This window comes from Mycobacterium sp. NGS24, assembly GCF_059813065.1.
Genome location: NZ_JCALDW010000018.1, coordinates 1 through 114,759 on the forward strand (window position 1 = coordinate 1; position 114,759 = coordinate 114,759).

At 67.8% G+C, this 114,759-nt stretch carries 103 protein-coding genes, 1 pseudogene and 2 riboswitches (1 of these 106 only partly in view); of the genes and pseudogenes, 56 read left to right on the plus strand and 48 right to left on the minus strand.

Features of this window, described 5'->3' with window-relative positions; genetic code table 11:
- Positions 1-42 precede the first annotated feature (42 nt).
- Positions 43-351, minus strand: a complete 309-nt coding sequence (locus tag AC5Y6Y_RS20015; RefSeq protein WP_499930151.1) for a PE family protein — start codon at positions 349-351, stop codon at positions 43-45.
- A gap of 60 nt (positions 352-411) precedes the next feature.
- Positions 412-2,097: a PPE domain-containing protein gene (locus AC5Y6Y_RS20020; RefSeq protein ID WP_499930152.1), complete on the minus strand. Its 1,686-nt coding sequence runs from the start codon at positions 2,095-2,097 to the stop codon at positions 412-414.
- A 121-nt stretch (positions 2,098-2,218) separates the two neighbouring features.
- Positions 2,219-2,436, minus strand: a riboswitch (cobalamin riboswitch).
- An 86-nt stretch (positions 2,437-2,522) separates the two neighbouring features.
- On the opposite strand from AC5Y6Y_RS20020, the gene AC5Y6Y_RS20025 reads away from it, so the two are divergent.
- Both AC5Y6Y_RS20025 and AC5Y6Y_RS20030 read left to right on the plus strand, forming a co-directional pair.
- A complete protein-coding gene (locus tag AC5Y6Y_RS20025) occupies positions 2,523-3,995 on the plus strand; it encodes a cobyric acid synthase (protein ID WP_499930153.1) in 1,473 nt (490 codons plus the stop codon).
- 51 nt (positions 3,996-4,046) lie between these two features.
- On the plus strand, positions 4,047-5,771 hold the full coding sequence (locus AC5Y6Y_RS20030; RefSeq protein WP_499930154.1) for a DUF3556 domain-containing protein: 1,725 nt from the start codon (positions 4,047-4,049) through the stop codon (positions 5,769-5,771).
- Between the two features lie 379 nt (positions 5,772-6,150).
- On the opposite strand, the gene metE is transcribed toward AC5Y6Y_RS20030, so the two are convergent.
- The 6 genes from metE to AC5Y6Y_RS20060 all read right to left on the minus strand — a co-directional run bounded on the left by metE (position 6,151) and on the right by AC5Y6Y_RS20060 (position 13,807).
- A complete protein-coding gene (gene metE / locus AC5Y6Y_RS20035; RefSeq protein ID WP_499930197.1) occupies positions 6,151-8,502 on the minus strand; it encodes a 5-methyltetrahydropteroyltriglutamate--homocysteine S-methyltransferase in 2,352 nt (783 codons plus the stop codon).
- Positions 8,503-8,560: 58 nt separating this feature from the next.
- Positions 8,561-8,754, minus strand: a riboswitch (cobalamin riboswitch).
- A gap of 65 nt (positions 8,755-8,819) precedes the next feature.
- Positions 8,820-9,461: an NAD(P)-dependent oxidoreductase gene (locus AC5Y6Y_RS20040; RefSeq protein ID WP_499930155.1), complete on the minus strand. Its 642-nt coding sequence runs from the start codon at positions 9,459-9,461 to the stop codon at positions 8,820-8,822.
- Positions 9,462-9,502: 41 nt separating this feature from the next.
- The gene (locus AC5Y6Y_RS20045; RefSeq protein WP_499930156.1) at positions 9,503-10,762 is read right to left on the minus strand and encodes a TetR/AcrR family transcriptional regulator; all 1,260 of its coding nucleotides are present in this window, start codon (positions 10,760-10,762) and stop codon (positions 9,503-9,505) included.
- Between the two features lie 155 nt (positions 10,763-10,917).
- Positions 10,918-11,565, minus strand: coding sequence for a nitroreductase family protein (locus AC5Y6Y_RS20050; RefSeq protein ID WP_499930157.1), 648 nt, complete (start codon positions 11,563-11,565; stop codon positions 10,918-10,920).
- A 2-nt stretch (positions 11,566-11,567) separates the two neighbouring features.
- Complete coding sequence (locus tag AC5Y6Y_RS20055) at positions 11,568-12,650, minus strand: acyl-CoA dehydrogenase family protein (RefSeq protein ID WP_499930158.1); 1,083 nt, start codon at positions 12,648-12,650, stop codon at positions 11,568-11,570.
- Positions 12,647-13,807: an acyl-CoA dehydrogenase family protein gene (locus AC5Y6Y_RS20060; RefSeq protein ID WP_499926762.1), complete on the minus strand. Its 1,161-nt coding sequence runs from the start codon at positions 13,805-13,807 to the stop codon at positions 12,647-12,649. The genes AC5Y6Y_RS20055 and AC5Y6Y_RS20060 overlap by 4 nt, the downstream gene beginning before the upstream one ends.
- 208 nt (positions 13,808-14,015) lie before the next feature.
- On the opposite strand from AC5Y6Y_RS20060, the gene AC5Y6Y_RS20065 reads away from it, so the two are divergent.
- The 7 genes from AC5Y6Y_RS20065 (at position 14,016) to AC5Y6Y_RS20095 (ending at position 22,767) form a co-directional block, all read left to right on the plus strand.
- Positions 14,016-15,674: a nitric oxide reductase activation protein NorD gene (locus AC5Y6Y_RS20065; RefSeq protein ID WP_499930198.1), complete on the plus strand. Its 1,659-nt coding sequence runs from the start codon at positions 14,016-14,018 to the stop codon at positions 15,672-15,674.
- Positions 15,675-15,792: 118 nt separating this feature from the next.
- A complete protein-coding gene (locus AC5Y6Y_RS20070; protein WP_463826784.1) occupies positions 15,793-16,644 on the plus strand; it encodes a CbbQ/NirQ/NorQ/GpvN family protein in 852 nt (283 codons plus the stop codon).
- Between the two features lie 84 nt (positions 16,645-16,728).
- The gene (locus AC5Y6Y_RS20075; RefSeq protein ID WP_463826783.1) at positions 16,729-17,841 is read left to right on the plus strand and encodes an ABC transporter substrate-binding protein; all 1,113 of its coding nucleotides are present in this window, start codon (positions 16,729-16,731) and stop codon (positions 17,839-17,841) included.
- 12 nt (positions 17,842-17,853) lie between these two features.
- Entirely contained in the window at positions 17,854-18,993 is a 1,140-nt protein-coding gene (locus AC5Y6Y_RS20080) for a spirocyclase AveC family protein (protein ID WP_499930159.1), read from the plus strand.
- Positions 18,986-19,990, plus strand: a complete 1,005-nt coding sequence (locus tag AC5Y6Y_RS20085) for an SDR family oxidoreductase (RefSeq protein WP_499930160.1) — start codon at positions 18,986-18,988, stop codon at positions 19,988-19,990. The genes AC5Y6Y_RS20080 and AC5Y6Y_RS20085 overlap by 8 nt, the downstream gene beginning before the upstream one ends.
- A complete protein-coding gene (locus AC5Y6Y_RS20090) occupies positions 19,974-21,191 on the plus strand; it encodes a cytochrome P450 (RefSeq protein ID WP_463826780.1) in 1,218 nt (405 codons plus the stop codon). The genes AC5Y6Y_RS20085 and AC5Y6Y_RS20090 overlap by 17 nt, the downstream gene beginning before the upstream one ends.
- Positions 21,192-21,282: 91 nt before the next feature.
- Positions 21,283-22,767, plus strand: a complete 1,485-nt coding sequence (locus AC5Y6Y_RS20095; protein WP_463826779.1) for an aldehyde dehydrogenase family protein — start codon at positions 21,283-21,285, stop codon at positions 22,765-22,767.
- A 10-nt stretch (positions 22,768-22,777) separates the two neighbouring features.
- Here AC5Y6Y_RS20095 and AC5Y6Y_RS20100 read toward each other — a convergent pair whose 3' ends face one another.
- From AC5Y6Y_RS20100 to AC5Y6Y_RS20110, 3 genes are all read right to left on the minus strand, one after another.
- The gene (locus tag AC5Y6Y_RS20100; RefSeq protein ID WP_499926770.1) at positions 22,778-23,521 is read right to left on the minus strand and encodes an alpha/beta fold hydrolase; all 744 of its coding nucleotides are present in this window, start codon (positions 23,519-23,521) and stop codon (positions 22,778-22,780) included.
- Positions 23,522-23,547: 26 nt separating this feature from the next.
- Positions 23,548-24,087 carry a phenolic acid decarboxylase gene (locus AC5Y6Y_RS20105; RefSeq protein ID WP_499930161.1) on the minus strand — a complete coding sequence of 180 codons (540 nt, stop codon included), beginning with the start codon at positions 24,085-24,087 and terminating at the stop codon, positions 23,548-23,550.
- Between the two features lie 90 nt (positions 24,088-24,177).
- On the minus strand, positions 24,178-24,429 hold the full coding sequence (locus AC5Y6Y_RS20110; RefSeq protein WP_463826776.1) for a hypothetical protein: 252 nt from the start codon (positions 24,427-24,429) through the stop codon (positions 24,178-24,180).
- 218 nt (positions 24,430-24,647) lie between these two features.
- Here AC5Y6Y_RS20110 and AC5Y6Y_RS20115 point away from each other — a divergent pair, with 218 nt between their 5' ends.
- A complete protein-coding gene (locus AC5Y6Y_RS20115) occupies positions 24,648-25,796 on the plus strand; it encodes a thiolase family protein (protein ID WP_463826775.1) in 1,149 nt (382 codons plus the stop codon).
- Positions 25,793-26,584 carry a crotonase/enoyl-CoA hydratase family protein gene (locus AC5Y6Y_RS20120; RefSeq protein ID WP_463826774.1) on the plus strand — a complete coding sequence of 264 codons (792 nt, stop codon included), beginning with the start codon at positions 25,793-25,795 and terminating at the stop codon, positions 26,582-26,584. Before AC5Y6Y_RS20115 ends, AC5Y6Y_RS20120 begins: the two co-directional genes overlap by 4 nt.
- A 188-nt stretch (positions 26,585-26,772) precedes the next feature.
- On the opposite strand, the gene AC5Y6Y_RS20125 is transcribed toward AC5Y6Y_RS20120, so the two are convergent.
- Together AC5Y6Y_RS20125 and AC5Y6Y_RS20130 are read right to left on the minus strand one after the other, a co-directional pair.
- Positions 26,773-27,789, minus strand: a complete 1,017-nt coding sequence (locus tag AC5Y6Y_RS20125) for an NAD(P)/FAD-dependent oxidoreductase (protein ID WP_499926774.1) — start codon at positions 27,787-27,789, stop codon at positions 26,773-26,775.
- Positions 27,786-28,286 carry an isoprenylcysteine carboxyl methyltransferase family protein gene (locus AC5Y6Y_RS20130; protein WP_463826772.1) on the minus strand — a complete coding sequence of 167 codons (501 nt, stop codon included), beginning with the start codon at positions 28,284-28,286 and terminating at the stop codon, positions 27,786-27,788. Before AC5Y6Y_RS20130 ends, AC5Y6Y_RS20125 begins: the two co-directional genes overlap by 4 nt.
- Before the next feature lie 289 nt (positions 28,287-28,575).
- On the opposite strand from AC5Y6Y_RS20130, the gene AC5Y6Y_RS20135 reads away from it, so the two are divergent.
- Positions 28,576-29,736, plus strand: coding sequence for an NAD(P)H-binding protein (locus tag AC5Y6Y_RS20135; protein WP_499930162.1), 1,161 nt, complete (start codon positions 28,576-28,578; stop codon positions 29,734-29,736).
- Complete coding sequence (locus AC5Y6Y_RS20140) at positions 29,733-30,464, plus strand: CPBP family intramembrane glutamic endopeptidase (RefSeq protein WP_463826770.1); 732 nt, start codon at positions 29,733-29,735, stop codon at positions 30,462-30,464. Before AC5Y6Y_RS20135 ends, AC5Y6Y_RS20140 begins: the two co-directional genes overlap by 4 nt.
- Here the strand turns inward: AC5Y6Y_RS20140 and AC5Y6Y_RS20145 are convergent.
- Complete coding sequence (locus AC5Y6Y_RS20145) at positions 30,427-31,821, minus strand: DUF2867 domain-containing protein (protein WP_499930163.1); 1,395 nt, start codon at positions 31,819-31,821, stop codon at positions 30,427-30,429. The genes AC5Y6Y_RS20140 and AC5Y6Y_RS20145 overlap by 38 nt on opposite strands.
- A 45-nt stretch (positions 31,822-31,866) precedes the next feature.
- Positions 31,867-32,678: pseudogene (locus AC5Y6Y_RS20150) on the minus strand (enoyl-CoA hydratase).
- A 102-nt stretch (positions 32,679-32,780) separates the two neighbouring features.
- On the opposite strand from AC5Y6Y_RS20150, the gene AC5Y6Y_RS20155 reads away from it, so the two are divergent.
- Both AC5Y6Y_RS20155 and AC5Y6Y_RS20160 read left to right on the plus strand, forming a co-directional pair.
- The gene (locus tag AC5Y6Y_RS20155) at positions 32,781-33,860 is read left to right on the plus strand and encodes a CaiB/BaiF CoA transferase family protein (RefSeq protein ID WP_499930164.1); all 1,080 of its coding nucleotides are present in this window, start codon (positions 32,781-32,783) and stop codon (positions 33,858-33,860) included.
- Positions 33,861-33,907: 47 nt separating this feature from the next.
- Positions 33,908-34,660 carry a 3-hydroxyacyl-CoA dehydrogenase gene (locus tag AC5Y6Y_RS20160; protein ID WP_463826766.1) on the plus strand — a complete coding sequence of 251 codons (753 nt, stop codon included), beginning with the start codon at positions 33,908-33,910 and terminating at the stop codon, positions 34,658-34,660.
- A 250-nt stretch (positions 34,661-34,910) separates the two neighbouring features.
- Here the strand turns inward: AC5Y6Y_RS20160 and AC5Y6Y_RS20165 are convergent, their stop codons facing one another.
- Positions 34,911-35,042 carry a hypothetical protein gene (locus tag AC5Y6Y_RS20165; protein ID WP_463826765.1) on the minus strand — a complete coding sequence of 44 codons (132 nt, stop codon included), beginning with the start codon at positions 35,040-35,042 and terminating at the stop codon, positions 34,911-34,913.
- A gap of 257 nt (positions 35,043-35,299) precedes the next feature.
- On the opposite strand from AC5Y6Y_RS20165, the gene AC5Y6Y_RS20170 reads away from it, so the two are divergent.
- Genes AC5Y6Y_RS20170 through AC5Y6Y_RS20180 form a run of 3 tightly spaced genes read left to right on the plus strand, consistent with a single transcriptional unit; the run spans position 35,300 to position 38,983 of the window.
- Positions 35,300-37,660, plus strand: coding sequence for an MMPL family transporter (locus tag AC5Y6Y_RS20170; protein WP_499930165.1), 2,361 nt, complete (start codon positions 35,300-35,302; stop codon positions 37,658-37,660).
- Positions 37,653-38,354 carry a TetR/AcrR family transcriptional regulator gene (locus AC5Y6Y_RS20175; protein WP_499930166.1) on the plus strand — a complete coding sequence of 234 codons (702 nt, stop codon included), beginning with the start codon at positions 37,653-37,655 and terminating at the stop codon, positions 38,352-38,354. The genes AC5Y6Y_RS20170 and AC5Y6Y_RS20175 overlap by 8 nt, the downstream gene beginning before the upstream one ends.
- Positions 38,351-38,983, plus strand: coding sequence for a class I SAM-dependent methyltransferase (locus tag AC5Y6Y_RS20180; protein ID WP_499930167.1), 633 nt, complete (start codon positions 38,351-38,353; stop codon positions 38,981-38,983). Before AC5Y6Y_RS20175 ends, AC5Y6Y_RS20180 begins: the two co-directional genes overlap by 4 nt.
- Positions 38,984-39,058: 75 nt before the next feature.
- On the opposite strand, the gene AC5Y6Y_RS20185 is transcribed toward AC5Y6Y_RS20180, so the two are convergent.
- Positions 39,059-39,916 (minus strand): endonuclease domain-containing protein, encoded by an 858-nt coding sequence (locus AC5Y6Y_RS20185; RefSeq protein ID WP_499930168.1) that lies wholly within the window; start codon positions 39,914-39,916, stop codon positions 39,059-39,061.
- Positions 39,917-40,096: 180 nt separating this feature from the next.
- Entirely contained in the window at positions 40,097-40,810 is a 714-nt protein-coding gene (locus AC5Y6Y_RS20190) for an NAD-dependent deacylase (protein ID WP_499930169.1), read from the minus strand.
- Between the two features lie 37 nt (positions 40,811-40,847).
- Here AC5Y6Y_RS20190 and AC5Y6Y_RS20195 point away from each other — a divergent pair, with 37 nt between their 5' ends.
- Complete coding sequence (locus AC5Y6Y_RS20195) at positions 40,848-41,213, plus strand: Rv1152 family transcriptional regulator (RefSeq protein ID WP_463826759.1); 366 nt, start codon at positions 40,848-40,850, stop codon at positions 41,211-41,213.
- Here AC5Y6Y_RS20195 and AC5Y6Y_RS20200 read toward each other — a convergent pair.
- Both AC5Y6Y_RS20200 and AC5Y6Y_RS20205 read right to left on the minus strand, forming a co-directional pair.
- The gene (locus AC5Y6Y_RS20200; RefSeq protein WP_499930170.1) at positions 41,191-42,030 is read right to left on the minus strand and encodes a class I SAM-dependent methyltransferase; all 840 of its coding nucleotides are present in this window, start codon (positions 42,028-42,030) and stop codon (positions 41,191-41,193) included. The two genes, AC5Y6Y_RS20195 and AC5Y6Y_RS20200, sit on opposite strands and share 23 nt — an antisense overlap.
- Positions 42,027-42,542, minus strand: a complete 516-nt coding sequence (locus AC5Y6Y_RS20205) for a DUF1697 domain-containing protein (RefSeq protein WP_463826757.1) — start codon at positions 42,540-42,542, stop codon at positions 42,027-42,029. Before AC5Y6Y_RS20205 ends, AC5Y6Y_RS20200 begins: the two co-directional genes overlap by 4 nt.
- A gap of 42 nt (positions 42,543-42,584) precedes the next feature.
- On the opposite strand from AC5Y6Y_RS20205, the gene AC5Y6Y_RS20210 reads away from it, so the two are divergent.
- The 4 genes from AC5Y6Y_RS20210 to AC5Y6Y_RS20225 all read left to right on the plus strand — a co-directional run bounded on the left by AC5Y6Y_RS20210 (position 42,585) and on the right by AC5Y6Y_RS20225 (position 44,065).
- Entirely contained in the window at positions 42,585-43,028 is a 444-nt protein-coding gene (locus AC5Y6Y_RS20210; protein ID WP_463826756.1) for a PPOX class F420-dependent oxidoreductase, read from the plus strand.
- Positions 43,029-43,038: 10 nt separating this feature from the next.
- Positions 43,039-43,212, plus strand: coding sequence for a DUF5302 domain-containing protein (locus AC5Y6Y_RS20215; protein WP_463826755.1), 174 nt, complete (start codon positions 43,039-43,041; stop codon positions 43,210-43,212).
- Between the two features lie 116 nt (positions 43,213-43,328).
- A complete protein-coding gene (locus AC5Y6Y_RS20220; RefSeq protein WP_499926794.1) occupies positions 43,329-43,922 on the plus strand; it encodes an HhH-GPD-type base excision DNA repair protein in 594 nt (197 codons plus the stop codon).
- A complete protein-coding gene (locus AC5Y6Y_RS20225) occupies positions 43,919-44,065 on the plus strand; it encodes a hypothetical protein (RefSeq protein WP_063892814.1) in 147 nt (48 codons plus the stop codon). Before AC5Y6Y_RS20220 ends, AC5Y6Y_RS20225 begins: the two co-directional genes overlap by 4 nt.
- Before the next feature lie 39 nt (positions 44,066-44,104).
- Here AC5Y6Y_RS20225 and AC5Y6Y_RS20230 read toward each other — a convergent pair whose 3' ends face one another.
- On the minus strand, positions 44,105-45,142 hold the full coding sequence (locus AC5Y6Y_RS20230) for an Rv1157c family protein (protein ID WP_499930171.1): 1,038 nt from the start codon (positions 45,140-45,142) through the stop codon (positions 44,105-44,107).
- A 49-nt stretch (positions 45,143-45,191) separates the two neighbouring features.
- Positions 45,192-45,938, minus strand: coding sequence for a hypothetical protein (locus AC5Y6Y_RS20235; protein ID WP_463826752.1), 747 nt, complete (start codon positions 45,936-45,938; stop codon positions 45,192-45,194).
- A 203-nt stretch (positions 45,939-46,141) separates the two neighbouring features.
- Here AC5Y6Y_RS20235 and AC5Y6Y_RS20240 point away from each other — a divergent pair, with 203 nt between their 5' ends.
- Positions 46,142-47,392, plus strand: coding sequence for a mannosyltransferase (locus tag AC5Y6Y_RS20240; RefSeq protein ID WP_499930199.1), 1,251 nt, complete (start codon positions 46,142-46,144; stop codon positions 47,390-47,392).
- Position 47,393: 1 nt separating this feature from the next.
- On the opposite strand, the gene AC5Y6Y_RS20245 is transcribed toward AC5Y6Y_RS20240, so the two are convergent.
- Complete coding sequence (locus tag AC5Y6Y_RS20245) at positions 47,394-47,678, minus strand: 4a-hydroxytetrahydrobiopterin dehydratase (RefSeq protein WP_499926799.1); 285 nt, start codon at positions 47,676-47,678, stop codon at positions 47,394-47,396.
- 26 nt (positions 47,679-47,704) lie between these two features.
- On the opposite strand from AC5Y6Y_RS20245, the gene AC5Y6Y_RS20250 reads away from it, so the two are divergent.
- The 5 genes from AC5Y6Y_RS20250 to AC5Y6Y_RS20270 all read left to right on the plus strand — a co-directional run bounded on the left by AC5Y6Y_RS20250 (position 47,705) and on the right by AC5Y6Y_RS20270 (position 55,766).
- Entirely contained in the window at positions 47,705-48,088 is a 384-nt protein-coding gene (locus AC5Y6Y_RS20250; RefSeq protein ID WP_463826750.1) for a (deoxy)nucleoside triphosphate pyrophosphohydrolase, read from the plus strand.
- 152 nt (positions 48,089-48,240) lie between these two features.
- Entirely contained in the window at positions 48,241-50,130 is a 1,890-nt protein-coding gene (gene typA, locus AC5Y6Y_RS20255; RefSeq protein WP_499930172.1) for a translational GTPase TypA, read from the plus strand.
- Between the two features lie 29 nt (positions 50,131-50,159).
- Positions 50,160-52,040 (plus strand): ABC transporter family substrate-binding protein, encoded by a 1,881-nt coding sequence (locus tag AC5Y6Y_RS20260; RefSeq protein WP_499930200.1) that lies wholly within the window; start codon positions 50,160-50,162, stop codon positions 52,038-52,040.
- Positions 52,041-52,245: 205 nt separating this feature from the next.
- Entirely contained in the window at positions 52,246-54,528 is a 2,283-nt protein-coding gene (locus AC5Y6Y_RS20265) for a PE family protein (RefSeq protein ID WP_499930173.1), read from the plus strand.
- A gap of 152 nt (positions 54,529-54,680) precedes the next feature.
- Complete coding sequence (locus AC5Y6Y_RS20270; protein ID WP_499930174.1) at positions 54,681-55,766, plus strand: PE family protein; 1,086 nt, start codon at positions 54,681-54,683, stop codon at positions 55,764-55,766.
- Here the strand turns inward: AC5Y6Y_RS20270 and AC5Y6Y_RS20275 are convergent.
- Positions 55,763-56,368, minus strand: coding sequence for a TetR/AcrR family transcriptional regulator (locus AC5Y6Y_RS20275; RefSeq protein ID WP_463826746.1), 606 nt, complete (start codon positions 56,366-56,368; stop codon positions 55,763-55,765). The two genes, AC5Y6Y_RS20270 and AC5Y6Y_RS20275, sit on opposite strands and share 4 nt — an antisense overlap.
- A 508-nt stretch (positions 56,369-56,876) precedes the next feature.
- Here AC5Y6Y_RS20275 and mshB point away from each other — a divergent pair.
- Positions 56,877-57,782 (plus strand): N-acetyl-1-D-myo-inositol-2-amino-2-deoxy-alpha-D-glucopyranoside deacetylase, encoded by a 906-nt coding sequence (mshB, locus tag AC5Y6Y_RS20280; protein ID WP_499930175.1) that lies wholly within the window; start codon positions 56,877-56,879, stop codon positions 57,780-57,782.
- A 102-nt stretch (positions 57,783-57,884) separates the two neighbouring features.
- On the plus strand, positions 57,885-58,340 hold the full coding sequence (locus tag AC5Y6Y_RS20285) for a hypothetical protein (protein WP_499930176.1): 456 nt from the start codon (positions 57,885-57,887) through the stop codon (positions 58,338-58,340).
- A 9-nt stretch (positions 58,341-58,349) separates the two neighbouring features.
- Here AC5Y6Y_RS20285 and AC5Y6Y_RS20290 read toward each other — a convergent pair whose 3' ends face one another.
- Positions 58,350-59,210, minus strand: coding sequence for a PE family protein (locus tag AC5Y6Y_RS20290; RefSeq protein ID WP_463826743.1), 861 nt, complete (start codon positions 59,208-59,210; stop codon positions 58,350-58,352).
- A gap of 240 nt (positions 59,211-59,450) precedes the next feature.
- Between AC5Y6Y_RS20290 and AC5Y6Y_RS20295 the strand changes: the two genes are divergently transcribed.
- Complete coding sequence (locus tag AC5Y6Y_RS20295; protein WP_499930201.1) at positions 59,451-62,027, plus strand: bifunctional FO biosynthesis protein CofGH; 2,577 nt, start codon at positions 59,451-59,453, stop codon at positions 62,025-62,027.
- A 72-nt stretch (positions 62,028-62,099) separates the two neighbouring features.
- Here the strand turns inward: AC5Y6Y_RS20295 and AC5Y6Y_RS20300 are convergent, their stop codons facing one another.
- Both AC5Y6Y_RS20300 and AC5Y6Y_RS20305 read right to left on the minus strand, forming a co-directional pair.
- Entirely contained in the window at positions 62,100-62,429 is a 330-nt protein-coding gene (locus tag AC5Y6Y_RS20300) for a hemophore-related protein (RefSeq protein WP_463826742.1), read from the minus strand.
- Positions 62,430-62,666: 237 nt separating this feature from the next.
- Entirely contained in the window at positions 62,667-64,688 is a 2,022-nt protein-coding gene (locus tag AC5Y6Y_RS20305) for a 2,4-dienoyl-CoA reductase FMN-binding domain-containing protein (RefSeq protein WP_499930177.1), read from the minus strand.
- A gap of 307 nt (positions 64,689-64,995) precedes the next feature.
- Here AC5Y6Y_RS20305 and fdxA point away from each other — a divergent pair, with 307 nt between their 5' ends.
- The 4 genes from fdxA (at position 64,996) to AC5Y6Y_RS20325 (ending at position 70,176) form a co-directional block, all read left to right on the plus strand.
- Positions 64,996-65,319: a ferredoxin gene (gene fdxA / locus AC5Y6Y_RS20310; RefSeq protein ID WP_463826740.1), complete on the plus strand. Its 324-nt coding sequence runs from the start codon at positions 64,996-64,998 to the stop codon at positions 65,317-65,319.
- A gap of 26 nt (positions 65,320-65,345) precedes the next feature.
- Complete coding sequence (dapC, locus tag AC5Y6Y_RS20315; protein WP_499930202.1) at positions 65,346-66,431, plus strand: succinyldiaminopimelate transaminase; 1,086 nt, start codon at positions 65,346-65,348, stop codon at positions 66,429-66,431.
- A gap of 67 nt (positions 66,432-66,498) precedes the next feature.
- The gene (locus AC5Y6Y_RS20320; protein WP_499930178.1) at positions 66,499-68,877 is read left to right on the plus strand and encodes an APC family permease; all 2,379 of its coding nucleotides are present in this window, start codon (positions 66,499-66,501) and stop codon (positions 68,875-68,877) included.
- Positions 68,878-68,916: 39 nt separating this feature from the next.
- Positions 68,917-70,176, plus strand: coding sequence for an alpha/beta hydrolase fold domain-containing protein (locus tag AC5Y6Y_RS20325; RefSeq protein WP_499930179.1), 1,260 nt, complete (start codon positions 68,917-68,919; stop codon positions 70,174-70,176).
- On the opposite strand, the gene cysC is transcribed toward AC5Y6Y_RS20325, so the two are convergent.
- The 11 genes from cysC to AC5Y6Y_RS20380 all read right to left on the minus strand — a co-directional run bounded on the left by cysC (position 70,173) and on the right by AC5Y6Y_RS20380 (position 80,682).
- Positions 70,173-72,041, minus strand: a complete 1,869-nt coding sequence (cysC, locus tag AC5Y6Y_RS20330) for an adenylyl-sulfate kinase (protein WP_499930203.1) — start codon at positions 72,039-72,041, stop codon at positions 70,173-70,175. The genes AC5Y6Y_RS20325 and cysC overlap by 4 nt on opposite strands.
- A gap of 71 nt (positions 72,042-72,112) precedes the next feature.
- On the minus strand, positions 72,113-73,030 hold the full coding sequence (gene cysD, locus AC5Y6Y_RS20335) for a sulfate adenylyltransferase subunit CysD (protein ID WP_499930180.1): 918 nt from the start codon (positions 73,028-73,030) through the stop codon (positions 72,113-72,115).
- A 46-nt stretch (positions 73,031-73,076) separates the two neighbouring features.
- The gene (gene stf0, locus AC5Y6Y_RS20340; RefSeq protein ID WP_463826735.1) at positions 73,077-73,880 is read right to left on the minus strand and encodes a trehalose 2-sulfotransferase; all 804 of its coding nucleotides are present in this window, start codon (positions 73,878-73,880) and stop codon (positions 73,077-73,079) included.
- A 120-nt stretch (positions 73,881-74,000) separates the two neighbouring features.
- Complete coding sequence (locus AC5Y6Y_RS20345) at positions 74,001-74,615, minus strand: TetR/AcrR family transcriptional regulator (protein ID WP_463826734.1); 615 nt, start codon at positions 74,613-74,615, stop codon at positions 74,001-74,003.
- A 4-nt stretch (positions 74,616-74,619) separates the two neighbouring features.
- Complete coding sequence (locus AC5Y6Y_RS20350) at positions 74,620-75,801, minus strand: lipid-transfer protein (protein ID WP_499926816.1); 1,182 nt, start codon at positions 75,799-75,801, stop codon at positions 74,620-74,622.
- A complete protein-coding gene (locus tag AC5Y6Y_RS20355; RefSeq protein WP_499930181.1) occupies positions 75,798-76,253 on the minus strand; it encodes a MaoC family dehydratase in 456 nt (151 codons plus the stop codon). The genes AC5Y6Y_RS20350 and AC5Y6Y_RS20355 overlap by 4 nt, the downstream gene beginning before the upstream one ends.
- Positions 76,254-77,357 (minus strand): acyl-CoA dehydrogenase family protein, encoded by a 1,104-nt coding sequence (locus AC5Y6Y_RS20360; RefSeq protein WP_463826731.1) that lies wholly within the window; start codon positions 77,355-77,357, stop codon positions 76,254-76,256.
- Positions 77,358-77,359: 2 nt separating this feature from the next.
- Positions 77,360-77,758, minus strand: coding sequence for a Zn-ribbon domain-containing OB-fold protein (locus AC5Y6Y_RS20365; protein ID WP_499930182.1), 399 nt, complete (start codon positions 77,756-77,758; stop codon positions 77,360-77,362).
- The gene (locus tag AC5Y6Y_RS20370) at positions 77,758-78,300 is read right to left on the minus strand and encodes an FAS1-like dehydratase domain-containing protein (protein WP_499926824.1); all 543 of its coding nucleotides are present in this window, start codon (positions 78,298-78,300) and stop codon (positions 77,758-77,760) included. The genes AC5Y6Y_RS20365 and AC5Y6Y_RS20370 overlap by 1 nt, the downstream gene beginning before the upstream one ends.
- Positions 78,301-79,503 carry an acyl-CoA dehydrogenase family protein gene (locus tag AC5Y6Y_RS20375; protein ID WP_463826728.1) on the minus strand — a complete coding sequence of 401 codons (1,203 nt, stop codon included), beginning with the start codon at positions 79,501-79,503 and terminating at the stop codon, positions 78,301-78,303.
- 3 nt (positions 79,504-79,506) lie between these two features.
- On the minus strand, positions 79,507-80,682 hold the full coding sequence (locus AC5Y6Y_RS20380) for a cytochrome P450 (RefSeq protein ID WP_499930183.1): 1,176 nt from the start codon (positions 80,680-80,682) through the stop codon (positions 79,507-79,509).
- A gap of 205 nt (positions 80,683-80,887) precedes the next feature.
- On the opposite strand from AC5Y6Y_RS20380, the gene AC5Y6Y_RS20385 reads away from it, so the two are divergent.
- The 6 genes from AC5Y6Y_RS20385 to AC5Y6Y_RS20410 all read left to right on the plus strand — a co-directional run bounded on the left by AC5Y6Y_RS20385 (position 80,888) and on the right by AC5Y6Y_RS20410 (position 89,515).
- On the plus strand, positions 80,888-82,348 hold the full coding sequence (locus AC5Y6Y_RS20385; protein ID WP_499930184.1) for an aldehyde dehydrogenase family protein: 1,461 nt from the start codon (positions 80,888-80,890) through the stop codon (positions 82,346-82,348).
- Positions 82,345-84,570 carry a CaiB/BaiF CoA transferase family protein gene (locus AC5Y6Y_RS20390; protein WP_499930185.1) on the plus strand — a complete coding sequence of 742 codons (2,226 nt, stop codon included), beginning with the start codon at positions 82,345-82,347 and terminating at the stop codon, positions 84,568-84,570. Before AC5Y6Y_RS20385 ends, AC5Y6Y_RS20390 begins: the two co-directional genes overlap by 4 nt.
- A 54-nt stretch (positions 84,571-84,624) precedes the next feature.
- A complete protein-coding gene (locus AC5Y6Y_RS20395) occupies positions 84,625-85,722 on the plus strand; it encodes a GGDEF domain-containing protein (RefSeq protein WP_463826724.1) in 1,098 nt (365 codons plus the stop codon).
- Positions 85,723-85,767: 45 nt separating this feature from the next.
- On the plus strand, positions 85,768-86,676 hold the full coding sequence (locus AC5Y6Y_RS20400) for an alpha/beta fold hydrolase (protein ID WP_463826723.1): 909 nt from the start codon (positions 85,768-85,770) through the stop codon (positions 86,674-86,676).
- A gap of 18 nt (positions 86,677-86,694) precedes the next feature.
- Positions 86,695-88,098 carry an acyl-CoA synthetase gene (locus AC5Y6Y_RS20405; protein WP_499930186.1) on the plus strand — a complete coding sequence of 468 codons (1,404 nt, stop codon included), beginning with the start codon at positions 86,695-86,697 and terminating at the stop codon, positions 88,096-88,098.
- Positions 88,099-88,255: 157 nt separating this feature from the next.
- Positions 88,256-89,515: an MFS transporter gene (locus AC5Y6Y_RS20410; RefSeq protein WP_499926893.1), complete on the plus strand. Its 1,260-nt coding sequence runs from the start codon at positions 88,256-88,258 to the stop codon at positions 89,513-89,515.
- Here the strand turns inward: AC5Y6Y_RS20410 and dapD are convergent.
- On the minus strand, positions 89,512-90,465 hold the full coding sequence (gene dapD / locus AC5Y6Y_RS20415) for a 2,3,4,5-tetrahydropyridine-2,6-dicarboxylate N-succinyltransferase (protein ID WP_499926895.1): 954 nt from the start codon (positions 90,463-90,465) through the stop codon (positions 89,512-89,514). The two genes, AC5Y6Y_RS20410 and dapD, sit on opposite strands and share 4 nt — an antisense overlap.
- Before the next feature lie 86 nt (positions 90,466-90,551).
- Here dapD and dapE point away from each other — a divergent pair, with 86 nt between their 5' ends.
- Positions 90,552-91,616, plus strand: a complete 1,065-nt coding sequence (dapE, locus tag AC5Y6Y_RS20420; RefSeq protein WP_499926838.1) for a succinyl-diaminopimelate desuccinylase — start codon at positions 90,552-90,554, stop codon at positions 91,614-91,616.
- Between the two features lie 71 nt (positions 91,617-91,687).
- On the opposite strand, the gene AC5Y6Y_RS20425 is transcribed toward dapE, so the two are convergent.
- Complete coding sequence (locus AC5Y6Y_RS20425) at positions 91,688-93,799, minus strand: AAA family ATPase (protein ID WP_499930187.1); 2,112 nt, start codon at positions 93,797-93,799, stop codon at positions 91,688-91,690.
- Between the two features lie 11 nt (positions 93,800-93,810).
- Between AC5Y6Y_RS20425 and log the strand changes: the two genes are divergently transcribed.
- The 7 genes from log to AC5Y6Y_RS20460 all read left to right on the plus strand — a co-directional run bounded on the left by log (position 93,811) and on the right by AC5Y6Y_RS20460 (position 99,501).
- Positions 93,811-94,407: a cytokinin riboside 5'-monophosphate phosphoribohydrolase gene (gene log / locus AC5Y6Y_RS20430; protein ID WP_499930188.1), complete on the plus strand. Its 597-nt coding sequence runs from the start codon at positions 93,811-93,813 to the stop codon at positions 94,405-94,407.
- Between the two features lie 66 nt (positions 94,408-94,473).
- Positions 94,474-96,249, plus strand: a complete 1,776-nt coding sequence (gene fadD6, locus AC5Y6Y_RS20435; protein WP_463826719.1) for a long-chain-acyl-CoA synthetase FadD6 — start codon at positions 94,474-94,476, stop codon at positions 96,247-96,249.
- A 97-nt stretch (positions 96,250-96,346) separates the two neighbouring features.
- Positions 96,347-97,222, plus strand: coding sequence for a dihydropteroate synthase (gene folP, locus AC5Y6Y_RS20440; protein ID WP_499930189.1), 876 nt, complete (start codon positions 96,347-96,349; stop codon positions 97,220-97,222).
- Complete coding sequence (locus AC5Y6Y_RS20445) at positions 97,219-98,163, plus strand: glucosyl-3-phosphoglycerate synthase (protein WP_463826717.1); 945 nt, start codon at positions 97,219-97,221, stop codon at positions 98,161-98,163. Before folP ends, AC5Y6Y_RS20445 begins: the two co-directional genes overlap by 4 nt.
- 44 nt (positions 98,164-98,207) lie before the next feature.
- On the plus strand, positions 98,208-98,570 hold the full coding sequence (locus tag AC5Y6Y_RS20450) for a DivIVA domain-containing protein (protein WP_499930190.1): 363 nt from the start codon (positions 98,208-98,210) through the stop codon (positions 98,568-98,570).
- 7 nt (positions 98,571-98,577) lie between these two features.
- Positions 98,578-99,156 carry a DNA-3-methyladenine glycosylase I gene (locus AC5Y6Y_RS20455; protein ID WP_463826715.1) on the plus strand — a complete coding sequence of 193 codons (579 nt, stop codon included), beginning with the start codon at positions 98,578-98,580 and terminating at the stop codon, positions 99,154-99,156.
- Between the two features lie 177 nt (positions 99,157-99,333).
- On the plus strand, positions 99,334-99,501 hold the full coding sequence (locus AC5Y6Y_RS20460; protein WP_003406247.1) for a DUF3117 domain-containing protein: 168 nt from the start codon (positions 99,334-99,336) through the stop codon (positions 99,499-99,501).
- A 22-nt stretch (positions 99,502-99,523) separates the two neighbouring features.
- On the opposite strand, the gene glgA is transcribed toward AC5Y6Y_RS20460, so the two are convergent.
- The gene (gene glgA, locus AC5Y6Y_RS20465; RefSeq protein WP_499930191.1) at positions 99,524-100,687 is read right to left on the minus strand and encodes a glycogen synthase; all 1,164 of its coding nucleotides are present in this window, start codon (positions 100,685-100,687) and stop codon (positions 99,524-99,526) included.
- A gap of 155 nt (positions 100,688-100,842) precedes the next feature.
- On the opposite strand from glgA, the gene glgC reads away from it, so the two are divergent.
- Positions 100,843-102,057, plus strand: a complete 1,215-nt coding sequence (gene glgC, locus AC5Y6Y_RS20470; protein ID WP_463826713.1) for a glucose-1-phosphate adenylyltransferase — start codon at positions 100,843-100,845, stop codon at positions 102,055-102,057.
- 7 nt (positions 102,058-102,064) lie between these two features.
- Here the strand turns inward: glgC and AC5Y6Y_RS20475 are convergent, their stop codons facing one another.
- The 5 genes from AC5Y6Y_RS20475 to AC5Y6Y_RS20495 are packed head-to-tail and all read right to left on the minus strand — an operon-like array spanning position 102,065 to position 107,623.
- Entirely contained in the window at positions 102,065-103,720 is a 1,656-nt protein-coding gene (locus AC5Y6Y_RS20475; protein WP_499930204.1) for a CocE/NonD family hydrolase, read from the minus strand.
- 43 nt (positions 103,721-103,763) lie between these two features.
- The gene (locus AC5Y6Y_RS20480) at positions 103,764-104,378 is read right to left on the minus strand and encodes a methyltransferase family protein (RefSeq protein ID WP_499926901.1); all 615 of its coding nucleotides are present in this window, start codon (positions 104,376-104,378) and stop codon (positions 103,764-103,766) included.
- Between the two features lie 56 nt (positions 104,379-104,434).
- Entirely contained in the window at positions 104,435-106,069 is a 1,635-nt protein-coding gene (locus tag AC5Y6Y_RS20485) for an ABC transporter permease (protein ID WP_499930192.1), read from the minus strand.
- Positions 106,066-106,998, minus strand: a complete 933-nt coding sequence (locus AC5Y6Y_RS20490) for an ABC transporter ATP-binding protein (RefSeq protein WP_499930193.1) — start codon at positions 106,996-106,998, stop codon at positions 106,066-106,068. Before AC5Y6Y_RS20490 ends, AC5Y6Y_RS20485 begins: the two co-directional genes overlap by 4 nt.
- Entirely contained in the window at positions 106,988-107,623 is a 636-nt protein-coding gene (locus tag AC5Y6Y_RS20495) for a TetR/AcrR family transcriptional regulator (RefSeq protein WP_463826710.1), read from the minus strand. Before AC5Y6Y_RS20495 ends, AC5Y6Y_RS20490 begins: the two co-directional genes overlap by 11 nt.
- A 141-nt stretch (positions 107,624-107,764) precedes the next feature.
- Here AC5Y6Y_RS20495 and AC5Y6Y_RS20500 point away from each other — a divergent pair, with 141 nt between their 5' ends.
- A complete protein-coding gene (locus AC5Y6Y_RS20500) occupies positions 107,765-109,516 on the plus strand; it encodes a PE domain-containing protein (protein WP_499930194.1) in 1,752 nt (583 codons plus the stop codon).
- 1 nt (position 109,517) lies between these two features.
- Here AC5Y6Y_RS20500 and AC5Y6Y_RS20505 read toward each other — a convergent pair whose 3' ends face one another.
- Positions 109,518-110,183, minus strand: coding sequence for an O-methyltransferase (locus AC5Y6Y_RS20505; protein WP_463826708.1), 666 nt, complete (start codon positions 110,181-110,183; stop codon positions 109,518-109,520).
- 203 nt (positions 110,184-110,386) lie between these two features.
- Between AC5Y6Y_RS20505 and sigE the strand changes: the two genes are divergently transcribed.
- The 4 genes from sigE to tatB all read left to right on the plus strand — a co-directional run bounded on the left by sigE (position 110,387) and on the right by tatB (position 113,860).
- The gene (sigE, locus tag AC5Y6Y_RS20510; protein WP_499926853.1) at positions 110,387-111,166 is read left to right on the plus strand and encodes an RNA polymerase sigma factor SigE; all 780 of its coding nucleotides are present in this window, start codon (positions 110,387-110,389) and stop codon (positions 111,164-111,166) included.
- 145 nt (positions 111,167-111,311) lie between these two features.
- The gene (rseA, locus tag AC5Y6Y_RS20515; RefSeq protein WP_463826706.1) at positions 111,312-111,698 is read left to right on the plus strand and encodes an anti-sigma E factor RseA; all 387 of its coding nucleotides are present in this window, start codon (positions 111,312-111,314) and stop codon (positions 111,696-111,698) included.
- 109 nt (positions 111,699-111,807) lie between these two features.
- Entirely contained in the window at positions 111,808-113,322 is a 1,515-nt protein-coding gene (htrA, locus tag AC5Y6Y_RS20520) for a serine protease HtrA (RefSeq protein ID WP_499930195.1), read from the plus strand.
- Between the two features lie 160 nt (positions 113,323-113,482).
- Positions 113,483-113,860, plus strand: coding sequence for a Sec-independent protein translocase protein TatB (gene tatB, locus AC5Y6Y_RS20525; protein ID WP_463826704.1), 378 nt, complete (start codon positions 113,483-113,485; stop codon positions 113,858-113,860).
- Between the two features lie 8 nt (positions 113,861-113,868).
- Here tatB and AC5Y6Y_RS20530 read toward each other — a convergent pair.
- The coding region annotated (locus tag AC5Y6Y_RS20530; RefSeq protein ID WP_499930196.1) for an Mrp/NBP35 family ATP-binding protein crosses the window boundary (this coding region is incomplete at its 5' end): on the minus strand, positions 113,869-114,759 show 891 of its 1,163 nt. The annotated region continues 272 nt past the right edge of the window.

Genomic DNA, 114,759 nt, shown 5'->3' on the forward strand with positions numbered 1-114,759 from the left:
GACTCTCCTTCTCTCCCTTGTCGATTCGAATTCTTTGTACGGCTAGCCGCCGGAAATCCCATAGGTCGCGGCGGCCGCCGCATCACCGGCGATGTAGCTCGCCCCCGCGGCGCCGACGCCGACGCCGGCCCGCTCGAGTTCTTCGACGCCCTGGGCCGCGATGGCCGCATGCTGCTGGCCCGCAGCGCTGAACCCGGCAGCAGTTTGCAGCGATACCGGGTCGGCCGCCGGCGGCACCACCGCGGTGATCAACGGCGCCGCTGCGGCGTGCGCGGCGGCCAGCCGCGCGGTCAGCGCTTCCACCGCAGCGCTGGCAGCGGCCAGTCCTTCGGGAACCACTCGCAACGTCATGAGTCACACTCCTCTGCCGGGTTTGTCCAATTATCGGGGAAAGCGGGCTATTTCGTGCGCTTAACGGTGGTTCACCTCCGATTGATCATCAGGTTCCCACGTGTTCGGCAACATCGGGACGCGTGGCGCGGGATCGTCGTCGGCGATCAACCCCACCGGCCTGGCTCCGCGCTCGGGTGCGACACCGGCGAATCCCAGTGTGCCCGCGTTTCTGCCCGACGCACTGACCAAGGCCAACCGGTCGTCGACGGCCACGTTCTCCGTCGGATCCAGATCCGCGTATTCCCGACCGCGGCCGACCACAGAAGCTCTGGTGCGACGGCGTTTTGGCGCACCGGTGGGCTCCTCGGGTGCGGGCGCCGGCGCCGCGGCAGCGGCATCGTCGGGCTCCGATGCCTTCCTCCGCGCTGCGCTGGCCGACCCCCGTTTGGCCGCCAAGCTCAAACCCCCCACCAGGTAGCCGTAGTCCGGCATACCCAGACCGATGCCCGAACCGGTGACCGACGGGGGCGCGGCAGTCGGTGGCGTCACCGGTGCGTGGGCAGGCGACGGCGTCACCGCTTCCACGGCAGTCGGCGTCGGGCCTGGCGTGGAAGACGGGACGCTGGGGACCAACGCCGCCACCGGCGGTTGGGGAGTCGCGCCGGGCAGCGGAGGCGGCGCCGCCGCGGCCAATGCCAGCAAACCTTTGACGCCCAGCGGCGCCAGTACCGCTCCGGCCGCCAGCGGCACCAGCGGAGCGGTCAGCAGCGGCACGACGGCCAGCGTCAGGACCAGAGTGCTCTCCAACGTCGTCTTCAGCAGGGCGATGGTGTCGGTGACCACGGTGCCGATGATCTCGACGGTGACGAACAAGATGGTGAAACCGATGGTCGCCGGATTGCCGGACGCGAACGCCGCGGTGAGGTCGAGCGCGACGAACGAGAACATCTGGGACAGCAGTGTCACATAGGTCGCGAGGTCCATCGGGTAGCCAAGGGCGAACGCGATGTTCAGCGGACTGAAGTAGGTGAGCGGATTGCCGAGGATGACCAGGTAGGGGTCGAAACCGCCGAACATCGCCTGGAAGTACGGGAGATTGGCGATCGCGTCGATGAACGGCTGGATGACGTCGTTGTAGAAAGTGGTGTAGGTCTGCCACAACCACTGCTGGAACTGCTCGAATGGAGTGCTGGATTCCGCTGCTGTGGCGACCCGCTGCGCCTCGGCTCGCAGGATCTCCGGAGCCGGACCGGTTTGCGGGGTGGCGGTCACCGCCGCCGTGGACAACGCCTCGTAGGTGCCCATCACGGTTGCGGCTTGGATCCACATGCGTGCGTAGTCGGCCTCATTGAGTGCGATCGGAATGGTGTTGATGCCAAAGAAGTTGGTGACCGTCAACACCGCGTGCGTGGCGTGATTGGCGGCCAGTTCCACCAGGGTCGGCATCGCCGCGAGCGCGCTCGTGTAGGCGACGGCGGTGGCGTGCTGTTGGGCCGCCTTCGCAGCGCTGTCGGCGCCGGCCTGCGTCAGCCACGCCAGATACGGCGCATGGGCGGCCACATAGCCGGCCGCCGTCGGGCCGGCCCAAGCGCCCGCCGTCACATCGGCCAGCAGCGCGGACAACTCGTCGGCCGCTTCGGTGTAGGTCACGCTGAGTGCGGTCCACTCCGCCGCGGACGCCTCTAATGGGCCCGGTCCGGGCCCGCTGCTCAACAGCGCTGAATGCAGTTCCGGCGGCGAAGCCAACCAGATCGGGGCGGTCATCGAACGTTCCTTTGACACGACGGGATGCCCGTCGCCACTCCCAGAACGCCCAGCCGCTGGAACGATGACATTCCAGCAAAGGCCGTCCGCCCAGTCCACGAGGCGACGTGCGCCGGACACGACGCGTCCGGCACAGCTGGCAGGTCTTCGGACTCACAGGCACGCACCTTCGGTGCACCTACTGGCCGTCGCTTCCCGGCCCGGGCTATGGGCCAGTGCTTATGACGGCGTTCGTTCCTGCATACCGCTGCGGGACAGTCCCGGATTTCCACCGGGTTCCCTCTTGCGACGAACCTGAAGGAGCGTTCGCCGCTCGATGCCGGCGACTCCTCACGTTGCCACCAGCAAACCAGCTGCGGGCATCAGAATACTTGACACCCCGCCCTTGAGGCCAGTCGTCGCGAAGGACTGGCATGCTCGTGCTGATGTCTGGGCTGCTGGTGGCGGGTACGACGAGCGACGCCGGCAAGAGCACCGTCGCCGCCGGACTGTGCCGCGCCCTGGTGCGGCGCGGAGTGCGGGTGGCGCCCTTCAAAGCGCAGAACATGTCCAACAACTCGATGGTCTGTGTTGGTGCGGACGGCGCGGGAGCAGAGATCGGGCGCGCGCAATGGGTGCAGGCACTCGCGGCTCGAGTCGTGCCTGAGCCCGCCATGAACCCGGTGCTGCTCAAGCCGGGCAGCGACCACCGCAGCCACGTGGTGTTGATGGGCAGACCGTGGGGGGAGTTGGACTCGACGGATTGGTTCCAAGGACGCCGGACGCTCGCCGCGGCGGCACACCGCGCCTTCGACGACCTCGCCGGCCGTTACGACGTCATTGTCGCCGAAGGGGCCGGCAGTCCGGCCGAAATCAACTTGCGCGCAGGCGATTACGTCAACATGGGACTGGCCCGGCACGCGGGACTGCCGACTGTGGTGGTCGGTGACATCGACCGCGGCGGGGTGTTCGCAGCGTTTCTGGGCACCGTCGCGCTGCTGTCCGCCGAGGACCAGGCGTTGATCGCGGGGTTCGTGGTCAACAAGTTCCGCGGTGACCTCGACCTGCTCGCGCCGGGTCTGCGTGACCTGGAACGGCTCACCGGGCGACGGGCGTACGGCACCCTGCCGTGGCATCCCGACCTGTGGCTGGACTCGGAGGACGCGCTCGATCTGACGGGCCGGCGCGCAGCCGGGCCGGCCCGCCGGGTGGTCGTGGTGCGGCTTCCCCGGATCAGCAACTTCACCGACATCGACGCTTTGGGGCTGGAACCCGAAGTGGACGTCGTGTTCGCCGCAGACCCCCCGGCGCTGGGCGATGCGGACCTCATCGTGCTGCCGGGTACCCGCGCGACGATCGCCGACCTGGCCTGGTTGCGCTCGCGGGACTTGGACCGCGCGGTGCGGTTGCACGTCGCGGCGGGTAAGCCACTGCTGGGGATCTGCGGCGGGTTCCAGATGCTGGGCCGGGTGATCCGGGACCCGCATGGCGTCGAAGGGGCCGGACCTGCCGAGGTCCCCGGCCTTGGTCTGCTCGACGTGACGACGACGTTCGACGCCCAGAAGGTGCTGCGGCTGCCGCGCGGTGAGGGGCTGGGGGTGCCGGCGTCCGGGTACGAGATTCACCACGGCCGGGTCGAGGTCGGCGCCGCAGACCCGTTTCCCGGCGGTGCGCGCGCCGCTGCCGTGTTCGGCACCATGTGGCACGGTTCTCTGGAAGGTGACGCCCTGCGCGAGGTCTTCCTGCGTGAGACACTCGGGATCGCCCCGTCGGGCACCCGCTTCGGCACTGCCCGCGAGCGCCGCCTCGACCTGCTCGGCGATCTCGTCGACCAGCACCTCGACGTCGACGCACTACTCGAGTTGGCCCGGCGCGGGAGCCCGCCGGCGCTGCCCTTCCTCCCGCCGGGAGCGCCGTGAGGTCGGCCTTGAGGTCCCAAACTTCTAGAACACGTTCTAGTGTGTCAATTTATGGGATTCCTGAAGCCCCAACTGCCGGAAGTCGACTTCGCCGAGTGGAGCAAGGGCACGCGCGCTGAGAAGATCCGTCCGATGGCCCGGCACTGGGCCGAGGTGGGTTTCGGCACGCCGGTGGTGCTGCACCTGTTCTACGTCGGCAAGATCCTGCTGTACATCCTCATCGGGTGGCTGATCGTGTTGAGCACCAAGGGAATCGACGGGTTCACCAATGTCCGGTCGTGGTACGCCGAGCCCATCGTGTTCGAGAAGGTCGTGCTCTACACCATGTTGTTCGAGGTGGTCGGGCTGGGCTGCGGCTTCGGGCCGCTGAACAACCGGTTCTTCCCGCCGCTGGGTTCGATCCTGTACTGGCTACGGTTCGGCACCATCCGGCTGCCACCGTGGCCGGATCGGGTGCCGCTGACCTTTGGCACCAAACGCAAGCCGGTCGACGTGGCGCTGTATGCGCTGCTGCTGATCTTGCTGTTCACCGCGTTGTTCACCGACGGCAGCGGTCCGATACCGGAGGTGGGCAGCAAGGTCGGGCTGCTGCCGATGTGGCAGATCGTGGCGATCCTGTTGGTGCTGGGCGCATGTGGGCTGCGCGACAAAGTCATTTTCCTGGCCGCGCGCGGCGAGGTCTACGGATCGCTGACGGTGACCTTCTTGTTCGGCGGTATCGACATGATCGTCGCCGCCAAGCTGGTGTTCCTGGTGATCTGGATGGGGGCGGCCACCTCAAAGCTCAACAAGCACTTCCCGTTCGTCATCTCGACGATGATGTCCAACAACCCGCTGATGCGGACCCGTTGGCTCAAGCGGCGCTTCTTCGAAAAGTTTCCCGACGACCTGCGCTCCGGCCGGCTGTCCCGGATCATCGCCCACATCAGCACATTCATCGAGATGTGTGTGCCGCCGGTGCTGTTCTTCGCCGGCGGCGGGTGGCCGTTGACGGTGGCCGCCACCGTCATGGTGCTCTTCCACCTGGGGATCTTGTCCGCAATCCCGATGGGGGTGCCGCTCGAATGGAACGTTTTCATGATCTTCGGGGTGCTGACGCTGTTCGTCGGCCATCCCAAGCTCGGGCTGGGCGACCTCAGACACCCTGTGCCGGTTGCCATTCTGTTCGCGTTGTTGGTGGGCATTGTCATCGCGGGCAACCTGGTGCCGCGCAAGATCTCCTTCCTGCCCGGCATGCGGTACTACGCCGGGAACTGGGACACCACCCTGTGGTGCATGAAACCCTCTGCGAGCGAGAAGATCTCGCGGGGCATTGTCGCCATCGCCAGCATGCCGCAGGCACAGCTGGAGCGGTATTACGGCAGTCCGGAGGCGGCGCAGATACCGATCTACATGGGCTATGCGTTTCGTGGGTTCAACACGCACGGCCGAGGGCTGTTCACGCTGGCGCACCGGGCGATGGCTGGCCAGAACGAGGACGACTACGTGATCACCGACGGGGAGCGGATCTGCAGCACCGCGATCGGCTGGAATTTCGGCGACGGCCACCTGCACAACGAACAGTTGATCCAGGCCATGCAGCGGCGGTGCCAATTCGAACCCGGCGAGGTGCGGGTGGTGCTGCTCGACGCGCAGCCCATCCACCGGCAAACCCAGCGCTATCGGCTGTACGACGCCGCCACAGGGGAATTCGAGCACGGCTACCTGCGGGTGGCCGACATGGTGACCCGGCAGCCCTGGGCCGACGACGTGCCGGTCCAGGTGCTGTCGGAGTGACTCTCCTCGCGTCGAGTGTCACGCTGGCGTGGCGGTGGACGCCGAACGTCACGCTGGCGTGACGCTCGGCGAGCGTGGCAGCGTGGCGAGTCTCTCCTCGCGTCCAGTGTCACGCTGGCGTGGCGGTGGACGCCGAACGTCACGCTGGCGTGACGCTCGGCGAGCGTGGCAGCGTGGCAGAGTCTCTCCTTGCGTCCAGTGTCACGCTGGCGTGGCGGTGGACGCCGAACGTCACGCTGGCGTGACGCTCGGCGAGCGTGGCAGCGTGGCAGCGTGGCAGCGTGGCAGCGTGGCGAGTCTCTCCTCGCGTCCAGTGTCACGCTGGGGTGGCGGTGGACGCCGAACGTCACGCTGGCGTGACGCTCGGCGAGCGTGGGCGCTACAGACCCGCGCGCACCTCCTGCGCCGCGGCCACCATGTGCTCCAGCGACGCGGTCACCTCATCGGTCCGGCGGGTCTTGAGGCCGCAGTCGGGGTTTACCCAAAGACGCTGTGAGGGAACAGCTTTCAGTGCTTCCCGCAACGACTTGGCCATCTCCTGCGTACTCGGCACCCGTGGTGAGTGGATGTCGTAGACGCCGGGCCCGACACTGTTGGAGAAACCGATCGCGTTGAGGTCGTCGAGGACCTCCATGTGCGACCGCGCCGCCTCGATGGAGGTGACGTCGGCATCCAGGTCGGCGATGGCGCCGATCACCTCGCCGAACTCCGAATAGCACAGATGGGTGTGGATCTGGGTGGAGTCGTCCACCCCGGAGGTGGCCAGCCGGAACGCCGCCACCGCCCACTGCAGGTACCCGTCCTGCTCGGCGCGTCGCAGCGGCAGCAATTCCCGCAACGCCGGCTCGTCGACCTGGATCACCGCGATCCCGGCCGACTGCAGATCCACCGTCTCGTCCCGGATCGCCAGGGCGACCTGGTTGGCGGTGTCGGCCAGCGGCTGATCGTCGCGGACGAACGACCACGCCAGGATGGTCACCGGACCGGTCAGCATGCCCTTCACCGGCTGTTCGGTCAGCGACTGCGCATAGGTGATCCACTCGACCGTCATCGGGTGCGGCCGGGACACATCGCCGAACAGGATAGGCGGGCGGACACAGCGGCTGCCGTAGGACTGCACCCAGCCGTTGTCGGTGGCGAAGAAGCCGTCGAGCTGTTCGGCGAAGTACTGCACCATGTCGTTGCGTTCCGGCTCGCCGTGCACCAACACGTCCAGCCCGAGTTGCTCCTGCAGTTTGATGACGTCGGCGATCTCGGCTTTCATCCGACGCTCGTACTCCGTCTGGTCGATCTCGCCGGATCGCAGCGCGGCCCGTGCGACGCGGATCGCCGAGGTCTGCGGGTAAGAACCGATCGTCGTGGTGGGCAACACAGGCAGCTGCAGCCGCGCCTCCTGACTAGCCCGCCGCTCAGCCGGGTCACCGCGATGCGTGCCGGACGCCACGATGTCATTGATGCGGGCGCGGACGCGATCGTTGTGCAAGCGCGGGTCCTGGGTGCGCGAGGCCGCCGCCGCATTGGACGCGGCGATCTCGTCGGCGACCGCGTCGCGCCCGTCGCGCAGGGCACGCGCCAGGATGACGACTTCGTGCACCTTCTCGGCGCCGAACGCCAGCCAGCTGCGCAGTGCATCGTCCAATTCGGTTTCCGGTTCCAGCGAATACGGGACGTGCAAGGTTGAGCACGACGTCGACACCGCCAGGTGGGCCGCCGAACTCCGCAGCGCCGTCAGCTTTTCCAGCGCCGCCTCCAGGTCGGTGCGCCAGATGTTGCGGCCGTCCACCACGCCGGCCACCAGCGTCTTGTCGGCCAGTTCTGGAACGGCCGCGATCCCCGTGTCAGCGCCGTAGACCAGGTCGACACCGATGGCCTCGACGGGTGTGCGGGCCAGCCCTGCCAGCGACGCGCCCGGGTTGCCGAAGTAGGTGGCGACGTAGATCGACGGCCGGTGGGCCACTCCACCCAGAGCGTTGTAGACCGCCTCCGCGAGTGCCGGAGCGTCGGGGGAGATGTCAGTGACCAGGGCGGGCTCGTCGAACTGAACCCATTGGGCGCCGCTGTCGGCGATCAGCGCCAGCAGTTCGGTGTAGATCGGCACCAGTTCCTGCAATCGTTCGATCGGAGCCGTAGCGCCGTCTACGGCCTTGCTGAGCAGCAGGAATGTGACGGGACCGATGATGACGGGACGCGCGGGGACGCCCAGCTCGTGGGCTTCCTTCAGCTCGGCGAGCACCTTGTCGGGGTGCAGCGCGAACCGGGTGGACGGCCCGATCTCGGGGACGAGGTAGTGGTAGTTGGTGTCGAACCACTTGGTCATCTCCAGCGGCGAGATGTCGTCGTTGCCGCGCGCCGCCGCGAAGTAGCGGTCCAACTCGTCGGAGACCCCACTGACGCGGGCCGGCAGCGCGCCGAGCAAGACCGCGGTGTCGAGCATCTGGTCGTAGTAGGAGAACGTGTTCACCGGCACCGAGTCCAGGCCGGCGGCGGCCAGCTGAGTCCAGGTGTCGCGGCGCAGCGACGCGGCGACCGACTCCAGGTCGGATCGGCTGGTGCGGCCGGCCCAGTAGCCCTCGGTTGCGCGCTTGAGTTCGCGGCGCGGGCCGATGCGGGGGGAGCCGGTAATGGTGGCGGTGAATTTCGGAGAAGTTGGTGCGGTCACGAGCTGGTCCTTCGGATTCGACGGTGTGGACACCGCCCGCGGACGCGCAACCGATCGCGTTACGGCATGCATCAACCGCAACGGCCCCGGCCAAACGCCCATTCCACGAGGCGATGTGCCGCCGAACGCGGCGCGTCCGGCACAGCTGGCAGGTCTTCGGACTCACAGGCGCGCACCGGGTGGTGCTCCTACTGGCCGTCGCTTCCCAGTCCGTTCTCGGGACCAGTGCTTGTCAAAGACGGCGGTCGTTCCTGCATACCGCTGCGGGACAGTTCCGGATTCTCACCGGATTCCCTCTCGCGAGCCATCAAGGCCTCGCTCGATGCCGGCGCCACAGGTGCGACGACGGCAGACCAGCTGCGTCGCCAAGGCTACTCCGTGCGCGATCTTCAGGTCGCCAGCGCTTCGGCGATCGGGACGTCGCCGTTGTTGAACTCGACGGTCCGGCCGATTGTCGAGTCGTCGGCGAGGACGGCGGCGGCGACGGCTGCCACGTCGGCCCGCGCTACCGATCCTTTGGCTTCGCCTATCGCGATGCGCCCGGTTCCCGGGTCTACGGTGAGCCGGCCCGGTCCCAGCACGGTCCAGTCCAGGTCGGTGGCGCGCAGGTGTTCGTCCGCGGCCGCTTTGGCCTCGGCGTAGGCGAAGAACGAGTCATCCTCAGGCACACCGTGGTTCGCCCCGGCGCCGAAGTAGGACACCATGACGAACCGGCTGACGCCGGCCTGCGCTGCCGCGTCGATCACCCGGATCGCGGCATCGCGGTCCACGGCATAGGTGCGCGCCGCGTCGCCGCCACCGGCCCCGGCGGCGAAGACGACGGCGTCGTGTCCCGCCAGCAGGCCGGCAATGTCGTCGGTGCCGAGCTCCTCGATGTCGGCCGTGGTCGCTTCGGCACCGGTGTCCGCAACGTCGCTGGTGTGGCCGGGATTGCGGACGATCGAGGTCACCTGGTCGCCACGCTCGGTCAGGATTCGGGCCAGCTGCAATGCGACCTTGCCGTGGCCGCCGATGATGATGATGTTCGCCATGACGTCGACGTTACGCGTGGCACCCGAAACGGATGACTGGTCTACTTGCCGCGCACCGCGACGCCGCGCAACACGGTGTCCCGCGCCAGGATGAGCGACGTGCGGGTGCCCACCTCGCGCAGGATGTTCTCCGGTATCCACTGCATGCCGATGACGCAGCGCGCCAACATGGTGGCCGACGGCGCCTCGAGGCCGATCTCTGCAGACCGGATGCCTTCGGAGAGCAGCGATTTCATCTGACGCAACCGGGTCGTGTAGGACCAACCCGGGTTGACCGCGTCGCGGGGCGGAGACTGACGCATCCACGCGAGTTGAATCCTGAACTCATCGGAGAACTGGTCCAGAGCGTTGACATTGACCCAGCTCAGCGCGTCCAGCTTTTCGATGGTCGTCGCCTCCGCACGCAACACGGCGACCCATCCGGCTTCGACCTTCTGGCCGAACGAGCGCATGATCGACGCCAGCAGTTCGTCTTTGGAACCGATCACCCGGTAGACGGTGCCGGTACCCAATCCGGCTGCCGATGCGATGTCGCGGATGGTGGTGACTTCGTACCCCTTGCGGCCGAACTCCGTTCGGGCCACCGCACGTAAGTGAGCCGCTTTATCGCTCGGGTCGGCTTCGCTGTCGTCGGCCCATGTGTCGATGACGTCGGTGGCCGCGCTGAAAGCCTTCGACCGATCCAGCACCCGATCCGCAGGTGGTCGGGATGCCAAGCCCTGCAGGATGATTCGACACAGCAATGCCGCCACCTGGTCGGCTGAGGAATTGTGCCGCATCACGTCCAGACCGACCTGCAGCATGGTCTGACAAATCCGATCGGCCAGGATCGGCAGATCGGCGTCGGTGATGTAGCCACTGGATCGAGCGGCGCGCAGCGTCTGCAGCATCGCCTCCTGCACTGCGGTGGGCTGCTGGCGGGTCAGCTTCATCAATTCGGGGTCCGCGCTGGGGCCCTCGTAGAACGACATCTGCAGCGCAGCCCGGTGTCGCACCGCGCAGTTGGCGATCGCGCGGCCCAACTCGACGATCTTTTCGGCGGGCGGACGCGGATCCGGCTCGTTCAACTTGGCCTGAGCGCTCTGCCCGATGCGGTCCAAATCGGCCTGGTAGCGACGAATCAGCTCGACCAGAATCGCCTCTTTGGACTCGAAATGGTGGTAGAGGCTACCCGGGAGAATGCCTGCCGCATCGGCGATCTCCTGCAGCGAGGTACGCAGACCCGAGGAAGCGATCAGCGAAGCAGCGGTCTCGAGGATCTCGGTCCGCCGGGTCCCGCTTTCGATTGCGCTGTCGGTCATGGTCGGCGGCGCGCCAGCCTGCCGGACGACGCGGATCGCAGAGCGAACACCATGCGAATCGCGTCCTCCCGCCGAACCAAATCTTTGTTAGAGGTTATCAGACTGGCCGCGGCAAACGCGCTGCTTACAGACCCGCGACGGACGCGTTGACCATGCTAAATGGGCGGGCCGGTCCAGTGGTTGGATGCAACGACTTTCTCGATCGGCACTCGCGGAGCTGGCCGGAATGTGTGGCCGGCGCGCAGCCGCCCGACAGGTAGCAGACAACCCTGGACGTAGCTCGCTGGAATGCCGAGCAACTCGCCGACCGCGGCCTCGTGATGCAGGTGCAGCGTCGTGATGCACGTGCCGTAGCCGCGGGTGTGCAGCGCCAGCTGGAAGTTCCATACCGCGGGGAAGATCGAGCCGTACAGCGTCGCCAGATGGAACGACTCGTCACCCTCGATGCGCGGCAGATACGGCTGGTAGCACGGGATGACGAGCACCGGCACCCGGGACATGTTGTCGACCAGCCACTCGGTGGATGACATCAGCCGACTCTCCGGCGTCCCGGCCGGCAGGAACTCGCCGAGCAGTTGGCCGCCGACCCGACGCAGGTAGGCCTCCCGATAGAACTGTGCGATCTGCTCGCGCACATCCGGGTCGGTGACCACCAGCCACCGCCAGGTCTGCGAATTCGAGCCGTTCGCGGCCTGCAGCCCGGTTTGCAGGCAGGCGCGAATCTCGGCCGGATCGACGGGAGCATCCAGGTCCAGGGACTTGCGCGCGGACCGGGTGGCGCTGAGCAGGTAATCGATATCCATGATCAGGTGCTTCCGGCGAGCTGTACGCCCACCTCGGTGAGATAACGATCGGGGCTGCCGAGATACGCGCTCCAACTGAGCAGCCGCTTGAGGTAGAGGTGCGCATCGTGTTCCCAGGTGAAACCGATGCCGCCGAAAACCTGAATCGCGGTGTCGCCGACGGTGGCCAACCGGCCGGCGAAAGCTTTGGCCCGCAACGCCGCCAGGTGCCGCTGCTCGGGACACGAGTCGGCGGCCCACAGGGCGTGCACCACACCGCTGCGCGCCAGCTCCACCGTCTCATACATGTCGACGCAGAGATGTTGGACGGCCTGGAAAGACCCGATCGGCTGGTCGAATTGCCTTCGCGTCTTGGCATATTCGACGGTCATGTCCAGCACGGCTCGCGCGGCCCCGAGTGCGTCGGCGGCCATCGCGATGAGGACGTCGTCGATCACCGCGTCGATGGCGTCGGGGGTCAGCGTACCGAGCCGCTGTGCGCCGGCGTTGTCGAAATCGACCCGAAACTGCTTACGGGTCTTGTCGATACCGCGCTCGGGTGTCATCGTGACGCCGGCATCGGCGCTCTCTACCGCGAACAGCGCGGTGCCGTCCTCGTCTTCGGCAAGGACCAGCAGCAGATCGGCCGCCACCGCGTCGGGCACCGTCAACGGTGGCGAGCAGACACAAACGCCCCCGTTTCGGGACGAAATGAGGGGCTTTTGTGACTGCTCGGCCAAGACCGCAACTGTGGTGCCGTCGGCGATCCCGCGCAGGATCCGCCCGGCCGGATCGCCGCCGAGACGGGTCAGGATCCGCGCGGCTGCCACGGCAGTGGACAACCAGGGGCCCGGGTGCAGCGCGGCGCCGAGTTCTTCGGCGACGATGCCGGCCTCCACCATCGTCATCCCGGCGCCGCCGAGTTCGTCCGGCACCAGTAGGCCGGTGGCCCCGAGCTCGGCCAGGCCGCGCCACACCGCATCGGTGGTACCGGTGGGATCGTCGAGCAGCAGACGTACATGCTCCGAAATCGGTGCCCGCTCAACGAGAAAGCGTCGCACCGTGGCACGCAGGGCGAGTTGCTCTTCGGTCAGTTCGAGGTTCATCGGCGCGGCAACCCCAGGACGCGCTGTGCGGTGATGTTCTTGTTGATCTGACTCGTGCCGCCGGCGATGGTCAGCGACCGCGACGACAACCGGTAGTCGGCCCAGTGGCCGTGCACGCCGCGGGTGCCCAGTACGTCGAAAGCCAGAGCGGCCAGGCTCTGCCCGACCTCACCCCATACGGTCTTGGCCAGGCTGGCCGCCGCAAGTGCCTGCTGCTCGGATCCGCCGTGCAACGTCGCGGAAATGCCGCGCAGGCAGAGCACTTCCAGATACTTGATCCGCACGCCGAGTTCACCCAGCCGGCGCAGCACTACCGGGTCCTCCAGCGCGGCGCCACCATCCACCGCCGCCAGGTCGGCGATCAGCTCGTCCAGTCGCACATGCAATTCGGCGTAAAGCCGCGCCGCACCGGCACGTTCGTGGCTCAGCGTGGTGGTGGCGACCTGCCAGCCCGCGTTGAGCGGCCCGAGCAGCGCGTCGGCGGGCACCCGCACGTCGTGGAAGAACACCTCGGCGAAATCGGTGTCGCCGTTGAGTGTCACCAGCGGACGCGCCTCGATGCCGGGCAGCGTCATGTCCACGATCAGGCACGAGATGCCCTTGTGTTTCGGGGCGTCCGGATCGGTGCGGACGTAGAGCTGGCACCACTTGGCCTTATGGCCCAGCGAGGTCCAGATCTTCTGCCCGGTGACCACGAATTCGTCGCCGTCGCGAACCGCCTTGGTGCGTAGTGCGGCCAGGTCGGAACCTGCCTCGGGCTCGGACATGCCCTGGCACCAGATGTCGTCGGCCCGCATCATCCGGGGCAGCAGGGTGGTCTTCTGCGATTCGGTGCCGTACTGCATGATCGCCGGCGCAATATTGTTCATCCCGATCACATTGAGCGGCAACGGCGCTCGCGCCCGGGTGGTCTCCTCGGTGTACACCAGTTGTTCGAGGACGGTGGCACCGCGGCCACCGTATTCCCGCGGCCAGGCGACGGCACCCCAGCCCGCGTCGGCCGCGGTCGCGTCCCAGGCGCGCAGCTGTTCGAATACCGCGTCATCACGGGCGGACGGTCGCCGGGCGGCGCGCAATTCGTCGGTCAGATTCGCCGACAACCAGTTGCGCAACTCGTCGCGGAAGCGCTCAACTTCCACCGGGTATGAGAAGTCCACGTTTCCTATTCGACCCCATGCGATCGGCTACGGCCAAGCCGAACTCTACGTTGGAACAGATATTTGGTCAATCACGGCGCATCCCCGTCGGTGGAGCGACTCTCGTTGACTGCGCCGCGACCCGACCCTACGGTGGAACAGATATTTGGTCATCGAAAGGTGGTGGTCGCGGGTGGGGAAGGACGCACCAGTAGGTGCGGGGCTGGGCATGCTCGCCTCCGCCCTGGCCGGTCGTCCGGTAGCGGTCGTGGCCCTGCAATCGGGTGCGGCGGCGTGGACCGACGGCCAGACGATCTATCTGGATCCGTCGGACACCGTCCGCCGTCAGCGCGAGATGGTTGCGGTGCAGGCCTCATTGATCGCGGCGGGCAGCCTCCAACCTGAGGTCGTGCGAGCACTGGTCCGGCACCGACGACTGGCCAACCGCTATCTGTCGATCGAAGCACACCGCGCCCTGGTCGCCAACCGCGACCTGTTGCCGACAGCGCTGGCTTCCCTGGGTAATCGCGACATCGCCGATCGCAGCGACTCGCCGGCTGCTTCATTGCGAATCGCCGAAGGACGCACCGTGCTCGACGACCCCGCGCAAGTATTCGGTGTTATCCGCGCCGCTAAGGTGCTGGCCGCGTGCGAGCGGCAGGTGGAAGCCACGGAACAGGCTGGCACCCAACATGTTCCGCGGAGCACGAAGGCGCAGGAGCCGGAGCGGCTCGAGGAGCTGGACGACGACGAGATCGACGATTCCGACGATCCCGACCTGTTCACCAGCCCGGTCGGCGGCGGCGGTTTCATCGGCAAGTGGCTCAAGAAGATGCTGTCGTCCGCACGCAAGACCGGCGGCGGGGGCGGACCGCCCGGCGCGGACGACCCGACGCATCGCACCGACTCCGGAAAGCGCGGGGCGTACGCCGTGTCGTCGCTGGCGTCGACGTCGAGTGAGGACGACCGGATTCATCAGGCGCAGGCCGGCGGTGCGCGATATCCCGAATGGGATGCGGGCAACAAACGCTATCGGCCTGCCTGGTGCACCGTACGCGAGGTCGAACCCACGATCAAGGCCGCCGCCACCCAGGCGATCGACGGCGCGATCTTCGTGCGGCGTCCGCTGTCTCGACTCGGCATGGGTCTGCACCGCCGCCATCGTCAGTCGCAGGGCGACGACATCGACATCGACGCAGCGGTGGAGGCCCGCGTCGAGATACGGGCCGGCTCGGCGCCCGATGAAGCGGTGTACCTGGACAGTCTGCGGCGACGGCGGGACCTGTCGGTGCTGTTGTTGCTTGACGTGTCAGGGTCGACCGCCGAGCCCGGCACGGTGGGGCGCACGGTGCACGAGCAGCAGCGCGCGGCGGTCGCCAACCTGGCCGTTGCGCTGCACGACCTGGGGGACCGGGTGGCGCTCTACGCGTACTACTCGCAAGGGCGGGGTGCGGTGAACATGGTGCCGGTCAAGCGGTTTGATGACCATTTCGACACGCGCGTGATGAGACGGCTCAACAGCCTGGAGCCGGGTGCGTATTCACGGTTGGGCGCGGCGATCCGGCACGGTTCGACGGTGCTGGAGGCGCGCGGCGGCACGGCGCGACGGTTGCTGGTGGTGTTGTCCGACGGCCTGGCCTATGACCACGGCTACGAGCGGCCCTACGGTGCGGCCGACGCGCGCCGCGCATTGTCCGAAGCGCGTCGGCGAGGCACCGGATGCGTGTGTCTGACGATCGGCGCGGGAACTGATGTGCAGTCGTTGCGCCGTGTTTTCGGCAGCACCGCGCACGCGACAATCGCCCGCCCGGATCAGCTCGCCGGAGTGATCGGTCCACTGTTTAGGTCCGCCCTGCGCGCCGCGGAGGTCCAGCATCGCGTGTCATGATCTGTTGTCCCAGAACAGCGTTCGCGTGTTCACGCAAATCGGTACAGCAGCGGCCCTCGCACTTGAAACAAACATCTGTTCCGGCTACGCTGCTACCTACGGCGGGAGAAGGGAAGCCATGGCCAACGAGTCCGGACTCGCTTACCGGAACGGCGCAACCCCTGAGGTGAAGAACTTGCGGCCCTACTACAAGGCGGTCGGCCGGGAGGAGGCCGTGTTCAAAGCGGCGTACCGCCAGGGCCTGGCGCTGGTCCTGAAAGGCCCGACGGGCTGCGGCAAGACCCGGTTCGTCGAAGCGATGGCACACGACCTGGGCCGGCCATTGATCACCGTCGCCTGTCACGACGACCTCACCACTGCCGATCTGGTCGGGCGGTATCTGTTGCGCGGCGACGAGACGGTGTGGGTGGACGGCCCACTGACCCGGGCGGTGCGCGAAGGCGCGATCTGTTATCTGGACGAGGTGGTGGAGGCTCGGCAGGACACCACGGTGGTGTTGCATCCGCTCGCAGACTACCGGCGGCAACTGCCCATCGAGCGGCTGGGCGAAACGCTGGACGCGGCACCCGGATTCGGTCTGGTGGTGTCGTACAACCCCGGCTACCAGAGCGTGCTCAAGGATCTCAAGGACTCGACGCGCCAACGTATGGTCGCCATCGAATTCGATTTCCCCGCACCGGATGTCGAAGAGGGGATCGTGGCGCACGAGGCGGGGGTGGATGCGGACACGGCTGCCGAACTGGTGCGATTCGGACAGGCCATCCGCCGGCTGGAGACCGGTGGACTCCGCGAGGTCGCCTCGACCCGGGTGCTCATCGCAGCCGGCAGGCTGGTGGCGGAGGGGCTGAGCATGCCGGAGGCGGCGCTGGCCGCGATAGCCGGACCGCTGACCGACGACGCGGCAGTGGGCAAGGCCCTGGCCGAGATGATCGAGGTGTACCTCGGCGCTGCCAACGGGGCTGGCAATTGACGCCGCATATCACCGGCGTTAGGGTCTGAACAAATATTAGGTTTGTGACGATTGCGGTCCCACGCAGTCGTCCGGGGAGGTCAGATGTCCTACGAAAGCCAGGCGGAACCGATCAAGGTCGGCTACCTGATGGATTTCAAGCTGCCGCCGGGCTTCCCGGAGGACCTGTTCGCCTCCTTCACCCAGACTTTCGACCTCATCTTCGAAGAGGCCGTCGCCCAGGGCCTGATGGACCGTCCGGTGCAGATGATCTACCGCGAGGTCGAAGGTCTACCCAAAGGTTCGGTGAAAGCGGTGATCGACGCCTACGGCGAACTCGTCGACGAGGGCTGTCTGGTGGTCTTCGGTCCGAACATCACCGACAACTGCGTTCCGTTGCGCGAAGCGATCGAGGAGCGATTCAAGGTTCCGGCCATCAGCGTGACGGGCACCGACGACTGGCTGGGGGAGTGGACCTTCGCGTTCCCCCAGGGCTCGATGACCGACGAGCCCATCTTCCTGGCCGACCTCATCGCGAAACGCGAACTCACCGAGATCGGGGTTCTGGTGGAGCAGAGCCTGATCGGTGAGAGCTACCTGAAGAACCTGCGAAGTGCCTGTCGGCGCAAAGGGATTCGAATCGTCGCCGAGGTGACGGTGGCACAGACCGCCCAGGACATCAACGAGGCGGTGCGAACCCTGCACGAGGCCAAGTCCGAAGCGATCGTGCACCTGGGCTTCGGCTTCGGGATCGTCTTCATCAATCCCGCGTTGCAGGCCGTCGACTGGGACCCGCCCCGCTTCACCACCACCGCCTGGCAGAACGCGTGGGTCAACCCGATCATGTGGAACGCATTCATGGGCTGGACCGGGGTGGACCAGTACGACGAGGCCAACCAGATCGGGCAGGACTTCCTGGACGCCTATGCGCAGAAATACGACGGCAGTCGCCCCGAATTCTGTGTGACCGTGGTGAATCGCGATGTCGCCGCCACCCTGGTGCGGGCGTTCACCGATGCCCACCCGCTGAGTCCACGCGGAGTCAAGGAAGCACTGGAGCGGGTCAAGATGATGCCTGCGGCCTCCGGCGCGCCCGGCACTCGGGTGTCGTTCGGCAAGTGGACCCGTCGGGCGTGGATGGGCGCCGGCTATCTGGTGGCGCGAACCCTGGACGCCGATGGGGTCAACTCGCATTTGGTCGATCGGTTCGGAGAGTGAGGCGCGCCAGCGATGAGTACTGATCAAACCGTTGTGGCAGAACAGAAGTCACCCGCGCCAGCTGAGAAGCGCAAGTGGGGCGGCTGGGTCGCGGGCGCCGCGCTGGCGGCGTTCGCGCTGTTCTTCATCGTCAACTGCCGCACCGCCCTTGATCCGCGGGTGGCCAACCCCAACGTGCAGGGCCGGCCACGCCCCGTCGAATTCATGTTCGGCCTGGACTACATCACCTTCCTGGACAGTGCTACCGCGGTGGCGTTGGTGGTGCTGCTGGTGGTGTTCATCAGGGGATGGCGACGCAATCCGGGCAGTCCGGCGATGCTGATGTTCCTGTGCACCACGCTGATTGTGTGGCAGGACCCGATCATGAACTGGGCGCCGTTCGCGGTCTACAACCCCGACCTCATCCACTGGCCGGAGTCCTGGCCGCTGGTGTCGTTGTCGCCGACGGTGGAGCCGTTCGTCGTCTTCGGTTACGTGATGTTCTATTTCGGCCCGTACTTCCCGGCGGTGTGGATTCTGCGCAAACTGCAGGCCAGGAAAGGGCCCCAGCATTTCGTGTCCAAGCACCCGTTGGTCAGTTTGGGTCTGATCACCTGTGCGATCGGCTTCGTGATGGATGCCTTGCTGGAGAACACCCTTGTGCACTGGGGCATGTACATCTACTCGCAGGTGATTCCGTGGGGATCGGTGTTCACCGGGACCACCTTCCAGTTCCCGCTGATCTGGGAATCGTTCTCGGTGACCTTCGTGATGGTGCCCGCGGCGATCCTCTGCTATCGCGACGACACCGGAAAAGCTGTGGCCGAAAAGCTGGCCGCGAAAGCGAAGCTCTTCCCGAGTAGACCGGTGCTGGGCACCTTCCTGGTCATGTTCGCCATCATCAACGTGTCCTACTTCGCCTACGGCGCTTGGTTCGCCGCCATCAAAGCCAGCGGGTTGGCCACGTCGGTCGCCTGTCCGTGGCCGTACCCGGAAGCCAAAGTGTATGACCCGCAAGGCTTTTACGAGAAGGCCGGTGCCCCGGGACCGTACTCGGTGGGCATCTGGTCGACGTGGGCGAGTGGGATGCCGAACGGACGGCCGCACGTCGACCCGCCGCCGCCGGGTGAGGGCGCGTGCGCCGTCGGGCAAGGCACCGACAAACATGGCTGAGCCGCGCACCGTCGTCATCACCGGGGCGTCCCGTGGGCTGGGATTCGCCTCCGCGGTGCGGTTGTACCGTGAGGGGTGGCGCGTTGTTGCGGCCATGCGATCGCCAGAAGCGGCACTTGCGCTGCTGCGACAGGCCACCGGGGCGACACCGGAGGACGACCGGCTGATCGGGGTGGAGCTCGAGCTCACCGACGCCGCGTCCATTGCGGCGGCTGCAAAGTCGATCGAAGCAGCCGTCGGCGCTCCCTATGCGCTGGTGCACAACGCGGGCATCTCCGCCGCCGGAATGGTGGAAGAGACCGATATGGCGTTGTGGCAGAGGATGTTCGACACCAGCGTCCTGGGACCCGTTGCGCTCACGCAGGCGTTGCTGCCCTCGATGCGCGCCGCCGGACGGGGGCGCATCGTGCTGGTGTCCAGCGCCGCCGGCGTGCGCGGACAGCCTGCCACCGCGCCGTACTCGGCGGCCAAGGGCGCACTGGAGCGTTGGGGTGAAGCCATGGCCTGCGAGGTCGCGCCATTCGGCCTCGGCGTCACCGTCTTGGTGTCCGGCACCTACGACACCGACATCATTACCGACGCAGGCACCATCGACGACCGCGACTTCAGTGGGCCGTACGCCCGGTTGCACACCACGATGGACACCCGCGGGCGCTTTGCGATGAAACTCGCCAGGCCGCCCGAGCGCTTCACCGACGGACTGGTCAAGGCACTGGACGACCGGGTGCCGTTCCGGCGCCGCGGGGTGGGGCCGGATGCGTCAATGTTGTTGGCGTTGAGCAGGATTCTGCCCGCAGCAGGTATGCACCACATGTCGCGGGTCATCCTGGGCATACCGAGACAAGGGGCTATGCAGGACGGGGCATGGCCGTTGACGATCGATCAGCGCGCCATGGTGTTCGCGGCACGGGTGCTGCCGCAGTCGGTACTGCAGCGCCTGGCGGCGCGCCGCCGGGAGGCAAGTGATGGGGAGGATGCGCATGGAACAGCTGTTTGACGATCTGGACGACTTCGGCGCTTTCGACGACGCGATCTCGGGGGATGTCCGCGACCCGTACACCGAACTGGCGAGGCTGCGCCGCGAGGAGCCGGTACAGCGCCTTGAGACGTCGGGGGCGCTGCCGCACGAGGAATCGCTGCCGATGTTCATCGTGTACCGGCACGAGGACATCCAGCAGATGTTGCGCGACAACGAAACCTACTCCTCGGCAGCGGTCATTGCGGCCTTCGGTCCGGTGCTCGGTGACCGGGTGATGCTCGGCATGGACGAGCCGGTCCACGGCCGGCTGCGGTCGCTGGTCTCCAAGGCGTTCTCCCAGAAGTCCCTGGCGCGCTACCAAGACGAATTGGTCGCCCGGGTGGCCAACAGCCTGATCGACGAGTTCGCGCCCAACGGCAGGGCGGATCTGGTCAAGGAGTTCACCTTCGATTACCCCAGCCAGATCATCGCGGGGTTGCTGGGCCTGCCGGAAGAGGACTACCCGCAGTTCCAGCGGTGGTCGATCTCGCTGCTGAGCTGGCTGATGAACCCCGAGCGCGGGCTCGCCGCCGCCGCGGCGCTGTGTGAGTACTTCGCGCCGATTCTCGAGGCTCGGCGCGCCGAGCCGAAGGACGATCTGATCAGTGCCCTCGGCGCGGCCGAGATCGACGGGCAGAAGCTCGCCGACGAGGAGATCTTCTCGTTTCTGCGCCTGTTGCTGCCGGCCGGCGTGGAGACGACATACCGCTCGCTGGGCAGTCTGCTGCTCGCACTGCTGAAAGACCCCGCCCAATTGGAAGCGATCCGCGCGGACCGCTCGCTGCTGCCGCAGGCGATCGAGGAAGGCGTGCGGTGGGAGTCGCCGCTGCTCACCATCACCCGGGTGACCACCCGTGACACCGAATTAGGCGGGGTGGCCATCCCGGCCGGTGCCACGGTGATGCCGATGCTGGGTTCGGCGAACCGGCAGGAAGACCGGTACGACGACCCGGACACGTTCAACATCCACCGCCCTCCCAAGGCGAATCTCGGCTGGGGACACGGCGTCCACGTCTGCCTGGGCATGCACCTGGCCCGGCTGGAGATGCGCACCGCGATCAATCTGCTGCTGGACCGGTTGCCCAACCTGCGGCTGGACCCCGACGCCGACGACCCGCACGTCCGCGGGCAGGTCTTCCGGTCGCCCACCTCGGTTCCGGTGCTGTTCGACCCCCGGTAGCGGACCCCGCAGCGGCCGCAACTTGCCAATCGGCTAGTTTCCGGTAAGGCTCTCCGTAGCCCCTCGTACGAGTCAGAAGAGAGTGACAGGTATGACTGAAACTGTAAAGGTCCGGTTTGAGCCGAAGATGATGATCGACGGCAAGCTCGTCGACGGTCAGGCCGGCACCTTCACCAACATCAACCCCGCCACCGAGGAGCCGCTCGGCGAGGTCGCGGATGCTTCCAAGGAGGACATGCAGCGGGCCATCGACGCCGCCCGCCGGGCGTTCGACGAGACCGACTGGTCGACGAACCGCGAGCTGCGCAAGCGCTGTCTGTTGCAGCTGCACGACGCGATCGAGGAGGAGAAGGAGGAGCTGCGCGAGGAGCTCATCCTCGAGGTCGGCGCGCCCCGGGCGATTACGTTCGGCCCCCAGCTGGACGCCCCGCTGGCCGACGGGCTGAAGTATCCGGCCCGCCTGATCGACGAGTACGCGTGGGAGACCGACCTGGGTGACCGGGTGATCAGCCTGACCGGCACGAACACCACCATCAAAGTCTGGCGGGAGCCGGTGGGCGTGGTCGGCGCGATCGTGCCGTGGAACTTCCCGTTCGAAGTGACCGTCAACAAGCTCGGCCAGGCGCTGGGCGCCGGCAACACCGTGGTGCTCAAACCGGCGCCCAATACGCCGTTCAACGCCACCCGGCTGGGCCGGCTGATCGCCGAGAAGACGGACATCCCGGCCGGCGTCGTGAACGTCGTCACCGCATCGGATCACCTTGTCGGCGAAGAACTTACGTTGTCGCCCAAGGTCGACCTGATCTCCTTCACCGGTTCGACGGTGGTCGGCAAACGGATCATGGAGAAGGGTGCCGCCACCATGAAGCGGCTGTTCCTCGAGTTGGGCGGCAAGTCGGCCACCATCGTGCTGGAGGACGCCGACTTCGGGATGGCCTGCGCGATCGGCATCGCGCCGTGCATGCACGCCGGGCAGGGCTGTGCCAACCCGACCCGGATGCTATTGCCGCGATCCCGCTACGAGGAGGGGGTGGCGATCCTGAAGAGCATCTACGAGAACGTCACCTGCGGTGACCCGCAGGACCCCGGCACCTTGTGCGGCCCGGTGATCTCGCAGGTGCAGCGCGACCGCGTCATGGGCTACATCCGCAAGGGTGTCGAAGAAGGGGCCACCGCGCTGGTCGGCGGACCGGATGCCGAGACCGGCTTCGACAAGGGATTCTTCGTCCGCCCAACGCTTTTCACCGACGTCGACAACTCGATGACGATTGCCCAGGAGGAGATCTTCGGCCCGGTGCTCTCGGTCATCCCCTTCGACGACGAGGAAGACGCGATCCGCATCGCCAACGACAGCAAGTACGGGTTGGCCGGCAACGTGATGTCCGGATCGCTGGATCGCTCGCTGGCCGTCGCGCGCCGGATCAAGGCCGGTTTCATGGGAGTCAACGGCGGCGCTCCGTATGCGGCCGACGCCCCGTTCGGCGGATACAAGGACAGCGGGGTGGGTCGTCAGAACGGCGTCGTCGGATTCGACCAGTACACCGAGGTCAAGACGGTGGGGTACCCCGCGGGCTGAGCCGGCGGGCTCAGCGAAGCTGGGTCGTCTCCAGGATTGTGCGCGCGACGAGGTCGGGATCGTCGAGCATCGCGACGTGACCGACATCGGGCAGGATCCGGTATTGGGCCTGCGGGAACAACTTTCGCGCGCGCGCACCGTTGACGGCGGGCGGGAAGATCCGGTCGCGTGCCGCCCAGGCCAGCACGACCGGGCAAGGCAGCGGGTGCATCGGTTCCAGTTGTTCGTCGCTGCTGAGGAGGTCAGTGCGGGCAGTGCAGCCGAGCAGGTCGTCGGCGAGGTCGACGAATTCTTCCGGAGTCAGACGGTTGCCGTGAACAACGTTGTCTCGCAGGGCAATTCGCCGTACGAGCGGGACTCGTGCCGCGACCGGGAGCACCTGCCTGGTGTGCTCGGTGAGCCAGACGACGCGCCGCAGCGCGGTGGTGGCGTGCTGCTGGTCGCCGGTGCCCGTCGTCCAGCAACCGGCCGGCGACAGCGCGCACACCGTTCGTGCGCGGTGCCGGCGGGCGAGTTCGAGCGCCACCCATCCGCCCATCGAATTGCCCGCCAGATGTGGACGGTCGAGCCCGAGTTCGTCGAGTGCCCGTTCGGCGTCGTCGACGACGTCAGCGATCCGGACGGGTCTGGCCGTCGGGTTGCGGCCACCCCGGTGACCGAGTGCGGTCAACGCGATCGCCTCGTGTTGCTGCGCCAATAACGGCACCACCCGCCGCCACATCAACTCGCTGCCGGTCACGCCGTGCAACAGCACGACCGGCTCACCCGATCCGTGTCGAATCAACGGTCCGAGGCGTGCGGGACGTCGGTGCGGTCTGCCCAGCCTTGCGGGAGTTCGGCGGGCGCCCGGTCAATCACTGACTCGTCGTCAGTACCGACCTGCTCGAACAGGGTGATGTAGGCGAATTCGGGTACGACGAAGATCGGGTAGGTCGGTCCTTGATCGCGGTACGCGTGCATCTCGTCGAGATGGTCATTCTGGTAACCCACCGTGCGTTCGCCGTGTTGACGGATCCACTGCGGGAAGAAGATGACGCCGTGCAGTCGCCGCTTGCCGGGCATGACGTTGACGGCCACGCTGGTGCCGGTGGGTTCGGTCCACGAGATCTTGAAGCTGTCGGAGTCCAGTTGCACCAGGTCGACCTGTTGGCCTTTGACCCAGCGGCCACCGACGTGTCCGGTGTGGATCCGGTAGTCGATGGTGTGCTGATTCTTCACGTACATCTCGTACTGCCAACCGTTGGCGTAGGTGTAGATGAACCGGCAGCCCAGGATTCCGGAAAGGTCCTGCGCGGGAACAGGATTGGCCACGGATGGCATGGTGGGACTCCGTTTCGTCGAGGACGCGTCAGGTCTGGACCGACACGCCCCCGAATCTACCGCCGCCCAGCCCGAGTCCAGGACGGACCGCTACTCGGCCGGCAGCGGCCGTTTCAACGTGCACACGATGCTCCACTCCAGCAGGCGGTCCCCGCCCTTGTCGTAGTCCTTGAAGTGGTGGGCCACCTGGGTGCGTTGCACCGAGGAGCCGACGATCTCCCATCCCTGCGCACCCAGCGCGTTCGCGGCGTGCCGTGCCTCTTCGATCACCGCTTCCAGCGACTCATTTTTATGCGAGATGAACGAGCTTTCCCACCGGGACACGGGTGCGGGAGTGGTCATGTGGCGGCACCCTACTTCGCCGGCCCTGCACGAAGTGAACGAAACGTGACCGACGCTCAACGCGCGGACGAAGACCTGGTCTCGTCGACCGCCGGCCTACTGTGCGCTCCTCGGCGTGACCGCCGTCACCAACACCCGCTAAACCCACCCCGCCACCGGACCGTGCAGCGTGCTGGTCGACAATCGAAGAAATAACACGTGTCAAAGGAGACATACCCATGGCTGAAGCAGTCATCGTCGAAGCAGTACGTTCCCCGGTCGGCAAGCGCAACGGGGGGTTGTCCGGGGTGCACCCGGCCGAACTGTCCGCGCAGGTCCTCAACGGTCTGGTCAACAAGGCAGGCCTGGACCCCGAACTGGTTGACGACGTCATCTGGGGCTGCGTCATGCAGGCCGGCGAGCAGGCCCTCGACATCGGCCGGACCGCTCTGCTGACCGCGGGCTGGCCGGAGACCGTGCCGGGGGTGACCGTGGACCGCCAGTGCGGATCGAGCCAGCAGTCGGTGCACTTCGCCGCAGCCGGCGTGGTGGCCGGCCACTACGACGTGGTGGTCGCCGGCGGTGTCGAGTCGATGTCGCGCACCCCGATGGGCGCCTCGCTGGCCAACGGCGGACGTCCCTACCCCGAGGGATTCCTGGGCCGCTATAACGGCCAGATCCCCAACCAGGGCATCGGCGCGGAGATGATCGCCGAGCAGTGGGGTCTGTCGCGGCAGACCCTCGACCAGTTCTCTCTCGACTCACACGAAAAGGCCGCGGCCGCACAGGATTCCGGTGCCTTCGACGACCAGATCGTGGGCATCAAGGACAGTGAGGGGAACGTCGTCCTCAAAGACGAGGGCATTCGCCGCGGCACCCCGATGGAGAAGATGGCGTCACTGAAGCCGGCCTTCAAAGAGGACGGCGTCATCCACGCCGGCAACTCCTCGCAGATCTCCGACGGCTCGGCGGCCCTGCTGTTCATGTCCGCCGAGAAGGCCAAGGAACTGGGCATGAAGCCGATCGCCCGGGTGCACACCGCCACGCTGGCCGGTGCCGACCCGGTGATCATGCTGACCGCGCCCATCCCGGCCACCCAGAAGGTGCTCAAGCGCTCCGGGTTGTCCATCGGCGACATCGGCGCATACGAGGTCAACGAGGCGTTCGCGCCGGTACCGCTGGCCTGGCTGAAGGACATCGGCGCCGACGAGACCAAGCTCAACCCCAACGGCGGCGCGATCGCGCTGGGCCACCCGCTGGGCGGCTCCGGCGCCCGGATCATGACCACGCTGCTGTATCACATGCGGGACAACGGGATTCGTTACGGACTGCAGACGATGTGTGAGGGCGGCGGGCAGGCCAACGCCACGATCCTCGAGCTGCTGTGACGGACGTGCCGGGCGCTCTCACCGAGCGCCGCGGCAATGTCCTGATCATCACGATCAACCGGCCCGAGGCGCGGAACGCGATCAACGCCTCGGTCAGCATTGCCGTCGGTGACGCGCTGGAGCAGGCACAGCACGATCCCGCGGTGCGGGCGGTGGTGATCACCGGGGCGGGGGACAAGTCGTTCTGCGCCGGTGCAGATCTCAAGGCCATCGCGCGTCGGGAAAACCTGTACCACCCCGATCACCCGGAATATGGCTTTGCCGGCTACGTCCACCATTTCATCGACAAGCCGACCATCGCCGCGGTCAACGGCACAGCGCTCGGTGGTGGCACCGAGTTGGCGCTGGCCAGTGACCTCGTGGTGGCCGACGAGCGCGCCCAGTTCGGGCTGCCCGAGGTCAAGCGCGGGCTGATCGCCGCGGCGGGCGGGGTGTTCCGGATCATGGACCACCTGCCGCGCAAGGTGGCGATGGAACTGCTGATGACCGGGGAGCCGCTGAGCGCGGCGGATGCATTGCGGTGGGGTCTGATCAACGAGGTGGTCGGTGAAGGTTCGGTGTTGGACGCTGCGCTGGCGCTGGCCGGGCGCGTCACCGCCAATGCGCCGCTATCGGTGCAGGCCAGCAAACGCATCGCCTACGGCGTGGACGACGGCGTCATCACCGGGGACGAACCCGGCTGGGACCGCACCGTGCGGGAGATGAAGACGCTGATCCGCTCCGAGGACGCCAAGGAAGGGCCGTTGGCGTTCGCGGAGAAACGGGAGCCGGTTTGGCAGGCGCGCTAGGGGCGGACAGATCCTGATCAGTTGCACTCGGGAAGTATGCGGAAGTCCCGGCATTGATTGTGACATCAGGGCATTGCGAGTGAGTCCAGGGTGGGATTTCGTCGATTTTTCCACCGTAGTTGCACCGGCAATGCCAAGATTTCACGTGCGATAGAGAAGCGCAGAGACCACGCGTCGGGGACCGGCGCTCAGGATGCCAATGTGTTGACGCCCCAACGGAATAACGGTGGAACCAGCGTGCAGGCCGGCACGATCGCGCGTCGGGCCGGCCACGGTGTGCTGGCCAGCACCAGACCCCGGGTGAGCCAGCGGTAGTCGCGGGTGACGCGGTGCCAGGCGCGTTCGTAGGAGGCCGGTGCGTCCTCGACGATCGCGCGTACCGCCTCGGCGGCCTGCTTGACCGCCAGGCTGATGCCCTCGCCGGTCAGCGCGTCCTCGTAGCCGGCAGCGTCGCCGACCAGCAACACCCGCCCGGACACCCGCCGCGACACCACCTGCCGCAGCGGCCCGCACCCCCGGGCCGGTCCGCGCACGGCATCACGCAGGCGCGGGGCCAACGTCGGGAACCAGTCGATGTCGGGCCGCTGCCGGGACAGGATGGCCACTCCGACCAGATCCGGTTCCACCGGCGTGACGTAGGCCTCACCCCACCGCGACCAGTGCACCTCGACGAACTCCGACCAGGGCGCCACCCGGTAATGCCAGCGCAGGCCATGGCGGCGCGGGGTGCCCGTCGTCGCCGCGATGCCGACGGCGCGGCGCACCGCTGAATGCAGCCCGTCGGCGCCGACCAGCCACTTGGCGCGCACCCCGGCGGCGCTCACCCCGTGTGCGTCCTGCTGCACAGAGCTGACCTTCGTCCGAATCCATTCGGCGTCTTGCTCTTTGGCGCGCGCCGCCAGCGAGGCGTGCAGTGTGGTGCGACGCACCCCGCGCCCCGGACCGGTGCGGAAATGCGCTTCCGCGCGGCGGCGCTCGGTGACGTAGGCGATGCCGTGGAACGGCAGGCCGGCCGGGTCGACGCCCAGCGAGGTCAATTCGGCCAGGCCGCCGGGCATCAGGCCCTCGCCGCACGCCTTGTCGATCGGGCCCTCCCGCGGTTCGGCCACGATCACCGAAAGCCCCTGCGCCCGTGCGTGTAACGCGGTGGCCAGACCGCCCGGACCGCCGCCCACGACCAGCAGATCCGCGTCGTAGCCTGTCACGTGTAACCCAGGGCCGCGTTCTCGACCCGCACCCGGACCACCAGCAGGGCGGCATTGACCAGCGTGAAACACAACGCGGTCAACCACGCGGTGTGCACCAGCGGCAGCGCGACTCCTTCGGCGACGACGGCAACGTAATTCGGGTGATTCATCAACCGGTACGGGCCGCGCTTCACCAGCTGCGCATGCGGCAGCACGATCACCCGGGTGTTCCAGCGTTTGCCCAGCGACTTGATGCACCACCAGCGCAGACCCTGGCACAGCGCCACCACCACCACCATCGGCCAGCCGAGCCACGGGATGAACGGCCGGTGCAGCGCCCACGGTTCGACCAGGCAGCCGATCAGCAGCGCGGTGTGCACGGCCACCATGACCAGGTAGTGGCCGCGACCGAATTCCTTGGCGCCCTGGACGAAAGACCACTTCGCGTTGCGCTGCGAAACCAGCAGTTCGGCAAGGCGTTCCAGCACGACCGCCAGGATCAGCAGTTGATACACGGCTCTACCATCGCTTCACCAGGCCGGGCACCGATTCCGGGTCGACGGGCGATGCCGCCGCCACTGTCGTCCCGATCGAATGCCACCAAGCTATCTTTGCGCTGCCTGGTCCGGGAACCTAACTCGGCCCCCGGTATCGACTGGGTGATCAGGGTCACGATGCCGGGCCGGTCCGGGTCCAAACGACGTCCTGACCTGCGTCGATTTGCGACGGCTCGTGGCGGGGTACGTAACAACGGGGACTTTCGGGGCGACGAGATCGCCGACATTCGACGGATAGGTAGACAACATGCGGATTCTGGTGACCGGAGCCACCGGATATGTGGGCTCGCGCCTGATCACGGCGTTGCTGGCTGAGGGGCACGAGGTGCTGGCAGCCACCCGGAATCCGGAACGGCTCAAGCAGTTCGGCTGGTTCGAGCAGGTCATTCCGGTCAAGCTGGAGGCCAGTGACCCCACGGCAGCGCGCGCCGCCTTCGTCAGCGGTACCGAAGCGTCCGGCGTCATCGACGCGGTGTACTACCTGATCCACGGAATCGGACAGGCCAACTTCCGGGACGCCGACAACATCTCGGCCGCCAACGTAGCCGCCGCGGCCAAGGAGGCGGGCGTACGCCGCATCATCTACCTGGGTGGGTTCGTGCCTGAGGACGAGGCGCTGTCGGAACACCTCAGTAGCCGTGCGGAGGTGGCCGCGGCCCTGATGGTCGACGGCGGGCCGGAGTTGGTGTGGTTGGGTGCCGCGATGATCATCGGCGCGGGTTCCACGTCGTTCGAGATCCTGCGCTACGTCGCCGACCGGTTTCCGTTCCTGCCGCTGCCGGCGTGGATGTACAACCCGATGGACCCCATCTCCATCCGCGACGTGCTGCACTATCTGGTCGCCGCGGCCGACCCGGCGCAGGTGCCGGCCGGCGCCTACGACATCGCCGGCCCGGAGACCACGTCCTACCGCGAAATGCTGAAGAAGTACGCCCGTATCTCGGGTCGCTGGCACGCCGGTGTGCGGATACCCGGTGTCGACACCTCGGTGGCGTCGTTGTTCACCGCGGTGGCGTTGCCGGTACCCAAGGGCCTGGCCGGCGACCTGGTGGAGTCGCTGGATCACCCGATGCGAGCCTCGGCCAGCGTGCTCAGCGACCACGTCCCCGACCCGCCCGGCGGTCTGCTGTCCGCCGACCAGGCGATCGCGCTGGCGCTCTCCGGCCACACCTTCGCCCCGCCGCGCCCGGTCAACGCGCTGGCCGATCCACATCACCTCGCCGACACAGATCCGGTGTGGGCAGGCGGCGACGCGTTTCGCATCCGGCAGTTGGCCGGGTCGGTGACACCGCCGCTGGTGCGGCCTACGCTGCGTTTGGTGAACAGCGTTCCCGGCCCGCTAGCCGGTGCGCTGCGCACCTACCTGGACATCCTGCTCGCCCTGACCCCGAAGGTCCGCCCTGCATGACACAGACCGCCCAAGCCGCCTGTCCGCGCCGCGCCTCCGCGTTCGAAGAGTTCCGCAACGCGATCTTCAAAGTGGCGGTGCCGCACCACGAGCCGCCCGCCGTCGTGTTGCGACGGCGGATCGTTGTCGGCATCACGTTGGTCGCCGGTGCGGTGGTGCTCGGGTTTTCGCTGCGCAGCAAGCCCGGCGACCCGGCCTTCTATTGGCTGACGCTGACGCTGGCCGCGGTCTGGTTCGCCGGCGCCTTCGTCTCCGGCCCGCTGCATCTGGGCGGGATTTGTTGGCGCGGACGCAACCAGCGCCCGGTGATCACCGGCACGTCGGTGGGGCTGCTGCTCGGCGGCGCCTTCGTGGTGGGCGCGCTGATCGTCCGCGAGATAACTCCGGTGGCCGCCCTGATCACCCGGGTGCTGCAGTACGCCAACCAGGGGTCGTTCCTGCTGGTTGTGCTGATCACCCTGGTCAACGGGGTGGCCGAGGAAACGTTCTTCCGCGGCGCGCTCTACACCGCGCTGGGCCGGCACCATCCGCTGGTGATCTCGACCGTGCTGTACGTGCTGGCCACCATGGCCGCCGGAAACTTCATGCTGGGCTTCGCCGGGATCATCCTCGGCACGGTCAGCGCGCTGCTGCGCCGGGCCACCGGCGGCATCCTGGCCTCGATGCTGACGCACTTCTTCTGGGGTCTGATCATGGTGCTTGTACTGCCTCCCCTGTTTGGGGTTTGACGACAGTCAGGTGCCTGACCACCGTCAGGCGGCTCTGCACGTCGCGCAGTAGCGCCCGCAGCGCCGCCCGGCGCGCCGGGCGCACCGCGAACCAGTAGACCCGGCCGGGAATGCCGATCGGGATGAATGCCGCGCGCTGGGTATACACGCTGCCGCTGCCGTTGCGGGGCTCGACCGTCAGTTCCAGCCAGTCCCGTCCGGGTGCGCGCCTGGTACCGCGCAACCGCACGGTGCGACCGGGTCCGCGCACCGCGACCTGCCAGCCTCGGTCGACGGCGGCGAGCTCGGCGGCGCGGCGGACGTCGTCGGGTTGCGCGGCGGTCGCCAGGGTCTGGACATCGGTGTAGGAGATCTCGCCCGCCCAGTCCGGGTCGCCGGGAAGCGGGTCGGCCGGCTCGGACGACAGCGAATCCCAGTCCGCTTCGGTCAGGCCGCGGGCAGCGCGGCCCAGCGCGAGTTCGACGGCCCGGCGGTAGCCGATCAGACCGTCGGGCGGCGGTTCGATGATGGAGTCCACGTCGGAGTTGCGCATCACCGCGTCACACTCCAGGGATTCGATCAGGGGCCGCGCCAACGTGGACGGGATCGGAGTCACGGTGCCCACCCAGAGGCTGGCGATGCCCGGCGTCAGGAACGGCAGCACGATCAGGCGCCGGGTGTGCAGGCCGGCGACTTCGGCGTAGGTGCGCATCATGTCGCCGTATTCCAGGACGTCGGGCCCACCGATGTCCCATGTCCGGGATTCCGGCACCGCCGCCGTCGCCGCTTCGACCAGGTAATGCAGCGCGTCGCGCACCGCGATCGGCTGGATCTTGTTATGCACCCACTTCGGGGTGGTCATCACCGGCAACCGGTCGGTGAGATGCCGGATCATCTCGAAGGACGCGGACCCGGATCCGATCACCACGCCGGCCTGCAGCACCACCGTCTCGATGCCGGACTCGATCAGGTGATCGCCCACCGCTTTGCGCGACTCGAGATGCGGTGACAGGTCGGCGTTCTCCGGGTGCAGGCCGCCCAGATACACGATGCGCCGGACGCCGGTGCGCTGCGCCGCGGTCACCACGTTGCGGACCGCACGGTCCTCCTCGGCGGCGAAGTCTTTCGACCCGCCCATGGAGTGGACCAGGTAGTAGACCACGTCGACGTCGTCGAACGCTTCGATCAGCGAGTCCACGTCGCTGAGGTCGCCCTTGGCCACCTCGGCCCGGTCCCGCCAGGGCACGTCCTCCAGCTTCTTCGGAGTGCGGGCCAACGCCCGCACCCGGTGGCCCTCGTCGAGCAATTTCGGAACCAGCCGGGCACCGATATATCCGGTCGCCCCGGTCACCAGGCAGCGAATTTGATCAGTCGTCACGGCAGTGATTCGGAGCCGACAGCGGCGTGGACGGGTCGGTGATCGCTAGGAATCGCTGAAGTTGGCGGAGCGGCGCTCCTGGAAAGCCCGGGTGCCCTCTTTGAAATCGGGCGCCTGCAGCAGGCCGGACTGCCCCTCAAATTCCCGCTCCAGGGCGGCGTCCAGTTCGGTCAGCGTCGCTGCGTTGATCGCCGTCTTGGTCTTGGCGAACGCCACCGCCGGGCCTTCGACCAACCGGGTGATCACCTTGTCCACTTCGGCGTCGAACTGCTCGGCCGGATAGACCTCCGTCACCAACCCCCACTGCAGTGCCTCGGCGGCGCTCAACCGCTCGGGCAACAGTGCCATCCGCATCGCGCGCACCCGGCCGATCGCGGCCGCGATCAGGGCCGACGCGCCGCCGTCGGGCATCAACCCGATCTTGGTGAACGCCAGCATGAAAAACGCCTGCTCCGACGCCAAGACGACGTCGCAGGACAGTGCGATGGACACGCCGACGCCGGCCGCCGGGCCCTGCACGACGGCTACCACCGGGTGCGGCAGCGTGGTGATGGCCCGGATCAGCCGGTTGATCTCCAGGATGATCTCGTCCGGGGCACCCCACCGCTGCCGGACATGTCGTCGGCGCTGATCCCGGCGCCGGAGCTGAAACCGCGCCCCGCGCCGCCCAGTCGCACCACCCGGACCGCCGGATCGGTGGCGGCGGACTCCATGGCGTCGGCCAGGCCGGTGATCACCGGGGTGACCAGCGAGTTGAGGCTGTCCGGCCGGTTAATGGTCACCGACAGCACGCCGTCGGTGAGCTGGACGTCGAGGCCGTCGACGGGCGCAAGGGTGGCGATTGCAGATGCGGGCATGAGGCCCAGATTAAGTGACCGGGCTGCATCGCCGTCGACCACGGCTGCGAATATGTGATCAACCGGTTGTTAGGCAACGAAGCTGACGAAAGGTCGGACACCATGGCGGGACCACTGCACGGATTGCGCGTCGTCGAGCTGGCCGGCATCGGCCCGGGCCCACACGCCTCGATGATCCTGGGCGACCTCGGTGCCGACGTAGTACGGATCAACCGCCCATCGGCGCACCCCGCTGGCGCCGTCAAAGACACCACGAATCGCAACCGGCGGATCGTCGCTGCCGACCTGAAGTCTGACGAAGGGCGCGAGCTGGTGCTCAAGCTCGTCGCGAAAGCCGATGTGCTGATCGAGGGCTACCGGCCGGGCGTCACCGAACGACTGGGTCTGGGACCCGAAGACTGCGCCAAGGTCAACGAGCGGTTGATCTACGCTCGGATGACCGGCTGGGGACAGACCGGCCCGCGCAGCCAGCAAGCCGGTCACGACATCAACTACATCTCGCTCAACGGCATCCTGCATTCGATCGGCAGGGCGGGCGAGCGGCCGGTACCCCCGTTGAACCTGGTCGGCGACTTCGGTGGCGGCTCGATGTTCTGCCTACTGGGCATCTTGTCGGCGCTGTTCGAACGACAGACCTCCGGCCAGGGTCAGGTGGTGGACGCCGCCATGATCGACGGGTCCAGCGTGCTGATCCAGATGATGTGGCAGATGCGCACCTCGGGCATGTGGACCGATACGCGCGGCACCAACATGCTCGACGGCGGGGCGCCTTACTACGACACCTACGAGTGCGCCGACGGCCGCTACGTCGCGGTGGGTTCCATCGAGCCACAGTTCTATGCGGCGCTGCTGGCCGGGCTCGGCCTGGACGCCGCCGATTTGCCCGACCAGAACGACGTCTCGCGCTGGCCGGAGCTGCGCGCAGTGCTGACCCGGACGTTTGCCGCCCACGACCGCGACCACTGGGCCAAGGTGTTCGCCGACTCCGACGCCTGCGTGACCCCGATCCTGGCGTTCGGTGAGGTCGAGACCGAGCCGCACATCACCGAACGCAACACCTTCTACGAGGTGAATAGCGGTCTGCAGCCGATGCCGGCACCACGGTTCTCCCGGACCCCGGCGGACACCCCACGCCAGGCCGAGCTGGGGGACGTCGAAGCGGTGCTGCGGGACTGGGTATAGTCCCAACCAACCAGTAGGTAGGGAAGCGGGACGGGAAGGACATACACGTGGAGATCAGGGACGCCGTCGCAGTCGTCACCGGTGGGGCATCGGGCCTGGGCCTGGCCACCACGAAGCGGTTGCTGGACGCCGGCGCGCAGGTGGTGGTGCTGGACCTGCGCGGTGAGGACGCGGTCAGCGCTCTGGGCGATCGCGCCCGCTTCGTCGCGGCCGATGTCACCGACGAATCCGCCGTCAGCGCCGCGCTGGACGTCGCCGAATCGCTCGGCACGCTGCGCATCAACGTCAACTGCGCCGGCATCGGCAATGCCATCAAGACGCTGTCCAAGGACGGACCGTTTCCGCTGGACGCGTTCAAGAAGGTGGTCGGGGTCAACCTGATCGGCACATTCAACGTGTTGCGGCTGTCCGCAGAGCGCATCGCCAAGGCCGAACCCATCGGAGAGGAGCGGGGCGTCATCATCAACACCGCCTCGGTCGCCGCGTTCGAGGGCCAGATCGGCCAAGCCGCGTACTCCGCGTCCAAGGGCGGTGTGGTCGGCATGACCCTGCCGATCGCACGCGACCTGTCGCGGGAGCTGATCCGGGTGGTCACCATCGCGCCGGGTTTGTTCAAGACGCCGCTGCTGGGGTCGCTGCCTGAGGAGGCGCAGCAATCGCTGGGCAAGCAGGTGCCGCACCCGGCCCGGTTAGGCGACCCGGACGAGTACGGTGCGCTGGCCGTGCACATCGTGGAGAACCCGATGCTCAACGGCGAGGTCATCCGGCTCGACGGTGCGATCCGGATGGCGCCGCGGTAGCCCATTCCGCGTCCGTAGCCGCCGAGGCTGTAGTGAGGGCGTAGGTTTTCGCGCTATGGCGGCCTGCGTTCAGGCTCGGCGCCACCCGTTCAGGCTCGGCGCACCGGCCCCACCCCCAGGCACGAAAAAGCCCCCCGCGCTATGCGGGGGGCTCACTTCGGGAACCGCGGTTGCTCGCCTATCGGCGGAACCAGCGGGACGCGGTCGGTTCGGCCATCAGCAGCCGTGCTATGACGCCCATACTCTCACCTCAGCTCGCGGTCGGGAGGGGTTGCCACTCTTCGAACTGCTCCGAGGTCTCGCCCTCGACAAGCATGTCGCCGTGGTAGAGGGCCTCGAAGTCAGCTTTGATGACATCGGCACTGGTGTCGTCGATCCACATGACACTGAGCGTAAGGGCGTGGATTAAGGGATCTTTGAGTCACGATTCGGAAAATGGTGGCAATTCTTACCCACGGGTAGGTTCGCCACAGCCGCGCGAGGATACCCACTACGGCACCCGATGAACCGTCGGATAGCTGCAGTCGTCGCTGGCGCCGAGTCCTATTTGACACTCGTAAGTTAACGTTGCTAAGTTTTCGCGGAGTATAGTGCGGGGTCCGGGCGGGGTGGCTTACGCAGCCACGGAGGGACATCGACATGCTCCAGGGAATCGCCCGGCTGGCCATCGCGGCACCACGACGCATCATCGGCATCGCCGTCCTGGTTTTCATCGCCGCGGCGATCTTCGGCATCCCGGTCGCGAACAGTCTGTCGCCGGGCGGCTTTCAGGACCCGAACTCCGAGTCAGCGCGCGCTATCGCGGTGCTCACCGACAAGTTCGGGCAGAGTGGCCAGCAGATGCTGATCCTGGTCACCGCCCCCGGCGGGGCTGACAGCGAGCAGGCTCGCAAGGTCGGCACGGAGATCGTCGACGAACTCAAACAATCTCCGCTGGTGTACAACGCCACGTCGCCGTGGACCGCGCCGCCCGCCGCCGCGACCGAACTGGTCAGCAAGGACGGTCGGGCAGGACTGATCGTCGTCAACCTCAAAGGCGGGGAGAACGACGCGCAGAAGAACGCCCAGACCCTCGCCGACCGCATCGTGCACGATCGCGACGGCGTCAAGGTCGAGGCCGGCGGTTCGGCGATGGAATACGCACAGATCAACAAACAGAACCAGGCCGACCTGCTGGTCATGGAGATGATCGCGATTCCGTTCAGCTTCCTGGTGCTGGTCTGGGTGTTCGGCGGACTGCTGACCGCGGCGCTGCCGATGGCCCTCGGCGCGCTGGCCGTGGTGGGGTCGATGTCGGTGCTGCGGCTGGTCACCTTCGCCACCGAGGTGTCGATCTTCGCGCTCAACCTGAGTACCGCGTTGGGCCTGGCCCTGGCCATCGACTACACGCTGTTGATCATCAGCCGATACCGCGACGAACTCGCCGACGGGTGCGACAGCGAGCAGGCGTTGATCCGCACGATGGCCACCTCCGGCCGGACCGTGATCTTCTCGGCGGTCACGGTGGCGCTGTCGATGGCGGCGACCGTGCTGTTTCCCATGTACTTCCTCAAATCCTTCGCCTACGCGGGCGTTGCGACCGTGGCCTTCGTGGCGACCGCCTCGATCGTGGTCACCCCCGCCGCCATCGTGCTGATGGGTTCGCGCATCGACGCACTCGACGTGCGACGGCTGTTGCGCCGCGTTTTCCGTCGCCCCGAACCGGTGCACAAGCCGGTCGAGCAGCTGTTCTGGTACCGGTCCAGCAAGCTGGTGATGCGCCGCTGGCTGCCACTCGGCGGCGCGGTGGTGGCATTGCTGCTGCTGCTCGGGTTGCCGTTCTTCTCGGTGAAGTGGGGTTTTCCCGACGACCGGGTATTGCCGACGTCGGCGTCGTCGCATCAGGTCGGCGACCAGTTGCGCACCAACTTCGCGCGTGATTCGGCCACCGCGGTGCCGATCGTCGTGCCCGATGCCCGCGGCCTGAATCCCGACGACCTGAGCGCCTACGCCGCGGCGCTGTCCCAGGTTCCCGACGTGGCGGCGGTAGCGGCCCCGACCGGTTCCTTCGTGGCAGGTAAACCCGCCGGCCCGCCCGGCGGCGCCACCGGGATGTCCGGCGGCAGCGCCTTGCTGACCGTGAGCAGCACCGCGCCGCTGTTCTCGCAGGCCTCCGACACCCAACTCAAACGGCTGCACCAGGTGGCCGGTCCGGGCGACCGGGTGGTCGAGATGGCCGGCGTCGCACAGATCAACCGCGACAGCGTCGACGCGGTGACCGATCGCCTGCCGTTGGTACTCGGCCTGATGGCCGGGGTCACGGTCGTGCTGCTGTTCCTGCTCACCGGCAGCGTGGTGCTACCGGTGAAAGCCCTGGTGTTGAACATGCTGTCGTTGACCGCGGCGTTCGGCGCGCTGGTGTGGATCTTCCAGGACGGTCATCTCGGCGCGCTCGGGACGACCCCCAGCGGCACCCTGGTCGCGAACATGCCGGTGCTGTTGTTCTGTATCGCATTCGGACTCTCGATGGACTACGAGGTGTTCCTGGTATCCCGGATCCGCGAATACTGGCTGGCGTCCGGGGCGGCCAGACCGGCCACGCCGACCCCCGCCGAGGCGCACGCCGCCAATGACGAGAGTGTGGCACGCGGGGTGGCCCGCACCGGCCGGGTGATCACCGCGGCGGCGCTGGTCATGTCGATGTCGTTCGCGGCGCTGATTGCCGCCCACGTGTCGTTCATGCGGATGTTCGGTCTGGGCTTGACGCTCGCCGTGATCGCCGACGCCACCCTGGTGCGAATGGTCCTCGTGCCGGCCTTCATGCATGTGATGGGCCGCTGGAACTGGTGGGCCCCCAAGCCGTTGGTGTGGCTGCACGAGCGGTTCGGGATCAGCGAAGGCGGTGCCGCCGAGCAGACCGGTGTCGCTCGGGACGCAGCGGTCGCGGACGCCGGCCCGGCCGCGGCTCAGCCCGGCAACAACGGCCGCGAGATCCATGCCTCGGTGACCCGCAATGGTTGACGTGGCGGTGGGCGGACTGCGCCGCCGGCGCGCTCCCCGCGGGCTGGGGGATCGGCTGCGCCACGAAATCCTGGCTGCGGCCACCGATCTGCTGCTCGAAACCGGCCAGGCCCGGGCGGTCTCGATCCGCTCGGTGGCCGAGCGGGTGGGCGTCACGTCGCCGTCGATCTACCTGCATTTCAAGGACAAGGACGCACTGCTGGACGCGGTGTGCGCGCACTACCTGGACCGGCTCGACGACGAGATGGCGCATGCCGTCGTCGGGCAGCCATCCGCCGTCGAGGTGCTGCGGGCGCAAGGGCGGGCCTACGTGCGGTTCGCGCTGCACACCCCGGAGCTGTACCGGTTGGCCACCATGGGTGAGTGGCGCTCGGGCAGCAACGTCGATATGGCGTTGGACAGCGCGGCGTTCAAGCACCTGCGCGCGTCGGTGCAGACGTTGATGGACGAGGGCGTGTACCGGGCCGACGATCCGACCGTGATCGCGCTGGAAATGTGGGCCGCGATGCACGGGCTGGCGGCGATCCTGATCGCCAAGCCGCATCTGCCGTTCGGTGACATCGACGCATTCGCCGACCGGGTGCTGGCCACGGTGCTGTGCGGGCATCTGGTGGCCGGGATCGTCGGCGCGGGTGCCAGCCCCCAGCAGTCGGCGGAGTGGGTGCTGGGACACCGTGCGCGGGAGCGGTCATGACGGCCGCGAAGGTGCAGAACCCGTTTTTCGCCCGGGTGTGGCCGGTGTTCGCCGCCCACGAAGCCGAAGCGGTGCGCGCGTTGCGTCGGGAGAATCTGGCCGGGCTTTCGGGCCGGGTGCTGGAAGTCGGCGCCGGCTGCGGCACGAATTTCGCCTACTATCCCGACACCGTGACCCAGGTGGTCGCCGCCGAACCCGAGCCACGGCTGGTGGCCAGGGCCCGGGCGGCGGCTGCGGATGCACCGGTCTCGGTGCTCGTCACCGATCAGACGGCCGAGGACCTCGACGACGGGCAGACGTTCGACGCGGTCGTCTGCTCGCTGGTGTTGTGCTCGGTGCACGATCAGACCGGCGTGTTGCGCCGGCTGCATTCGTTGCTGCGGCCCGGTGGGGAGCTGCGGTTCCTGGAGCACATCGCCAGTACCGGCGGCCGGGGTCGACTGCAGCGGGTCGCCGACGCGACCCTCTGGCCGAAGCTGTTCGGAAACTGTCACACCCACCGCGATACCGAGCAGGCGATCGTCGACGCCGGGTTCGAGGTGTTGACGTCGCGCCGGGAGTGGACGCTGCCGGCCTGGGCGCCGCTGCCGGTCTCGGAGTTGGCGTTGGGCCGGGCGCGGCGGGCCTGACTCATTGCGCCGAGCCTGTAGTGAGGCCGTGTTTTCGGACCCACGGACGGCCTGGGTACCGGGTCGGCGTCACCATTACAGGCTCGCCGCCCGATAGTTCAGCGCATCGCGCACTCGCGCGACGATCTGGTTCGGACTATCGGTCACTGTCACCCGAATGACGATCCAGCCGAGCCGCTCCAACGCTTCGCGGCGATGGTTGTCTCTGGTGTACTGCCAACGATCGACGCGATGATGTTCCCCGTCGTATTCAACGGCGACCATCAGGTGCTGCCAACCCATGTCGAGGTAGTACAGCTGCCCCCGGTCGGTGGTCACCGGTATCTGGGTAGTGGGACGGGGCAGGCCTGCCCGGAGTAGCAACAACCGCAGCGCGGTCTCTCGGGGCGATTGCGCACCGGCATCCACCAGCTGCATCGCCGCTTCCAGTTGCCTCAGTCCGCGGGCGCCGCGGTGCTGTTGCGCTATGGCGTCAACGTCCTCGACGGTGACGGCGGTGGCCCGCAGCAGCGCATCCAGCTGAGCTACCGCCGTGCCGAGTGGCTTGCGTCGACCGATGTCGAATGCGGTGCGTCGCGGCGTCGTGACAGCGAGCCCGGCAACCACCGAGTGGTCTTGGGGCCTAAGACGCACGTCGTAGGTGCGGATACCACGTGGTGGTCGGGTGTTTCGCCAGATCAATTCGATCGGCGATTGCTGGTCCACCCATCGCGAGCCGTGCCAGGCTGCAGCACTCAGCCCGGCCACTACGCCTCGGCGGAGCGACCACAACCATGCCGCCTCGGTACGCTGCCGCAGCGTCAACACTGCATCACGCTCGACGTAGACGTCGGGCAGCACCGCGCGATACCGAGACCGCAGTTGACACCGCCGCAGCCGGCCGGAGGCTATCGCTTCGCTGCCGATGAAGGGGGAGGATTCCGAGTTCGTCATCACGGCAGGATCACGCCTTCGAAGGACTGGTGCCTGACCGAATGAGCCCGGCGAACGCGCTGCTGTGCACCAACCTGGATCTGTGCGCAGCCGAGCCTGTAGTGAGGGCGCTATCCCGGACCAGCCGACGGCCTGAGTACAGGGTCGGCGCCTCCGGTGCAGGTTCGACGCGCCCAGGCTCTAGTTCAGCAGCGCCGGGAGGCGTTCCAGCAGCCCGGGCAGCGCCGTACTCGCCGACTCACGCAGGCTCAGGGTGGCGCTGCTGCTCAACGGTGTGGGCTCGGGGTTGACCTCGATGACCGGGGTGCCGCGCGATAAGGCCAGCTCGGGCAAGCCGGCGGCCGGGTAGACGATGGACGAGGTGCCGACGACCACCACCACGTCGGCGTTCTCGGTCGCCTCCACCGCGTGCCGCCACGGCCCCTGCGGCAGCGCCTCACCGAACCAGACGATGTCGGGCCGGATCAGCCCCCCGCAGTGGCACACCGGCGGCTCCACTTCGATCGCGGCTTCGGTCATCACCGGCAGCTGCTGCTCATACCGTGAACCACAACGCGCACAACGAAATTCGAAGAGACTGCCGTGCAGGTGGTGCACCCGGGCGCTACCGGCGCGCTCGTGCAGGTCGTCGACGTTCTGGGTGACGACGGTGACGTCGGCATGGTTCTGCCACTCCGCGATCGCCCGGTGACCGTCGTTGGGCTGGACGCCACCCACCAGGTAGTGGCGCCACAGATACCAGCCCCACACCCGCTCGGGATTACGTTCCCAGCCCTGCACGCTGGACAATTCGTACGGATCGAAGCGGGCCCACAAACCGTTCTTGTCGTCCCGGAACGTCGGCACCCCGCTCTCCGCGGAAATGCCCGCGCCGCTCAGCACCGCCACTCGCATCCCACAAACATAGCTGCGCGTGGGCAATACTGGGACTGTGGAACTGCGCGATTTGCTGAGGGTCGACGTCAAGGCAGGCAAGCCCCTGTTCGACCAGCTCAGAACCCAGGTGATCGACGGGGTCAGGGCCGGTTCGCTACCGCCGGGCACCCGGCTGCCGACCGTGCGCGAGCTGGCCGGCCAGCTCGGCGTGGCGGCCAACACCGTGGCCCGCGCCTACCGCGAACTCGAGTCCGCGGCCGTCGTCGAAACGCGCGGGCGGTTCGGCACTTTCATCTCCCGGTTCGATCCGACCGACGCCGCGATGGCCGCCGCCGCCAAAGAGTACGTCGACGTGGCCCACGCCCTGGGGCTGACCAAGAACGACGCGATGCGCTACCTCACGAACGTCCCGGACGACTGAACTCCAGCAGAGTGATGTTGGGCCGCAACGAGTCCAACAGGCCCACCCGGTAGACCGTCGACATGGCGGCATTGAGCACCCGGCCGCGCCCGGGTGGCAGCTTCACCTCATGTACCGCGCTCACCCCCGGCACCGTGTTGACCAGGTCGGCGGCCTGCGCCACCGACAGGCTGAACGGCATCTCCGGAACCTTGTAGCGCAACGACGTCCGCAGGCCCACCCGGGTGAACAGGCTGAACCAGCGCGGCGGCACATCGAAGATCAGCTGACCGCCGGGGAACCGCTTGGCGCATTCGGTGATCAGTTCCATCGACTGCTCGGGTTGCAGATACATCAGCAACCCCTCAGCGGTGACGAACACCCCGTCGGTGGGGTCCACCGCGTCCATCCAGCTGTAGTCCAACGCCGACTGAGCCAGCGCCGACACCCGCGGCGACGCCGGCAGCAGTTGCCGTCGGATATCCACGATCGGCGCCAAATCGACCGTGAGCCAACGGAATTGACTGTCAGGCAGAGCGGCTTGCAGCCGCCAGAAGCTGGTCTGTAGACCCTCGGCCAGCGCTACCACGGTGGCCGAGGGGTGGGTACTGAGATACTCCTGGGCCGCTCTGTCGAAGGCCCGCGCCCGCAGCGCGATGTCCTGGCCGGTGCGGCCGAACTTGGCGAAGTCGAAGTCGATGGAATCCGCCAGGGTCACCGCCATCGGGTCCTCGATGATGGCGTCGGGGCGGCGCGCTTCGCCGGCTCTGGCGTTCAGGGTCAGCAGCGCCGTTTCCGAGACACCGGTGAGCGTCACCTGGTGCGGCTGCTGGCTCACCTGAGCACCTTGCCCAGGGTGCGCAGATTACGGCTGGTGGTCGACGACTTGTAGCGCTTCTGGCCCATGGTCGCGCCGATGGTGCTGTCCAGGGTGCTGCCTTTGGGCACCTGCCAGTAGATGACGCCGTCGCCGCGGCTGATCTGCTCCTTCGGGACGGGCTCGAGGTCGGCGAGTTCGTCGAGGATGTCGGCGTCGCTGACGAACGTGACGTAGGACTGGTACCCGTCGCGCTCGCGTTCGAACGGGTACGCCTCGTCGATGGCGCGCACGGTGTCGATGTCGTACGCGAGCACCCACGCCTCGTACCCGAACCTCTCGCGCAGGGCGGCCTCAGCCTTCTCACGCACGGCGGCGACCCCGGCCGACGACTCCAGCAGGATGTTGCCGGTGGCCAGGATGGTTCGCACGTTCTCGAACCCGGCTTCGGTCAGGGTCGCGGCCACGTCGGCCATCTTGAGATTGACGCCGCCGACGTTGACGCCCCGCAAGAATGCCGCGTACTTGGTCATGGCTCAATTTCACCAGGCCGGTATCGGACGTAGGCTTTCGGCATGGGGCGTCAAGTCTTCGACGACAAGCTGCTTGCCGTGATCAGTTGCAATTCGATCGGGGTGCTGGCCACCATCAAACGCGACGGGCGTCCCCAGCTGTCCAACGTGCAGTACCACTTCGACCCGCGGCAGCTGCTGCTGCAGGTCTCGGTCACCGAGCCGCGGGCCAAGACGCGCAACCTGCGCCGGGACCCGCGCGCCTCGCTGTTGGTCGACGCCGACGACGGCTGGTCCTACGCCGTCGCAGAGGGCGTCGCCGAACTCACCCCGCCGGCCGCCGCGCCCGACGACGCCACGGTCGAGGCGTTGATCAGCTTGTACCGCAACATCGCCGGTGAACACCCGGACTGGGACGAATACCGCGAAACCATGGTCACCGACCGGCGGGTGCTGCTGACGTTGCCGATCTCGCACGTGTACGGGATGCCGCCCGGCAAGCGATAGGCTGCCGAGCATGGCTGAATCGCAATCCCCGGAGGACGAGACCAAGCGCAAGTTTCGGGAAGCCTTGGAACGCAAGTCCGCGAAGTCGGCGGGGGGATCTGACCACAAGGATGGCAGCGGTAAGCAGGCACGGGCGCACGGTGCCGTCGGCAATCGTCGGGAATTCCGCCGCAAGAGCGGCTAGTCAGGCTCCGCGAAAGCTGTTGTCCGACAAGATGGTCCTGGTGCACTCACGGCGGGGTCGACGTCGGATCGCGGTCAGCCTGTGGTGTTGCGCCCGTGCAGTTCTAGACTGAGCTCGTGCCGAAGCTGCAGCTTGCCCAGGAGCCGGCCGCCGACGGCCTGCTGAGCGAGAATCCCTTCGCGTTGCTCGTCGGCATGTTGCTCGATCAGCAGATTCCGCTGGAGGTCGCCTTCGCCGGACCCAAGAAGATCGCCGACCGGATGGGTGGCCTCGACGCCGCCGAGATCGCCGACTACGACCCAGACAAGTTCGCCGCGCTGTGCTCGGAAAAGCCTGCGATACACCGGTTTCCGGGTTCGATGGCAAAGCGGATCCAGACGTTGGCGCAGATCATCGTGGACCGCTACGACGGTGACGCGGCAGCGGTGTGGCAAGCCGGGGACCCCGACGGCAAGGAACTGTTGAAGCGCCTGAAGGCGCTGCCCGGTTTCGGCGAGCAGAAGGCGCGGATCTTTCTGGCGTTGCTCGGCAAGCAGTACGGCGTGACGCCGACGGGTTGGCGGGCTGCAGCGGGCGAGTACGGCAAGGCCGGCAGCCATCTGTCGGTCGCCGACATCGTCGACGCCGAGTCGCTCGGCCGGGTGCGGTCGTACAAGAAGCAGATGAAAGCTGCGGCCAAAGAGAACGCAACAGGAAAGGCGGCCAAGTGAAGACGCACATTACGTGTCCGTGCGGTGAAGCCATCGTCGGCAAGGACGAGGACGAGCTGGTGGAGTTGACCCAGGCTCACCTGGCCAGCGTGCACCCGGGGCTGGACTACGACCGCGACGCGATCTTGTTCATGGCCTACTAGCTGCAGGTCCCCGCGCCGCCTGGCGAAGGCGGTTGCGTGCTAGGGCACGACCGTAGTGCCGATGGTGGGCATGAACTGGCACTGCCGGTCTTTGGTCGTCACCTGGCCGAAGATCGTCGACATGATGCTGCCCGAACCGGTCTCGACGATCGCGGTCAGCGTCGTCGGCCCCTCACCGTTGATGTCGGTGCGCGGCTTGAGCGTGGCACTGCCGGACCTGCCGGTGGTCAGGTTGATCCAGGTGACGTTCAACGGCAGCCGCTGCACCTCGGCGGGTCCCGGGGTGCCGACCGCGGTGAAGACGTAGGCGGTCTGGCCTGCCGCCGGGCCCGGCGTCGGGATGGCGGCCGGACCGGCCACCGACAGCGCCGTGGCCAGGGCGTTCGAGCCCTCACCCAGGCAGTTGGTGCCGATCGAGGGGTACATGAAGTCCTGGGTGGGCGGGGTGTCCGGGCCGAAACCCGGCGGGGGAGCGGGGGCGCCTGCCGGGGCAGGGGCGGGTGCGGGTGTGGCCGCGGCGGCCGCCGGAGCGGCGACGGGTGCGGGTGCGGCCGCTGGTGCACTCGGTGCCGGGACCTCGGCACGGACCGGCGCAGGTCCGGGCAGCGGTGGCGACACCGGACGGGGATTGACCGGCTCGCCCACCGGTGGCGGGCCCGCGGCGTAGACGGGATCGACGCCGGCCGGCAGGTGCTGCGGGACGCCGGGCACCACCCCGGGCGCGGGGACGTGCGGCACCGGACCGGACTCGGCGGGGTTGGCCGCCGGCACGGCCGGTTCGGCCACGAACTGATGGACCGACGACGCGACGTTCTTGGACTCGGCGGGCGCCGCCGGGTTGCGGGTGAACGCCTGCGCCGCGGCCATCAACAGTTGCGTGGCTTGGGTCGGGTCGCTGGCTGCTTGCTGAATGATCGGACTCAACTGGGTTAACGCCGGCAGCCCAGGTAGCTGTTGGGCAGGGTCGGTCGGCGGTGCCGCCGGGTCGGCTGCCGCGCTCGGACTGAGTGCGAACGCGGCAGCCGATATGACGACGACTGCGGCCAAACCTCTGGACAGACTCCAAGTGCTTGCCACGGTGTTTCTCCCGGTTTTCAGTAGTTGGTCAGCCGTCGGCGGACAGGATTCAGGGCAGCGCCGCAAGCAGGGTCTGCGGACCTGCTGCCGCGGGCGCGGCGGCGGCGGGTGCCCCGGCGCCCGATAACCCCGGAATCGCTCCGCTCAGACCCGGAATCGCGCCAGCGAGTCCAGGAAGTGACGACGCCAGCCCGGGCAGCGACGCCGCGGGTGCAGCCGGAGCCGCCGCCGGAGCGCTCAAACCCGGAAGTGGCGACGTCACACCGGGGATGCCCGGCACAGCGGCCGGGGCCGGGGCGGCAGCCGCCGGCGCGGCGAGGGACGGCAGCGGCGTGTTGACGCCCGGAATGGACGGGACACTGGCCGGGGCAGGTGCCACGGGAGCAGGCGCAGCGCCGATCCCTGGGATCGGTGCATTCACCCCGGGAATCGTCGGGACCGTCCCGGGTGAGGGCGCGGCAGGTGCGGGTGCGGCCTGTGCGGGTGCGGCCTGACCCGGGATCACCGCGGGCAGGCTCAACCCGCCCGGAGCGGCGGGCGCCGGGTCCGGTGCGCGCAGCACACCCTGCGGAGCCGGCGACGTCGCCGGCGCCAACGGCGGGGTGGCGCCCAGAGCGGTGGCGAGGTTCTGCAGAATCTGCGGGGCGTTGGCGGCCGAAGCGATCAGCTGCTGAGGAATGTTGGGCGGCGCCGGCGCCGGCGCGGGGTCGGCGTGGGCGATACCGCCGGTCAGTAGTGCGGCGGACGAACCGACCAGAACGGCGGCGGCCCGTGCGTAGGTCCAAATGGATGGCATGACTCTCCCTGGTTGTCTTCAACTGGCTTCAGCAGGCCCCCGGAGGCCCCTGTGGACGAAGCTAGCCTGGTACAGAAGTGACTCAAGTGACACGTGTGGCATTTACGGGATCGTTACTGATACGAGTGGCAGCAGTGACCGGCCACCTGGGATTCGTTACGCCGCCGTGATGCAACGCGGCGCCACACCCGCAGAATGGTGCGCTGACTAAAGTCGGGCGGATAGACACCACTTCGGCCGCCCCGGCGGCAATGCCCACCAACCGGCGATGGGTCGCTTCGCTGGCACCGCTGGCGCTGATCTTCAGCGTCGGCGCGCGATTCGGCTGGACGTACCTGGCCCCGCACGGCGCGAACTTCGTCGACCTGCACGTGTACGTGGGAGGCGCCTCGGCTCTGAACCACCCCGGCACCTTGTACAGCTACGTCTACGCCGATCAGACCCCCGACTTTCCGCTGCCCTTCACCTATCCACCGTTTGCTGCGGTGGTGTTCTACCCGCTGCATGTCCTGCCGTTTGGGGTACTGGCCTTCCTGTGGCAGGCCGCGACCGTGGCGGCGCTCTATGGCGTGGTGCGGCTGAGCCAACGGTTGCTCGGGGTGGCTGCAGACCGGCGCGCGGCGATGCTGTGGACTGCGGCCGCCATCTGGATCGAGCCGCTGCGCAGCAACTTCGACTACGGGCAGATCAACGTCTTCCTGGTCCTTGCCGTGTTGTGGGCGGTGTGCACCAGCAGGTGGTGGTGGTCGGGCCTGCTGGTCGGGCTTGCGGCCGCCGTCAAGCTGACTCCCGCGGTGGCCGGGTTGTACCTGCTGGGTGCGCGTCGGTGGGCGGCGGCGCTGTTCTCGGCGATCGTTTTCCTGGCGACGGTCGGGGTGTCGCTACTGATCGTGGGCGACCAGGCCCGCTACTACTTCACCGACCTGCTGGGCGACGCGCACCGGATCGGGCCGGTCGCGACGTCGTTCAACCAGTCCTGGCGCGGCGCCATCTCGCGGATCCTGGGTTACGACGCGGGTTACGGGCCATTGGTGCTGATCGCCATCGCGGTGACGGCCCTGGTCGCGGTCCTGGCGTGGCGGGCGTTGGCGGCCGCCGACCAGCTGGGCAGGTTGCTGGTAGTGGAGATATTCGGGTTGCTGCTGTCACCGATTTCCTGGACGCACCACTGGGTCTGGCTGGTTCCGCTGATGATCTGGCTGATCCACGGGCCGCTGCGGGAACGGCCGGGGGCGAAGATCCTCGGGTGGGGCTGGCTGGTACTCACCGCGATCGGCGTGCCCTGGCTGCTGAGCTTCGCCCAGCCGACGATCTGGGTGATCAGCCGGCCGTGGTATCTGGCGTGGGCGGGCCTGGTCTACCCGGTGGCCGCGATGGTGACGCTGGTCTGGATCGCCGGGACGCGCCGCACGTCAACCGAGGCGCCCGCACCCGCGCAGCCGGGCGATCGCTGAGTCAGTCGCCGACGATCCCGTCGATATCGCGCGCCATGTCGATGTCGTGCTGGGTGATGCCGTTCTCGGCGTGCGTCACCAGGGCGAAAGTGACTGTCGTCCAACGGATGTCGATATCCGGGTGATGGTCCTTGGCTTCCGCGTGCTCGCCCACCCGGCGTACCGCGTCGATACCGTCCAGGAACTTCGGAAACTTCACGGCCCGCCGGATGGTGCCGTCGACACGCTCCCAGCCGTTGAGGTCGGGAAGTGCGGCGTCTACTTGCTCGTCGGATAACACAGCCATGGCTCGTAGGTATACCCTCACTGCCCATGCCAAACCAGATCGTCGTAGCGGGAGCCCTGATCCGCGACGCGACTCTGCTGGTGGCGCAGCGCAATCGACCACCGGAGTTGGCGGGACGCTGGGAACTGCCCGGCGGCAAGGTGGCACCCGGCGAGACCGAGCCCGATGCGCTGGTGCGCGAGTTGAGTGAGGAACTCGGGGTCGACGTGGCGGTCGTCGAGCGCCTGGGCGAAGACATCACCGTGAATGCGGCGACGACGCTGCGGGCCTACCGGGTCCGGCTGCTCGGTGGCGAACCGCGCGCCCACGACCACCAGGCGCTGCGGTGGGTGACCGCCGATGAGTTGCCTGACGTCGACTGGGTGCCGGCCGACCGCGCCTGGCTGGCCGACTTGGCCCGCGCGCTCTGAACCGCGACCTCTTTCCCAGCGCTGATTTTGCGCTGGGGGCGTCTTGAACTCGCACTTCTCCGCCTTGGCTGCAGAGTGAATCGGCTGACAATCAGCCCATCCAGGCCTCACCCAGTTCGCTATCCGCGAGCCCCGCTGCCACAATCACCGACGTGCCATTCCGTAACGTCGCCATCGTCGCTCACGTCGACCACGGCAAAACCACCCTGGTCGATGCGATGCTGCGGCAGTCCGGCGCCCTGACCCACCGCGGCGACGACACCCAGGAACGCATCATGGACAGCGGTGACCTGGAGAAGGAAAAAGGCATCACCATCCTGGCCAAGAACACTGCCGTGCACCGCCACGGTCCGAATGGGACGGTCACCGTAATCAATGTCATCGACACCCCCGGTCACGCCGACTTCGGCGGCGAGGTGGAACGCGGACTGTCCATGGTGGACGGGGTGTTGCTGCTGGTCGACGCGTCCGAGGGGCCGCTGCCGCAGACGCGGTTCGTGCTACGTAAGGCGCTGGCCGCGCATCTGCCGGTGATCCTCGTCGTCAACAAGACCGACCGGCCGGACGCGCGCATCGCCGAAGTGGTCGAAGCCAGCCACGACCTGCTGCTCGATGTCGCCACCGACCTCGACGACGAGGCCGCCGCCGCCGCCGAACATGCGCTGGGTTTGCCGACGCTGTACGCATCGGGGCGGGCCGGGGTCGTCAGCACCACCCAACCCCTGGACGGACAGGTTCCGGACGGCACCAACCTGGATCCGCTGTTCGAAGTCCTCGAGAAACACGTCCCCGCTCCGACCGGTGACCCCGAGGCGCCGCTGCAGGCCCTGGTCACCAACCTGGACGCGTCAGCCTTCCTAGGTCGGCTCGCGCTGGTGCGCATCTACAACGGCAAGCTGCGCAAGGGCCAGCAGGTGGCGTGGATGCGCGAGGTGGACGGACTGCCGGTCATCACCAACGCGAAGATCACCGAACTGCTGGCCACCGAGGGCGTCGAGCGCAGCGCCACCAGCGAGGCGGTGGCCGGGGACATCGTCGCCGTTGCCGGGCTGCCCGAGATCATGATCGGCGACACGCTGGCCGACCCCGACCACGCGCACGCGTTGCCGCGCATCACCGTCGACGAACCGGCGATCTCGGTCACCATCGGCACCAACACCTCGCCACTGGCCGGCAAGGTCTCCGGGCACAAGCTGACCGCCCGCATGGTCCGCAACCGCCTGGACGCCGAACTCGTCGGCAACGTCTCCATCCGGGTGGTCGACATCGGCCGGCCCGACGCCTGGGAAGTGCAGGGCCGCGGTGAGCTGGCGTTGGCGGTGCTGGTCGAGCAGATGCGCCGGGAGGGTTTCGAGCTCACCGTCGGCAAGCCCCAGGTAGTGACCCGCACCATCGACGGCAAGCTGCACGAGCCGTTCGAGGCGATGACCATCGACTGTCCCGAAGAATTCGTCGGCGCCATCACCCAACTGATGGCCGGGCGCAAAGGCCGGATGGAGGAGATGAAGAACCACGCCGCCGGTTGGGTCCGGATGGACTTCATCGTGCCCAGCCGGGGTCTGATCGGCTTCCGCACCGACTTCCTGACCCTGACCCGCGGCACCGGCATCGCCAACGCCGTGTTCGACGGGTACCGGCCGTGGGCCGGCGAGATCCGCGCCCGGCACACCGGGTCGCTGGTCTCCGACCGCACCGGCACCATCACCCCGTTCGCCATGCTGCAACTCGCCGACCGCGGCCAGTTCTTCGTCGAACCGGGCCAGGACACCTACGAAGGCATGGTCGTCGGGATCAATCCGCGCGCTGAGGATCTCGACGTCAACGTCACCCGCGAGAAGAAGTTGACGAACATGCGTTCCTCGACCGCCGACGTGATGGAGACCCTGGCCAGGCCGCTGGAACTCGACCTGGAACAGGCCATGGAATTCTGTGCGGCCGACGAATGCGTCGAGGTGACCCCGGAAATCGTCCGGGTCCGCAAAGTAGAACTGGATGCGACATCCCGGGCCCGCTCGCGGTCGCGCGCGAAGGCTCGGGGTTAAACCGGGTGCTGCTCGATACGCTGTGGGGCGTGCTGCACCGAGCCCGCTACGTCCTGGTGGTGCTCGGCGTGCTGGTGGCCGCGATCGGTCTGGTGCTCTCAGGTTGCACGGTGAGTCCGCCGCCGGCGCCGCAGAGCACCGATACCCCACGCAACACGCCGCCCCCTCCGCAGCACCCGACCCAGATCATCATGGGCATCGACTCGATCGGCGCCGGGTTCAATCCGCATCTGCTCTCAGATCTGTCCCCGGTGAACGCCGCGATCAGCGCGCTGGTGCTGCCCAGCGCCTTCCGGCCGGTGCCCGACCCGAATGCCGCAACGGGATCGCGCTGGGAAATGGATCCAACCCTGCTGGTGTCCGCCGAAGTGACCAGCGAAAACCCGTTCACCGTCTCCTACAAGATCCGTCCCGAGGCGCAATGGACCGACAATGCGCCGATCGCCGCGGACGACTTCTGGTACCTGTGGCGCCAAATGGTCAGCCAGCCCGGAGTGGTCGACCCGGCCGGGTATGACCTGATCACGTCGGTGCAGTCGCTCGAGGGCGGTAAGCAGGCCGTCGTCACCTTCGCCCAGCCCTACCCGGCGTGGCGGGAGTTGTTCAACAACCTGCTGCCGGCGCACATCGTCAAGGACGTGCCGGGCGGGTTTGCCTCCGGGCTGGCCCGTGCGCTGCCGGTGACGGGCGGCCAGTTCCGGGTGGAGAACATCGACCCGCAGCGCGACGAGATCCTGATTGCGCGCAACGACCGGTACTGGGGTGCCCCCGCCAAGCCCGCCTTGATCCAGTTCCGCCGCGCCGGGGCGCCGGCCGCGCTGGCCGATTCGGTGCGCAACGGCGATACCCAGGTGGCCCAGGTACACGGTGGTTCGGCTGCGTTCGCCCAGCTGTCGGCGATTCCCGACGTGCGGACCGCGCGCATTGTGACACCGCGCGTCATGCAGCTGACGCTGCGCGCGAACGAACCGAAGCTGGCCGACGTGCAGGTCCGCAGAGCAGTGCTGGGGCTGCTGGGCGTCGACCTGCTCGCGGCGGTGGGGGCCGGCAGTGACAACACCGTCACCCTGGACCAGGCTCTGATCCGTTCGCCCAGTGACCCGGGCTATGTCCCGACGGCGCCCGCGGCGATGAGCAGGGTCGCGGCGCTGGGTCTGTTGGAGGCCGCCGGTTTCCAGGTCGACACCACGACCGCATCCGCTACGCCGCCCAGCGCTACGGTGAGTACCGGACCATCGGAGGGCATTCACGGCCGGATCAGCAGGGACGGCAAGCAGTTGTCGCTGGTGATCGGGGTGGCGGTCAACGACCCGACCTCAGTGGCAGTCGCGAACACCGCTGCCGACCAGCTGCGCAATGTCGGCATCGCCGCCAGCGTGCTGGCGCTGGATCCGGTGACGCTGTACCGCGAAGCCCTGACCAACCACCAGGTGGACGCGCTGGTCGGCTGGCATCAGGCCGGCGGAAACCTCGCCGCGTCGCTGGCCTCCCGGTTCGGCTGTGCCGCGCTGCAGGCGACCCAGGTCTCACCGCCGATCGCGTCGACGACCAGCCCGGCCGGCTCGACGACATCCAGCCCGTCGGCCGGACCGGCCACGACCCCGGTGCCGACGACCTCCAGCCGCCCACCGGAGCCGGGAGCGCTGGTCAAGGCGCCGTCCAACCTCACCGGAACCTGCGATCCGAGCCTCGAGTCCAACATCGACGCCGCCCTCAACGGCAGCAAGAACATCAACGACGTGATCACCGCCGTCGAACCTCGGCTGTGGAACATGTCGACGGTGCTGCCGATCCTGCAGGACACCACGATCGTCGGGGCGGGACCGAGCGTGCAGAACGTCAGCCTGACCGGAGCGGTCCCGGTGGGCATCGTCGGGGACGCCGGCCAGTGGGTGAAGACCGGCCCCTGACGACCCTCACCAGCGAAAATCAACCTCCACACGGCCCTCTGGCCGGGGCTTTGGGCGGCTAATTGCGCTCGTGCCAAATTGTTACGAAAAATATGGTTTGGATTTCGCTCGAGCGGTCAACACCCGCGATACGTTCGCCCGGGTGCCGTCGGGGGCAACATGGCGAGTTGGGGTCAACCAGCGTCTTGCTAGGTGAGGGGTCACCATGTCATCTGTCTTTGTCGAGCCACAAATAGTTGCCTCGTTCGCGTCGCAGTTGGAAGGAATTGGCTCGGCGCTGGGCGCCGCCAATACAGCCGCGGCGGGATCAACCACCGCGCTGCTGTCCGCCGCCGAGGATGAGATATCGGTGGCGATAGCGGCGCTCTTCTCCCAGAATGCGGTGGGCTACCAGGAGCTCAGCGCACAAGTGGCCCAGTCCTACGGGCGGTTCGTCCAGACGGTGGCCGCGGGGGCGAGCGCATACGCGACAGCCGAAGCCGGCGCCGCGCAGGCGCTGACCGGTCTGTTAGCCGCGCCGGCCGCGCCGCTGGACGTGTTCGCTCAGGCGCACGCCGCTTTCACCACCAACCTGGTCAACGCCGAAATCGGGTTCAACCAATCGTTGGTGGGCGCCGAGCTCGGTTTACAGCAACTGATTTTCGGTACCGACAACGCACTGGGCGGAGCGGTCAACGCCGGCTTCAACGCATTCAACTCCGTTGTGGGGGCGGGCCAGCAAGGCCTGAATCTTCTTGTGGGAGCGCAGGTTCCGGCTAACTTCAACGCCAGCCTGGCGGTCAACGGCACCGGAAACGTCGGATTCGGCGGGTTGTCGGGTGCCTTCGGCGGCAACCTGTCCGCCCTCGGCGCTCAACTCAATGCCGCCCTCTCGGGGAACCTCAGCGCGGGTCTGCCGGACCTTTCCGCACTGGTGCAGACGGGCAATTCGGTGATCGCGCAATTGAATTCGGGGATCGCGGGTCTGAACGGTCTGATTCAGACCGGCAGCTCGTTGGGCGCCCAGTTGGGTACGGCGCTCACCGGGGCGTTTGCCGGGGGGCTGCCTGACTTTTCGGCGCTGGCAGGCAGCTTCGGGGTGAACCTGCCTGCCCTGGCGGCGAACGTCAGCGGACAGCTCTCCGGGTTGGGTGCCGGGTTCAACGCGGCGCTGAACGCAGCCCTGTCGGGCAACTTCGGTGTCGGCCTGCCCGACTTCTCGGCCCTGACGCAGACCGGCGCCGCATTGTTCAGCGACTTCATCGCCGGGCTGCCGGCGCTGAACTTCGGTTTGGTACTTCCCGCCCTGCCGGGTGGATTCCCGTTCAATCTCACCGGCCTGGCGGCCAGCCTCAACGCCGGGCTCTCGGGTCTGAACGCGCAACTGAACGCCGCCCTGACCGGGGCGTTGTCCGGAAACCTCGGATTGCCGGATCTGTCTGTGCTGAGCCAGACCGGAGCCAGGCTGGTCGGCGATTTCAATGCCGCACTGGCCGGCCTGGGCGGTGGCTTCAATGTCGGCCTGCCCGCCCTGGTGGGCTCGTTCGGGCTGGATCTGCCGGCGTTGACGGCCAACTTCAACGGTGCGCTGTCGGGGCTGGGCGCCCAGGTCAACGCTGCCTTCACCGGGGCGGTCAACGGCGACTTTTCCGGCGTGGCCGCGCTGGTGAACCTCGCGGCTGGCGCGCCGAGTTTGGCTCTGACGCAGGCGGGTCTGATCCAGACCGGCTTGCTGGCCAGCTTTGTCAACGGGCAGCTGGCGTTCAACCAGGCCCTGGTCTCCGGCGAAATCGCTTTGCAGCGGGCCCTGTTCGGCAGCGAGTTCGCCTTCAACGGCGCCATCAGCAACGGCTTCAACGCGTTCAACCTGGTGCTGGGCACCGGAGAACAAACCGTCAACGTGCTGCTGGGTGCGGAGATGCCTTACGACTTCATTGGCAGCCTGCTCATCGGCGGCGCGGTACCGGGCATCACCCCGACCGGCGGCCTGACCGGGATCGTGGACCAGCTGTTGCTGCTCAACGCGGCCCTGGGCGGCGATGCGTCGCTGGTGCAGCAGTTCGGCGCCTTCCGGGCAGACCTGGCCACCAACCTGCTCACCAGCCAGCTGGAGTTCAATCAGAACCTGGTGGCCAACCAGATCGCGTTGCAGGTCGGCCTGTTCGGCACCGCCAGTCCGCTGAACGGCGCGCTGAACAACTTCGGGAACATGATCAACTTCACGATCGGGGCGGGGCAGCAGACCATCAATGTGCTGCTCGGCGCGCCGGTTGGCGGCGGATTCGTCGGCGACCTGCAACTCGGTGGCGAGGCCGACGTCTTCGGCGGGTTGGAGACCGGCGGCCTGCTCGGCGCCTTCGAACAGAAGTGGTTGTTCGACGCGGCGCTGCTCAGCCTGCTCGGCTTCCCGATTCAGTTGACGCTCACCGGCGGATTGCCAGCGTTGCTCACCCAGCTGTCCACCGCCCTGTCGGGCGGCGTGAGCGTCGGTGGTTCGGTCGGCACGTAGCGATCTCAGCTGCTCAGCGGGCTGCACCGGATTTTCCAATGCAATTCAGAGAAAACCCCGGTGCGGCGCCATGGATATCGCTAGCATTCGCTCATTGTCGATAGCCACATGTGCAGTCGGGGAGGCTGCAGTGGCGCTAACGGGGGTGTGCGATGTCATTTGTAGCGGCGGTGCCGGAATTCGTGGCGGCTGCGGCCACCGATCTAGCCGGTATCGGTTCGGCGGTCGGGGCGGCCAGTTCGGCGGTCGCGGGGGCGACGACGGGGGTGCTACCCGCCGGCGCCGACGAGATTTCAGCGGCGATCGCGGGATTGTTCGATTCGCACGGGCGGGCGTTCCAGCAACTCAGTGCCCAGGCCACGCAGTTCCACGACCAGTTTGTGCAGGTGTTGCGGGCCGGCGCGAATGCCTACGCCGGTGCGGAGGCGGCCAACGCCACTCCGCTGCAGGCGGCCGCGAATGCCGCGGCCGCGGGGCCGCTGCAGCAGCTGGAGCAGTTGCACATCGGTTTCAACACCAACCTGGTGGCCAACGAGCTGGCGTTCAACAAAGCGCTGGTGACCAGCGAGGTAGCGCTGGAGCGCCAGATCTTCGGCACCGACAGCGCACTCAACGGAGTGCTGAACCGCAGCTTCAACGTCGGCAACCTGTTGGTGGGTACTGGAGAGCAGGCGGTGAACCTGTTCTTCGGTGCACCCGAGCCGGCCGGTTTCACCTCCAGCCTGCTGCTGGGTAGCGGCGCACAACCATTCAATGGTGGGCAGGTCGGCGGTTTGGCCGGCGCCATTTATCAAGGCTTGGCGGTCCCGGCCAATGTGCTGGGTCTGGCGCCCACGGTGGCCATAGCGGGGATCCCGTCGATCCCGTTCGGACAGTTGGAGGCGTCGCACATCGGGTTCACCTCGAACCTGTTGGCCAACGAGATCGCTTTCAACCAGGCGCTGGTGGCCAACCAGGTGGCGTTCGAGCAGCAACTCTTCGGCACCGACAGCGCCTTCAACGGGGTGCTCAACCGTAGCTTCAACGCCGGGAACCTATTGCTGGGTACCGGTGAGCAGGCGGTGAACCTGTTCTTCGGTGTCGAGGAGCCGGCGAACTTCACGTCCACCCTGTTGCAGGGTACCGGGGCGCAGTCCTACAACGGCGGCCAAATCGGCGGCGTTGCAGGAGCTTTCGGTCAGGGTCTGGCGGCCGGCCTCAACTTCGTCGGGCTGGTCACCGAGCCGTTCAGCGCCTAATCCGCCTGCGCTGCAACGGGTTTGGGCGGTATCACGGTATCCACGATCAGCGCCAACTCGCGCCGCGTTGGTGGCGTGGCGGTCAGCATGAAGTGATGGTTGATCAAGGCGGGGCCGATCCGCACGGTCAACGGGGTCAGGGTGGCGGGATCCAGTTCGCCGTCGCGGACCGCGGTCTGCAAGATCGACTCGATGATCTTCATGCGGGGCGCCACCACGGCGTCGGCGAAGATCGCGCGCAACTCGGGTTCGTGGATGAGCTGGCTGATGATCTGCAGGCCGGGAAAGTCGGTCTTGCCGGCCAGCACGTCGCTGTGCGCCGTGCAGACCGTCAGCAGGTTCTCCCGGGCCGACTGCCCGGGTCTCGGCTCGGGCAGTGGCGGCACGGTGTGGATCAGCGCGGCCTGCACCAGGTCGTGCTTGCTGGTCCAGCGCCGGTACAGCGCCGCCTTGCCGGTGTGGGCCCGCGCAGCTATGCCCTCCATCGTCAGGCCGCCGTATCCGACAGCGGCCAGTTCGGCCACCGTCGCGGCGTAGAGCGCACGCTCGAGTACTTCGCCGCGCCGGCGGCTCCGGCCGACAGTGTGGCTCACCTGCGACATCTGACGATAGTAGCCGTTGGCGTTCCTACTGGTCGTTTACGGGGGCCGCAGCTGGGTGGGCGCCGGCGTCCAGTGTCACGCTGGCGTGACGTTCGGCGTCCAGCGTCACGCTGGCGTGACGTTCGGCGGCAGCGGGGCCGCAGCTGGGTGGGCGCCAGTGTCCAGCGTCACGCTGGCGTGACGTTCGGCGTCCAGCGTCACGCTGGCGTGACGTTCGGCGGCAGCGGGGCCGCAGCTGGGTGGGCGCCAGCGTCCAGCGTCACGCTGGGGTGACGTTCGGCGTCCAGTGTCACGCTGGCGTGACGTTCGGCGGCAGCGGGGCCGCAGCTGGGTGGGCGCCGGCGTCCAGCGTCACGCTGGCGTGACGTTCGGCGTCCAGCGTCACGCTCGCGTGACGTTCGGCGGCAGAGGGGCCGCAGCTGCCTGACGTTCGGCGGCAGCGGGGCCGCAGCCGGGTGGGCTCTCGGCGGCAGCGGGGCGATTTCCCCGACGGCGGTAGGGTTCGTCCATGTCCAAGCCGCGGCTGCTGTTCGTGCATGCGCATCCCGACGACGAGAGCCTCAGCAACGGCGCGACCATTGCGCACTACACCGCCCGCGGTGCGCAGGTCCACGTCGTCACGTGCACCCTCGGTGAAGAGGGCGAGGTCATCGGCGACCGCTGGGCGCAACTGGCCGCCGACCGCGCGGACCAGCTCGGCGGCTACCGCATCGGCGAACTACGGCAAGCCCTGGCCGCGTTGGGCGTCGGCGACCCCATCTACCTGGGTGGCGCCGGACGTTGGCGCGATTCGGGCATGGCCGGCACCGAGCCGCGCGGTGGCCACCGCACCGTCCCACGGTTCGTCGACGCCGACGAAGTGGAGGCAGTAGGTGAGCTGGTCGCCTTGATCCGCGAGCTGCGACCACACGTCGTCGTCACCTACGACCCCGACGGCGGGTACGGACACCCCGACCACATTCGTACCCACGCGGTGTGTACCGCCGCCGTGGCCCAGGCCGGCAAGCCGGACGGGTCCGGTGACCCGTGGAGCGTGCCGAAGTTCTACTGGACCGTGCTGGCGCGTGCGGCGGTGGCGGCTGAACTGCGCTCGCTGGTCCCTGACGATCTGCGCCCCGACTGGGTGCTGCCGCCGCTGGACACTCCGTTCGGTTTCCCCGACGAGAGCGTCACCGCCGTCGTCGAGGCCGACGCGGACGCGCAGGCCGCCAAGGCCGCCGCGCTCACCGCTCATGCCACGCAGGTGACGGTGGGCCCCACCGGCCGGGCCTGTGCACTGTCGAACAACCTGGCGCTGCCCATCATGGCAGCCGAACACTACATCCTTATTGACGGCGCGGCGGGTGGCCGCGACGAGCGCGGTTGGGAGACGGATCTGCTGGCCGGGCTGGGCTTCAACGGCCCGGGCACGTAGGCTTTATAAGGCAGCCTTGAGAGTCTTACCGGAGGAAACTCACATGGACCCCGACCTGGACCCCAACTTGCAGCACTGGCAGGACCGCCTCGACAGCCTGCAGTGGGTGCTGGGATCGATCGTCTCGCAGATCGACAGCGTCCCAACCTGACCGATACCAAGCCACGCGCCACCTCGATCGAAGAGGTGGGCGCGACGGATCCGGCGATCCGGTTTGTCGTGTTGGCGCTGCTGGCCGTCGACGGTGTGTTGTCAGCCCTGGCCGGGGCGCTCCTGCTGCCCTTTTACATCGGCTCTGTCCCATTCCCACTGAGCGCTGTACTGAGCGGACTGCTCAACGGTGCGCTGGTGTGGGCCGCGGCGCGGTGGACTACGTCGCCGCGGCTGGCCGCTTTGCCGCTGTGGACCTGGCTGTTGACGGTTGCGGTGCTGAGTCTGGGCGGACCGGGTGGCGACATCGTCCTGGGCGGACAGGGCGTGATGGCCTACGCGGCGCTGCTGTTGATCGTGTTCGGGGTGGCACCCCCGGTGTGGGTGTTGTGGCGGCGCCGCCACTGAAAGCGTGGATCAGGGGAAGGGCGGCAGCGGCGGCAGCGGCGGGAAGAAGCTCCAGAACCAGTTGATCTCGGTGTTGATGAACTGGCTGATCGACGACGTGGTGGCCGACCAGAAATTGCTCAGACCCTGACTGAAGCTGACCGTGCCGCTGAGCCAGTCGAGGATGTTGAACAGCCCGCTCTGCACTATCGGCTCGAACAGGTAATAGAAGAAGTTGATCTGCGGCCCCAGGATGCCGATCCACGGCAACCAGCCCACCGCGTAGGAGGCCAGGTCGAAACCGTAGGCCACCCACGGCTCGACCTCCAGGTACAGGTTCTCGATCGCGGTGGCCCACGAGACCGGGAGGACGGCAGCGGGCGCTGCCGCGGCAGGTCCCAGCAGCCCGGTGGTCAGGGCGCCGAGACCGCCGGTCGGCGCCAACCCCAGCGCGCCGAACAGGTTGGCGGCGCCGGCGCCCGGGATGGCGGACAGCACGCTCTGCACCCGGGTCGCGGCCTGGCCGGCCAGGCTTTCCACCGCGGCGAGCGGTTGTCCCAACAATTGCTGGGCCGGCGCGTTCACCGCGTTCAGCAGGGTCCGCGCCGCGCTGGACTCGGCGTTCGAGTAGGCGTTCGCCCCCGCTCCCAACACCTGCACAAACTTTTCGTGAAACGCCGTCACCTCAGCGCTGAGCTGCTGGTATCCCTGCGCGTGCGAGGAGAACAGGGCGGCGACCTGGGCCGAGACCTGATCGGCGGCGGCGGCCACCACGCCGGTGGTGGGCAGCGCCGCGGCGGCGTTGGCCGAGCTGATCTCGGTGCCGATGCCGGCGATATTGGACGCGGCCGCCTTGAGCGCCTCCGGCGCCGCGCGCATGTACGACGACATCCCATTCACCTTTACTCGATTTCGGTGCGGCTACCTTGCGGGGCTGCTTCCGCGCGGTGCCCACCTGTGATCGTATCGCTGTCGGTGACAACTATTGTCCCATCTGGCCGAACAACCCGGCGAATCGAGCGGCCGGCCTGCGGCTACTGTTGCGCGTATGGCGCCAGGGATGCTCAGGTTTCCCGCAGAAAGAGTCGTGCGGATGAAATCGTCGCGCGGGGAAGTTACACCAACGTGCCCCTGAATCCGGACCTTCCGGAGCCCACGGCTCTGCCCAATCCTGTAGTCCCGCCCAGAGCCAGCAGCTCGGCGTTGCGTCGGGTGCTGCGGCGCGCCCGGGACGGCGTCGCCCTGAACGTCGACGAGGCGGCGGTCGCGATGACCGCTCGTGGCGACGACCTCGCCGACCTGTGCGCGAGCGCGGCCCGGGTTCGCGACGCCGGCCTGGAGTCGGCGGGCCGGCGCGGGCCGTCCGGCCGGTTGCCCATCAGCTATTCGCGCAAGGTTTTCATTCCGGTCACCCACCTGTGCCGGGACAACTGCCACTACTGCACGTTCGTCACCGTGCCGGGGCGGCTGCGCGCCCAGGGGGCGGGCTTGTACATGGAGCCCGACGAGATTCTGGACGTGGCGCGGCGCGGCGCGGCGCTCGGCTGCAAGGAAGCGCTGTTCACCCTCGGGGACCGCCCGGAGGACCGCTGGCCCGAGGCGCGGCAGTGGCTGACCGAACGCGGCTACGACGCCACCCTGTCGTACGTGCGCGCGATGGCGATCCGGGTGCTGGAGGAGACCGGGCTGTTGCCGCATCTGAATCCGGGCGTCATGACCTGGTCGGAGATGTCGCGGCTCAAGCCGGTGGCGCCGTCGATGGGCATGATGCTGGAGACGACATCGCGCCGGTTGTTCGAAACCAGAGGACTTGCGCACTACGGCAGTCCGGATAAAGATCCCGCGGTGCGGTTGCGCGCCCTGACCGACGCCGGCCGCCTGTCCATCCCGTTCACCACGGGTCTGCTGGTGGGCATCGGCGAGACGCTGGCCGAACGAGCCGACACGTTGCATGCGATCCGTAAGTCGCACAAGGAGTTCGGGCACGTCCAAGAGGTGATCGTGCAGAACTTCCGGGCCAAGGAGCACACCGCGATGGCCGCGGTTCCCGACGCCGGCATCGACGACTACCTGGCCACGGTGGCGGTGGCCCGGCTGGTGCTGGGGCCCGGCATGCGTATCCAGGCGCCGCCGAACCTGGTGTCGCGCGAGGAATGCCTGGCCCTGGTGGCCGCCGGCGTCGACGACTGGGGTGGCGTCTCGCCGCTGACGCCTGACCATGTGAACCCCGAACGGCCCTGGCCCGCATTGGATGACCTGGCCGCTGTCACCGAACAGGCCGGCTATGACCTGGTGCAGCGACTGACCGCGCAACCCAGATATGTGCTGGCCGGTGCGGCGTGGATCGATCCGCGGGTGCGCGAACACGTTGCGGCGCTTGCCGATCCGACGACGGGCCTGGCCCGCGACGTCACCCCGGTGGGGCTGCCGTGGCAGGAGCCCGACGAGGTGGCCTCGGCCGGCCGGGTGGACCTGGGCGCCGCGATCGACACCGAGGGACGTAACACCGAGACCCGTAGCGATCTCGAAAGTGCTTTCGGTGATTGGGAATCCATCCGGTCCCGGGTGCACGAGCTGGCCGCGCAGGGCGCCAGAGCGCCAGAGCGCCTGGACACCGACGTGCTCGCGGCGTTGCGTTCGGCGGAGCGCGCTCCGGGTGAGTGCACCGACGCCGAGTACCTGGCATTGGCGACAGCTGACGGTCCGGCGCTGGAAGCGGTTGCCGCGCTGGCGGATTCGTTGCGCCGGGAGGTGGTGGGGGACGACGTGACGTTCGTGGTCAACCGCAACATCAATTTCACCAATATCTGCTACACGGGCTGCCGGTTCTGTGCCTTCGCTCAGCGCAAGGGTGACGCCGACGCCTACTCGCTGTCGGCGGACGAGGTGGCCGACCGCGCGTGGGAGGCGCACGCCGCCGGCGCCACCGAGATCTGCATGCAGGGCGGCATCGACCCCGAGTTGCCGGTGACCGGTTACGCCGATCTGGTGCGCGCGGTCAAAGCCCGGGTGCCGTCGATGCATGTGCACGCGTTCTCGCCGATGGAAATCGCCAACGGGGTGACCAAGAGCGGGCTCAGCATCCGCGAGTGGTTGATCAGTCTGCGCGAGGCCGGGTTGGACACGATTCCCGGCACGGCGGCAGAGATCCTGGACGACGAGGTGCGCTGGGTGCTGACCAAGGGCAAGCTGCCGACGTCGTTGTGGATCGAGATCGTGACGACCGCGCACGAGGTGGGTCTGCGGTCGTCGTCGACCATGATGTACGGGCACGTCGACAGCCCCAAGCACTGGATAGGCCACCTCAACGTGCTGCGCGGGATTCAGGACCGCACCGGCGGTTTCACCGAATTCGTGCCGCTACCGTTCGTGCACCAGAACTCACCGCTGTACTTGGCGGGGGCGGCGCGGCCCGGGCCCACGCACCGCGACAACCGCGCGGTGCACGCCTTGGCGCGGATCATGCTGCACGGTCGCATCTCGCATATTCAGACCAGTTGGGTGAAGCTCGGGGTCGAACGCACCCAGGCCATGCTCAACGGCGGCGCCAACGATCTGGGCGGCACGCTGATGGAGGAGACGATCTCCCGGATGGCCGGCTCTGAGCACGGCTCGGCAAAAACGGTCGCTGAGTTGGTGGCGATAGCCGAGGGCATTGGTCGTCCCGCACGTCAGCGCACGACGACCTATGCGTCACTGGCAGCCTAAAAGACCGCGAGCGTAACGCCGGCGGAATCCTCGAGGGACCCCGCAGCGTTACGCTCGCGGATCAGAGGTTACTCAGTAGTTGTTGCAGGAGACTGCGACGGACTCGACGAGTCCCACGTACTGCGCGGCGCCCGGCATGGCCTGAATCTGCTGAGCCATCGAACGACGCTTGGCCGGCGGCGAGGCCAGGAACGAGTTCAGCCAGCCCATGGCCATCGGCGACGCGGTGAGCTGCGCGGCGGCACCCGGGTCCTGCGCGTTCAGCGCGGCCATGACCTGCCCGTAGTTACAGGTCGAGTTGACGGCCGCATCCAGCGGATCTGCCGACGCGACCCCTGCGCCAAGACCCAGCGACACTGCCAAGCCCCCGGCAACCACAGCTGCTTTAGTAAACGACAACATTTTTCGGACACCTTCCCCAACTATTGCACCGCCGACACGACGGCGACGACATCTGCCCAGCGGTTGCCGTCTTCGGTCAAGGCTACCAGGCTCGCTGGGCTTGCTCTTATCGAAGTTTCTATCGCAATAGTCCCGCCGAACGTAACTATCCGCAGGTCAGAGCCGTACTGGCGGAAGTTTCGCCGAGGGCGAAACTGCCGGATGACGGGTGCTCGATGAGCCGGCTTCAAAGGTTTTTCACAGCCTGGCCGCGAGCTCGGTGCCCTGTCTGATCGCTCGCTTGGCATCCAACTCCGCCGCCACCGCCGCACCACCGATGATGTGCGGATCCACGCCGCGGCTGCGCAGGTCGTCAGCCAGGTCGCGCACCGATTCCTGCCCGGCACACAGCACCACGTGGTCCACCGCGAGCACCTGCGGGCGCTGCCGGTCCGCACCGAAGCTGATGTGCAGGCCGTCGTCGCTGATCCGCTCGTAGTTCACTCCGGAGAGTTGCTGCACGCCCTTGGCCTGCAGCGACGCGCGGCGCACCCAGCCGGTGGTCTTGCCCAGCCGCTTACCCTGCCGGCCCTTCGTGCGCTGCAGCAGGTACACCTGGCGGACCGCCGGCGCGGGCAGGGGAGTAGTCAGGGCGCCCCGGGCTTCCTGCGGATCGGCCACCCCCCATTCGGCCCGCCACTCTTTGAGGTTCAGCGTCGGCGACCGGTCGGTGGTGAGCAGTTCGCTGACGTCGAAGCCGATGCCGCCGGCGCCGATGACGGCCACCGTCTTTCCCACTGCTTTGACGCCGGTGATCGCCTCGGCGTAGGTCAGCACCTTGGGATGGTCGATGCCGGGGATGGCGGGCACGCGGGGAGTCACGCCGGTGGCCAGGACGACAGACTCGTGGTCAACGAGATCTGCGGCGCCCACCCGGGTGCTCAGCTGGACCTCGACGCCGAGCTTGGCCAGCATCGTCGAGAAGTACCGGATGGTGTGGCTGAACTCCTCCTTGCCCGGGATGCGCCGCGCCAGGTCGAACTGGCCGCCGATGAACTCGTTGGCGTCGAACAGCGTCACCCGGTGTCCGCGCTGGGCAGCGGCGACCGCGGCGGCCAGTCCGGCGGGTCCGGCGCCGACGACGGCCACGGTGCGGGTGTGGCGGGCCGGCTCCAGCACCAGTGTGGTCTCGTGTCCGGCGCGTGGATTGAGCAGGCAGGACACCGTCTGGTGGGCGAACGCGTGGTCCAGACAGGCCTGGTTGCAGGCGATGCAGGTGTTGATCTCTGCGGGCCGGTCGGCCGCTGCCTTGCGCACCCACTCCGGATCCGCCAGCAGCGGCCGCGCCATTGAAATCAGCTGAACCTGGGTGTCGGCCAGGATCTGCTCGGCGGATTGCGGCATGTTGATCCGATTGGACGCAACCACCGGAATACCCACGTGTTCGGCCAGGGCGCTGCTGATGTCCACGAATGCGCTGTTGGGCACCGAGGTGACGATCGTCGGCACCCGCGCCTCGTGCCACCCGAACCCGGAGTTGATGATGGTGGCGCCGGCGGCTTCGACGCCGGTTGCCAGCGCGACGATTTCGTCCCAGCTCTGGCCGTCTTCGACATAGTCGGCCATCGACATCCGGTAGCAGATGACGAAGTCGTCGCCGACGGCGGCGCGGGTGCGCCGCACGATCTCGACCGGGAACCGGCGCCGGTTGGCCGGCGAGCCGCCCCAGGAATCGGTGCGTTCATTGGTGCGCGGGGCCAGGAACTGGTTGACCAGATAGCCTTCGCTGCCCATGATTTCGACACCGTCATAGCCGGCTTCGCGGGCCAGCTCCGCACACCGCACGAAATCCGCGATGGTCGACTCCACGCCGCGGCCGGTGAGCGCGCGTGGGCGAAACGGGTTGATGGGGGCCTTGATTGACGACGCGCTCGCCGAAAGCGGGTGGTAGGCATAGCGTCCGGCGTGCAAGATCTGCAGCAGGATCTTGCCGCCCTCGTCGTGCACTGCGCCGGTGACCCGGCGATGCCGTCGGGCCTGGCGCGAGCTGGTCAGGTCGGCGGCGAACGGCAGCAGCCACCCGGTGCGGTTGGGGGCGTAACCGCCGGTGATGATCAATCCGACGCCGCCGCGGGCGCGTTCGGCGAAATACGCGGCCAACCGGTCGATGTGGTGGGCTCGGTCTTCCAACCCGGTGTGCATCGACCCCATCACCACCCGGTTGCGCAGGGTGGTGCAACCGAGGTCCAGCGGGGACAGCAAGTGCGGATACGGGGTCATCGGCGGGCGCCCGCTGAACCCGGGAGGATCAGTTTCGCGACCTGGACGCAGCGCCGGGGTGCGACGCCTTCGGGCAGGTGGCGTGGCTGCCGCGGCGCGGTCCTGAACCACCGCAGCACTCGCCCAACGGTCACCCGGCCATTGTCACAGACCACCGAGGCACCGACTGGACACAGTTACGGGCGTGCCCTTTCGCCGGGTGTATGTGCAACGTCTAGTATCAGTAACCGAACGCTCACCTAGAAGCCCCTTGGGTGAGGCGAAATGCAGCCCATATGTTCATGGAGGACACGTTGAGGAGACGTCCGTGACTTACGTGATTGCCCAGCCCTGCACCGACATCAAAGACAAGGCGTGCATTGAGGAGTGCCCGGTCGACTGCATCTACGAGGGTGCCCGGATGCTCTATATCCACCCCGATGAATGCGTCGACTGCGGTGCCTGCGAACCGGTCTGCCCCGTCGAGGCGATTTACTACGAAGACGACGTGCCCGAACAGTGGGGGCAGTACACGCAGATCAACGCCGACTTCTTCGAGGAGCTCGGATCGCCGGGCGGTGCGGCCAAGGTCGGCCTGACCGAGAACGACCCGCAAGCGGTCAAGGATCTGCCCCCGCAGGGCGAGGACTGAACGCGCCGGTGCACCGCCGGCAGACCGTGTCGGCGTCCTTGCCGGAGTTCCCGTGGGACACCCTGGCCGGCCCGAAGGCCGTCGCGGCCGCCCACCCGGATGGCCTCGTCGACCTGTCGGTCGGCACGCCGGTGGATCCGGTCGCGCCGCTGATCCAGGAGGCGCTGGCCGCCGCGAGCTCGGCGTCGGGTTACCCCGCCACCGCCGGTACGCCGCAACTGCGGCAGGCCGCGGTGTCGGCATTGGCGCGTCGCTACGGTGTCACCGGCCTCGCCGAATCGGCGGTACTGCCGGTGATCGGCACCAAAGAACTCATCGCCTGGCTGCCGACGTTGCTCGGCTTAGGCGCCTCGCACACGGTCGTGGTGCCCGAGCTCGCCTATCCGACCTACGACGTGGGTGCGCGGCTGGCCGGGACGCAGATCGTGCGCGCGGATTCGCTGACCCAGCTGGGCCCGCAGACCCCGGCGCTGGTGTACCTGAACTCGCCGAGTAACCCGACGGGCCGGGTGCTGGGCGTCGAGCACCTGCGCAAGGTGGTCGGTTGGGCCCGCGAGCGCGGCGTGCTGGTGGCTTCCGACGAGTGTTATCTGGGCCTGGCCTGGGCGGCCGAGCCGCTGTCGGTGCTGCATCCGTCGGTGTCCGACGGCGACCATACCGGGTTGCTCGCGGTGCATTCGCTGTCGAAGACTTCGTCGCTGGCGGGTTACCGGGCCGGCTTCGTCGCCGGGGACGCCGCGGTGGTGGCCGAGCTGCTGGCGGTGCGCAAACACGCCGGGATGATCGTGCCGACCCCGGTGCAGGCCGCCATGGTGGCCGCCCTGGACGACGACGACCACGAGAAGCTGCAGCGGGAGCGGTATGCGCAGCGGCGGGCGGCGCTGCTGCCGGCGCTGCGTTCTGCCGGTTTCACCATCGACCACTCCGAAGCCGGGTTGTACCTGTGGGCCGGCCGGGGAGAGGGATGCCACGAAACCGTCGCCTGGCTCGCTGAGCGCGGCATCCTGGTGGCCCCCGGTGACTTCTACGGTCCCGCCGGTGCCGGGCACGTGCGCATCGCGCTGACCGCCACCGACGAGCGCATCGACGCCGCGGTCGCCCGCCTGCGCTAGTTTCCCCTGCTCGTCCGGGGCGCGTCGCCTCTTCGGTCCTGGTCCCCGGGACGGCAGAATGCAACCTGTGACAGATGCGTCAGACGATTCGGTCGGCAAGCTGCGGATCCCGCTGACGCTGAGCGACATCGTCAAACGGGTGTTCCTCGGCAAGCCGCTGATCACCGAGGAGCTGAACAACGAGCGGTTGTCCAATCCCGTCGCCCTCGGCGCGCTGTCCCCGGATGCGATCTCGTCGACAGCCTACGGTCCCGAGCAGATCCTGATCGAACTGCTGCCGCAGGCCGGGCTGGCAGCGTTCGCGTTGCTGCTGCCGATCACCGGGGTCATCCTGTTGATCCTGGTGCTGGTGGCCGCGTCATACCGGCAGGTGGTGATGGCCTACACCCGGGCCGGTGGCTCCTACATCGTCGCGCGGGACAACTTCGGGCCGAAGGTCGCCCAGGTGTCCGCCGCGGCGCTGCTGATCGACTATGTGGTGACGGTGGCGGTGCAGTCCGCGGCCGGCACGGTGGCCGTGGTGTCGGCATTGCCGAAGCTGGGCCCGTTCAGCCTGGAGATCACCATCGGCGTGGTCCTGCTGATCTGCTATCTGAATCTGCGCGGCATGCGGGAGGCGGGCAAACCGTTCGCGGCGGCGACCTATCTGTTCATCCTCATGATCGCCGCCACCATCGTGACCGGCGTTGTGCGGCATCTCGTCTGGGGTCTGCCGACCTACGACGCGCAGCATCTGAGCGGAGCGGTGCCGGTGCAGCACGGCGACGGTCTGGTGATGGGCGCGACGATCCTGGTATTGCTGCGCGCGTTCGCCAACGGCGGTTCGTCGCTGACCGGTGTCGAAGCCATCTCCAACACCGTCGAGGTGTTCCAGAAACCGCAGGGGCGCAACGCCCGTCGGGTGCTGACCGCCATGGCCTGCATCCTGGGTTTCCTGCTGGCTGGTGTCGCCTACCTCGCCTATGCCACCCACGCCACGCCGTACCTCTCCGAATACCCTTCGGTGCTCTCCCAGATCGGACGCGCGGTATTCGGCCACGGCGCCGTGGGCGACGTGTGCTTCTTCCTGGTCCAGGCGTCGACGGCGGCCATTCTGTTCACCGGCGCCAACACCAGTTTCAACGGCTTCCCGGCACTGGCCAGTTTCGTTGCCGAGGACCGGTTCCTGCCCCGGCAGCTGATGAAGCGCGGGCACCGGTTGGTGTATTCCAACGGCATCATCGCGCTGACCGGGCTTTCGGTGGTGCTGCTGGTGACGACCGGCGGATCGGTCAACGCGCTGGTCCCGTTCTACGCGATCGGCGTGTTCACCGGATTCTCGATGGCCGGTTACGGGATGACCAAACACCATCTGCGAGAACGGGAACCGGGTTGGCGGCGTCGGTTGGCGATCAACCTCTCGGCGGGGATCCTGTCGACGGTCGTGGTCGGCATCTTCGCGGTCGCCAAGTTCACCGAGGGTGCGTGGCTGGTGGTGATCGTCTTCCCGCTGCTGGTGTTCATGCTCATCCGGCTCAACCGTGAATACCGGGCCGAGGCCGCCATTCTCGAGATGTTCCGCACCGACCGGCCCGAGCTGGTCAAGTATGCGCGGCACCGGGTGTTCATCTTTGTGAACTCCGTCGACCTGGCCGTGCTCGAAGCGCTGCGGTACGGAAAAGGGCTGCGGGCCGACGAGCTGATCGCGGTGCACTTCATGGTCGACGCGATCCATGCCGCTCAGCTCCGAAAGCGTTGGGAAGACTTCAAACTCGACACCCGGCTGCGGTTGGTGGACTGTCCGGACCGGCGCGTCAACCGCGCCGCCCAGCTGCTGGTCGCGAAGTCGAGCAAAGAAAGTCCCGACACCAATGTGACGGTGCTGCTGCCGCGTCGGACCTATGCGCCGCTGCTGGGGCGGTTGCTGCACGACCGCACCGCGGACAAGATCGCCCGAGCCGTCAGCCTCATCCCCGACGCGGCGGCCACCATCGTGCCCTACGACGTGCAGTCCCGGATCAAGGATGCCTACCCCGAGCGCTTCGAACAGCGCATCGCCCGCGAGATCGACAAGCTCGAGGCGTGGATCTCCCAGGGTGAGGACCGGCGCGTGGAGAATTACGAACATCCGGCCTCGTCGTCCTCGGTGATCACGGTGGCCGGGCTGATCCCCGGCCAGCGGGCCACTGTCGAGGGGCGGGTCACCGAGGTCGAGGACATCGCCAAGCGCCGCGGGACGTTCCGGTGGATCGTGCTCGGCGACGACAGCGGAGAGGTGCGCATCAGGTTCCGTCCGGGACGCGGCGGCGACGACATTGCGCCCGGCCAACTGCTGCGCGTCACCGGCAAGGCCCGGCAGAGCGGGAATCGGCCGATGTGGATGGTCGACCCCAGCTATAGCGTGGTCGAGGAGCCCGTGGAGACCCACGACGCAGGAGGGGCGGGTGCAGCCGGCGAGACCGGCTGACTCTAAGTTCGACAGGACTTGATGATTGGGGAGGAAGCCGTGCAGCGGATCGCAGCGGTACTGGTGTCTCTGGCCGGGGTGGTGTTCACCGCCAACGGCTACCGGCCGCTGAGCAAGCGCGGGTACGGGGCCGGATATGCGTTCGGCTTCGGGCTGTTCGCCTCCGAACTTCCGCTGCCGTCGCTGGCCGCACACTTCGCGGCGCTGGCCGCGCTGTCCCGGGGGTTGCCGGCCCGCGTGCTCGGGTTCAGCTGCCTGCTGTCGGCGGCGTCCTGGCTGGGCCTGCTGGGTCTGGCCCGCGCCGGACGGCAGGCCGACGAACCCCTGACCGCAGCACTGCATGAAGGCCTGGGTCCCGGCCGCCGCACCGAGTCCGGCGACCTGTGGAAGCGGCCGGCGCCCGACGGTGCGACGGCGAAGAAACCCGGCCCGGCCCGCATGCTGCGGATCTGGCGCGATTACGCGCACGACTCCGACATCAGCTACGGGGAGTACGGTTCGCGCAACCACCTCGACATCTGGCGACGGCCCGATCTGGACCGTGGCGGCAAAGCCCCGGTGCTGCTGCAGGTGCATGGCGGCGCCTGGATGGTGGGAAACAAACGCGGACAAGCGCATCCGCTGATGAGTCACCTGGCCGAGCTGGGCTGGGTCTGCGTATCGGTCAACTACCGGCTCAGCCCGCGGTCCACCTGGCCCGACCAGATCGCGGACGTCAAGCGCGCCATCGCCTGGACCAAGGAACACATCGCCGAGTACGGCGGCGACCCGGACTGGATCGCGATCACCGGCGGTTCGGCCGGCGGGCACCTGTCCTCCCTTGCCGCACTCACCCCGAACTACCCGCTGTTTCAGCCGGGCTTCGAAGAATTGGACACCCGGGTGCAGGCGGCGGTGCCGTTCTACGGGTTCTACGACTTCACCCGCGACGACGCGGTGCATCCGATGATGCACGCGATGATGGCCAAGCGGGTGTTCAAGCTCGGCCGCAAGGAGATCGTCGAACCGTTCCGCCTGGCGTCGTCCATCACACACGTTTCCGAGGACGCGCCGCCCTTTTTCGTGTTGCACGGCGTCAACGACTCGCTGATCCCGGTGGAGCAGGCCCGCAGCTTCGTCGCGCGGCTGCGCGAGGTCAGCCGCCAGCCGGTCGTATACGCCGAATTGCCTTGTGCTCAGCATGCTTTCGACATCTTCGGCTCCGCCCGGGCCGCGCACGCCGCGGTGGCGGTGGAGCAGTTTCTGGCCGAGGTCTACACGGCCGCGCATGCCAAGGACAGCGCCACCGCCGCTACCTAGCCGCTGCGTGGGCTGCGCTCGTCGAGCAGCCTGATCACCTGGGCGGCGAGCTCGTCGATGTCGGCGCCGGTGGTGTCGAGCACCAGGTCAGCGTTCTCCGGGGGCTCGTAGGGCGCATCCACCCCGGTCAGGCCTTTCAGTTCGCCGCTGCGCGCCCGCGCATACAGCCCCTTGGGGTCGCGCTTCTCGCACTCTTCGAGCGAGGTGGAGATGTGCACCTCGATGAACGGCAGTTTGGCGGCGTCGTTGAGGGCGCGGGCGGTTTCGCGGTCGGATTTGAGCGGCGACACCAGCGAGGCGAGGGCTACCACGCCGGCGTCGGCCAGCAACCGTGTCAAATGCCCTACCCGCCTGATGTTTTCGGTGCGGTCGCCGGGGGAGAAGCCCAGATCGTCGGACAGTCCGTGGCGCAGGTTGTCGCCGTCGAGCAGGTAGGCGACGCGCCCGGATTCGACGAGCGCACGTTCCACGGCCACCGCGACGGTGGACTTCCCTGATGCCGGCAAACCGGTGAACCAGATGGTGGCACCCGGCTGCCCGGTCGCCTTCCAACGGTGCTTGCGGTCCAACGCCGAAGGGTGCCAACGGATGTCGGTGCGCTGGCTGGCGCCCGGCTTGACCTCCCGGGCCTCGATGATGGTGCCGGCGCCGACGGTGTCGTTGGTGGTTTCGTCGATGAGGATGAACGCGCCGCTGTCGCGGTTGTCGGTGTAGGGATCTGCGATGATGATCGAGCTGGTCCGCAGCGTCACGGTGCCGATGTCGTTGAGTGTCAACTCAACCGGCTGGTCGATCTCGTCGAGCGTCTCGGGGTCCAGGCGCGAGTGCAGTTCCTGCACGGTGGTCCGCACCGTCCGGGTGGTCTGCTTGAGCGCCAACCGGTCGCCGGCCCGCAGCGGGTTGTCGATGAACCAGCACACGGTGGCGTCGAGTTCCCGGGCCAGCACCGGCAGGACCGCGTCCTCGGCCCCGCTGACCAGGACGTCGCCCCGGCCGACGTCGATATCGTCTTCCAGTTCGATCGACACCGAAAGCGGTGCCACCGCGGTCTTGCGGTCGTCGTCGAGGGTGTCCAGGGCCGTCACCGTCGACGTGGTGCCCGCTGGCAGCGAGATCACCGGGTCGCCGACGCTGAGCGTGCCCGCCGCCAGCCGCCCGGTGTAGCGGCGGCGCTGGTGGTCGGTCGGGCGCGAAACCCACTGCACCGGCAGGCGCAGCCGGGAGGCTTCAGCCTGCGGCGCGGCCAGCTCGACGCCCTCCAGGTAGTCCAGCAGCGTGGGGCCGTCATACCAGGGTGTCCGGTCGGAACGGTGCACGACGTTGTCGCCGTGTTTGGCCGCGAGCGGGATCACCTTGAGGTCCACCTCGCCCAACCGTCCCGCGACCTGACTCAGTTGCTCCTCCACCTCGGCGAACTTAGCCTGGTCGAAGTCGATCAGGTCGATCTTGTTCACCGCCGCGACAAAGTGCTTGATACCCAACAACTTTGCGATCCGCGCGTGCCTGCGGGTCTGGCGGAGCACGCCTTCGCGCGCATCCACCAACAGGACCGCGACGTGCGCGTTGGAGGCCCCGGTGAACATGTTGCGGGTGTAGCGCTCGTGGCCGGGGGTGTCGGCCAGGATGTAGCTGCGGGTCTCGGTGGAGAAGAAGCGGTAGGCGACGTCGATGGTGATGCCCTGCTCGCGTTCGGCGCGCAGACCGTCGGACAGTGCCGCGAGGTCGGCGACGCCCTCGTCGTCGGTGACGGCTTCGAGGTGGTCCAGCGGCAGGCTGTCGGTGTCGTGCAGCAGCCGGCCGATCAGGGTGCTCTTGCCGTCGTCCACCGAGCCCGCGGTGGTGATCCGCAGCAGCTGACGCGTCACACCCTTGGGATGCACGATCTTGTCGGCCTTGTCGGCCTTCTCGGCCTTCTCGGCCTTCTCGGAAACAGTCATCAGAAGTACCCTTCTCGCTTGCGGTCCTCCATCGCGGCGGCCGACGTGCGGTCATCGGCCCGCGTCTCGCCGCGCTCGGACACCGTGGCCGCCGAGATCTCGGTGATCACAACGGTGATGTCGGTGGCTTCGGAGCGCACCGCTCCGGTGATGGTCAGGTCGCCGACGGTGCGGTACCGCACCCATTCCTTCTTCGCTTCTTCGCCGTCGGCCGGGCTGGTGTACTCCGACACCGCCAGCAGGATGCCGTCCCGCGCGAACACCTCGCGCTCGTGCGCGTAGTAGATCGACGGTATTTCAAGGTCTTCCAGCTCGATGTAGCGCCACACGTCGAGTTCTGTCCAGTTGCTCAGCGGGAACACCCGGACCTGTTCGCCCTTCTTGATCCGGCCGTTGTAGAGCGACCACGGCTCCGGACGCTGCGCGCGCGGATCCCACTGGCCGAACTCGTCGCGGAAACTCAGAATCCGTTCTTTGGCCCGGGCGCGTTCCTCGTCGCGGCGGGCGCCGCCGAACGCCGCGTCGAAGCCGCCTGCTTCGAGCGCGTCGAGCAGGGTGCGGGTCTGGGCCCGGTTGCGGGAAGCCGACGGGCCGGGATCGGGTACCCGGCCGTTGTCGATGGACTCCTGCACCGACGCGACGATCAGCTTGTGGCCCTCGCCGGTGACCCGGCGGTCCCGGAACTCGATGACCTCGGGGAAGTTGTGCCCGGTGTCGACGTGCATCACCGGGAACGGCAACGGCAGTGGCCGAAATGCCTTCTCCGCCAGCCGAAGCAGCACGATGGAGTCCTTGCCGGCGGAGAACAGCAACACCGGGCGCTCCAGCTCGGCGACCACTTCGCGGATGATGTGGACCGCCTCGGCTTCCAGCAGTCGCAGCTCGTCGACACGCCGCGCTTCTACCGCTGTCGTCATCGGTGCGGCTCCTGTCCGTTTCGCCGTGCATCGTGGTTGGCACGAATCATGTTGGTAGTCCTTCTCTTTCGGCGTCAGCGCGATAACGGTCCACCCAGTCGTCGGAACGCTGATCGGCTTGGCGCTGCAGTACCGGTTCGGGTGCCAGCCGGGGATCGAGGCCCAACTGCTCCAGGATGTCGCCCACTACCTGAGTCAGGTTGCGCCACAACACCGGATAGGAGATCTCGATCGGCTTGACGTTTTCCTCGGCGAACCAGTTCTGCCAGCCTTCCTCCTGCGCCCGCAGCATTGTGACGACGTGCGCGATCGCGCCGGCGTGATAGGTGGCGCGGGCGTCGCGGACCGGGTCGGGCCGTCCGCGCCAGACCCGGGTCTGCACCGCACGCCAGAACGACACGGCCTGCGAGATGACATCGGGGCGGTGAATGTGGATGAGCAGCGGATCCTCGCCGACCACGTCGCGGATAGCCGACAACAGCCCCTCGCCGGAGCGGTCCGGCAACGCGGCGGCCCGGTCCAGCAGTAGTGGCGTCTGGTTCCACATCAGCTTGCCACCCCACACGCCGTTGGGCGTGCGGCCCACCGTGCGGATGTAGTCGCGCCAGATTTCGGCAGGTGCGAGGTCGGGTTTTCCCTCGTCCAACGGATCCAGCAGGCTCAGGATCGACTCGTCGTCGACGTCGGCGAACCACTGCCGGGGCTGCGGGGACTGACTGGTGCTGGGCAGGTACTGAAAGAACTCCTGTGGTTCGCCGGCCACCCCGGTCGCGCGCAGCGATTCGACCAGCAGGGTGCTCCCGCTGCGCTGGGAAGCCAGCACCAGATACGACGAGGGATGATCGACCACGATCGCAGCCTAACCGGACGCAAAACCGCTGCAACTCTTGCCGTTACGTTCAGCGTGAGGATAACTATTGCGCCTCGGCCCTGCCGGCGGGCAAAAGTGACGCCGACGGCCGGGCTCGGCTCACCGACTCCGCAACGGGCCGCGACGCGTGGTGTCGCTGGCGAATCCGCGCACCACGTGCGCGCTGACGAATTCGGCCACCACTGCGGGATCGCCCATATCGCGGATCGGTGAGGCAGTGCTGAACAACGAGAACAGGATTCGGGCGAACCATTCGCCGGCCGATTCGACGTCGAGGTCTTTGCGGACCTCACCGGTGAGTTTCGCGGCCGACAGGTAGGGCGCGAAGAAGTCGATGCATTCCCGCAACAGCACCGCGGCGTCCTTGGTCAGCAGCAGGCTGATCGCATCTTCGTCGAAGTACTCCTCAGAGGCGATGGCCCTGCGGGCCTGGGTGACGAACACCGCCGCATTTGCGAGTTTGTCCTCCAGCGAACTGCCCGGCGCCATCGCCCGGGACATCTCCCGGTAGAACTGCTCGGAGGCATGTTCGGCGCACGCCTCCAGAATCTCGCCCTTGTCGCGGAAATACTCGTAGATGGTGCTGCGGGACACCCCCGCCTCCCGGGCGATGTCGACGATCGTCGCCTTCAACAGCCCGTGCTTGCGGAAGCAGGCATACGCAGATTCCAGGATGAGGTCACGCGTCGCGGTGGAAGTGGAAGCCTGGGTCATCGGGCTAGCCGTCCCGGGCGAGGATCAGCCCACTGGTGGGCACCCCGGTGCCCGAGGTGACCAGTACGTGCTCGACACCCTCGACCTGGTTGTACGACGTGCCGCGGACCTGCCGGACACCTTCGGTGATGCCGTTCATGCCGTGGATGTACGCCTCGCCGAGCAGGCCGCCGTTGGTGTTGATCGGGAACTCACCACCCAGCGACAGCCGCTCCACGGTGGCGAAGTCCTTGGCCTCGCCGCGCCCGCAGAAGCCGAGTTCTTCCAGCTGGGTGAACACGAACGGCGTGAAATGGTCGTAGATGAAAGCGGTTTGGATGTCGGCCGGTTTGAGCCCGGAGTCACGCCAGAGCCGGTCGGCGACGACGCCCATCTCCGGGAGTCCGGTGATGTCGTCGCGGTAGTAGCTGGTCATCATCTCGCCGTTGGCTGCCGCGCCCTGGGCGGCCGCCGCGATGATCGCCGGCGGTCGACGCAGGTCGCGCGCCCGCTCGGCGCTGGTGACCACCAGCGCCACCCCACCGTCGCTCTCCTGGCAGCAATCCAGCAGGCGCAGCACGGGTTCGACGATCCAGCGCGAGTTCTGATGGTCTTCCAGCGTGATCGGACGTTCGTAGAACCACGCGTCGGGGTTGCGGGCGGCGTGCGCGCGGTCGACGACGGCGATGCGCCCGAAGTCCTCGTTGGTGACGCCGTAGGTGGACATATAGCGCTGGGCGTGCAACGCCACCCACGCCGCCGGCGTGATCAGACCGAACGGCGCATAGTGCGCCATGAACAGCGGCGTCTCGGCACTGGTGCGCCCGCTGCCGCCGAACCGGAAACCCGAGCGCTCGTTGAAGGCCCGCCAGCACACCACCACGTCGGCGACGCCGGTCGCGACCGCCATCGCGGCGTGCACCACGGTGCCGGCGGCCGCGCCACCGCCGTGGTGTACCCGGCTGAAGAAGCTCAGATCGCCGATGCCGACGTTGCGGGCAATCTCGATCTCGTCACTGGAATCCATGGTGAAGGTGACCATGCCGTCGACATCGGCCGGCGCCAGACCGGCGTCGTCGAGCGCGGCACTGACTGCCTCGCAAGCTAATTGGAGCTCGCTGCGGCCGGACTCCTTGGAGAACTCGGTCTGCCCGATCCCGGCTATTGCACAGTGGCCGGCGAGGGTGCCCCGTTGCGTGCTGCTCATGCCTGCGGCCCGTCCAGCAGACTGAGCACCGCGGTGCCCGAGACGTGATCGCCGAGATTGTTGGAGCCGCGGAAGGTGACCTCGACGAAATTCTCGCCGTCCTGGCCGGGGTTCTTGGCGGACACGCTGCCGGTGAAGCTCAGCGTGGAGCCCGGAAAGCACGGCACGCCAAGGCGAATCGCGAGGTTCTTCACCATCGCCTCGGGGCCGGCCCAGTCGGTGAGGAACCGCACGCAGTACCCGTTGGTGGTCAGGATGTTCATGAACAGGTCGGGGGAGCCCTGCTTCTTGGCGTAGTCGCGGTCGTGGTGCACGGGCATGAAGTCGCGTGAGGCGATCGCCCCGGCCACGATCTTCGTGGTGTCGACAGGGATTTCGAGGGGACTGAGCTCGTCACCGACCTCGATGTCAGCCCACTTCAACGTGCTGGTCCGGCTGGCGGTGGTCGTCATCTAACGTCCTTCCGAATAGGTCGCGCCGAGGCGGGCAAGTTGCTGGGAGGCCGGGCCCAGGGTCAGCTCGTTGTGCTTGGCCCACAGGAAGTAGCGGTGCAGCGGATAGGTGGTGTCGATCCCGATGCCGCCGTGCACGTGTTGGGCTGTGGCGGTGACCCGGGCCCCGGCGTCGGCGGCCCAGAATTTGGCGATGCGGGCCGCCCGGTCGGCGGATTGCCCGGCGCCGATCAGCCACGCCGCATGCCAGGTGGTCCAGCGGATCGCCTCGACATCGATGAAGGCGTCGGCCATCCGCTGTTGCACGGCTTGGAAGCTGCCGATCGGCCGGCCGAATTGTTCCCGCCCGGTGGTGTATTCGGCGGCGATGTGCAGGGCCCGGTCGGCGACGCCGAGCTGGACCGCGCACAGCGCGACCAGTGCGCGCGTGTACAGCGCCGCTACGTCGACGTCGATCCGGTCGTCGTCGGAAACGGTTGCACCGGCCAGGAGTACGTCGGCGTGCGGTTCGCGATCGGTGGTCGGCACCGCCCGGACCTCGACCCCGGGTGCGTCTGTCGCCACCAGGAACACCGCGACGTCCCCGTCGTCGACCGCTGCCGGAATCAGCACCGTGTCGGCCAGTTGCGCAGCCGGCACCAGTTCTTTGGCCCCGTCCAGGCGCCAGGTCGCGCCGTCGCGGCGGGCGGTGGTGGCCGGACGTGTCGGGTCGGACCGGCCGGGCTCGGCCAGGCCGGCCGTCAGGATGCGTTGCCCGGCAATGACATCGGGCAGGAAACGGTGCTGTTGGCCGGGATTGCCGTGCCGGGCGATCGGGTCGGCGCCCAGCACCAGCGTCGGGTAGGCCGGCACCGGGGCCACCGCCCACCCGACTTCGGCCAGCAGCACGCCGAGTTCCACGAAGCCGCCACCGTTGCCGCCGAACGATTCCGGCAGTGCGGTCCCGAGCAGGTCGACGGTGGCGAGTTCCTTCCACAGGGCCTCGTCGTAGCGCGTGTCACCGGCCTCCAGTTCGGTGAGCCGTTCCGGTGTGGCCCGGCGATCAAAGATCTCCCGGGCCAGCTTGGCGATGGTTTCCTGCTCTTCGGTGAAGGTGAAATCCATGGCTACCGACTCGGCCGGAACTGGTGCAGCGTCAAGTCGTTGTCGTAGGTCTGGAAGTACAGCTGCACCGGCATACCGACTTCCACCTCAGCCGGATCGATGTCGGTCAGGTTGGACACCAGCCGAACCCCTTCCTCGAGTTCGACCAACACCACAATGTAGGGGTAGTCGAAGAACGGGACGCGCGGCTGGTGCGGCATCACGTAGCTGTACACCGTGCCGCGCCCGGACGCCTCGATCGGCTCCCACTCCAGCGAGCGGCACTGCGCGCACATCGGCCGGGGCGGGTGCCGCAGCGTCGCACAGCCGCTGCAGCGCTGGATCAGGAGTTTGTTCTGCTTCAATCCGTTCCAGAAGAACGCGGTGTCGGCGCTGATGGTGGGCGCCATCCGGGTGGCCATCAGTTGGCCGGCTTGAATCGCAGGACCCGGAAACGTTGTCGCCCAAGCACTTCGCCGTCCTGATTGGTATAGGTGGTCAGCCAGGTCAGGAAGAACCCGGTGCCCAGCGCCGTCTTCTTCTCCTCCGACACCGACTCGTAGACCGTCGTCGCGCTGATCAGGTCGCCCAGCCGCGGATAACGCTCGATCTCGAATTCGGAATTGGTGGCCACCGTACTGCGGTATCCGGCCTCGTCCAGGAAAGCCGTTGGGTTGCTTCTGATTTCGACGGGCGCGCCCCCGCGGTCCCCGATCCCGTCCAGCTTCGGCGAGGGCATGGTCCAGGTCTGCAGCATCACCGGCGGCGAGACGATGCCACCGAACCGCGAGGTCGCCGCGAAATCAGGGTCGATGTACACCGGATTCAGGTCGTCCATGGCGTAGGCCCAGTGCCGGATCATCGGCTGATTGACCGGATCTGGAGCCACCGAGGGCTTTCCGGTGCCGCCGGTCGGTTTGCCGACCAGGGCCCGCACCCTGTCTTGCACTTCTGCGTCGGTCACTTAGGTCGATCCTCCTTTGTCTGCGGCCGCGCGAAGATCACGAGGTGCGCGCGGCATGCGCAGTCCCGCCATCGCGATGATGTCACGCTGGATTTCATTGGCGCCGCCGCCGAACGTGTTGATCACGGCCTGCCGGTACGCCGATTCCAGGGCGCCCCGCAGCGGAGCGTCCGCGCCGCGGCGCACTCCGTTGCCGTCGAGCACCTCGAGCAGCTGACGGGCCACCTGCTGGGTGAGTTCGGTGCCGAACACCTTCGCCGCCGAGGCTTCACCCATGTTCAGCACACCTTTGGTCATCGCGGCGTTCACCCGCAGATTGACCAGCTTGTAGGCAGCGACCTCGGCTTCGACCCGGGCCAGTGCCAGCTGGACCCAGGGCTGGTCGATGACGCGGGCACCGTCGAGTTCGGTCTCGGTCGCCCAGGCCACCGTCTTTTCGAACAACGGCTCGAGTGCACCCAGGTTGCCCAGCGCGGCGCGTTCGAAATTCAACTGGGTGGTGATCAGTTCCCACCCCTGGTTCTCCTCGCCGACCAGCGCGCTGACCGGAACCCGCACGTTGTCGTAGAACGTGTAGAACGTCGAGATGCCCGGCATGGTGTGCAGTGGCTGCCAGGAGAAACCCGGCGCCGACGTCGGCACGATCAGAATCGAGATTCCCTTGTGCTTCTTCACATTCGGATCGGTGCGGACCGCCAGCCAGATGTAGTCGGCGTAGGCCGCGCCACTGGTGAACATCTTCTGGCCGTTGATGACGTATTCGTCGCCGTCGCGGACGGCGGTGGTGCGCACCGAGGCCAGGTCACTGCCTGCGCCTGGTTCGGAGTAACCGATCGCGAATTCGACGCTGCCGTCCAGAATGGCCGGCAGGAACTTCTGCTTCTGCTCCTCGGTGCCGCGCTGCATCAACGTCGGACCGACGGTATTGAGCGTCACCAACGGGATCGGTGCCCCGGCCCGGCGGGCCTCCTCGCCGAAGATGTACTGCTCGATTGCCGAAAAACCCTGTCCACCATATTCTTTGGGCCATCCCACGCCAAGCAGGTTGGCCGCTGCCAGCGCGCGCACGCAGTCCCGGACAGCGGGGCCGCCCTCGATGTTCTTGCCGATCGCCGCGACGCGTTCGGGTGTCATCACCTGTTGCAGTGTGGCACGCATCTCGGCGCGCAGCCGTTGCTGTTCCGGGGTGTATTCGAGATCCATGTCTCAGACCTCCAGCCGTACCGGCATCCGCTTGACCCCGGGCACCATCGTGGCCTTCATCCGGTCGACGTCGCCGACCAGGTCCAGGCGCGGGAAGCGCCGCAGCAACTCCTCGAACAGCACGGTCGCCTCCAGCCGCGCCAATTGCGCACCGATGCAGGAATGTTCACCGCAGCCGAACGCGATGTGCGGATTCGGATGGCGCGTGACCTTGAAGTCCTCTGAGTCAGCCCCGAATACGTCTTCGTCGCGGTTGGCCGACCCGTAGAGCATCGTCACCACGTCGCCGGCCCGGATCAGCCGGCCGCGAATGTCGACGTCGGCGGTCGCCACCCGCGACATGCTCACCACCGGGCTGTTCCACCGCAGCATCTCTTCCACTGCGACCGGAATCGACGTGGGGTCCTCGACCAGCAGGCGGGCCTGGTCGGGGTGGTTGATCAGGGCCAGGGTGCCCAGCGCTATCAGGTTGCGGGTCGTCTCGTTGCCGGCCACCAGCAGCAGGAAGGCGAAGTTCAGCAGATCCTCGTCGCTGAGCCGGTGCTCGTCGATCTCGGCCGCCGCCAGCACCGAGAGCAGGTCGTCGCGTGGATCGGCGCGCCGGGCGGCGATCAGCTTCTGGAAGTACTCGAACAGCTGGCCCATGGCCACGAACGCGTCGAGTTCGATCTCGGGGTCGGCGGTCCCGGTGGCCGCGTCCGACCAGGTCCGGAACTGCTCCCAATCCTCGGCGGGCGCACCGATCAGCTCGGCGATCATCCGGGTGGGCAGCGGGGCGGCGATCTCCTCGGCGAATTCGTGCACCGTGCCGGGTTCGACCTCGTCGAGGATGCCGCGCACGATCTCGCGGATCTTGGGCTCGAGCACCGAAACCCGGCGCCGGGTGAAGCCGGCGTTGATCAGCTTGCGCATCTGCCGGTGCCGCGGCGGATCGGTGAAGATGAGGTTGCCGTCCTGCACCGGGTTCGGCATGTCCGGGTCCGGAATGCTGATGCCCTTGGTGGAAGTGAACAGCGCCGGGTTGCTCGACACGAACCGGATGTCCTCGTACTTGAGCAGCGCCCAGAATCCGGTCACGTCGTTCCAATGCACCGGCGATGTCGCACGCAGCTCCCGGTAGGCCGGATACGGGTCGCCGGCATAGAACTCCGGTGAGTGCAGTGGGATGTCGGTGTGCACGGCGGGGCGTTCCTCCGATCCGACACATTTATCGAAAGTGTCTTGTGCATTGTGTCTACTCTGCTGGTAATCGCGCTGTCAACACGCCCGCAACACTATGAAACAGCGCAGAATTCAGTTGTGCAGTGATTGACGCCCGGGTTCAGCGGGTGTACACCAGGGGAATAGATGACCGACATCATCGATCCTTGGGGTGAGGAAGCAGATGGCTGTGTTACCGGCGCTCGTGGACAGCTACCAGCTCTACATCGACGGGCGTTGGGTCGAACCGGAGAACGGTCGCTACGACGACATCTCGCCGGCCACCGAGCAGGTCATCGCCACCGCACCCGACGCGAGCACCGGCCAGGTCGGCGATGCGATCGGCGCGGCACGGCGCGCATTCGACGACGGCCCCTGGGCCGGTTCGACACCCGAAGACCGGGCGAGGTGCCTCACCCAACTCGGGGAGGCGCTGCTCAAGCACGCCGACGACTTCTTCGCGCTGTCTCAGCAGGAGTGGGGCTGCATCCAGAACGAGCGGCTGATGCAAGTCGACGGGGCGGCGTTCATGTCCATCCACGCCGCCCAGCTGGCCACCCAGTTGGCCGACGACGCTGTGACCGGGATCGGTGCCGGGACCACGCTGCTCCGGCACCAGCCGCTGGGTGTGGTGTCGATCCTGACGCCGTGGAACTTCCCGCACTGCCTCAACGTGATGAAGCTCAACCACGCGTTGGCCGCCGGCGACACCGTCGTCCTCAAGCCTTCGCCGCTGACCCCGCTGGCCGGGCTGGCGCTGGCCCGGCTCATCGACGAGCACACCGACATCCCGCCCGGGGTGGTCAACGTCGTCACCCCGTCCGGCGTCGACGCGGCGAAGCTGCTCACCACCGATCCGCGGATCGACATGGTCAGCTTCACCGGCAGCTCGGTGGTCGGGCGCCAGGTGATGGCGGCCGCGGGCGACACCCTCAAACGGATTCTGCTGGAACTGGGGGGCAAGTCGGCGTGCATCCTCCTGGACGACACCGAGGTCACCGACGAGATGTTGCAGCAGCTGCTGTTCGACTGTTGCTCGCTGCACGCCGGGCAGGCCTGCATTCTGCAGAGCAGGCTGCTGCTGCCCGATGCCTTGCACGACGACGTCGTGGACCGGTTGGTGGCACTGGCCCGCGAGGTCGAAGTGGGTGACCCGACCGACGCCGCGGTGCAGATGGGCCCGCTGATCAGCGACGCGCAACGCGACCGGGTGGCGGCCCACGTGGCCGGCGCGCTGGACGGCGGAGCCCGGTTGGCGACGGGGGGCGGCCGGCCGGCCGGCTTGGACGTCGGGTTCTACTTCGAGCCGACGATCCTGACCGAGGTCGAGCCGGATTCGGTGATCGCCCAGGAGGAAGTGTTCGGGCCGGTGCTGAGCGTGGTGCGCTACCGCGACGACGACGATGCGGTCGCGATCGCGAACAACTCGCGCTACGGCCTTTCCGGCGCGGTGTGGAGCGGTGACGTGGAGCGGGCGGTGGGCGTCGCCCGCCGGATCCGGACCGGACAGGTAGCGGTCAACGGTTGTGGTGCCGGCGCGGCGCCGTTCGGTGGATTCAAGTTGAGCGGGCTGGGCCGGGAAGGCGGCGGGATCGGCGGGGTGCACCAGTACATGGAGTCGATGGCCATCGGCGTGCCCGCGTGACCGGGCCCCTGTCGGGGCTGCACGTGGTCGAAATCGCCACCGAGATCGCCGGACCGTACGCCGCCAAGTTGCTCGCCGACCTCGGTGCCGAGGTCGTCAAGATCGAACCTCCGGACGGTGATCCGTTGCGCCGGTGGGGGCCTTTCCCCAGCGGGATACCCGACCCGCAGCATAGTGGTCTGTTCGAATATCTCAATGCCGGAAAGCAGTGCATCACACTGGATTTCGCTCAGCCAGGTGACCGGGCGACCGCCGAAGGCCTGATCGCGCGGACCCACGTACTCGTGGAGAACCACGCACCCGGCACGCTGGCGGGCTGGGGCCTGGACACCGTCACGCTGGCGCGGATCAACCCGAACCTGGTGTTGCTGAGCATCTCTCCCTTCGGACAGACCGGGCCGTGGCGTGACCGCATCGCCACCCCGCTGACCATGCAGGCGGTGTCCGGTTGGATCAGCACCCGGGATCCGCAGCGCCCGCCGGTGCAGGCCGGTGCCCGGATCTCGGAATACGTCGCCGGTGTCTACGGTGGGATGGCCGCATTGACCGCGTTGCGATCGACGGGCTTCCGGCAGGTCGACGTCTCGGAGTTCGAGTCGCTGCTGTCCACCCTGCCGTATCCGATGCTGATGGCCGAGCGGATGAAAAGCCTTGGGCTGGAACCGAATGTCCGGGCGGCACCGATGCTTGGTGTGGTGCGCGCAGCCGACGGGTGGGTCGGTATCAACTGTCTGACCGGGCAGCACTGGCTCGACGTGTGCGCGATGCTGGGACTGCCGGAGTTCGGTGAGCACCAGATCGCCATCATGCTGGGCGGCCCGGAGCGTGCCGAGTTCTTCGCCAAGGCAGCGCCGTTGCTCGCCGCGCAGACGGTGGCCGAACTCGTCGAACTGAGCCAGGCGATGCGGATCCCGGCGGCCCCGGTCAACGACGGCGCCACCATCCTGGATTCGCCGCAGTACGCCGAGCGCGGATTCTTCATCGAGGGCAACGGATTTCGCCGCCCCGGTCCGCCCTTTCGGATGGGCGCCGGTGATGCTGCCCCGCCGCACTGCGCCACTGTGCCGCCCCCGCCGCCGGAATCCCCTTTCCAGGGACTGCGCGTGCTAGATCTGAGTACCTTCTGGGCCGGCGCCTACCTCACCTGTTATCTGGGTGCGTTCGGCGCCGACATCGTCAAGATCGAGTCCATCCAGCGTCCCGACGGCCACCGCTATTCCGGTGCCTATCCCTTCGAGGGTGAGGACTGGTACGAGCGCAGCGCACTGTGGCAGGCCACCAACCTCAACAAGCGCGACCTCACCCTGGATCTGAACACCCGGCGCGGGCGCGACATCGCGCACCGGCTGGCCGCGCAGGCCGACGTCGTGGTGGAGAACTTCTCCCCGCGCGTGGTCGAGCAAATCGGCCTGGACTACCAGTCGCTGGTGGCGCTCAACCCGGATGTGATCGCGGTCCGCATGCCCGGCTTCGGACTGGACGGGCCGTGGCGCGACTACGTCGGCTGGGCGCTGAACATCGAGCAGACGTCGGGGATGACGGCGGTGACCGGCTACCCCGACGGGCCGCCGTGCAACCTGCAGGGTCCGGCCGATCCGATCGTCGGCGTGCACGCCGGGGTCGCCTTGCTGGCCGCGCTGGAACACCGGCGCCGCACCGGACAGGGCCAGCTGATCGAGGTCGCCCAGATCGAGGTCGCCGCCTGCGTGACCGCCGAACCGGTGATCGAGTACTCGCGCAATGGTGTGGTGTGCCCCCGTGCCGGCAATCGGCGGCGCGGTCACCTGCAAGGGGTCTACCCGACCCAGGACGGGACGTGGGTGGCGCTGTCGCTGCCCGACGACCCGTCCCTGAACCACGATGTGTTCGACGAACTGGTCGCCGCCTGGACCCGTACTCAGCGAGCACAGGTCATCGTCGAACAGCTTCGCGCACAGGGCATTCCGGCCGAGCAGGTGGTCACCGGCGACCAGATGTACGAGTTCGCTCAGCTCGCCGCCCGGGATTTCTACGAACGGTTCGAGCATCCCGTCACCGGACCGCGCCGCTTTCCGGGCTGGCCGTTCCGGATCACACCCGGGCCCGGTCGGCACCACCGCACCGCCCCGCCCACCCTCGGTCAGCACAACGACGAAATCCTGCGTGCGCTCGGGCTTTCCGACGACGCACTGGCCGAACTGCGCGACCAGCGGATCATCGGCGAACGGGTGCTGAACGCCTAGCGCCGGGCCGATGCCGTCCTAGACTGCCCTGGACAGAGAGGGGGCGTCGGGCCGGTGCGCAGGGCGTTCAGAGACTTCGTGGTCGGCTGGTGGAACCAGCCGTCGGGTTTCGACTGGACGGTGCAGCAGCTGCGCAACCGCGGATTGCTGCGGCTACACCAGGTGTTCATGGGAATCCTGATGGTGTTCTACGCCGGCATCAGCATCCTCACCGCCGTCTACCCCTACCTGAAGATCCCCGAAGTCAGCTATTTCATCGTCGCGGTGGCGGCGGTATCAGGCATCGGGTGGGCGTTCGGACCGTTCCCCTCCGAGCGGGTTTCGGCGCTGTTCATCCTTGTTTCCAATCTGTGCATCCTCGGCACCGTCGTCAACGTGAGTCAGACGTTCCTGGCCATGCCCGGCTTGACGGTGCTGGCCATCAACGGCTTCTACATCGTTGTCCTGCACGGGCCGCGGGCGCTGACAGCGCATCTGATGTTCTCGGCGGGGTCGATCGGCTGGTGCTACGCCGAATCGTTGCGCCAGCATCTGTTTCCCGGCAACGTCACCACCATCAACCTGCTGATAGTCGTGCCGATCGTCTTGGGATTTCCCGTCGTGATGCAGGCGTATCTGCTGACGCTGCGCACCGGTGCCGTTGCGGCGCTTCACGATCCGTTGACCCGGCTGAACAATCGCCGCGGCCTGGAGAACAGTCTGGACGGCCTGGTGGGTGCGACGGTGACACCGGTGACGGTGCTGACGGTGGATGTCGACCGATTCAAGGCGATCAACGACACCCATGGGCACGAAGTCGGGGACCGGGTGCTCACCACCATCGCCGAGTGCATCCGCGCCGGTGTCGCCGATGCATCGTTGGATACGGCCGCCGCGCGGATCGGCGGCGAGGAGTTCGTGATCGTGCTGCGCGGTGACTCCAGCGCCGGACGCGCGGTGGCCGGTCGGATACATGCCGCGCTCGCCGCGGATGCGACAGCCCCCGGTTTCACCGTGAGCATCGGTATAGCGACCGGCGTCTGCTCGTCGGCGACCGTGCAGAATGTGGTGCACCGTCTCATCGACAGTGCGGATTCGGCGATGTACCGGGCCAAGCGAGCCGGCGGGAACCGGACCGAGGTGGACCGGCGCGAGTCGTCTGAGCTGCACTGATAAGATTTCCAATGCGTTAACGTATCCGATAGAAAGGTGTTCGGCATGGCCGTCGCGATCGACCGTCCGAAACTCGAGGGGAACATCGCCGTCGGCGACAACCGGCAGATCGGTTTCGCCGAGTTCGGGGCCCCGCAGGGGCGCGCGGTGTTCTGGCTGCACGGCACTCCGGGTGCCCGGCGCCAGATCCCGACCGAAGCCCGCATCTACGCCGAACACCACGACATCCGCCTGATCGGTATCGACCGGCCCGGCATCGGCTCCTCGACGCCGCACCGCTACGAAGCCATCTCGGAGTTCGCCGGCGACTTGCGCGCCATCGCCGACACCTTGGGCATCGAGCACATGGCAGTCGTCGGATTGTCCGGGGGCGGACCCTATTCGCTGGCATGTGGCGCGCGGCTGGCTGACCGGGTGGTCGCGGTCGGGGTGCTCGGCGGCGTGGCGCCGACGCAGGGTCCCGACGGCATCAGCGGCGGCGCGATGACACTGGGCGTGCGGGTCGCACCACTGCTGAAGTTCGGTGGCAACCCGCTGCGGATCGGCGCCAGCATGCTGATCCAGGGGATCCGGCCGGTCGCCTCGACCGCGCTCGACATCTACGCGCTGCTTTCGCCTGAGGCCGATCGGCACCTGCTGACCCGTCCCGAATTCAAGGCGATGTTCCTCGACGACCTGCTCAACGGCAGCCGCCGGCAGCTGGCGGCGCCCTTCAACGACGTGATGCTGTTTGCGCGGGACTGGGGATTCCACCTCGACGAGGTGCAGGTACCGGTCAAATGGTGGCACGGCGACCACGACCACATCATCCCGTTCTCGCACGGCGAGCACATGGTCGCCCGGCTGCCCGACGCCGAACTGTTCCACCTGCCCGAGGAGAGCCACCTCGCCGGCCTGGGCCGCGGCGAGGAGATCCTGTCCACCCTGATGAAGATCTGGGACGAGCGTGGCTGACCCGGTAGCCTCGCTCACGTGCTGCTGACCTCGCTGAATCCTGCGGTCGCCACCGCCGACGACATCCCCGACGCGGTCAGCATCGACGGCTTCCGGCTCAGCCGCAGCGACCTGGTCGGCGGCGCGACATCGGTCGCCGAGCGGGTGGCGGGCGCGCGGATGGTCGCGGTACTGGCCGTTCCGACGGCGTCCACGGTCCTGGCGATCGTCGGCTGCCTCATCGCCGGCGTGCCGGTGGTGCCGGTGCCCGCCGACGTCGGCGTGGCCGAGCGCCGGCACATGCTCACCGACTCCGGCGCCCAGGCCTGGCTGGGTCCGGTGCCGGACGATCCCGATGGCCTGCAACACGTTCCGGTCCGCCTGCATGCGCGGTCCTGGCACCGGTACGCCGAACCGGCACCGGATGCGCTGGCGATGGTGGTATACACCTCGGGCACAACGGGTTTGCCCAAAGGCGTGCAGGTGAGCAGGCGGGCCGTCGCGGCGGATCTGGATGCGCTGGCCGAAGCCTGGCAGTGGACACCCGACGACGTGCTGGTGCACGGCCTGCCGCTGTACCACATCCACGGTCTGGTACTCGGATTGCTCGGCTCGCTGCGGGTCGGGAATCGGTTCGTGCACACCGGAAAACCGACGCCGGACGGGTACGCGGCCGCGGGCGGGTCGCTGTACTTCGGGGTGCCGACGGTCTGGTCGCGGCTGGCGGCCGAGCCTGCGGCAGCCGAATCGCTAAGAGCAGCACGACTTTTGGTGTCCGGCAGTGCGGCGCTGCCGGTGCCGGTGTTCGAACGCCTGGAGGCGTTGACCGGGCACCGGCCCATCGAACGCTACGGTGCCTCCGAATCGTTGATCACCGTGTCCACCCGGGCCGACGGGGAACGGCGCCCCGGTTGGGTCGGGTGGCCGTTGACCGGCGTGCAGACCCGGATGGTCGACGACCACGGCGATCCCGTTCCGCACGACGGGGAAACCGTTGGCAAACTTCAGGTTCGGGGCGCCACCCTGTTCGACGGGTACCTCAACCGCCCCGAGGCCACCGCTGAGGCATTCACCGCGGACGGCTGGTACCGCACCGGCGACGTCGCCGTCGTCGACGACGGCGGCATGCACCGGATCGTGGGCCGGGAGTCGGTCGACCTGATCAAGTCGGGCGGTTACCGCATCGGGGCAGGCGAGATCGAGACCGTGCTGCTCGGACACGCCGACGTGGCCGAGGTGGCGGTGGTCGGCCTGCCCGACGCGGATCTGGGCCAGCGGATCGTGGCCTACGTGGTAGGCCAGGCCGATCCTGCCGAGCTGATAGACCATGTCGCCCAACAACTGTCAGCGCACAAGCGACCTCGCGAAGTGCGGATCGTGGACTCGCTGCCCCGCAACGCGCTGGGCAAGGTGCTCAAAAAGCAGTTGATCGACCAGGGCTGACGGAACAGCACGGAGGCCACTTCGGCGGTGGTGGCTGCAGCGCACCGGCTCGCAGCATCCTGCCAGCACTTCCCAGGCAAACGCGCACCTGCGGGCCGCTACCGTTTTCAGGGTGCCGCCAACCACGCTTGAAGCCGCAGCTCCCGCGTCCAGCCCGATGCGAGCGGTGGCCCTGTCCTGTTTGGTGGGCTCGGCCGTCGAGTACTACGACTTCTTCATCTACGGCACCGCAGCAGCCCTGGTGTTTCCCACGGTGTTCTACCCGCACCTGGGTCCGACGATGGCCACTGTCGCCTCAATGGGCACCTTTGCCACCGCGTTCCTGTCCCGACCGCTCGGCGCGGCCGTCTTCGGACATTTCGGGGACCGGTTGGGCCGTAAGCGAACCCTGGTCGCCACCCTGCTGATCATGGCGCTGTCCACCGTGACGGTGGGTCTGGTGCCCAGCACGGCGACCGTCGGCCTGGCGGCCCCGCTGATCCTGATCGTGCTGCGGGTGCTGCAGGGGTTCGCCGTCGGCGGCGAATGGGCCGGGTCGGCGTTGCTGAGCGCCGAATCCGCGCCGGTCGATCGGCGCGGGTTCTACGGAATGTTCACCGTGCTCGGCGGCGGCATCGCGCTGGTGCTGACCAGCCTGACGTTCCTGGGTGTCAACGCCACCATCGGCGAAGGCAGCCACGCATTCCTGCAATGGGGGTGGCGGATTCCGTTCCTGCTGAGCGCGGTGCTGATCACCATCGCGCTCTACGTGCGCCTGAACGTCGGCGAGACGCCGGTGTTCGCCGGTCAGCGAACCCACGCGGCCGTGGCCCCGCTGACCGAGGTGCTGCGACTGCAACGCGCCGAGGTGATGCTGGCCGGCGGCAGCGTGCTGGGGTGCTTCGCCTTCACCTATCTCGCCAGTGCGTACCTGCCCAGCTACGCGCATACCCAACTGGGGTATTCCCGCAACCTGATCCTGGCCGTCGGGGTGCTGGGCGGGCTGACCTGCCTGGTGTTCGCCGCACTCACGGCCACCCTGTGCGACCGGTTCGGGCGGCGCCGCGTGCTGCTGGTCAGCTGGGCCGCGGCACTGCCCTGGGCGGTGGCGGTGATGCCGCTGATCGATTCGCGTGACCCGGTCCTGTTCGCGGTGGCGATTCTGGGCATGTACGCCGTGTCCGCGAGCTGTTTCGGACCGATTGCGTCCTTCGTCCCCGAACTGTTCGCCACCCGCTACCGCTACACCGCGACGGCGCTGTCCATCAATCTGGCGGGTATCGCCGGCGGTGCGGTGCCACCGCTGGTCGCGGGCTGGCTGCTGGCAGCCTATGGCGCGGCCGGCATCGCGTACCTGTTGCTGACGCTGGCGGGACTGAGCCTGATTTCGGTCTACCGACTGCCGGAAACCAGCGGGACCGAACTCGACGCGCGTTAGTTGGCGTGCAGGTCCGCGTTGAGCGCGATGCCCTGGCCACCGCGCGGCACCACCTCGACCGCGCCGCTCAGCGAGTTGCGTCGGAACAGCAGGTTGTTGCCGCCGGACAGCTCGGCTGCCTTGAGTGTGCTGCCGTCGGGGGTGTTGACCTTGGTGCCGGCGGTGACATACAGCCCCGCCTCCACCACGCAGTCGTCGCCCAACGAGATGCCCAGGCCCGCGTTGGCGCCCAGCAGGCAGCGTTTGCCGATCGAGATCACCTGCTCGCCGCCGCCGGACAGGGTGCCCATGATCGAAGCGCCGCCGCCGACGTCCGAGCCGTCACCCACCACGACACCCGCCGAAATGCGGCCCTCCACCATCGATGCGCCCAGGGTGCCGGCGTTGAAGTTGACGAAACCCTCGTGCATCACCGTGGTGCCCGGCGCCAGGTGCGCACCCAGGCGCACCCGGTCGGCGTCGGCGATCCGCACCCCGGTGGGCAGCACATAGTCCACCATGCGGGGGAACTTGTCGACGCCGTAGACCGTCACCGGCCCGTGCCGGCGCAACCGCGCCCGCACCGCCTCGAAACCCTCGACGGCGCAGGGGCCGCGGTTCGTCCAGACCACGTTGGTCAATACTGCGAACAAGCCGCCGGCGTTCAGCCCGTGCGGCGCTACCAAGCGGTGCGACAGCAGATGCAGCCGCAGGTAGGCGTCGTACGCGTCGGCGGCCTGATCGTCCAGCGACCCGAGCACAGTGCGCACGGCGATGGTCTCGGTACGGCGGTCGTCGTCGCGTCCGACCAGCGCGGCCAGTTCGGCGGGCACGTCGGAAAGGGCCAACCGGGAGGTGGCGCTGTCGCCGGACTCGGTCAGTTCCGGTGCGGGGAACCACGTGTCCAGGACAGATCCGTCGGATGCCAGCGTCGCCAGGCCGATGCCTGCAGCTCCAGTCACGGCGGTCAGGTTACTTTCCCGCGCGAGCAGACACAAAAGCACCCATTTGCCGGTCAAAATAGGGGCTTTTGCGACTGCTCGGCATACTTGGTGCCGTGTTGGACTTGTGCGGCGACCCGGTGGCGCTGACCGCGGCGTTGGTGGACATTCCCAGTGAATCGCGCGACGAGGCGCGCATCGCCGCCGAGGTGGAGGCGGCCCTGCGTGCCCAGGCGCCCCGCTTCGAGATCGTCCGCAGCGGCAACGCGGTACTGGCGCGCACGGCGCTGGGCCGTCCGACGCGGGTGTTGCTGGCCGGGCATCTGGACACCGTTCCGGTCGCCGACAATCTGCCCAGCCGGCTGGTGGACGGCCAGCTGCACGGTTGCGGCACCGCCGACATGAAAGCCGGGGATGCGGTTTTTCTGCATCTGGCGGCCACCCTCGCCGACCCGGTGCACGACCTGACCCTGGTGATGTACGACTGTGAGGAAATCGAGTCGGCGGCCAACGGATTGGGCCGCATCCAGCGCGAGTTGCCGGAGTGGCTGTCCGCCGACGTGGCCATCCTGGGTGAGCCCACCGACGGCTGGATCGAGGCAGGCTGCCAGGGCACCCTGCGGGTGGTGGTCCGCGCCACCGGTACCCGGGCGCACTCGGCCCGATCGTGGCTGGGCGACAACGCAATTCACAAACTCGGTGCGGTGCTGGACCGGTTAGCCGGCTATCGGGCGCGCAGCGTGGACATCGACGGGTGCGGCTACCGCGAGGGCCTGTCGGCGGTGCGTATCGACGGCGGCGTCGCCGGCAATGTGATCCCGGACGCGGCGGCGGTCACGATCAATTTCCGGTTCGCCCCGGACCGCTCGCCCGAAGCGGCTTTACACCACGTGCACGAGGTGCTGGACGGGCTGGACGTCGAGATCGATCTGACCGACTCCGCGGCGGGCGCCCTTCCGGGCCTGACGCATCCCGCGGCGAAGTCTCTGGTCGAGGCCGCAGGGGGACAGGTCCGGGCCAAGTACGGGTGGACCGACGTGTCCCGCTTTGCGGCACTGGGCATTCCGGCGGTCAACTACGGGCCCGGCGATCCCAATCTGGCACACAAGCGTGACGAGCGGGTGCCCGTCGCCAACATCGCGGCGTCAGTGGAGATGCTGCGCCGCTACCTGAGCCGGTAGCAGGCTGTGGCGCACCTCGCTGCCGCGGACTCGACGGCCCGGTCCGCGTCGTTGCGCGCTGAGCAGCGGCCTCAGCCCTGCGCCTGAGCCGCGGCGTCGGCCGCTGCCGCGCCCATCCCGATCGCGGCGAATTCGTCGGCCACCGCTCGCAGGCCGGCGGTGTCCCGGCCGGCCAGTGCGCTCGCATGGCGGACGACGATTTCGCCTACCTTGCAGTCGATTTCAGTGGCGAGCCGGGTGACCGGCTCGACGGCCCGGACATCGCCGAGCCGGACGGCGTCATGCCAGGCGAGCAGCGCCACCGCCGACTGCCCGGCGCGTTCGGCCATCCGGGCGGCGTCGCGCGCCGCCGACGTCGCACCCATCCGGTCGCGCGCCGTCGCCCTGGTCCACGCGCGCGCCTGACCGAGTTCGGGGGCGAACAACGCCGACTTGGTCCCGTGCCGGTTCTCCGCGCGCCGCAACGCTTTCGCCGACCCCGGGATGTCGCCCCGGCGCGCGATGGCGGTGGTCAACAAGATCAGCGACAGCGGACCCCAGGAGTAGCCCGAACGTTCCAGCTCGGCGGCGGCGGGCTCCAACAGCTTTGCGGCAGCACCGAATTCACCTCGGACGTTCAGCACCAGGGCGATCAGCACCTCACCGATGGCCCGGCCCGGTTGCTGCAGTTCGGCGAAGTCGGTGAACTGCTGAGCCAGGGTCTGCGCCTGCGCGACCTCACCCGCCATCAGCAGCGAGGTGATCTGTGCCAGTCCCGCGGTGAACCGCAGCAGTCCGGGATGCTCTGCTGCCGTTGCCTTGTCGACCAGGGCCCCGACATCGGCGAAGCGTCCCATCCGCGCCGACGACAACGCGGCGGCACTGGCGGCCCACGCCACCGCCATGTCGCCGGCCGACGGCGCGGCCAGCACGTCGGTGGCCACGGCGAGGGCACGCTGCAGATTTCCCGAGTTCATGGCGAAGGTGGCGGTCAGCCCGTCCAGCACATTCTGGGCGGCCGGCTCGGTCACCCGATTGCGGGTCGTCTGCAGGAACGCGGTGGCCTTCTCCGGCTCGCCCAACATCCAGAACTGGTTGGCCGCCCGCGGCACCGCCCAGGCCATCAGATCGGCTTCGGACAAGTCGGCAGGCTGAACCGCCGCCAGCACCTGGCCCGCGTCACGGCCGCGTCCCTGCCAGGCCAGTGCCTGGCCCAGCACCAGCCGGGCATCCAGCCCGCCCGATCGGTCCAGCGCGGCGCGCGCCAACCGTTCGGCAAGCCACAGATCGCCGAGCCGCAGCGCCTCTTGCGCGGCGGCGACCACCTCGGCGACCGGCTGCAACGCGTCGCAGTCCAGCGCCAGCGACGCCAGCCGCAACCGGTCGCTGGGGTGCTCGCACGGGTGTCCGGAGAGCAACTCGACCAGCTCGGTGCGCCGTCGTCGCAGCACGTCGCCACCCGAGGTCGCCCGGACGCGCTCGCCGAACAGCGGATGGGCGATGTAGGCGACCGGCTCGTCGTCATTGCGTACCCGGGTCTCGGCGGCGCCGAGGTCCGTTGCCTCCTCGACCGCGCCCTCGCCGGCCAGCACGGCGAGATCGGCCAACGTCAGCGGCTCGACCAGGGCCAGGTAGTCCAGCACCGAACGGGCCGGCGCCGGCAGCTCGGCGAGGAATTCGTCGACCTCCGCCGCGGTGGTCAGCCCACCCGGCGGAGCGATGTCGATGCGGTCCAGCAGGCCGTCCGTCCACAACGCGGCGATGGCGGCCGGTGCCGCGTCCGCCCGCGCGGTGACGATCATCCGGGCGGTGCCGGCGCGGGCGAGCTGGTAGACCAGGGTCGCCGACAGGATGTCCAGGTCGTGGGCCTCGTCGACGACGAGCAGCAGATCGCTCTCCTGGGCGGCCCGGGTCAGCGACGTCCGGGCGGCCCGCAACAGTGCGGCCGGTTTCCCGATGTCGGCGAATTCGATCAGATGTCCGAAGGCGCCGAAGGGCACCACCTGCTCGGTGGGGGTCCCGATGACCCAGCGGGTGACGGTGTTCGGGTGCTCGGCGCAGCAGCGTTCGGCGGCCAGTCGGGCCAGCGTCGACTTGCCGACGCCGTCGGGTCCGACCACGATCCCGCCCCCGGATTCCCGCAACGCGCCGTGCAGCCGCTCCAGCGCCTCGGTGTGTTGCGGGACGTTCCAGCGGATCGGCACTGTTCGACTTTATGGCAACTGCGCAGTTGGTCTACGTTGCGGTGGTGCCCTCAGACAACAGCGACGGCGGCCGGCGGGCGGTGGCCGTCTACTGCGCTGCCACGCCGACGCACCCGGAGTTGCTCGAACTCGCCGCCGCGCTGGGTCAGGGGATAGCGCAGCAGGGCTGGACGCTGGTGTGGGGCGGCGGCCACGTGTCGGCGATGGGCGCGGTGGCCGCCGCGGCGCGGGCCGCCGGCGGCTGGACCGTCGGGGTGATCCCGACCATGCTGCTGGACCGTGAACTGGCCGACCAGCAGGCCGACGAGCTGATTGTCACCGACACCCTCAGCGAACGGAAGCAGGTGATGGAGCAACGGGCAGATGCGTTCATCGCGCTGCCCGGCGGTGTCGGCACCCTGGACGAATTGCTGAGCGCGTGGACCGAGGGATATCTGGGGGTGCACGACAAGCCCATCGTGATCCTGGACCCGTGGGGGCATTACGACGGGGTGCGCGCCTGGATCTTCGGTTTGCTCGACAGCGGTTACATCTCGCAGGCAGCGGTCGACCGGCTGGTGGTGGTCGATAAGGTCGGCGATGCGCTGCAGGCGTGCGCACCAGCGTGACAGCCCGGCCGGGCCGGGCTGTATGTATTGGGTATCAGCGGGCTTGCTAGGGAATCGAGGGACCACGTGGCCGAGCACGAGTCACACACACGAGTCAAACTGACCGATATCGCTCTTCGGCTGCCCGCTCTGGTGGCCGACACGCCCTCGATCCTGCGCGCGGTGAAGACCGGCCTGCTGCCGCGGCCGAGTTCGAAGACCTCGATCGGCGCGGTGTTCCAGGAGCGCGCGGCCCGCTACGCCGACCGGGTTTTCCTGAAGTTCGGCGATCAGCAGTTGACCTACCGCGAGGCCAACGCGACCGCCAACCGCTACGCCGCCGTGCTGGCCGCGCGAGGTGTGGGCCCGGGTGATGTGGTCGGTGTGATGCTGCGCAACTCGCCCAACGCGGTGCTCACGATGCTGGCGGTGGTGAAGTTGGGCGCGGTCGCCGGCATGCTCAACTACCACCAGCGCGGCGACGTGCTGTCGCACAGCCTGGGCCTGCTCGACGCCAAGGTGCTCATTGCCGAATCCGACCTGGTCAGTGCGGTCAGTGAGTCCGGCGGTTCGGCCGGTGAGGTGCTGACCATCGAAGACCTGGAGCGCTTCGCCACCACCGCGCCCGCGACCAACCCGGCCGCGGCGTCGTCGGTGCGGGCCCGCGACACCGCGTTCTACATCTTCACTTCGGGCACCACCGGCTACCCGAAGGCCAGCGTGATGACGCATTACCGGTGGCTCAAGGCCCTCGGCGCGTTCGGCGGGCTGGGGTTGCGGTTGAAGGCCTCCGACACTCTGTACAGCTGCCTGCCGCTCTACCACAACAACGCGCTGACGGTCGCGGTGTCGTCGGTGATCAACTCGGGGGCGACCCTGGCGCTGGGCAAGTCGTTCTCGGCGTCCCGCTTCTGGGACGAGGTGATCGCCTACGACGCCACCGCGTTCATCTACATCGGCGAGGTGTGCCGCTACCTGCTCAACCAGCCGGAAAAGCCCACCGACCGCCAGCACAAGGTCCGCGTCATCGCCGGCAACGGGCTGCGCCCGGACATCTGGGACGAATTCACCAAGCGCTTCGGCATCGAGCGGGTGTGTGAGTTCTACGCCGCCAGCGAAGGAACCACCGCGTTCATCAACTTCTTCAATATGCCCCGCACCACCGGTATTTCGCCGATGCCGCTGGCCTACGTCGAATACGACCCGGACACCGGCGAGCCGGTGCGCGACGACAACGGGCGGGTGCGTCGGGTGCCCGCCGGCGAGCCCGGGTTGCTGCTCAGCCCGGTCAACCGGCTGCAGCCGTTCGACGGCTACACCGACAAGGAAGCCACCGAGAAGAAGCTGGTGCGCAACGCGTTCAAAGAGGGCGACACGTACTTCAACACCGGCGACGTGATGCGGCCGCAGGGCATGTTCCACGCGGCGTTCGTCGACCGGCTGGGCGACACGTTCCGCTGGAAAGGCGAGAACGTGGCGACCACACAGGTCGAGGCGGCGGTGGCGTCGGACAAGAACGTCGAGGAGTGCACTGTCTTCGGCGTCGAGGTGCCCGATACCGGCGGGCGTGCCGGGATGGCCGCGGTCAAGCTGCGCGACGGCAAGGATTTCGACGGGAAATCGTTGGCCGGGGCGGTGTATGACAAGTTGCCGGCCTATGCGTTGCCGTTGTTCGTGCGGTTGGTGGAGTCGCTGGAGCACACCACCACGTTCAAGAGCCGCAAGGTGGAACTACGCAAACAGGCCTACGGCTCCGATATCGAGGACCCGCTGTACGTGCTGGCCGGGCGCAAAGAGGGTTATGTCGAGTACTACGAGGACTACCCGGGCGAGGTTGCGGCGGGGAAGCGCCCGCAGGGCTGACCCGCACCCCCGGCGACTCTGCGTCTGGGGCGGGGAAGTGCGAGTAGACCGCGCCCTGAGCGCAGAGTCAACGCCGGTGACCGGGCACCATGGAGTCGTGTCGTCAACCTTCTGCGGTCGCCCCGTCGCGGCTGATCGCGCGCTGATCATGGCGATCGTCAACCGCACCCCGGACTCGTTCTTCGACCAGGGCGCGACCTTCGCCGAGGAGGCTGCCCGCGACGCCGTGCACCGGGCGATCACCGAGGGTGCCGACGTCATCGATGTCGGCGGGGTCAAGGCCGGACCGGGGGAGATCGTCGACGCCGACACCGAGATCGCCCGACTGGTGCCGTTCGTCGAATGGCTGCGCGGCGCCTATCCCGACCAGCTGATCAGCGTCGACACCTGGCGCCCCGAGGTGGCCCGGCTGGCGTGTGCGGCCGGCGCGGACATCATCAACGACACCTGGGCGGGCAGCGACGCGGGCCTGCCCGAGGTGGCCGCCGAATTCGGCGTCGGCCTGGTGTGCTCGCACACCGGCGGTGCGCTGCCCAGGACGCGACCCTTCCGGGTGAGTTACGGTACGACTACCCGCGGGGTGGTGGACGACGTGATTCGCCAGGTCACCGCCGCCGCTGAGCGGGCCGTTGCGGTCGGAGTGGCCCGTGACCGGGTGCTGATCGACCCCACCCACGATTTCGGCAAGAACACGTTCCACGGCCTGATCCTGTTGCGGCACGTGGCCGAACTCGTCGAGACCGGGTGGCCGGTGCTGATGGCGTTGAGCAACAAGGACTTCGTCGGGGAGACTCTGGGTGTGGACGTGACCGAACGGCTCGAGGGCACGCTGGCGGCTACCGCGCTCGCGGCGGCCGCCGGAGCGCGCATGTTCCGGGTGCACCAGGTCGCGGCCACCCGGCGGGTACTGGAGATGGTGGCCTCCATCCAGGGGACGCGCGCGCCGACGCGCACCGTGAGAGGACTGGCATGACGGCTTCCGAGCTGGACCTGGCCCGGCTCTCGGCGCAACCCGGGGACGCCTGGCTGGCCGACCGCAGCTGGAACCTGCCGCGCTGGACGGTCGGCGAGCTGGTTGCCGCCAAGGCCGGGCGGACGATCTCGGTGGTGCTGCCGGCCCTCAACGAAGAAGACTCCATCGGATCGGTGATCGATAGCATCTCCCCGCTGGTCGACGGGTTGGTCGACGAGCTGATCGTGCTGGATTCGGGGTCCACCGACGACACCGAGATCCGCGCCATCGCCGCCGGCGCCCGCGTGGTCAGCCGCGAGCAGGCGCTGCCCGAGCTGCCCGCCCGCCCCGGCAAAGGGGAGGCGCTGTGGCGCTCGCTGGCCGCCACCAGCGGCGACATCGTGGTGTTCATCGATTCCGACCTGGTCAACCCGCACCCGATGTTCGTGCCGTACCTGGTCGGCCCGCTGCTCACCGGCCAGGACATCGCACTGGTCAAGGGCTTCTACCGGCGACCGCTGACCGGCGGCAATGCCACCGGCGGCGGGCGCGTCACCGAACTCGTGGCCCGACCGCTGCTCGCCGCACTGCGGCCCGAGCTGGGCTGCGTGCTGCAACCACTGGGTGGGGAATACGCGGCCAGCCGTGAGCTCCTCACCGCGCTGCCGTTCGCCCCGGGTTACGGCGTGGAGATCGGCCTGCTGGTGGACACCTTCGACCGGCTGGGCCTGGACGCGATCGCGCAGGTCAACCTGGGTGTACGGCAGCACCGCAACCGTCCGATCGAGGAGTTGGGCGCGATGAGCCGTCAGGTGATCGCCACCCTGCTGTCGCGGTGCGGGATTCCCGACTCCGGCGTCGGCCTGACGCAGTTCTTCCCGGTCGGGGACGGCTACACCCAACACACCTGGCCGGTGTCGCTGGCCGATCGGCCGCCGATGAACGTGTTCCGGCCGCGCTGAACGGCTGTCGGTCCCGGGTCAGGTCATAGGGCAAGATCAGTCCCGTGGCGTTGGTGTTGCTCTACCTGGTGGTCCTGATCCTGGTGGCGATCGTGTTGTTCGGCGCGGCAAGCCTGCTGTTCGGCCGCGGCGAGCCATTGCCGCCCCTGCCGCGGGCCACCACAGCGACCGTCCTGCCGGCGTTCGGTGTCACCGGCGCCGACGTCGATGCGGTCAAATTCACCCAGGTGCTGCGCGGTTACAAGACCAGCGAGGTGGACTGGGTGCTGGAGCGCCTCGGCCGGGAACTGGACACCTTGCGCGCTCAGGTCGCCGCCCTGCAGGCCTCCAGCGCCGAGGCCGGGGCCGGGGTGGTCGACCTGACCGACGTGGACGCCGTCGGGTCGGATCGTTCCGGGCCGACGTGACCCGCCCGTGAGCGACGGCCGGGTTCGCTGCGGCTGGGCGGAACTGCCGCCGGGGCCGGACGCCGAGTTGTACCGCGACTACCACGACTACGAGTGGGGCCGGCGGCTCACCGACGGCACGGCGCTGTTCGAACGGATGAGCCTGGAAGCTTTCCAGAGCGGCCTCTCGTGGCTGATCATCCTGCGTAAACGGGCCGACTTCCGCCGCGCCTTCGTCGGGTTCGACGTCGCGAAGATCTCCCGTTTCACCGAGGCCGACGTACAGCGCCTGCTGACCGACCCGACGATCGTGCGCAACCGGGCCAAGATCGAGGCGACCGTCGGCAACGCACGCGCCGCCCTCGAACTCGGATCGCCGCAGGACCTGTCCGAGCTGCTGTGGTCGTTCGCGCCGGCCGCCCGTCCCCGGTTCACCGACCTTGCTGAAATACCTTCAACCAGTGCCGAATCAAAGGCGATGGCGCGCGAGCTCAAACGCCGCGGGTTCCGCTTCGTCGGGCCCACCACCGCCTACGCGCTGATGCAGGCGACCGGCATGGTGGACGACCACATCGGCACCTGCTGGGTGCCGCCCAACGCGGATTGACAACCACCGTTGCCGCCAGAAGTGGGCCTTTGTGCACGTGGTCACCGCGATAGGGAACAATAGAGTGGTGATTTGTCAGTTCAATGTCGGGTATGGCTGGAAATTCACTGTCGGGGCATGCTCGGCGCCGACCAGGTCCGCGGGTGCGGGCCAGATCGAATCTGGAGGGAGCACTCGATGGCGGCGATGAAGCCCCGGACCGGCGACGGTCCACTCGAAGCGACTAAAGAGGGGCGCGGCATCGTGATGCGGGTACCACTTGAAGGCGGTGGCCGGCTGGTTGTCGAGCTGACACCCGACGAAGCCGCCGCGCTGGGCGACGAACTCAAGGGCGTCACCAGCTGAGTCAGCGTGCCGGCCGGCTGCGCTAATCACACAGCTTGCGGTAGATGTCCAGGGTCTGCTCGGCGATGTGTGACCAGGAAAACTCTTCGATACAGCGCTGACGCCCGGCGTGGCCGTACTGTTCGGCCCTCTCGGGATCCGCGATCAATGCATTGACCGCCTCGGCCAGACGCGCCTCGTAGGCGTCGGGGTAGTCGGCGTCGTAGTGCACCAGGGAGCCGGTGACACCGTCGGCGACGACTTCGGGGATCCCGCCCACGTGGGACGCCACCACCGCCGTCGCGCAGGCCATTGCCTCCAGATTCACGATGCCCAACGGCTCGTAAATCGACGGGCACACGAAAACTGATGCAGCCGAGAGTATTTCGCGCAACTTGTGCTGGGGCAACATGTCCCGTATCCAGAACACCCCGGCGCGGCTGCGCTGCAGGTCGGTCACCGCCGACCGCACCTCTTCGGCGATCTCCGGGGTGTCGGGCGCGCCGGCACACAACACCACCTGGACCTCCGGGCTGAACTGGTGCGCGGCGGCCACCAGGTGCGGGACACCTTTCTGCCGGGTGATCCGTCCGACGAAGGCCACGATGGGTCGTTGCATGTCAACGCCGAGTTCTGGCAACACCGAGCCGGCGCGGACCGGTCCGCTGGGATACCAGACCTCGGTGTCGACGCCGTTGCGGATGACGTGCACGAGGTTGGGATCCAGCGTCGGGTAGACGCGCAGGATGTCGTCGCGCATCCCGGAACTGACGGCGATGACCGCGTCGGCGGCCAGCACCGCGGTGTTCTCCACCCAGGACGACACCTGGTAGCCACCGCCGAGCTGTTCGGCCTTCCACGGCCGCATCGGCTCAAGCGAATGCGCGGTCAGCACGTGCGGGATGCCGTAGAGCAGTTTGGCCAGATGTCCGGCCAACCCGGTGTACCAGGTGTGCGAATGCACCACGGCGGCCGCGCTGACAGCGTTGGCCATCACCAGGTCTGCCGACAGGGTGGACAGCGCGGCGTTGGCGGTGCGCAGCCGCGGATCGGGCTGGTGGGCGGTGGCATCGGGACGCTCCGCGCCCATGCAATGCACGTCGACCGCGCACAACTTGCGCAGTTGGGATACCAACTCGGTGACATGCACTCCGGCACCGCCGTAGACCTCCGGAGGGTATTCCCGAGTCATCATCGCCACCCGCATACCCGCACCGTAGTTCGGGCGCGGCGGAGCGCGGATGGCGGGCTGCTGTGGAGCCGGCCGGCGAGCCGAATATCCTTGACCTATCCGGTCGTCGAGCTCTCGGGCGAGCGAGGGATCGGTGGCAGGGGTCCGCAGGTGCCGATAGGTTGAAGCGCATGAGGGAATCGCCACAGGTGCTGGGCATCGTGCTGGCCGGCGGTGAAGGCAAACGCCTGTACCCTTTGACAGCCGACCGCGCCAAGCCTGCAGTCCCCTTCGGCGGCGGCTACCGGCTGATTGACTTCGTCCTCTCCAACCTCGTCAACGCGCGCTACCTGAGGATCTGCGTTCTCACGCAGTACAAGTCGCATTCACTGGACCGGCACATCTCGCAGAACTGGCGGTTGTCCGGTCTGGCCGGCGAGTACATCACCCCGGTCCCGGCCCAGCAGCGCCTCGGACCGCGCTGGTACACCGGTTCGGCCGACGCGATCTATCAGTCGCTGAACCTGATTTACGACGAAGATCCGGACTACATCGTGGTTTTCGGCGCCGACCACGTGTACCGGATGGACCCCGAGCAAATGGTGCGCTTCCACGTCGACAGCGGCGCCGGCGCCACGGTGGCCGGCATCCGGGTGCCGCGGGCCGAGGCCAGCGCGTTCGGCTGCATCGACGCCGACGAATCCGGCCGGATCCGCAATTTCGTCGAGAAGCCGATGGATCCGCCCGGCACCCCGGACGATCCGGACGCCACCTTCGTGTCGATGGGCAACTACATCTTCACCACCAAGGTGTTGATCGACGCGATCCGTGCCGACGCCGACGACGACCATTCCGATCACGACATGGGCGGCGACATCATTCCGCGGTTGGTGGCCGACGGCATGGCCGCGGTCTATGACTTCAAAGACAACGACGTGCCGGGCGCCACCGACCGGGACCGGGGTTACTGGCGGGACGTGGGAACCCTCGACGCGTTCTACGACGCGCACATGGATCTGGTGTCGGTGCATCCGGTGTTCAACCTGTACAACAGGCGCTGGCCTATCCTCGGCGCCTCGGAAAACCTGGCGCCGGCCAAATTCGTCAACGGCGGCTCAGCCCAGGAGTCGGTGGTGGGAGCGGGCAGCATCATTTCGGCGGCCTCGGTACGCAATTCGGTATTGTCCTCCAACGTCGTGGTCGAGGACGGCGCGATCGTGGAGGGCAGCGTGATCATGCCGGGGGCGCGCGTCGGGCGCGGCGCGGTGGTACGCCACGCGATCCTGGACAAGAACGTGGTCGTCGGGCCCGGTGAGATGGTGGGCGTCGATCTGGACAGGGATCGGGAGCGATTCGCGATCAGTTCCGGCGGGGTGGTTGCCGTCGGCAAGGGAGTCTGGGTCTGACCCCTGCTCAGGGGATTTCCGGGATCAGCAGGTGCGCGTCGTAGCGCGGCCCCCAGCGCAACGTCACCCGGCCACGCGGCGGGCCGGGATAGGCCGCCGGGAACTGACCGGTCAGCGGATTGCGCGGGCACAGCCACCGCCCGGCCACCACCAGTCGCAGCTGTTCGCCGGCGCGGAACAGCGTGGCCGACGGCCCCAGTGCCACATCCACCGGGATCACCGCACCGGCCGGAATCGGTTCCGGCTCATCGCATGCCGGCACGGGTTCCCACGGCAGGGACAGCGCGGGATCCAGCCTGCGCAGCGAGGCCCGCTGCCACCCGGTCGTGACCCGGTCGCGGCCGTATCCGTAGGACCCCTCGAATCCGACATACCGACCATCGCGCCATTTCTCGACTCCGACAAACAAATTCGCATCAGCACACCCGTCCAGCTGAATCCACAGCCGCAGCGCCATCGGGCCGGTCAGCTCGGTGTCTGTCGGCGCGGTCCACGTGAACAGTGCGGCACGAGAACCACTTTCGAAGGTGACGCTGCCTGCCGCTCGCGGCGGCTCAGCTGACAACTGACCAGCGCCCGCGAGATACAGTGTCCGCCAACGGGTGCGGGTCAGCGGCCACTCGGTTTCCTCACGCACCGCGGCGATGGTGTCACGATCTTCGCGTACCTCGAGGCGCACGCTGCGGGTCGGCGGCGCACCGTCCAACACGTCGCGGAAGAACTTCAGCTGTTCGGCGCGCACTTCGGCGGAGTAGAACTCCGCCCACTTGCCACCACGATGCGTGTAGAGCCGCGCGTGCTGCGACCCGGCCCGGGTGAACGCCCGGATGGAACCCCGGCTGTGCAGGTTGTTGTCCGAGAAACTGCCGCAGACCAGCATGGGGACCGTGATGGCCGACAGATCGGGTACCAGTGAGCGCCAGAACTCGTCGCGCAACGGGTGCTCGTCCTGCATCCGGGTCAGGTCATAGGTTTGACGAGTCGCGCCCTGCACCTGGCGTGACCACAACCGGGTGAAGCCCGACTCGCGTATTCCGCCGGGGAACAACAGGTCGCGGTAAGCGTCGGTGAACCCTTCCCACGGGCAGATCGCGCGTAGTGCCGGTGGCTGCAGCGCGGCCACTGCGAACTGGCTGATCGCCAGGTAGGAGACACCGAGCATGACCACGCGGCCGTCACTCCACGGTTGTCCGGCCAGCCACTGCACCACGTCGTAGGTGTCCTCGGCCTCCTGCCGCGACAGCAACCTGCCGGTGCCCTCGGAATGGCCGCACCCGCGGCTATCGGCGTTGACGACGACGAAACCGCGAGCGGTCCACCACGCCGGATCCGGTGCCTCCCAACTGGTGTAAGCCGAGAAGCTCACCGGCTTGGTTTGCCGCAGCAGCCGGTACTGCGGCGAGAAGGTCCACCGCTTGCGCCGTTTGGTCGGCAGCTTGTCCTTGCCGTAGGGGTGGATGCTGAGGATGACCGGACGCGGCCCGGCCTGGGTGCGGAAAACGTTGATGCGCAACACCGTTCCGTCGCGGGTGGGTACCTCGACGTCCCGGTCCACGACGAGGTCCGACGGCGGGTCGGTGACGGTGACAGGGGGTTTGGCCATGCCGCGAAGCTTGTCGCGGGCATAGCGCAGCGCCCCCGGGCGACGCCACGGACGGTCCAGCGCGGGTGCCGGTTGCGGGGTCACGTCCGCAACCTTAGGCCCGCTACCAGAGGTGCGGAACCAGCCGGTATCGCACCAGCTGGGTGTACTCGCGGTACCCGGGTAGCTGCGCTGTCAGAGCCCGCTCCTCGTCGAGGATGCGTATCACCAGCAGCAGCGTATTCGGGACCATGAACAGCAGGCCCCAGAGGGAGTCGAGCGCCAGCGGTATGGCCACCATCAGCACGAGGTTCCCGACGTACATGGGGTGCCGCACCACGCCGTAGAGGCCGTTGGTGACCACCGACTGGTCCGCCTCTACCGTGACGGTCGACGCGGCGTAGTTGTTCTGGACGACAGTCAGCATGGCGATGCCCAGACCGACCGCGACCAGCACGTCACCGGTCAGCGCAACCACCGTCGGCACCGACGACCAGCCGAACCGCTGATCGAGCGCGCTGACCACCAGGGTCCCGCCGAACCCGACGAAGATGCCGGCAATGACGAATTTCTGGATCGTCCGGGTTTCGGCTCCCGGCCCGACGCGCAGACGTCGCTGCAGGGCAGCCGGATTGGTGCGGGCCAGATAGCTGGTGGGCCCCAGCGACGCGACGGCGAACACCGCGAGGAAAACCCACGCCTGCCAATAGTGGAACGTGCCGGCCGGGATGAACAGCATGGCGCCGAAGGCGATCAAACCGAGCGCCGAGGATGATATGAGCCGCGCCGCGGTGTTCACGGCCGGATGTCTCGCCGTCGAAAAGCTATGACTCCCAACGTGATCAGCACTCCGTCAAGGGCCAGCAGGCACAGCAGGGGCACCGCGGTGAAGTCTGAGCCGCCGACCCGGGGGGTGTGCGCGAACGGCTCCAGATCGAGCAACCACTGCGGCGACCCGGACAGCGAACCGAGCAGATACACCGCGACGAACCCGACCAGCACGCCCCATGCGGCCGGGGTGAACCGCGGTACCAACCCGAACAAGACGACGGTGACCGCTGCCAGCAGCCACACCGCAGGCAGCTGCACAGCCGCGGTGCCGATCACCGCGGGCAGCTTGCCGGCCACGTCACCGGCCGCCTGGCCGTAAGCGAGTCCGGCTGTCACACCGGCCAACAACATGGCGAACGCCGATCCGGCCAGTGCGAGCACCAGGTGGCTGGCCAACAGTCGGGTCCGCGACACCGACCCGGCCAACACCGTCTCGGCGCGCTGGCTGGCTTCTTCCTGGTGCAGTCGCAGCGACAGCGAGATGGCGAACGCGGCCGCCACCATGCCGAGCATCACGAAACCGATCCCGATGAAGGCCTGCTCCAGGGCACTGGTACCGCCCATGCGCACCACGATGTCGCGTGCGGTGGCGCCGCCGCCGAGTTCGTCGCCGATCCCGTGCGTCACACTGCCGATCAACAGGCCGTACAGCGACAGTCCCGCCGTCCACACCAGCAGCGCGCCGCGGTCCAGGCGCCAGGCCAGCCCGAACGCGTTGCCCAACGTGGCCGGTGCCGCGCCGGGTCCGGCGCGTTCGGCGATCAAACCGGCGCCGACATCGCGGCCGGCCAGCAATCGATAAGCCACGCCGGTCAGCAGCGCGGTCGCCGCCAAGTGCAGCAGCAGCACCCACCAGCGATCGCCTGCATACGGCCGGATCTGCAGTGACCACCCCAACGGCGAAAGCCAGGACAGCGCACCGGAACCCGCGTCGCCGACCGCCCGCAGGGTGAACGCGGCACCCAGCGCCGCCAACGCGAAGCCGCGGGCCGCCCGGGCACTCGGGGACAGCTGCGCGGCGACCGCGGCGACCGCGGTGAAGACCAGGCCCGAGGCGGCCAGCGCCGCGCAGAAGGCTACCGACCCGGCCGGGTCGACGTCGGTGGCGAGCAGGCTGGCCGCGCCGATCACACCGGTGGCCAGCGACGCGCCGAACGACAACAGCAATGCGGCGGTGAGGTTGGCGTAGCGGCCCACCGCGGTGGAGTCGATGAGCTCGGCGCGCCCGGTTTCCTCGTCGGCGCGGGTGTGCCGGATTACGGTGAGGATGACGGCCAGCGCGATCAGAACGTGGAATATGCCGGCTTTCCAGATGCCGACGGCGCCGAGGCCGTCGTCGTAGATCGGACCGTAGAGCGCGCGCTGGGCGGGACTGGCCGTGATCGACGCCGCGAAGGCAGCCCGCTCTGCTGCGGTGGGATAGACCTTTTCGATGCTGCCGATGTACACGCTGCCCAGCGGAGCCGACAGCAGAAATACCCAGAGCGGCAGCACGATCCGGTCTCGACGCAGGTAGAGCCGCAACAATTTTAGGGTCCCGGTGAAGTTCGTGCTGCGCCGCGCGGCAGGTGCGGGACGTTGCAGGACGGCAGTACTCATCGGGCCGGCACCTCCGTGCGTTCGTGCCGGCCCCCGGTGGTGCGGTAGTGGCGCAGGAACAATTCCTCGAGTGAGGGGGGTTGGCTGATGAGGCTGCGCACCCCGGCGTCACCGAGCACCCGGATCAGCTCGCCCAGGCTTTCGCTGTCTACCTGGGCCCGTAGCGTGTTGCCTTCGATGCTGACGTCTTCGACTCCCTTGATGCGGGTGAGATCGCCCGGGTCGCGGCTCAGTTCGGCCTTGATCGAAGTGCGGCTGAGGTGCCGCATGGCTTCCAGCGATCCGCTCTCGACGGTCCGGCCGGACTGGATGATGGTGACCCGTTCGCACAGTGCCTCGGTCTCGGCCAGGATGTGGCTGGACAGCAGCACCGTCACGCCGCGGTCGCGTGCCTCAGCGACACACTGCTGAAAGACGTTCTCCATCAAAGGGTCCAGCCCACTGGTGGGTTCGTCGAGCAGCAGCAGTTCGGCACGCGACGAGAACGCCGAGATCAGGGATACCTTCTGCCGGTTGCCTTTGGAGTAGGCCCGCACCTTCTTGTGCGGGTCGAACTCGAACCGCTCGATCAGTTCGGCGCGCATCTGTTGGTCGATGCCACCGCGCATGCGAGCGAGCAGGTCGATGGTCTCGCCTCCGGTTAAGGCCGGCCACAGCGTGACATCGCCTGGCACATAGGCGATTCGGCGGTGCAGTTGAACGGAATCGGTCCAGGGATCGCCGCCCAGTAGTCGGACCGTGCCACCGTCGGCCCGGACCACGCCCAGCAGGATGCGGATGGTGGTCGACTTGCCGGCGCCGTTGGGGCCCAGGAAGCCGTGCACTTCACCTTGGCGGACACACAGGTCCAGACCGTCGAGTGCGCGGACGTTGCCGAATTTCTTGGTGAGGCCGCGAATGTCGATGGGTGCCGGGTGGTCAGCTGACATCGGAATCTCCTTTCTCGTTGGCCAGAAACGCGTCATACATGGTGTGGTCGGTCAGCAGGCCCTCGGAATAGATCTCGAGGGCGGGCAGCACCATGTCCTCGGCGTAGTCGCGCAAAACTTTGCGCAGATCGGTGGGTGTGTCGTGCATTTGCAGATACAGCAGGAATCCGCCGCCGCCGGTGATACTCAGGTATTTGGCGCGGGCCTGTGGATCGCGGCTCGGTTTGATGGTGCCGATCTGCACACCCTCTTCAAGGTAGGCCGCGGTGTTGTCAATCATGTTTCGCCACAACATCTTCGCCAGCTCACCACCGGACTGCATGCTGCGTACCAGATAAGCCATCAATGGTGCATAAGACTCGATCTCGGCCAGCTGCCCCAGCCACGTGGCCGGATCACTGGACCTCATCGCCTCGGATTTCGAGTCACGGATCTCTTGGGCGACGTAGTCGTCACAGGCCTTGCGCAGACCGTCCTTGGAGCCGAAGTGATGAATGACCAAGCCGGCGCTCACTCCGGCCGCTTCGGCGATGGCGCGCAGGCCGATCCCGAAACCGTGCTCGCCGAACTGGGCGATGGCCGCGTCGCGGATCCGGGCGGCTGCGGTCAAGTCGACTGAACGCATGTTCAGGACACTAAACGTCTGTTCAGTCGTCGTCAAGGTCGCGGGCGACAGCGGCTGGCGACTTTGGCCGATTTCCGCAACTTTTCGCCGTTCAGGTGCCAAAATGACCGTCGGACCAATTACGCATCGAGGAGTAGCGAAATGTCATTCGTCACCGTGGCACTGGACGGCATCGAGTCGGCGACCGCGAGCGCATCGCAGATCGGATCGGCACTGAGCACCGGCAACCTCAGCGCGCTCCTGCCAGCCTCGGCTGCGGCCGACGAAGTCTCCGTCGCGATCGCCGCGCTGTTCGGCACCCACGCCGGCGAATACCAGGCAGCGGCGGCGCAGGCAGCCGCCTACCACCAGCAGTTCGTGCAGAACCTGGGTGCCGCCGCGACGTCATACAGTGCTGCCGAAGCCGCCGCCCTGCAGCAGCTGGAGGCCACCCTGCTCGGTGGTGGAGCGGCCGCGGCGCCCCTGGCGGCGATCAACGACATCGTCTCCGGCGGGTTCCAGGCGCTCATCTACAACCCGGTTCACACGGTCGGTCAGGCCTGGATAGCCAGCCCGTTCGGCCAGGCGGTCGACCCGATCATCAACGCACCCACCAACCTGCTGTTCGGGCGGGATCTGATCGGAAACGGGGCCGCGGGAACGCTGGCGAACCCGACCGGTGGCGCCGGCGGCATCCTGTTCGGCGACGGCGGCGCCGGCTACAGCCCCACCGGCGGGGTGCTGGCGACCGGCGGCAACGGCGGCAATGCGGGACTGATCGGGACCGGCGGCATGGGTGGTGCCGGATTCGGCGGCGGGGTCGGCGGCACCGGCGGGGTCGGCGGTTGGCTGATGGGCAATGGTGGGCTCGGGGGTGCCGGCGGGGCTCTTGCGGGTGGTACCGGCGGTGCGGGAGGCGCGGGCGGTCAGGCCCTGCTGTTCGGCAACGGTGGTTACGGCGGGGCCGGCGGCACCGGGCTCACCACCGGGCCGATCGGGGCGCGCGGCTACCCCGGACTGTTCATCGGCCAGGGTGGGCCCACCTTCATCCCGCCGAGCACCGAGACCGTCACCATCGAGTTCATCCGGCACGGGCAGACCGCCAGCAATGTGGCCAACCTGCTCGACACGGCGGTGCCCGGGCCGCCGCTGACCGCAGTGGGCGTGCAGCAGGCGCAGGCCATTGCCAACCTGCTCAACGGCCAACAGCCCGATTTCGCCGGGATCTTCTCGTCGCAGATGATCAGGACGCAGGAGACGGCCTCCTACCTGGTGGGGCTGGGCACGCAGCCGATATCGCAAGTCATCCTGCCCGGCCTGAACGAGATCAACGCCGGCCTCCTGGAAGACATGCCGCAGATCCCGGCCGGCCTGCTCTACCTGGCCGGACCCGTGGTGTGGACGCTCGGCTTCCCCGCCTTCCCCATGCTGGGCATCTCCGCCGTCAACCCCACCGGCCTGACCTTCGCCAGCAACTTCAACGACGCGGTGCAGACCATGTACAACGCCGCCCTGACACAGCCGAGTCACACGGTCGCCGCCTACTCCAGCGCGCTGGCCATCGAGACCGGCACCATGATGATGGTCGACAATCCCAATCCGTTGCTGCTGGTCACCGGCTCGCTGCCGAACACCGGGACGGTGGTGGTGCAGGGCAGTCCCGGCACCGGCTGGACCATGGTGAGCTACAACGGCGCGCCCGTCGGGCCGGCGAACCTGCCGACTCAGCTGTTCGTCGACGTGCGCAACTTCATCACCGCGCCGCAGTTCGCGGGCTACGACGTGGGCACGGCGCTGTTCAGCGGCGACCCGGCGACCATCGTGAACGCGGTGCGCGACGGCGTTCGCGAGGTCACAACGGCCACCGTGCATTTCCCGTTCGCGCTCGCCGAGACGCTGCTCGGAGCGCTGTAACTCACTCCCGGACGGCGGCCAGCAGGCCGTCGCCCAGCGGGATCAGCGCCGGGGTGAGGCGCTCGTCTTCGGCGATCAGTCGCGCGGCCTCGCGCACCGCCGCCACCTCGGCGTCGCGCGCCTCCGGGTCGCCGGCGCGGCCACCCAGGGCGGCCCGGTGCACCACGATCACCCCGCCCGACCGCAGCAGTCGCACGCCCTCGACCACGTACTCCGGCTGATCGATCGGATCGCCGTCGATGAAGACCAGGTCGTAGGAATTGTCGGCGAGGCGGGTCAGCACCTCTTGGGCACGCCCGCTGATCAGCCGGGTACGCGACGGCCCCACCTGCGCTTCGGTGAACGCCTGCTTGGCCTGCCGGACGTACTCGGGCTCGATGTCGATCGTGGTCAGCACGCCGTCGTCGCTCATGCCGGAAAGCAGCCACAACCCGCTGACGCCCACCCCGGTGCCGACCTCGGCGACCGCCTTGCCCCCGCTGAGCTTGGCCAGCACGCTCAACAGCGCACCGACCGCCGGGGTGACCGCGCCGGCTCCGCTGTCGGCGGCCCGCTCCCGAGCGCCGGTCAGGATCGCATCCTCGGATATCGATTTCTCGGCGTGCGCCACCAGCGCATCAGCTCTGCTGGGGGTCACCCGGCCGGCGGAATCGTCGGTAGTGGACATGTCCGCAGAGTATGCCGAACCGGCTGCGCCGTCGGTCAGGCGCGCCCGGTGTGCGCCGCCCGGACACGCGCGGAGCCGGCGGCGCGATGAACGTCACTCCGGTCGCCATCAGCGCTGGAAAACGCAGGTAACAGTATGGTTTCTCAGCCAAAGCTCAGATTGCTCATACCTCAACCACACTCGGGTAGGCGACGGTGAGCGGTATGGAACGCGGTGTGGGTTGGAGCGACGAAATGGGGAATACCCAGTGGCAACTGCGCGTTGCCGCGGTTGACGAACTGTCGACGTTGGATGGCAGGGGAAGTCCAGAGGAGCAGACCATCACCACCATGAGCCCGACCAGCATGTCCCACCCGCAGCAGGTCCGCGACGACGAGTGGGTGGAGCCGTCGGACGCGCTGCTGGGCACAGCCGTCTTCGACGCAACGGGAGACAAGTCCACCTTGCCGTCGTGGGACGAGCTGGTGCGCCAGCACGCCGACCGGGTGTACCGCCTGGCCTACCGTCTGACCGGCAACCAGCACGACGCGGAGGACCTGACTCAGGAGACCTTCATCCGGGTATTCCGTTCGGTCCAGAACTACCAGCCCGGCACCTTCGAGGGCTGGCTGCACCGCATCACCACCAACCTGTTCCTCGACATGGTCCGGCGCCGCGCCCGGATCCGGATGGAAGCACTGCCCGACGACTACGACCGGGTTCCCGCCGACGAGCCGAACCCCGAGCAGATCTACCACGATTCCCGGCTGGGACCCGATCTGCAGGCCGCGCTGGACTCGCTGCCGCCGGAATTCCGCGCCGCGGTGGTGCTGTGTGACATCGAGGGGCTGTCCTACGAGGAGATCGGCGCCACGCTGGGCGTGAAGCTCGGCACCGTGCGCAGCAGGATCCACCGTGGGCGGCAAGCCCTGCGCGACTACCTGGCCGCCCATCCCGGGCATGGCCTGGGCGCCTACGACCCGTCGGCACGAGCGGCCAGCTGAACCTGTCGTGAGCCGGTTCGGCTACCGCATGGTTGCCAACTGGTTCCGAATCCGGTGGTTATAAGGGCTGAACATGGTTATCGAGCACCGCGCCGCGCTACATTCGAGGTATCGAGGGCTAGTGCGGGTGCGAAGGGATTCAGTGATGACCGACCGGGGGCATGTGTTCCGGCGCGCGTTCTCCTGGCTGCCGGCTCAGTTCGCCTCCCAGAGTGACGCCCCGATCGGTGCGCCGCGTCAGTTCCGGTCCACTGAGCACCTGTCCATCGAGGCCATCGCGGCCTATGTCGACGGTGAGTTGCGGATGAACGCACACTTGCGCGCCGCGCATCATCTGTCGCTGTGCCAGGAATGTGCCGCCGAGGTCGACGATCACACTCGCGCGCGCGCCGCGCTGCGCGACTCTCACCCGATCCGCGTCCCCAGTTCGCTACTCGGGTTGCTGTCGCAGATCCCGCACAGTCCGCACCAGGGTTCGGCGCCATTTTCCGACCCGTTCGCCGACCCCGGTGATCAGCGGAAGCGCAGCTAGCTTGAGCTTTGCCTGCCGCGGTTCACGCCGCCCCGCGGTGACGCGTGGATACTAGGGTGGATGCGGACATGCCCGTGTCGGGCTCAGCAATGGATCTAGAAGAGGAACTGTGACCTCCGACGAAGGCAACAACATCGGCCGGGACACCGAACGGCTGGCACCGCGCCCCATCTACCGGCCGCCGGTCGACCCGTCCTCCCGTCAGACGTTCGGCCGCCCGGCCGGTCAGCAGGGATCCTTCGTGGCCGAGCGGGTGCGCCCGCCGAAGTACCGGGACCAGTCCGAGTTCCGGCCGCACGACCGGCCCACCGACCCCGTGCTGGCCGACGCCTTCGGCCGGCCGTTCGGTGCCACCGAAACATTGCAACGGCATCCGATCGACGCCACCGCGCTGGCCGCCGAGAAGAACGGCGACGGGGACGACGAGCCCGACGATCCGTGGCGCGACCCCGCGGCGGGCGCAGCGCTGGGCACCCCCGCGCTGCCGCCGGTCGTCACACACGCCGAGCAGCGGCACACCGGCAAGCTCGGAGTGCGCGACGTGCTGTTCGGCGGCAAGGTGTCCTACCTCGCGCTGGCGGTGCTGCTGCTGATCGCGCTGGTGATCGGCGCGCTCGGTGGTGTGATCGGCCGCAAGACGGCAGAGGTGGTCGAGGCGTTCACCACCTCCAAGGTGACGTTGTCGACCGCCGGCAACGCCGAGGAACCGGCCGGCCGGTTCACCAAGGTGGCTGCCGCGGTGGCCGACTCGGTGGTGACCATCGAAGCCAAAAGCGACCAGGAGGGCATGCAGGGTTCCGGCGTCGTCATCGACGGGCGCGGTTACATCGTCACCAACAACCACGTGATCTCCGAGGCCGCCAACAATCCCAGCCAGTTCAAACTGACCGTGGTCTTCAACGACGGCAAAGAGGTGCCGGCCAGCCTGGTCGGGCGCGACCCGAAGACCGACCTGGCCGTGCTCAAAGTCGACAATGTCAACAACCTGAGCGTGGCGCGGCTGGGTGACTCCAACAAGGTGCGGGTGGGTGATGAGGTGATTGCGGCCGGCGCGCCGCTGGGCCTGCGCAGCACCGTCACCCACGGCATCGTCAGCGCGCTGCACCGCCCGGTGCCGTTGTCCGGCGAGGGTTCGGACACCGACACCGTGCTCGACGCCATCCAGACCGACGCCTCGATCAACCACGGCAACTCCGGCGGGCCCCTGATCGACATGGACTCCCAGGTGATCGGTATCAACAGCGCCGGCAAGTCGCTGTCCGACAGCGCCAGCGGGCTCGGCTTCGCCATCCCGGTCAATGAGATGAAGCTGGTGGCCGAAACCCTGATCAAGGACGGAAAGATCCAGCACCCGACGTTGGGGATCAGCACCCGCTCGGTGAGCAACGCGATCGCCTCGGGCGCCCAGGTGGCCAATGTCAAGGCGGGCGGGCCCGCGCAGAAGGGCGGCATCCTGGAGAACGACGTGATCGTCAAGATCGGCGGGCGCAAAGTCGCCGATTCCGACGAGGCGGTCGTGGCGGTCCGGCAGCTCACCATCGGCCAGGACGCTCAGATCGAGGTGGTCCGCGACGGACGCCCGGTCACCCTGACCGTCAAACCAGACGCCGACACGAGCTCGTGATGATCGCAAGCGCGGCGCAGCCGGGCGCCGCGGGTCATCACCATTCGACCCTGATGATCGCAAGCGCGGCGCAGCCGGGCGCCGCGGGTCATCACCATTCGACCCTGATGATCGCCAGCGCGGCGCAGCCGGGCGCCGCGGGTCAAGACCGTCCCAGCTGATGTTCGCCAACATCGGTTGGGGCGAGATGCTCGTCCTGCTCGTGGTCGGGCTGGTGGTGTTGGGACCCGAACGGTTGCCCGGCGCCATCCGCTGGACCACCGGCGCGCTGCGCCAGGCCCGCGATTACCTCAGCGGCATGACCAACCAGCTGCGCGAAGACATCGGGCCCGAGTTCGACGATCTGCGCGGCCAGATCGGGGAGTTGCAGAAGCTGCGCGGCATGACCCCACGCGCGGCGCTGACCAAACACCTGCTCGACGGCGACGACTCGATCTTCACCGGTAACTTCGATCAACCCGCCAGCACGCCGGAGCCCAACAAGACGCCCCCGCCGCCTCCGCCCGAACGCACCCCGTTCGACACCGACGCGACGTAGCCCCGTGGTCAGCGCCGGGTGGGGTCCAGCCCGAGCGACATGCCGGCCAGGCCGCGCCGCCGCGAGGACAGGCTGTCGGCGATCCGGCCGAGTTCTTTGCCCACCGCGGAGTCGGGCGCGGTGAGCACCGCGGGCACCCCCGCGTCGCCGGCGCTCACCAGCGCCGGATCCAGCGGAATCTGACCCAGCAGCGGCACATCCGCGCCGACGGCACGTGACAGCCGTTCGGCGACCTGCCGGCCGCCGCCCTCGCCGAATACGTGCAGCGTGGTGCCGTCCGGCAGCGTCAACCCGGACATGTTCTCCACCACGCCGACGATGCGCTGCCGGGTTTGGATGGCGATGCTGCCGGCCCGTTCGGCCACTTCGGCGGCGGCGGCCTGCGGCGTGGTCACCACCAGGATCTCCGCGTTCGGCAGCAGCTGGGCCAGGGAGATGGCGACGTCACCGGTGCCCGGCGGCAGGTCCAGCAGCAGCACGTCCAGGTCACCCCAGTACACGTCGGCCAGGAACTGCTGCAGCGCGCGGTGCAGCATCGGCCCGCGCCACACCACCGGCGTGTTGTCCCGGGTGAACTGGGCGATCGAGATCACCTTCACCTCGTGGGCGATGGGCGGCAGAATCATCGACTCCACCTGCGTGGGCCGGTCGGTGGTGCCCATCATCCGGGGGATGGAGTGGCCGTGGATGTCGGCGTCGAGCACGCCGACGGACAGCCCGCGGGCGGCCATCGCCGCGGCCAGGTTGACCGTGACGGTGGACTTGCCGACCCCGCCCTTGCCCGAGGCGACCGCGTACACCCTGGTCAGCGAGCTGGGCTGGGCGAACGGGATGACGGGTTCGGCGGCGTCGCCGCGCAACAGCTTGCGCAACTCGGTGCGTTGCTCGTCGCTCATCAC

Coding starts and splice junctions, on each gene's coding strand:
- AC5Y6Y_RS20105 (WP_499930161.1), bottom strand. CDS start 24,087: ATGCCATCCGTGGCCAATCCTGTTCCCGCGCAGGACCTTTCCGGAATC.
- AC5Y6Y_RS20070 (WP_463826784.1), top strand. CDS start 15,793: ATGGCCAACGAGTCCGGACTCGCTTACCGGAACGGCGCAACCCCTGAG.
- cysD (WP_499930180.1), bottom strand. CDS start 73,030: ATGACGACAGCGGTAGAAGCGCGGCGTGTCGACGAGCTGCGACTGCTG.
- AC5Y6Y_RS20040 (WP_499930155.1), bottom strand. CDS start 9,461: ATGGCGAACATCATCATCATCGGCGGCCACGGCAAGGTCGCATTGCAG.
- log (WP_499930188.1), top strand. CDS start 93,811: ATGGCAACTGCGCAGTTGGTCTACGTTGCGGTGGTGCCCTCAGACAAC.
- AC5Y6Y_RS20030 (WP_499930154.1), top strand. CDS start 4,047: ATGGGATTCCTGAAGCCCCAACTGCCGGAAGTCGACTTCGCCGAGTGG.
- AC5Y6Y_RS20090 (WP_463826780.1), top strand. CDS start 19,974: ATGGAACAGCTGTTTGACGATCTGGACGACTTCGGCGCTTTCGACGAC.
- AC5Y6Y_RS20050 (WP_499930157.1), bottom strand. CDS start 11,565: ATGGATATCGATTACCTGCTCAGCGCCACCCGGTCCGCGCGCAAGTCC.
- AC5Y6Y_RS20095 (WP_463826779.1), top strand. CDS start 21,283: ATGACTGAAACTGTAAAGGTCCGGTTTGAGCCGAAGATGATGATCGAC.
- AC5Y6Y_RS20140 (WP_463826770.1), top strand. CDS start 29,733: ATGACACAGACCGCCCAAGCCGCCTGTCCGCGCCGCGCCTCCGCGTTC.
- AC5Y6Y_RS20135 (WP_499930162.1), top strand. CDS start 28,576: ATGCGGATTCTGGTGACCGGAGCCACCGGATATGTGGGCTCGCGCCTG.
- AC5Y6Y_RS20080 (WP_499930159.1), top strand. CDS start 17,854: ATGAGTACTGATCAAACCGTTGTGGCAGAACAGAAGTCACCCGCGCCA.
- AC5Y6Y_RS20245 (WP_499926799.1), bottom strand. CDS start 47,678: ATGGCTGTGTTATCCGACGAGCAAGTAGACGCCGCACTTCCCGACCTC.
- AC5Y6Y_RS20505 (WP_463826708.1), bottom strand. CDS start 110,183: ATGTCCACTACCGACGATTCCGCCGGCCGGGTGACCCCCAGCAGAGCT.
- AC5Y6Y_RS20265 (WP_499930173.1), top strand. CDS start 52,246: ATGTCATCTGTCTTTGTCGAGCCACAAATAGTTGCCTCGTTCGCGTCG.
- AC5Y6Y_RS20165 (WP_463826765.1), bottom strand. CDS start 35,042: ATGTGGATCGACGACACCAGTGCCGATGTCATCAAAGCTGACTTCGAG.
- AC5Y6Y_RS20015 (WP_499930151.1), bottom strand. CDS start 351: ATGACGTTGCGAGTGGTTCCCGAAGGACTGGCCGCTGCCAGCGCTGCG.
- AC5Y6Y_RS20210 (WP_463826756.1), top strand. CDS start 42,585: ATGGGGCGTCAAGTCTTCGACGACAAGCTGCTTGCCGTGATCAGTTGC.
- AC5Y6Y_RS20025 (WP_499930153.1), top strand. CDS start 2,523: ATGTCTGGGCTGCTGGTGGCGGGTACGACGAGCGACGCCGGCAAGAGC.
- AC5Y6Y_RS20065 (WP_499930198.1), top strand. CDS start 14,016: ATGCTCGCCTCCGCCCTGGCCGGTCGTCCGGTAGCGGTCGTGGCCCTG.
- AC5Y6Y_RS20485 (WP_499930192.1), bottom strand. CDS start 106,069: ATGAGTACTGCCGTCCTGCAACGTCCCGCACCTGCCGCGCGGCGCAGC.
- AC5Y6Y_RS20345 (WP_463826734.1), bottom strand. CDS start 74,615: ATGACCCAGGCTTCCACTTCCACCGCGACGCGTGACCTCATCCTGGAA.
- AC5Y6Y_RS20055 (WP_499930158.1), bottom strand. CDS start 12,650: ATGAACCTCGAACTGACCGAAGAGCAACTCGCCCTGCGTGCCACGGTG.
- AC5Y6Y_RS20445 (WP_463826717.1), top strand. CDS start 97,219: ATGACGGCTTCCGAGCTGGACCTGGCCCGGCTCTCGGCGCAACCCGGG.
- glgC (WP_463826713.1), top strand. CDS start 100,843: ATGAGGGAATCGCCACAGGTGCTGGGCATCGTGCTGGCCGGCGGTGAA.
- AC5Y6Y_RS20110 (WP_463826776.1), bottom strand. CDS start 24,429: ATGACCACTCCCGCACCCGTGTCCCGGTGGGAAAGCTCGTTCATCTCG.
- AC5Y6Y_RS20085 (WP_499930160.1), top strand. CDS start 18,986: ATGGCTGAGCCGCGCACCGTCGTCATCACCGGGGCGTCCCGTGGGCTG.
- AC5Y6Y_RS20045 (WP_499930156.1), bottom strand. CDS start 10,762: ATGACCGACAGCGCAATCGAAAGCGGGACCCGGCGGACCGAGATCCTC.
- AC5Y6Y_RS20460 (WP_003406247.1), top strand. CDS start 99,334: ATGGCGGCGATGAAGCCCCGGACCGGCGACGGTCCACTCGAAGCGACT.
- AC5Y6Y_RS20355 (WP_499930181.1), bottom strand. CDS start 76,253: ATGACGACCACCGCCAGCCGGACCAGCACGTTGAAGTGGGCTGACATC.
- AC5Y6Y_RS20490 (WP_499930193.1), bottom strand. CDS start 106,998: ATGTCAGCTGACCACCCGGCACCCATCGACATTCGCGGCCTCACCAAG.
- glgA (WP_499930191.1), bottom strand. CDS start 100,687: ATGCGGGTGGCGATGATGACTCGGGAATACCCTCCGGAGGTCTACGGC.
- AC5Y6Y_RS20360 (WP_463826731.1), bottom strand. CDS start 77,357: ATGGATTTCACCTTCACCGAAGAGCAGGAAACCATCGCCAAGCTGGCC.
- AC5Y6Y_RS20270 (WP_499930174.1), top strand. CDS start 54,681: ATGTCATTTGTAGCGGCGGTGCCGGAATTCGTGGCGGCTGCGGCCACC.
- AC5Y6Y_RS20185 (WP_499930168.1), bottom strand. CDS start 39,916: ATGACGAACTCGGAATCCTCCCCCTTCATCGGCAGCGAAGCGATAGCC.
- AC5Y6Y_RS20020 (WP_499930152.1), bottom strand. CDS start 2,097: ATGACCGCCCCGATCTGGTTGGCTTCGCCGCCGGAACTGCATTCAGCG.
- AC5Y6Y_RS20215 (WP_463826755.1), top strand. CDS start 43,039: ATGGCTGAATCGCAATCCCCGGAGGACGAGACCAAGCGCAAGTTTCGG.
- AC5Y6Y_RS20205 (WP_463826757.1), bottom strand. CDS start 42,542: ATGACCAAGTACGCGGCATTCTTGCGGGGCGTCAACGTCGGCGGCGTC.
- AC5Y6Y_RS20155 (WP_499930164.1), top strand. CDS start 32,781: ATGGCGGGACCACTGCACGGATTGCGCGTCGTCGAGCTGGCCGGCATC.
- AC5Y6Y_RS20300 (WP_463826742.1), bottom strand. CDS start 62,429: ATGTTGTCGTTTACTAAAGCAGCTGTGGTTGCCGGGGGCTTGGCAGTG.
- AC5Y6Y_RS20170 (WP_499930165.1), top strand. CDS start 35,300: ATGCTCCAGGGAATCGCCCGGCTGGCCATCGCGGCACCACGACGCATC.
- AC5Y6Y_RS20410 (WP_499926893.1), top strand. CDS start 88,256: ATGCGAGCGGTGGCCCTGTCCTGTTTGGTGGGCTCGGCCGTCGAGTAC.
- AC5Y6Y_RS20500 (WP_499930194.1), top strand. CDS start 107,765: ATGTCATTCGTCACCGTGGCACTGGACGGCATCGAGTCGGCGACCGCG.
- AC5Y6Y_RS20400 (WP_463826723.1), top strand. CDS start 85,768: ATGGCCGTCGCGATCGACCGTCCGAAACTCGAGGGGAACATCGCCGTC.
- AC5Y6Y_RS20275 (WP_463826746.1), bottom strand. CDS start 56,368: ATGTCGCAGGTGAGCCACACTGTCGGCCGGAGCCGCCGGCGCGGCGAA.
- mshB (WP_499930175.1), top strand. CDS start 56,877: ATGTCCAAGCCGCGGCTGCTGTTCGTGCATGCGCATCCCGACGACGAG.
- rseA (WP_463826706.1), top strand. CDS start 111,312: ATGACCGACCGGGGGCATGTGTTCCGGCGCGCGTTCTCCTGGCTGCCG.
- AC5Y6Y_RS20350 (WP_499926816.1), bottom strand. CDS start 75,801: ATGAGCAGCACGCAACGGGGCACCCTCGCCGGCCACTGTGCAATAGCC.
- AC5Y6Y_RS20305 (WP_499930177.1), bottom strand. CDS start 64,688: ATGACCCCGTATCCGCACTTGCTGTCCCCGCTGGACCTCGGTTGCACC.
- AC5Y6Y_RS20385 (WP_499930184.1), top strand. CDS start 80,888: ATGGCTGTGTTACCGGCGCTCGTGGACAGCTACCAGCTCTACATCGAC.
- AC5Y6Y_RS20480 (WP_499926901.1), bottom strand. CDS start 104,378: ATGCTGTTCATCCCGGCCGGCACGTTCCACTATTGGCAGGCGTGGGTT.
- AC5Y6Y_RS20495 (WP_463826710.1), bottom strand. CDS start 107,623: ATGCGTTCAGTCGACTTGACCGCAGCCGCCCGGATCCGCGACGCGGCC.
- AC5Y6Y_RS20180 (WP_499930167.1), top strand. CDS start 38,351: ATGACGGCCGCGAAGGTGCAGAACCCGTTTTTCGCCCGGGTGTGGCCG.
- sigE (WP_499926853.1), top strand. CDS start 110,387: ATGGAACGCGGTGTGGGTTGGAGCGACGAAATGGGGAATACCCAGTGG.
- metE (WP_499930197.1), bottom strand. CDS start 8,502: ATGCATGCCGTAACGCGATCGGTTGCGCGTCCGCGGGCGGTGTCCACA.
- AC5Y6Y_RS20175 (WP_499930166.1), top strand. CDS start 37,653: ATGGTTGACGTGGCGGTGGGCGGACTGCGCCGCCGGCGCGCTCCCCGC.
- AC5Y6Y_RS20375 (WP_463826728.1), bottom strand. CDS start 79,503: ATGGATCTCGAATACACCCCGGAACAGCAACGGCTGCGCGCCGAGATG.
- tatB (WP_463826704.1), top strand. CDS start 113,483: ATGTTCGCCAACATCGGTTGGGGCGAGATGCTCGTCCTGCTCGTGGTC.
- AC5Y6Y_RS20075 (WP_463826783.1), top strand. CDS start 16,729: ATGTCCTACGAAAGCCAGGCGGAACCGATCAAGGTCGGCTACCTGATG.
- AC5Y6Y_RS20190 (WP_499930169.1), bottom strand. CDS start 40,810: ATGCGAGTGGCGGTGCTGAGCGGCGCGGGCATTTCCGCGGAGAGCGGG.
- AC5Y6Y_RS20365 (WP_499930182.1), bottom strand. CDS start 77,758: ATGGCCACCCGGATGGCGCCCACCATCAGCGCCGACACCGCGTTCTTC.
- AC5Y6Y_RS20290 (WP_463826743.1), bottom strand. CDS start 59,210: ATGTCGTCGTACATGCGCGCGGCGCCGGAGGCGCTCAAGGCGGCCGCG.
- AC5Y6Y_RS20235 (WP_463826752.1), bottom strand. CDS start 45,938: ATGCCATCCATTTGGACCTACGCACGGGCCGCCGCCGTTCTGGTCGGT.
- AC5Y6Y_RS20250 (WP_463826750.1), top strand. CDS start 47,705: ATGCCAAACCAGATCGTCGTAGCGGGAGCCCTGATCCGCGACGCGACT.
- AC5Y6Y_RS20115 (WP_463826775.1), top strand. CDS start 24,648: ATGGCTGAAGCAGTCATCGTCGAAGCAGTACGTTCCCCGGTCGGCAAG.